The sequence below is a fragment of the Shewanella psychrophila genome (genome assembly GCF_002005305.1).
Lineage (GTDB): Bacteria > Pseudomonadota > Gammaproteobacteria > Enterobacterales > Shewanellaceae > Shewanella > Shewanella psychrophila.
The window spans coordinates 807,403-922,745 of record NZ_CP014782.1; the positions used below are offsets into that span (position 1 = coordinate 807,403).

87 protein-coding genes, 1 tRNA gene, 1 pseudogene and 1 riboswitch (2 of these 90 only partly in view) are annotated in these 115,343 nt (G+C 44.5%); of the genes and pseudogenes, 58 read left to right on the plus strand and 31 right to left on the minus strand.

The genetic code is table 11. The annotated features are described in order from the left end of the window. The 10 genes from sps_RS03640 to sps_RS03685 form a co-directional block, all read left to right on the plus strand. Positions 1 to 1,239, plus strand: partial view of a type II and III secretion system protein family protein gene (locus sps_RS03640; protein ID WP_077751284.1) — the 3' portion only. The gene continues 210 nt to the left of window position 1, outside the view; only the last 1,239 of its 1,449 coding nucleotides appear in the window; its start codon lies off the left edge, out of view; it ends in the stop codon at positions 1,237 to 1,239. A 17-nt stretch (positions 1,240 to 1,256) separates the two neighbouring features. Further along, positions 1,257 to 1,544 carry a hypothetical protein gene (locus tag sps_RS03645; protein ID WP_237157983.1) on the plus strand — a complete coding sequence of 96 codons (288 nt, stop codon included), beginning with the start codon at positions 1,257 to 1,259 and terminating at the stop codon, positions 1,542 to 1,544. A gap of 157 nt (positions 1,545 to 1,701) precedes the next feature. After that, positions 1,702 to 3,012, plus strand: a complete 1,311-nt coding sequence (locus tag sps_RS03650; RefSeq protein ID WP_077751285.1) for a Tad domain-containing protein — start codon at positions 1,702 to 1,704, stop codon at positions 3,010 to 3,012. A 9-nt stretch (positions 3,013 to 3,021) separates the two neighbouring features. Next, the gene (locus tag sps_RS03655) at positions 3,022 to 3,492 is read left to right on the plus strand and encodes a TadE/TadG family type IV pilus assembly protein (RefSeq protein WP_077751286.1); all 471 of its coding nucleotides are present in this window, start codon (positions 3,022 to 3,024) and stop codon (positions 3,490 to 3,492) included. Then, positions 3,489 to 3,947: a TadE/TadG family type IV pilus assembly protein gene (locus sps_RS03660; RefSeq protein ID WP_077751287.1), complete on the plus strand. Its 459-nt coding sequence runs from the start codon at positions 3,489 to 3,491 to the stop codon at positions 3,945 to 3,947. Before sps_RS03655 ends, sps_RS03660 begins: the two co-directional genes overlap by 4 nt. A gap of 67 nt (positions 3,948 to 4,014) precedes the next feature. Continuing rightward, positions 4,015 to 5,289, plus strand: coding sequence for a CpaE/TadZ family protein (locus tag sps_RS03665; RefSeq protein WP_077751288.1), 1,275 nt, complete (start codon positions 4,015 to 4,017; stop codon positions 5,287 to 5,289). A 1-nt stretch (position 5,290) separates the two neighbouring features. Then, positions 5,291 to 6,616, plus strand: a complete 1,326-nt coding sequence (locus sps_RS03670) for a CpaF family protein (RefSeq protein WP_077751289.1) — start codon at positions 5,291 to 5,293, stop codon at positions 6,614 to 6,616. Positions 6,617 to 6,627: 11 nt separating this feature from the next. After that, on the plus strand, positions 6,628 to 7,605 hold the full coding sequence (locus tag sps_RS03675) for a type II secretion system F family protein (protein WP_077751290.1): 978 nt from the start codon (positions 6,628 to 6,630) through the stop codon (positions 7,603 to 7,605). Positions 7,606 to 7,607: 2 nt separating this feature from the next. After that, positions 7,608 to 8,579, plus strand: a complete 972-nt coding sequence (locus tag sps_RS03680) for a type II secretion system F family protein (protein ID WP_077751291.1) — start codon at positions 7,608 to 7,610, stop codon at positions 8,577 to 8,579. A 33-nt stretch (positions 8,580 to 8,612) separates the two neighbouring features. Further along, the gene (locus sps_RS03685; RefSeq protein WP_077751292.1) at positions 8,613 to 9,650 is read left to right on the plus strand and encodes a tetratricopeptide repeat protein; all 1,038 of its coding nucleotides are present in this window, start codon (positions 8,613 to 8,615) and stop codon (positions 9,648 to 9,650) included. A 261-nt stretch (positions 9,651 to 9,911) separates the two neighbouring features. On the opposite strand, the gene asnS is transcribed toward sps_RS03685, so the two are convergent. Continuing rightward, a complete protein-coding gene (gene asnS, locus sps_RS03690) occupies positions 9,912 to 11,312 on the minus strand; it encodes an asparagine--tRNA ligase (protein WP_077751293.1) in 1,401 nt (466 codons plus the stop codon). Between the two features lie 259 nt (positions 11,313 to 11,571). Between asnS and sps_RS03695 the strand changes: the two genes are divergently transcribed. Continuing rightward, complete coding sequence (locus sps_RS03695) at positions 11,572 to 11,907, plus strand: hypothetical protein (RefSeq protein ID WP_077751294.1); 336 nt, start codon at positions 11,572 to 11,574, stop codon at positions 11,905 to 11,907. Positions 11,908 to 11,968: 61 nt separating this feature from the next. On the opposite strand, the gene sps_RS28745 is transcribed toward sps_RS03695, so the two are convergent. From sps_RS28745 to pabB, 3 genes are read right to left on the minus strand one after another with little or no spacing between them, the layout of a single operon-like run. After that, positions 11,969 to 12,199 carry a hypothetical protein gene (locus sps_RS28745; RefSeq protein WP_077751295.1) on the minus strand — a complete coding sequence of 77 codons (231 nt, stop codon included), beginning with the start codon at positions 12,197 to 12,199 and terminating at the stop codon, positions 11,969 to 11,971. A 58-nt stretch (positions 12,200 to 12,257) separates the two neighbouring features. Further along, on the minus strand, positions 12,258 to 12,848 hold the full coding sequence (locus tag sps_RS03705) for a CoA pyrophosphatase (RefSeq protein ID WP_077751296.1): 591 nt from the start codon (positions 12,846 to 12,848) through the stop codon (positions 12,258 to 12,260). A gap of 36 nt (positions 12,849 to 12,884) precedes the next feature. After that, complete coding sequence (pabB, locus tag sps_RS03710) at positions 12,885 to 14,279, minus strand: aminodeoxychorismate synthase component I (RefSeq protein WP_077751297.1); 1,395 nt, start codon at positions 14,277 to 14,279, stop codon at positions 12,885 to 12,887. A gap of 141 nt (positions 14,280 to 14,420) precedes the next feature. Between pabB and sps_RS03715 the strand changes: the two genes are divergently transcribed. The 6 genes from sps_RS03715 to sps_RS03740 all read left to right on the plus strand — a co-directional run bounded on the left by sps_RS03715 (position 14,421) and on the right by sps_RS03740 (position 22,250). Further along, positions 14,421 to 15,944, plus strand: coding sequence for a fumarate hydratase (locus sps_RS03715; RefSeq protein WP_077751298.1), 1,524 nt, complete (start codon positions 14,421 to 14,423; stop codon positions 15,942 to 15,944). 232 nt (positions 15,945 to 16,176) lie between these two features. After that, positions 16,177 to 18,228: a dipeptidyl-peptidase 5 gene (locus sps_RS03720; RefSeq protein ID WP_077751299.1), complete on the plus strand. Its 2,052-nt coding sequence runs from the start codon at positions 16,177 to 16,179 to the stop codon at positions 18,226 to 18,228. Between the two features lie 104 nt (positions 18,229 to 18,332). After that, entirely contained in the window at positions 18,333 to 19,658 is a 1,326-nt protein-coding gene (locus sps_RS03725) for a DUF2157 domain-containing protein (RefSeq protein WP_077751300.1), read from the plus strand. Beyond that, on the plus strand, positions 19,648 to 20,196 hold the full coding sequence (locus tag sps_RS03730; RefSeq protein ID WP_077751301.1) for a GDYXXLXY domain-containing protein: 549 nt from the start codon (positions 19,648 to 19,650) through the stop codon (positions 20,194 to 20,196). The genes sps_RS03725 and sps_RS03730 overlap by 11 nt, the downstream gene beginning before the upstream one ends. Positions 20,197 to 20,378: 182 nt before the next feature. Next, positions 20,379 to 20,460, plus strand: a riboswitch (Fluoride riboswitch). Between the two features lie 89 nt (positions 20,461 to 20,549). Continuing rightward, complete coding sequence (locus sps_RS03735) at positions 20,550 to 21,242, plus strand: iron-sulfur cluster assembly scaffold protein (RefSeq protein WP_077751302.1); 693 nt, start codon at positions 20,550 to 20,552, stop codon at positions 21,240 to 21,242. Between the two features lie 9 nt (positions 21,243 to 21,251). After that, a complete protein-coding gene (locus sps_RS03740; protein WP_077751303.1) occupies positions 21,252 to 22,250 on the plus strand; it encodes a GGGtGRT protein in 999 nt (332 codons plus the stop codon). 170 nt (positions 22,251 to 22,420) lie between these two features. Here sps_RS03740 and sps_RS03745 read toward each other — a convergent pair whose 3' ends face one another. Continuing rightward, positions 22,421 to 24,004 (minus strand): isocitrate lyase, encoded by a 1,584-nt coding sequence (locus sps_RS03745; RefSeq protein ID WP_077751304.1) that lies wholly within the window; start codon positions 24,002 to 24,004, stop codon positions 22,421 to 22,423. A 113-nt stretch (positions 24,005 to 24,117) separates the two neighbouring features. Here sps_RS03745 and sps_RS03750 point away from each other — a divergent pair, with 113 nt between their 5' ends. Beyond that, the gene (locus tag sps_RS03750; protein WP_077751305.1) at positions 24,118 to 25,062 is read left to right on the plus strand and encodes a LysR family transcriptional regulator; all 945 of its coding nucleotides are present in this window, start codon (positions 24,118 to 24,120) and stop codon (positions 25,060 to 25,062) included. 240 nt (positions 25,063 to 25,302) lie between these two features. Beyond that, positions 25,303 to 27,468 carry a malate synthase G gene (locus sps_RS03755; RefSeq protein ID WP_077751306.1) on the plus strand — a complete coding sequence of 722 codons (2,166 nt, stop codon included), beginning with the start codon at positions 25,303 to 25,305 and terminating at the stop codon, positions 27,466 to 27,468. A gap of 52 nt (positions 27,469 to 27,520) precedes the next feature. Here the strand turns inward: sps_RS03755 and sps_RS03760 are convergent, their stop codons facing one another. After that, a complete protein-coding gene (locus sps_RS03760) occupies positions 27,521 to 28,894 on the minus strand; it encodes a hypothetical protein (protein ID WP_077751307.1) in 1,374 nt (457 codons plus the stop codon). Positions 28,895 to 29,297: 403 nt separating this feature from the next. Further along, positions 29,298 to 31,898: a bifunctional acetaldehyde-CoA/alcohol dehydrogenase gene (gene adhE, locus sps_RS03765; protein ID WP_077751308.1), complete on the minus strand. Its 2,601-nt coding sequence runs from the start codon at positions 31,896 to 31,898 to the stop codon at positions 29,298 to 29,300. A 341-nt stretch (positions 31,899 to 32,239) separates the two neighbouring features. On the opposite strand from adhE, the gene sps_RS03770 reads away from it, so the two are divergent. From sps_RS03770 to sps_RS03785, 4 genes are all read left to right on the plus strand, one after another. Then, complete coding sequence (locus sps_RS03770) at positions 32,240 to 32,872, plus strand: YchE family NAAT transporter (RefSeq protein WP_077751309.1); 633 nt, start codon at positions 32,240 to 32,242, stop codon at positions 32,870 to 32,872. Positions 32,873 to 33,069: 197 nt separating this feature from the next. Further along, complete coding sequence (locus tag sps_RS03775; protein WP_169915672.1) at positions 33,070 to 34,026, plus strand: 6-bladed beta-propeller; 957 nt, start codon at positions 33,070 to 33,072, stop codon at positions 34,024 to 34,026. A 14-nt stretch (positions 34,027 to 34,040) separates the two neighbouring features. Next, positions 34,041 to 35,759 carry a sensor histidine kinase gene (locus sps_RS03780; RefSeq protein ID WP_077751311.1) on the plus strand — a complete coding sequence of 573 codons (1,719 nt, stop codon included), beginning with the start codon at positions 34,041 to 34,043 and terminating at the stop codon, positions 35,757 to 35,759. Positions 35,760 to 35,771: 12 nt separating this feature from the next. Beyond that, positions 35,772 to 36,149 (plus strand): response regulator, encoded by a 378-nt coding sequence (locus tag sps_RS03785; protein WP_077751312.1) that lies wholly within the window; start codon positions 35,772 to 35,774, stop codon positions 36,147 to 36,149. Positions 36,150 to 36,261: 112 nt separating this feature from the next. On the opposite strand, the pseudogene sps_RS03790 reads toward sps_RS03785, so the two are convergent. Continuing rightward, positions 36,262 to 37,592 (minus strand): annotated as a pseudogene (locus tag sps_RS03790) (anti-phage deoxyguanosine triphosphatase). A 44-nt stretch (positions 37,593 to 37,636) separates the two neighbouring features. Continuing rightward, on the minus strand, positions 37,637 to 38,224 hold the full coding sequence (yfbR, locus tag sps_RS03795) for a 5'-deoxynucleotidase (protein WP_077751313.1): 588 nt from the start codon (positions 38,222 to 38,224) through the stop codon (positions 37,637 to 37,639). 559 nt (positions 38,225 to 38,783) lie between these two features. Here yfbR and sps_RS03800 point away from each other — a divergent pair. After that, complete coding sequence (locus sps_RS03800; protein WP_237158088.1) at positions 38,784 to 47,327, plus strand: retention module-containing protein; 8,544 nt, start codon at positions 38,784 to 38,786, stop codon at positions 47,325 to 47,327. 236 nt (positions 47,328 to 47,563) lie between these two features. Here sps_RS03800 and sps_RS03805 read toward each other — a convergent pair whose 3' ends face one another. The 7 genes from sps_RS03805 to sps_RS03835 all read right to left on the minus strand — a co-directional run bounded on the left by sps_RS03805 (position 47,564) and on the right by sps_RS03835 (position 53,022). Then, complete coding sequence (locus sps_RS03805; protein ID WP_077751315.1) at positions 47,564 to 48,778, minus strand: pyridoxal phosphate-dependent aminotransferase; 1,215 nt, start codon at positions 48,776 to 48,778, stop codon at positions 47,564 to 47,566. 413 nt (positions 48,779 to 49,191) lie between these two features. Beyond that, the gene (gene efp / locus sps_RS03810; protein ID WP_077751316.1) at positions 49,192 to 49,755 is read right to left on the minus strand and encodes an elongation factor P; all 564 of its coding nucleotides are present in this window, start codon (positions 49,753 to 49,755) and stop codon (positions 49,192 to 49,194) included. A gap of 47 nt (positions 49,756 to 49,802) precedes the next feature. Beyond that, complete coding sequence (gene earP, locus sps_RS03815) at positions 49,803 to 50,966, minus strand: elongation factor P maturation arginine rhamnosyltransferase EarP (protein WP_077751317.1); 1,164 nt, start codon at positions 50,964 to 50,966, stop codon at positions 49,803 to 49,805. Positions 50,967 to 51,078: 112 nt separating this feature from the next. After that, positions 51,079 to 51,609 carry a flavodoxin FldA gene (fldA, locus tag sps_RS03820; protein WP_077751318.1) on the minus strand — a complete coding sequence of 177 codons (531 nt, stop codon included), beginning with the start codon at positions 51,607 to 51,609 and terminating at the stop codon, positions 51,079 to 51,081. Positions 51,610 to 51,658: 49 nt separating this feature from the next. Continuing rightward, complete coding sequence (ybfE, locus tag sps_RS03825) at positions 51,659 to 51,931, minus strand: LexA regulated protein (RefSeq protein ID WP_077751319.1); 273 nt, start codon at positions 51,929 to 51,931, stop codon at positions 51,659 to 51,661. A gap of 10 nt (positions 51,932 to 51,941) precedes the next feature. Continuing rightward, entirely contained in the window at positions 51,942 to 52,157 is a 216-nt protein-coding gene (locus tag sps_RS03830; RefSeq protein WP_077751320.1) for a DUF2788 domain-containing protein, read from the minus strand. 82 nt (positions 52,158 to 52,239) lie between these two features. Next, entirely contained in the window at positions 52,240 to 53,022 is a 783-nt protein-coding gene (locus sps_RS03835; protein WP_077751321.1) for an alpha/beta fold hydrolase, read from the minus strand. A gap of 289 nt (positions 53,023 to 53,311) precedes the next feature. Here sps_RS03835 and seqA point away from each other — a divergent pair, with 289 nt between their 5' ends. Together seqA and pgm are read left to right on the plus strand one after the other, a co-directional pair. Then, positions 53,312 to 53,866: a replication initiation negative regulator SeqA gene (gene seqA / locus sps_RS03840; RefSeq protein ID WP_077751322.1), complete on the plus strand. Its 555-nt coding sequence runs from the start codon at positions 53,312 to 53,314 to the stop codon at positions 53,864 to 53,866. A gap of 193 nt (positions 53,867 to 54,059) precedes the next feature. After that, positions 54,060 to 55,724, plus strand: a complete 1,665-nt coding sequence (gene pgm / locus sps_RS03845; protein ID WP_077751323.1) for a phosphoglucomutase (alpha-D-glucose-1,6-bisphosphate-dependent) — start codon at positions 54,060 to 54,062, stop codon at positions 55,722 to 55,724. Between the two features lie 66 nt (positions 55,725 to 55,790). On the opposite strand, the gene msrA is transcribed toward pgm, so the two are convergent. After that, on the minus strand, positions 55,791 to 56,270 hold the full coding sequence (gene msrA / locus sps_RS03850; RefSeq protein WP_077751324.1) for a peptide-methionine (S)-S-oxide reductase MsrA: 480 nt from the start codon (positions 56,268 to 56,270) through the stop codon (positions 55,791 to 55,793). Positions 56,271 to 56,603: 333 nt separating this feature from the next. Between msrA and astE the strand changes: the two genes are divergently transcribed. The 6 genes from astE (at position 56,604) to sps_RS03880 (ending at position 65,005) form a co-directional block, all read left to right on the plus strand. After that, positions 56,604 to 57,638 (plus strand): succinylglutamate desuccinylase, encoded by a 1,035-nt coding sequence (astE, locus tag sps_RS03855; protein WP_077751325.1) that lies wholly within the window; start codon positions 56,604 to 56,606, stop codon positions 57,636 to 57,638. Positions 57,639 to 57,847: 209 nt separating this feature from the next. Continuing rightward, on the plus strand, positions 57,848 to 59,026 hold the full coding sequence (locus sps_RS03860; protein ID WP_077751326.1) for a thiamine pyrophosphate-dependent dehydrogenase E1 component subunit alpha: 1,179 nt from the start codon (positions 57,848 to 57,850) through the stop codon (positions 59,024 to 59,026). A 3-nt stretch (positions 59,027 to 59,029) separates the two neighbouring features. Then, complete coding sequence (locus sps_RS03865) at positions 59,030 to 60,007, plus strand: alpha-ketoacid dehydrogenase subunit beta (protein ID WP_077751327.1); 978 nt, start codon at positions 59,030 to 59,032, stop codon at positions 60,005 to 60,007. A gap of 9 nt (positions 60,008 to 60,016) precedes the next feature. Then, complete coding sequence (locus sps_RS03870; RefSeq protein WP_077751328.1) at positions 60,017 to 61,627, plus strand: dihydrolipoyllysine-residue acetyltransferase; 1,611 nt, start codon at positions 60,017 to 60,019, stop codon at positions 61,625 to 61,627. Positions 61,628 to 61,761: 134 nt separating this feature from the next. Further along, entirely contained in the window at positions 61,762 to 62,829 is a 1,068-nt protein-coding gene (gene nadA / locus sps_RS03875; RefSeq protein WP_077751329.1) for a quinolinate synthase NadA, read from the plus strand. A 181-nt stretch (positions 62,830 to 63,010) separates the two neighbouring features. After that, positions 63,011 to 65,005: a methyl-accepting chemotaxis protein gene (locus sps_RS03880; RefSeq protein ID WP_077751330.1), complete on the plus strand. Its 1,995-nt coding sequence runs from the start codon at positions 63,011 to 63,013 to the stop codon at positions 65,003 to 65,005. A 156-nt stretch (positions 65,006 to 65,161) separates the two neighbouring features. Here the strand turns inward: sps_RS03880 and sps_RS03885 are convergent. Together sps_RS03885 and cls are read right to left on the minus strand one after the other, a co-directional pair. After that, a tRNA-Ser gene (locus sps_RS03885) sits at positions 65,162 to 65,252 on the minus strand. A 308-nt stretch (positions 65,253 to 65,560) separates the two neighbouring features. Further along, on the minus strand, positions 65,561 to 67,018 hold the full coding sequence (gene cls / locus sps_RS03890; protein WP_077751331.1) for a cardiolipin synthase: 1,458 nt from the start codon (positions 67,016 to 67,018) through the stop codon (positions 65,561 to 65,563). Between the two features lie 222 nt (positions 67,019 to 67,240). Between cls and sps_RS03895 the strand changes: the two genes are divergently transcribed. After that, positions 67,241 to 68,092 (plus strand): endonuclease/exonuclease/phosphatase family protein, encoded by an 852-nt coding sequence (locus sps_RS03895; protein WP_077751332.1) that lies wholly within the window; start codon positions 67,241 to 67,243, stop codon positions 68,090 to 68,092. A gap of 53 nt (positions 68,093 to 68,145) precedes the next feature. On the opposite strand, the gene sps_RS03900 is transcribed toward sps_RS03895, so the two are convergent. Beyond that, positions 68,146 to 68,853 carry a substrate-binding periplasmic protein gene (locus tag sps_RS03900; RefSeq protein ID WP_077751333.1) on the minus strand — a complete coding sequence of 236 codons (708 nt, stop codon included), beginning with the start codon at positions 68,851 to 68,853 and terminating at the stop codon, positions 68,146 to 68,148. Between the two features lie 313 nt (positions 68,854 to 69,166). Here sps_RS03900 and sps_RS03905 point away from each other — a divergent pair, with 313 nt between their 5' ends. The 6 genes from sps_RS03905 (at position 69,167) to sps_RS03930 (ending at position 75,955) form a co-directional block, all read left to right on the plus strand. Beyond that, positions 69,167 to 71,131 carry a RecQ family ATP-dependent DNA helicase gene (locus sps_RS03905; protein ID WP_077751334.1) on the plus strand — a complete coding sequence of 655 codons (1,965 nt, stop codon included), beginning with the start codon at positions 69,167 to 69,169 and terminating at the stop codon, positions 71,129 to 71,131. A 163-nt stretch (positions 71,132 to 71,294) separates the two neighbouring features. Then, the gene (locus sps_RS03910; protein WP_077751335.1) at positions 71,295 to 73,064 is read left to right on the plus strand and encodes a DUF885 domain-containing protein; all 1,770 of its coding nucleotides are present in this window, start codon (positions 71,295 to 71,297) and stop codon (positions 73,062 to 73,064) included. Positions 73,065 to 73,287: 223 nt separating this feature from the next. Beyond that, positions 73,288 to 73,971 (plus strand): response regulator transcription factor, encoded by a 684-nt coding sequence (locus tag sps_RS03915; protein ID WP_077755537.1) that lies wholly within the window; start codon positions 73,288 to 73,290, stop codon positions 73,969 to 73,971. Between the two features lie 152 nt (positions 73,972 to 74,123). After that, positions 74,124 to 75,251, plus strand: coding sequence for a M14 family metallopeptidase (locus sps_RS03920; protein ID WP_077751336.1), 1,128 nt, complete (start codon positions 74,124 to 74,126; stop codon positions 75,249 to 75,251). Positions 75,252 to 75,359: 108 nt separating this feature from the next. Further along, a complete protein-coding gene (locus sps_RS03925) occupies positions 75,360 to 75,677 on the plus strand; it encodes a zinc ribbon domain-containing protein (protein WP_077751337.1) in 318 nt (105 codons plus the stop codon). Further along, the gene (locus sps_RS03930; RefSeq protein ID WP_077751338.1) at positions 75,674 to 75,955 is read left to right on the plus strand and encodes a DUF1315 family protein; all 282 of its coding nucleotides are present in this window, start codon (positions 75,674 to 75,676) and stop codon (positions 75,953 to 75,955) included. The genes sps_RS03925 and sps_RS03930 overlap by 4 nt, the downstream gene beginning before the upstream one ends. Positions 75,956 to 76,114: 159 nt before the next feature. Here the strand turns inward: sps_RS03930 and ansA are convergent, their stop codons facing one another. Together ansA and sppA are read right to left on the minus strand one after the other, a co-directional pair. After that, positions 76,115 to 77,128: an asparaginase gene (ansA, locus tag sps_RS03935; protein ID WP_077755538.1), complete on the minus strand. Its 1,014-nt coding sequence runs from the start codon at positions 77,126 to 77,128 to the stop codon at positions 76,115 to 76,117. Positions 77,129 to 77,303: 175 nt separating this feature from the next. Further along, on the minus strand, positions 77,304 to 79,145 hold the full coding sequence (sppA, locus tag sps_RS03940) for a signal peptide peptidase SppA (protein WP_077751339.1): 1,842 nt from the start codon (positions 79,143 to 79,145) through the stop codon (positions 77,304 to 77,306). 166 nt (positions 79,146 to 79,311) lie between these two features. Here sppA and sps_RS03945 point away from each other — a divergent pair, with 166 nt between their 5' ends. Further along, positions 79,312 to 81,345, plus strand: a complete 2,034-nt coding sequence (locus sps_RS03945) for an oxidoreductase (protein ID WP_077751340.1) — start codon at positions 79,312 to 79,314, stop codon at positions 81,343 to 81,345. A 258-nt stretch (positions 81,346 to 81,603) separates the two neighbouring features. Here sps_RS03945 and yfaE read toward each other — a convergent pair whose 3' ends face one another. The 5 genes from yfaE to ubiG form a co-directional block, all read right to left on the minus strand. After that, complete coding sequence (yfaE, locus tag sps_RS03950; protein WP_077751341.1) at positions 81,604 to 81,978, minus strand: class I ribonucleotide reductase maintenance protein YfaE; 375 nt, start codon at positions 81,976 to 81,978, stop codon at positions 81,604 to 81,606. Next, entirely contained in the window at positions 81,947 to 83,077 is a 1,131-nt protein-coding gene (gene nrdB / locus sps_RS03955; RefSeq protein WP_077751342.1) for a class Ia ribonucleoside-diphosphate reductase subunit beta, read from the minus strand. Before nrdB ends, yfaE begins: the two co-directional genes overlap by 32 nt. Before the next feature lie 363 nt (positions 83,078 to 83,440). Beyond that, positions 83,441 to 85,729 (minus strand): class 1a ribonucleoside-diphosphate reductase subunit alpha, encoded by a 2,289-nt coding sequence (gene nrdA, locus sps_RS03965; protein WP_077751343.1) that lies wholly within the window; start codon positions 85,727 to 85,729, stop codon positions 83,441 to 83,443. Positions 85,730 to 86,168: 439 nt separating this feature from the next. Next, complete coding sequence (locus tag sps_RS03970; protein ID WP_077751344.1) at positions 86,169 to 86,867, minus strand: HAD family hydrolase; 699 nt, start codon at positions 86,865 to 86,867, stop codon at positions 86,169 to 86,171. Further along, the gene (ubiG, locus tag sps_RS03975; RefSeq protein WP_418346766.1) at positions 86,867 to 87,529 is read right to left on the minus strand and encodes a bifunctional 2-polyprenyl-6-hydroxyphenol methylase/3-demethylubiquinol 3-O-methyltransferase UbiG; all 663 of its coding nucleotides are present in this window, start codon (positions 87,527 to 87,529) and stop codon (positions 86,867 to 86,869) included. Before ubiG ends, sps_RS03970 begins: the two co-directional genes overlap by 1 nt. 357 nt (positions 87,530 to 87,886) lie before the next feature. On the opposite strand from ubiG, the gene gyrA reads away from it, so the two are divergent. Continuing rightward, the gene (gyrA, locus tag sps_RS03980; protein ID WP_077751346.1) at positions 87,887 to 90,601 is read left to right on the plus strand and encodes a DNA gyrase subunit A; all 2,715 of its coding nucleotides are present in this window, start codon (positions 87,887 to 87,889) and stop codon (positions 90,599 to 90,601) included. A 154-nt stretch (positions 90,602 to 90,755) separates the two neighbouring features. Further along, entirely contained in the window at positions 90,756 to 91,844 is a 1,089-nt protein-coding gene (gene serC / locus sps_RS03985) for a 3-phosphoserine/phosphohydroxythreonine transaminase (RefSeq protein WP_077751347.1), read from the plus strand. A 52-nt stretch (positions 91,845 to 91,896) separates the two neighbouring features. Here the strand turns inward: serC and sps_RS03990 are convergent, their stop codons facing one another. Next, on the minus strand, positions 91,897 to 93,102 hold the full coding sequence (locus tag sps_RS03990) for an amino acid aminotransferase (protein WP_077751348.1): 1,206 nt from the start codon (positions 93,100 to 93,102) through the stop codon (positions 91,897 to 91,899). A gap of 443 nt (positions 93,103 to 93,545) precedes the next feature. On the opposite strand from sps_RS03990, the gene aroA reads away from it, so the two are divergent. From aroA to sps_RS04040, 10 genes are all read left to right on the plus strand, one after another. Further along, positions 93,546 to 94,826 carry a 3-phosphoshikimate 1-carboxyvinyltransferase gene (gene aroA / locus sps_RS03995; RefSeq protein ID WP_077751349.1) on the plus strand — a complete coding sequence of 427 codons (1,281 nt, stop codon included), beginning with the start codon at positions 93,546 to 93,548 and terminating at the stop codon, positions 94,824 to 94,826. Between the two features lie 274 nt (positions 94,827 to 95,100). Further along, positions 95,101 to 95,793, plus strand: coding sequence for a (d)CMP kinase (cmk, locus tag sps_RS04000; protein WP_077751350.1), 693 nt, complete (start codon positions 95,101 to 95,103; stop codon positions 95,791 to 95,793). A 102-nt stretch (positions 95,794 to 95,895) separates the two neighbouring features. Beyond that, a complete protein-coding gene (rpsA, locus tag sps_RS04005) occupies positions 95,896 to 97,563 on the plus strand; it encodes a 30S ribosomal protein S1 (protein WP_077751351.1) in 1,668 nt (555 codons plus the stop codon). A 72-nt stretch (positions 97,564 to 97,635) separates the two neighbouring features. After that, positions 97,636 to 97,923, plus strand: coding sequence for an integration host factor subunit beta (ihfB, locus tag sps_RS04010; RefSeq protein ID WP_077751352.1), 288 nt, complete (start codon positions 97,636 to 97,638; stop codon positions 97,921 to 97,923). A 122-nt stretch (positions 97,924 to 98,045) separates the two neighbouring features. After that, a complete protein-coding gene (locus tag sps_RS04015) occupies positions 98,046 to 98,336 on the plus strand; it encodes a LapA family protein (protein WP_077751353.1) in 291 nt (96 codons plus the stop codon). 1 nt (position 98,337) lies between these two features. Continuing rightward, positions 98,338 to 99,498, plus strand: coding sequence for a lipopolysaccharide assembly protein LapB (gene lapB, locus sps_RS04020; protein ID WP_077751354.1), 1,161 nt, complete (start codon positions 98,338 to 98,340; stop codon positions 99,496 to 99,498). A 104-nt stretch (positions 99,499 to 99,602) separates the two neighbouring features. Further along, positions 99,603 to 100,298: an orotidine-5'-phosphate decarboxylase gene (pyrF, locus tag sps_RS04025; protein WP_077751355.1), complete on the plus strand. Its 696-nt coding sequence runs from the start codon at positions 99,603 to 99,605 to the stop codon at positions 100,296 to 100,298. 61 nt (positions 100,299 to 100,359) lie between these two features. Next, positions 100,360 to 101,175 carry an SDR family oxidoreductase gene (locus sps_RS04030; RefSeq protein WP_077751356.1) on the plus strand — a complete coding sequence of 272 codons (816 nt, stop codon included), beginning with the start codon at positions 100,360 to 100,362 and terminating at the stop codon, positions 101,173 to 101,175. A gap of 55 nt (positions 101,176 to 101,230) precedes the next feature. Beyond that, positions 101,231 to 101,773 carry a DUF2058 domain-containing protein gene (locus sps_RS04035; RefSeq protein WP_077751357.1) on the plus strand — a complete coding sequence of 181 codons (543 nt, stop codon included), beginning with the start codon at positions 101,231 to 101,233 and terminating at the stop codon, positions 101,771 to 101,773. A 328-nt stretch (positions 101,774 to 102,101) separates the two neighbouring features. Beyond that, positions 102,102 to 103,859 carry an acyl-CoA dehydrogenase gene (locus sps_RS04040; RefSeq protein WP_077751358.1) on the plus strand — a complete coding sequence of 586 codons (1,758 nt, stop codon included), beginning with the start codon at positions 102,102 to 102,104 and terminating at the stop codon, positions 103,857 to 103,859. A gap of 96 nt (positions 103,860 to 103,955) precedes the next feature. Here sps_RS04040 and dacB read toward each other — a convergent pair whose 3' ends face one another. Further along, positions 103,956 to 105,416: a D-alanyl-D-alanine carboxypeptidase/D-alanyl-D-alanine endopeptidase gene (gene dacB / locus sps_RS04045; protein WP_077751359.1), complete on the minus strand. Its 1,461-nt coding sequence runs from the start codon at positions 105,414 to 105,416 to the stop codon at positions 103,956 to 103,958. 86 nt (positions 105,417 to 105,502) lie between these two features. Then, a complete protein-coding gene (locus tag sps_RS04050; protein WP_149027209.1) occupies positions 105,503 to 105,673 on the minus strand; it encodes a hypothetical protein in 171 nt (56 codons plus the stop codon). Between the two features lie 359 nt (positions 105,674 to 106,032). Between sps_RS04050 and sps_RS04055 the strand changes: the two genes are divergently transcribed. After that, positions 106,033 to 106,365, plus strand: coding sequence for a DUF1904 domain-containing protein (locus sps_RS04055; RefSeq protein WP_077751361.1), 333 nt, complete (start codon positions 106,033 to 106,035; stop codon positions 106,363 to 106,365). Positions 106,366 to 106,376: 11 nt separating this feature from the next. Then, the gene (gene pssA, locus sps_RS04060; protein WP_077755539.1) at positions 106,377 to 107,690 is read left to right on the plus strand and encodes a CDP-diacylglycerol--serine O-phosphatidyltransferase; all 1,314 of its coding nucleotides are present in this window, start codon (positions 106,377 to 106,379) and stop codon (positions 107,688 to 107,690) included. 99 nt (positions 107,691 to 107,789) lie between these two features. On the opposite strand, the gene emrD is transcribed toward pssA, so the two are convergent. Then, positions 107,790 to 109,025 carry a multidrug efflux MFS transporter EmrD gene (emrD, locus tag sps_RS04065; RefSeq protein WP_077751362.1) on the minus strand — a complete coding sequence of 412 codons (1,236 nt, stop codon included), beginning with the start codon at positions 109,023 to 109,025 and terminating at the stop codon, positions 107,790 to 107,792. Between the two features lie 341 nt (positions 109,026 to 109,366). On the opposite strand from emrD, the gene sps_RS04070 reads away from it, so the two are divergent. The 4 genes from sps_RS04070 to sps_RS04085 all read left to right on the plus strand — a co-directional run. Continuing rightward, a complete protein-coding gene (locus sps_RS04070; protein WP_077751363.1) occupies positions 109,367 to 110,125 on the plus strand; it encodes a tRNA-uridine aminocarboxypropyltransferase in 759 nt (252 codons plus the stop codon). 373 nt (positions 110,126 to 110,498) lie between these two features. Beyond that, on the plus strand, positions 110,499 to 111,722 hold the full coding sequence (locus tag sps_RS04075) for an efflux RND transporter periplasmic adaptor subunit (RefSeq protein WP_077751364.1): 1,224 nt from the start codon (positions 110,499 to 110,501) through the stop codon (positions 111,720 to 111,722). Beyond that, complete coding sequence (locus sps_RS04080) at positions 111,722 to 114,889, plus strand: efflux RND transporter permease subunit (RefSeq protein WP_077751365.1); 3,168 nt, start codon at positions 111,722 to 111,724, stop codon at positions 114,887 to 114,889. Before sps_RS04075 ends, sps_RS04080 begins: the two co-directional genes overlap by 1 nt. Next, positions 114,882 to 115,343: the 5' end (the start) of an efflux transporter outer membrane subunit gene (locus tag sps_RS04085; protein ID WP_077751366.1), read on the plus strand. The gene runs 972 nt beyond the window's last position; the window shows 462 of its 1,434 coding nt (coding positions 1-462); the start codon lies at positions 114,882 to 114,884; its stop codon lies off the right edge, out of view. The genes sps_RS04080 and sps_RS04085 overlap by 8 nt, the downstream gene beginning before the upstream one ends.

A 115,343-nucleotide genomic window follows, 5' to 3' on the forward strand; every position in this document is an offset into this window, starting at 1 on the left:
CCAAACAATGAACTTTATGTACTTGGTAAAAAGTTAGGCAGTACTAACATCATGATTTGGGATAAAAATGAACAGCTTGCAGATGTCATTGATATAGAAATCACCCATGACCTCAATGGATTAAAGACTAGGTTGCATGAATTTTTACCTTCCGAGAAGCTAGGAGTGCAAACTTCTCAAGGTCAGCTTCTTATCAGTGGCCAAGCATCAAATTTACATAAGATGAATACTGCTGTTGAACTTGCGAAAGCCTATGCTGCTGCTGCGTCAGTTTCAAAAGTAAAAAGTACGGTATTGAACATGATGACTGTAGGTGGGGATCATCAAGTTATGTTGGAAGTTGTCATTGCAGAAGTGCAGAGAGAAGTCGCTAAACAGTTTGATTCTAAGTTTTTTATATTCAGTCAAGGTGATAATTTTTCTGGTGGTGCGGCTGGTGGTGGCGGTTCGTTTGATCTTAACCCTGCGGCAGCTATCGGTAACCGGGGATTTTTTGCTCGATATATAAATGATAACTTATTGATGAATTTTGCCCTTGATGTTGCGAAACAAAATGGGTTAGCTAAAGTACTGGCTGAGCCCAATGTAACCGCGATGAGCGGCCAATCTGCAGAGTTTTTATCTGGCGGGGAATTTCCCATACCAGTCCCTGGAACGAACGGCTCAACTACCATCCAATATCGTGACTTTGGTGTCGGTGTTCGATTCGTGCCTTCAGTGTTGGACTCTGGCCAGATAAACCTTAGCCTTAATGTCATGGTCAGTGAAGTGAGTAACGCCAATGCAGTGACGCTATCGGGAGGAGGATCAAATGCTGCTCTTGTTGTACCATCTATTGTAAAGCGTACAACATCGACAACGGTAGAATTAGCTGATGGGCAAACTATAGCGATAAGTGGATTAATTAGTGATACGCTCCGAGAAAATATCGATAAACTGCCTGGCCTTGGTGATATTCCTATTCTCGGTCAATTATTTACCAGTAAGAGCTTTAAGAGTGGTCAGAGTGAATTGGTGATTTTAGTGACACCTCGCTTAGTTAGGCCATTTAATCGTAAACATATCTCTTTACCAACCGATGATTTCGTATCGCCTTCAGATATTGAGTTTTATCTGTTAGGTAAAATGTCACAGAAGAAGAGCAAATCAGATAAACATCAAACACCTTATGAGGCTGTAGAGAGTGAGGCTAAGCTTGATGATAGTGGTACAAAACAAAAGTATGGCCATTCACTTTAAAGTTGGAGACTGTGACAATGGGTTTTTATGACAAAAATAACAAATCGATAATGAAATTGAGCTGTGTGTTGATTGGACTATGCATTAGTTTGCTGGGATGTGCTGAACTCAATGATTTTCCCATGGATCAGAGTTATCAGCAGGTGAAGCAGTTACAGATATTAGATATGGGGGCTCCAGAACGTAATGAAGGAATAGTGGGTACGCTAGATGGTCAATATGGAGAAAGAGTGATGAAAGCTTATCGAGAAAGTAATTATCCTCCTAAGCATGCTCGAGGACACATAGCCGTGAAAGTTGACTAAACTTATATGAGGTAATAAAAGATAAAAATGTGAGATAAAAAATTCGCTCATATATTTAAACATAATTTTTTAGTAAGTTACACCGCTCTGGTTAAGGATGGCTTCAACAAGGTGTAGTTTAACATTCCTCGTAAGTCGGAGGATAAAAGGCAAGCAGATGAAATCTGCAAGAAATGAATGTAGACCATGTTCTATGCATCTTAACATGCATCAAACTGGCTCTATACTCGTGATGTTTACTATTGGTATTTTTGCTTTGTTGACGGTGGCAGCATTAGCCCTAGATAGCGGGCATATGTTACTGGATAAAGGTAGATTACAAAATGCCGCAGACTCCTCAGCCCTCTATGGGGCAAAAATCATTCAGGATGGAGGTAGCCTCTTTGAAGCAAGAGAAGCTGCAACATCCATGCTTATACAAAACTTTCAGTTCAGTGAAAATGCCGATCTAAATACGAGCGTTTCTCAATCTTCAGCTGATTATAATGCCACCCAAGTCACTTCAAATATTTTTATTGAGTTTTCTCTATGGCCAGACCCATTTATACCAGTACTTGATGAAAACGCACAATATGTGCGAGTACGAATTGAGAATGTAGGCTTAGATAACTTTATCGCTCAGATTATGAATTTCAATAAAGTCGTTAGAGCATCGGCTGTTGCAGGAAAAAGTACTGATATTGAGTGTCTAAATAAAGTCGTTCCAATGATGGTTTGTGCTGGATACGATGAACCAAACTTTCCAAATCTTATTGATGATTCAATGCCTTTTGGCCTCCCGATTGACGAATTATATGTGATGAAAACCGGATCAAATCAAGGGCATGCCATAGGTCCTGGTAACTTTCAATTATTACGTTTAGATGGCGCCTCAGGAGGGGCGGATATTAGGCGTGCATTAGCGGGTGAGTATACACCAGGCTCTTGTGTAAGCAGAGGCGATGATGTTCCGACAGAGCCAGGTAATACTGTCGGCCCAGTGGTTCAAGGTTTAAATACTCGCTTCGGAAAATGGCAGGGAGGTGGAGTGAACTCAGATGATCACCCAAGAGATTTTAATAATTGCCAAGGTGACAGAGTCGAGGTCGACAATGATGGGGTAATCGTTCCCTTTACCGGATCTGCTGTCGAATATAGCCATCTTGAATATGCCGCTGGCGATATACTTAATTGTGACACTGGAGGTATTTCAAATGATACCTCCATATCAGCTGGAGGTAGAAGAGAATTGCCTATTGTGATCGGTATTTGTGATGGTATGACAAATGGTGCTAATACGATTGAGGCCCTAGGCATTGGATGTTTCTTCTTATCTCAAGATATCTCACAAAAAGGCAATGAAGCACATGTTATTGGTGAATTTGTGAGTGTTTGCTCCAGCTCAGGAGCGGCTTCATTGGAGCCTGGGTTTGTGAGTAATACATCGACAATTGTCCTTTATCGCGACCCCGATAGTCCAGACTCATAGGTGAAGATCATGAAGAGTAGCAATAGAGGCGTAGCGGCAGTTGAGTTTAGCATAATGCTACCTTTGCTGTTGTTATTAGCCTTTACCACAGGAGAGATTGGCCGTGCACTGTTTCAATACAGTCATTTGACTCGCATGGTTAGAGACGCGGGACGATACCTTTCAACGACCGCGATTCCCAATACGACAGGGAGTGTGCCAGACCCTTTAAATGACAGTAGTTGCCAAAACTGTATCTCAAACACAAAAGACATTCTAGTTTATGGTTTTATTGGAGGGACAGTGCCTCAACTCAATGGCTTATCGACATCGAATGTGAATATAACAGTCATTCCCTCAACGGACAGTGTCACCATCACCGTTGATTATGATTGGCAACCCTTGTTTGGTGAGGGGGCGTCACACTTTGGTTTAGGTGAACAAGCTAGCACTGATTTAAGTTTCAATATGCAAGCTAGCTATACGATTAGGGCATTATGAGATTTCAAAAGGGAGTATATGCCGTAGAGTTTGCTCTTGTGGGGGGATTTTTCCTGATTCTGTTATTCGCGATCATTGAAGTGGGCCGTTTAATGTATACCTATAATGTGCTCCATGAAGCTTCTAGACGTGCTGCGAGAATAGCGGTTGTGTGCCAAGTCTCTGATACTGATATTGGCCATATGGCGCTATTCTATGGGGCAGACCTTATTCCTAATTTAACTACTGCGAATTTAAGCATCAGTTATCTTGACGAACTAGGTAATGCTGCAACGGGGACAAATATTGCCATGGTGAGAGCCGACATCTCGAACTATCAACATCAGTTTTTAGTCCCTGGAATGTCTCGGGCCATCAGCTCTCCCACTTTTTCTACTTATCTTCCAAGAGAGAGTCTAGGTGTATATCACGTCGATGATGAAGACCCAGGAAGTGGCTACATAGATTGTAATTAATTCATCTGCTTCTCTCAAATCCTTACTATAGTCAATATAAGGATTTTTATCTGGGAAGGATAACGGAATGGATAAGCCACTGGAGTTACTTGTGTCTAACAGAGATAACACAGAGACAGATTCACACTCGCGCACAAACATTATCCATGATGCCATGCAAATAACTAATAGTATTTTACCTTATCCAGTTCATGCTCTGGTGATTAACAGTCAAAATCAGTCCATTGATAACATTGAAGCCAGACTTGATAATTGCCTTAACTTATCGTGGCAGAGTATCAATACCCTAAATCCATTCGTTAGTCATAAACCTAATGCCCGTCCATTTAATTTGATACTGCTTGTATTGCCTAATGAAGAGTCTCAAGCAGTACAAGCATTAAAATTGGCAGCGACTTATCATGTGGATATCATCATTCTAGGTCAAGATACCCCTCAAAGCGTATTGAGGCTGGCATTTCAGCAAGGGGTAAGTGATTTCATTCCGGTTGATGGTGATGAAAATGTATTGTTGCAATCTTTGGACAAAATTGCGAAGAAATTGGCCGGAAAAGCCAATTTAGCGCCTGTGTTAGCCGTGGTAAACGGAAAAGGAGGCTCCGGTGCCAGCTTTGTTGCGACGAGTTTAGCCGTGATTGCAGCAAGAGATAAAGGGGAGGTGGCTCTTCTTGATACCGACTTATTACAAGGAACGTTAGCTCATATGCTTGGTTTAGAGCCTAGCTACTTTATCACTGAGGCGATACAAGAACTAGATTCATTAGATGAAGTCGCATTGAGAGGGGCGATGACTAACCGAGGAAATCTTCACTTATTGGCAGCGGAGCCTTTTGCGGTGCTTAATGCTCCCGGGCATATAGATCTTAGGAATACTAATGAGTTACTGCTTAAGTGTAGACAGTATTATGATCAGGTGATTATCGATTTGTCTCGTGGACCTGAAGTATGGAACGCTGATATGTTGACTAATGCTGATATTTTATTGGTGATGCAACAAAATGTGATGAGTATTCGGGAAACAAGAGCAGTCGTTAACCAGCTAATCAATTTTATGGGTATAAACAAAAATAAAATTCACATATTGGTTAACCGTTATCAGAAAACGAGTTCGGGAATCACACTGAAAGATATTAAAGAGACAACAGGAATAAGTTCTCTTTTTGTTGTTGCCAACGATTTTAAGCTGTCGAGCCAGTGTATAGACCTTGGTACTCCCATTACAGACGTTGCCAAACGTGAGCAGATGCTAGTTGATTTTGTAGCCGTGACTGATTATTTCTTCCCCAAAAGCAGTGTCGTTAATGACCCAAAAGGATTTTGGAATAGGCTATTAGGAAAATAACATGAGCATAACTCAACATACTGAGATATTAGAGTTTAAACCTCTGTCACCAGAGGAACAACAAATCAAAGAGGAGCTTTATAATAAGTTACTCGATGTGATGGATTTATCCCTGATAGAAACTATCTCTAAAGACCAAGCAAAACAACAGATCATTGAAATTGGTGAGAAGTTAATTAACGATCTGCATATTCCCATCAACCTAAGTTCAAGGCAAAGATTAATTCAGTTGATCATCGATGAAGTTTTAGGCCTAGGTCCCTTAGAGACCTTGCTGGCAGATGCAACCATTTCAGATATTCTGGTTAACTCATTTGACCGTGTATATGTCGAACGAAGAGGTAAACTCGAGCCCGTGCCTATCAAGTTTCACAATAACACACACCTATTGAATATTATTGACCGAATTGTATCCAGTGTTGGTAGAAGAATTGATGAGTCATCACCTATGGTTGACGCCAGGCTGGAAGATGGTTCACGTGTCAATGCCATCATTCCCCCCTTAGCTCTCGATGGTCCAGCATTATCTATAAGGCGTTTTGCCGTAGATAAACTCAATGCCGAACAGCTTATTAGTTATGGCTCAGTTACCCATGAAATGGTAGAGCTTTTGAGAGGTTCTGTAGCCGGTAAGCTCAATATTTTGGTGTCAGGTGGTACCGGTAGTGGAAAAACGACCTTGCTCAATATGCTATCAGGTTATATTCCAAGCGATGAACGGATTGTGACTATAGAAGATTCAGCAGAGCTTCAGTTACAGCAACCCCATACTGTACGCTTGGAAACTCGGCCTGCCAATATAGAGGGGAGAGGCGAAATTACTCAACGAGACCTAGTTAAAAACTGTCTACGTATGCGACCGGATAGAATAGTGATCGGTGAGGTCCGCGGTGGTGAGGCTCTGGACATGTTAACTGCGATGAATACAGGTCATGAAGGTTCATTAACCACGTTACACGCTAACAGCCCACGGGATGCCCTTGGCAGGTTAGAGTATATGGTGTGTATGGCTGGATTTGATATGCCTGTAAGCAATATCAGAACCCAAATTGCATCGGCAATCGATCTTGTGGTTCAACTGGAACGTTTAGAAGATGGAGGACGACGGATAACTAGCATTCAAGAGATTAACGGTATGGAGGGGGACATTATAACCATGTCTGAGATTTTTCATTTTGTCAGAGAAGGACGAGATCAAAATGGCGATATTATTGGTAAGTTCAACTCTACAGGTGTGATCCCAGGTTTTCACAGTAAGCTTAAACAACATGGTATTGATCTTCCCTATGAACTGTTCAATAGCGGCGATCCATTTGCTGATTTCTAAAGGACGTGACTATGTTTTCTAATGAGATGATTTTTCTCGGTTTGATTTTTTTGGCCGTGATCTTACTCTCACAGGCTTTATTTTTACCAGTTTATAGCCCTCAAAGAGCCAATACAGCCCTTGTACGTAAGAGACTTAAAAAACTGGCAGAGAGAGCTAGTGACTCAGCATACGAAACTTCACTACTGAGAACAAGTAGGTTGAAGAATGTCACTAGTATTGGTAGAACTCTCGAAAAAATAGAGTTTATTGAGAACCTCAGTTATAGACTTGAACTTGCCGATTACAAAATAATGGGTCATCACTTTCTGCTATTAACCTTAATCAGTGCCATCATTGTAGCTTTAGTTTCCTGGATTTTTATCCATGAACCCATCCTTAGTTTCTTTCTTTTTGGCCTTACTGTGATGATGTTCAATTTCAAACTCAATAGGGATACCAACAAGCGCATGGATGCCATAGAAGCCAGTTTTCCTGATGCGTTGGATGTGATACGAAGAGCATTGCAAGCGGGGTATTCATTTTCTGATGCCATAAAATTGGCAACTGAAGAGCTAGATGGTCCGATAGCCAAAGAGTTTAAACTCATGTTTGCCAATATTAATTACACAAAAGATACCAAGCGGGCATTACTAGGGTTTATTGAACGTGTTCCCAGTATATCTTCTATGGCCTTTGCCAGTGCGGTTATGGTGCAAAAAGAAACTGGGGGTAATTTAGCTGAAAATATCGGTAATCTATCTAGGGTAATTAGAGAAAGGTTTACATTCAGGCGCAGAGTGAGAACGCTCTCAGCTGAGGGACGGCTATCTGCATGGATCTTAATCTTGTTACCTTTTGTCCTTTTTGCTGTTATATATTTACAAACCCCTTCCTATGTAGGCGAATTAACAGGCACCGAACAGGGGCAAAAATTATTGATGTGGGGAGCCATCGGAATGACGATAGGTGGCTGGTGGATCAGCAAGTTAATTAAAATAGATGTGTAATTATGGACTATTTAATTGGATTGTTCGGCACTCTTTTCGATAACCCGGAAAATATTAAGTGGGGAATTTATGGTGTGGCTGCTATTGCAGGTGTCACGTTAGCCATTGCCATTTCATTTCTTATTAGTGGCGTTTATTCGCCTCTTAGAAAGCGACTCAAGCACATCAATAAAGAAAAGTCTCCTTTAACTGCTGGCTTCGAAGATGATGTGAATTCCACTCTGGAGCATGGGATAAGCCATGTTGCTAGAAAATTGCCAATTAATTTTTCTAATGATGAAACACGACGCTTATTGATCCATGCAGGCTTGCATTCAGAAAATGCCTTGGCTGTGTTTAGCTCGATTAGATTGATCTTAATCTTGATAGGAGCTGGTTTATCTGTTGTTGTGTTGAGCTATTTTCCAGAACTATCCAGCATGATGACGGCTTATGTGATCGCTTTCTTGATGGGAGGGGCATTTCTGTTGCCATCCATGGCCTTACAAACGTTAGCGAATAGACGTATGAAGATGTTGAGGAGAGGCTTTCCTGATGCCTTAGACCTGTTGGTTGTTTGTTGTGAAGCAGGACTTGGCTTATTAGCGGCTATACAAAGAGTTGCCAATGAACTTGCAATAAGTCACCCCTGTCTTGCCAGCGAATTAGATCTTGTGTGTAGTAAGGTTAGGGCAGGACTAACGGTCAAAGTGGCTTTATCGGAGTTTACAGAGAGAACAGGACTTGAGGATATTAAAGGACTTAATTCTGCGATTTCACAGAGTATTCGTCTCGGTACCGGTATTGCGGAAACGCTAAGAGTCTTTTCTGATGAATATAGGAATAAGCGATTACAAGAAGCGGAGGAGCAAGCGGCAAAACTAGCAGTAAAAATGATTTTCCCCATGATGCTCTGTATTTGGCCGTCGTTTTTTATTGTCGCTGTAGGTCCAGCAGTATTGAAAGTGATGAAGGTATGGGGGCAGGCATTTTAGGCTATATATTTTCTGAATATTGGGAGCGTTAGGATGGGAATCAATGTTGGTCAGACTATGAATAATACTCGATTTCTTTCTGTATTGATGGGGACTTTACTTTGCTGCCATTTATTGTCTGGCTGCACTTCTACAATTAAGGAAGATGAACTGTTAGTTGAAAACACACCACCTTCCCGCCATGATCTCTATGATGGTAATGCTATGGCATCAGTGGCTGCAGCAAACCCGCCTATAGATGAAGCTGATGCGTTAGATAGGGCAAAACATGAAGAAAAAGCGGGCAATTTAGATCAAGCACTTTATCTGTATGTTCAAGCGCTGGATTTTAACGGTGAAAATGCACGAACATTATATAATATCGCTAGAATTCATAGTATTAAAGGAAATATTCAGCTTGCTTATTTAACTTATAATGAAGCCTTGGTACTCGATCCAAACATGTTGATGTCACATGCAGGTCTTGGATTAATCAATATGGATAAGAGACAGCACAGTCAAGCAAAAATTCATTTAGAAAAAGCCATTGAACTTGATCAGATAAGGCTCGCAAATGCCGGTTATAAAGCAATGTCTAACCATTATTTTCCATTAGATCAAGAGTCTCCAGTTAGGATCTATAATGCATTAGCTATTTTAGAAGACATGGGTAATGAGTATCAAAATGCCAGAGAGTATTATCAGTTATCTTTGCAAAGAGAGCCACATTCAGCACTTATCACCACTAATCTAGGTTATTCATACTACTTAAGTGGCAATTATACTTTGGCAGAGAAGTACCTTAAACAGGCTGTGAAGCAAGATCCCGGCTTTGAACGTGGCTGGACTAACCTAGGGTTGGTTTACGTGAGAAAAGGTCTTTATGCTCGTGCATTAACAAGCTTTGAACACACGATGGAACCTGCGGATGCCCTTAATGATCTTGGCTATTTTCTTATGCTTGAAGGTCAATATAAACAAGCTATTGAACTTTTTCAGCGCGCCATCGATAACTCCCCAAGTTACTTTGATCAAGCACAAAAGAATTTAAAACGTGCATCAATGGAGTTAAGATCTCAGGGTCGACATTAATCTAGAATTTAGCACTTAAAACAAAAACGCCCAAGAGGGTAATGCCGATCACTTAGTCACTATTTTGCATACATAATCACTTTTTATTCACTTTCTGAATTAACGGAATTTGTGTAGCAATCATTGACTAACAGCAGAACGAGTAAGGGCTACAGCCAGATTTAGATTAAATCCCCTGTAGCCCTTATTTTATCAATATTTTTTCTTAACTTACCGGCATTAGCCCAAGAGGGCGTTTTTAATTTTATTTGTGCTCGGCGTTTAGAAGCTTGCCGACTTAGGTGCGCGAGGGAATGGGATCACATCACGTATGTTTGCCACACCAGTTACGTATGAGACTAAACGCTCGAAGCCAAGACCGAAACCTGCATGAGGGACAGTACCATAGCGGCGCATATCACGGTACCACCAGTAGTCTTCCTTACTCAGGTTCATTTCTTCTAAACGAGCATCAAGTACATCTAAACGTTCTTCACGCTGGGCACCACCGATGATTTCACCGATACCCGGTGCGAGCACATCCATCGCGGCAACAGTTTTACCGTCATCGTTGAGACGCATGTAGAAGGCTTTGATGTCTTTAGGGTAGTTTTTCACGACTACAGGAGCCTTGAAGTGTTCTTCAGCTAAGTATCTTTCATGCTCAGATTGAAGATCTATTCCCCACTCGACGGCATAATCGAACTTTTTACCACAGTTTTTCAGAATCTCAACGGCATCGGTGTAATCCACTTGAGCAAAGTCACTAGTAACGAAAGACTCAAGACGATCAATAACCGTTTTATCGACACGTTGGGCGAAGAATTCTAGATCGTCACGACGTTCTTCAAGCACGGACTTGAAGCAGAATTTGAGCATCTGTTCGGCCAGTCCTGCAACATCATCGAGATCGGCGAAGGCGACTTCAGGCTCAACCATCCAGAATTCAGCCAGATGACGGCTGGTGTTTGAGTTTTCTGCACGGAACGTAGGACCGAAAGTATATACTTTCGATAACGCGCTGGCATAGGTTTCTGCATTAAGCTGACCGGATACAGTGAGGAAGGCTTCTTTACCGAAGAAGTCTTCGCTGTAGTCCACCTTACCTTCGTCGGTACGGGGTAAGTTTTCCATGTCTAAGGTAGAAACACGGAACATTTCACCAGCACCTTCACAATCTGATGCTGTGATGAGGGGAGTCGATACCCAGATGAAGCCTTCTTCGTGATAGAACCTGTGAATTGCTTGTGACAAACAGTTACGTACACGTGCAACGGCTCCGATAATGTTTGTCCGCGGGCGAAGGTGTGCAAGTTCTCTTAAGTGTTCGATTGAGTGACGCTTAGCCGCCATAGGGTAAGTGTCAGGATCTTCTACCCAACCGGCAACTTCAACACTCGTCACTTGCAGTTCAAATGACTGACCTTTACCTGGAGACTCAACCACTTCACCCTTCATGATGACAGAACAACCGGTTGTCAATTTCAAGATTTCGTTATTGTAATTTTCTAAGCTATTAGGAACTACACCTTGGATAGGATCAAAACAGGAGCCATCATAGATGGCAAGAAAAGAGATGCCAGCCTTGGAATCTCGGCGCGATCTTACCCAACCGCGGACGGTAATTTGCGAACCGATCGCAAATTCACCTTTAAATACAGAAGCGACAGATGTAATGCTCATTGTTGCTTAGTTCTCCAACGAAACGTTTATATATAAAATTTGGACGTTTATATTACCTTGCTGGCTGGTTTTCTCAAGTAGCAATATCAGATAAAAAGCTTAATAACGGCCAATTTTGATGATTAATCCTGCTTTCAGAGTTTAATCAAAACTCAGATAGCGGTCTTTGTTTACTAACTGCTTGAAATTGGCAGGCATAACGCTTACTTGTTATGATTAAAGAAAGGATAAATGGTTTTATTTGTTAGAGGAGTTTGCCATGAAGAAAATAAAAATTTTTCAGCGTTTACTGGCATTTCTTTCCATCACAGGCTGGTCACTCGCGATCTATGCCTTGCTGATTTTCGATAAGGCCAGACCAGATCGTGCGATTGGCTACTTTTTGAGTAAAGGGGCGTCGATTCGTCTTGGGTGGGATCCCGTTCAGACTGTGCAATTGGAACATATTATCTGGGCGTGTGCTGCGATCAGTTTTGTCAGTCTAGCATTTAATTACTATTTTGCTCATCACAGTAAGATGGGCTACTGGTTCAACATTCCTCTTCTCTTGCTAAGTTCAGTCGCTGCGGGTCTCTATATCACCTTCGTTATTTAAGTAATGACTAGTTTTTAAAAATAAGTTCCCTAGCTAATAATATGGGATCAGAGCTTGTTTATCATGGTAGTTGTTGCACCTCTGATAAGATGTCGGCTGAACGGACAAAGTACACTGGATGATGGATCTCATGACGTTGATAAATCTGCTTTTGAGATTTTTTCTTATTATAGATATAACCGAGAGTGTCTAGGTTATCAGGTGTGAGCAGAGTCTGTTTATCATGGCAGCTGTTGCCCCCAGATAAGGTGCTGCCTGTAACGAATAAAGTACACAGGATGATAGATCCCATAACGTTGGTAAATCTGCTTTTGAGATTTTTGTCTTGTTATAGATATAACCGAGAGTGTCTAGATTATCAGGTGTGAACAGAGTCTGTTTATCATGGCAGCTGTGGCCCCCCAGATAAGATGCTGCCTGTAACGAATAAAATAAACGGGGTGATAGATCCCATGACGTTGGTAAATCTGCTTTTGACGATTCTCGGCTTGTAATAAATATGACAAGGGCACGGTGAACAGCTCATCAACTTCACCGGGATCCAGTTGAGGGGTAAAGGACTCCTTTACCAGACCAATGACTGGGGTGATCTCGAAGCCGGTAAAGGTTTTCATTGCAGGATATTGACCAATCACTTCAACATTACCCGGGTATAGCGCAATCTCTTCTGCGGCTTCTCTCAATGCGGTTTCGATGAGTGAAGCATCCCCTCGTTCAACTTTTCCCCCTGGAAAGCTGACTTGTCCCGGATGAGTTCTAAGATGAGTAGGGCGACGGGTGAGCAGCACATGCAATTCCCCCTGTTCTTGTACTAAAGCGATAAGGACTGCAGCTTGTCGCAGTGTTTCCTTAATATCCGGATTAGTTTCGAGAGGGGCTTGCAAGAGGTTATATCTGAGTTTAAATTCAGTTAGTGGTATAGGCTTAATTTTTTTTTGCATATTACCCTTACTGATTTACACTCAGATAATCAAATTTTAACCTTGTAATACAGGCAGTATTTTACTGACTTTATCATAGGTTTCTTTATATTCACTCTCAGCAGTCGAGTCGTCAACTATTCCGCCTCCAGCCCAGCAATAAATTATGCCATCGATAGCCACTAAGGTTCGTATGGTGATGCTGGTGTCCATCTGACCATCTTGGCTGATGTAACCGATAGAACCACAGTAAATGCTTCTCCTTGAGGGTTCAAGTTCTTCTATGATCTCCATGGCTCGAATTTTGGGGGCTCCAGTGATCGAACCGCCAGGAAAACAGGCTTTTAATAGGTCGGTAGCATCATATGTCGCGTCGAGTTGAGCTGTGACTGTGCTGACCAGGTGATGGACGGCTGGAAAACTTTCAATCTCAAACAGGTGAGGCACAGATACCGAGCCGGGTTTAGCCACCTTACCCAGATCGTTTCGAAGTAGATCGACTATCATCAAGTTCTCTGCTCTGTCTTTCGCTGAATGGCGTAATTGTGTGGCTGATTTCTGATCTTGTGCCGCCGTGTGGTACCTGGGACTCGTGCCTTTAATAGGTTTAGTCTGAATATCCTCCCCTCTAAGCTGAATAAATCGCTCGGGGGAAATAGACAGTAACGCACATTGTGATAGACGAATGAAAGCGGAGAAGGGAGCCTTATTGGATTCTCTTAGTTTGAGGTAGGCTTGCCATTCATTGCCTTGATATTTAGCCGAGAACCTTTGGGTCAGGTTTATTTGATAGCAATCGCCACTTTGAATATATTCTTGAATGGCATTAAATTTTGCTTCGTAGTCAGCCTTAGTCAATTGTGGCTGCCAGTCACTGAGGAGAGTGAAACTAGGCTTGTTAGGTATTATTTCCAGTTTAGCTTGTATCCAAGCAAGACTCGTTTGCGCCGCTTCCTCGTTGCCGTAATGTACTAAGCTCCAGGCTTGTTCTTTATGATCGAATATCAGCGCCCATAAATATAAGCCTATGTTCATTGTTGGAAGTTCGATATCGTCGGCGGCTATTTCGGGGATTTTCTCTATCTTACGTCCCAGATCATAGTTAAAGCTACCCATCGCGCCCCCGGAAAAGGGGAACTCACTCGACTTCTGTAACGGGAAGTAGTGTGCTAGTTCTTGTTTAATCAAGTCGAATGGGTTTAATAGGCTAATGCTAGCGCTTGTTAGACAATGATCTCGATATCGGCTTATCTCGGTGCTATCGCCTTCAGTGACGAGCGTCGCAATCGGGTCCAGGCAAATTATGTCGAAGTGGCTATCACAGTGATCGGTACTGGCAGAGTCGAGGAATATAGCCCAGGGGATATCTGACAAGAATGAAAATAACTCTGTCGTAGTACATTTCCAATCAAGACGCAGTATTGATACATCCTGCAGCGCCGAAAAACTCATCGATTCACCTTATCTAAAATGTGATATTCCCCTAAAAGTCGCGAAAGAGTATCATATCTCTCAGCTAGCATTAATAAAAACAGATATAGATGCCAAAAATGGCTAAAAAGTGTCCCTAATGTCGTGTATAAGGAAGTGATTGTGAGTAAAGAAGTTGTCATTAAACAAGCGGATCTCATCGAGAGCGTAGCCGATTCCCTACAATATATCTCTTACTATCATCCTAAGGATTTCGTCGATGCAATGACGCAAGCCTATGAACGAGAAGAGAGCGCTGCAGCAAAAGATGCTATCGCTCAAATCTTGATAAATTCACGCATGTCAGCCGAAGGCAAGAGACCTTTGTGCCAAGACACGGGGATTGTGACCTGTTTCGTTAAGGTTGGTATGGCAGTGAAGTGGGATAAAACAGACATGACCATTCAACAGATGGTCGATGAAGGCGTAAGACAAGCCTATCTCAACCCTGACAATCCACTGCGTGCATCTATCGTCTCAGATCCTGCCGGCGCCCGTAAAAATACCAAAGATAATACGCCATCAGTGGTTCACATCGACATGATTTCTGGTAACCACATTGAGGTTGCTATTGCTGCTAAGGGTGGCGGGTCTGAAAATAAATCTAAGATGGCCATGCTAAATCCATCCGATGATATTGCAGCTTGGGTTGAGAGAACCTTGCCAACTATGGGCGCAGGTTGGTGTCCACCGGGTATGTTAGGAATAGGTATTGGCGGCACCGCTGAAAAAGCGGCTGTTTTGGCAAAAGAATCCTTGATGGATCCGGTCGACATTCACGAGCTACAAGAAAGAGGTGCCGAAACGGCCGAAGAAAAGTTACGACTTGATATCTTTGAGCGTTCAAACAATCTAGGCATAGGTGCTCAGGGCCTCGGTGGTTTGACAACCGTTTTAGACGTTAAGATTAAATCCCTGCCGACTCATGCGGCGTCTAAGCCTGTGGTTATGATCCCAAATTGCGCCGCGACGCGCCATGTCCATTTCCATCTTGATGGCAACGGACCTGCTGAATTAACGCCGCCTTCACTAGAAGACTGGCCTGTGATCACCCGAGAAGCTGGGGAGAACACACACAGAGTCAATCTCGATACAGTGACACAAGCCGAGATTGAACAGTGGAAGAGTGGTGATACCTTGCTGCTCAACGGCAAAATGTTGACGGGACGCGATGCAGCCCATAAACGCATTCAATCTTTGATTGAGAGTGGTGAAGGCCTGCCAGAAGGTGTCGACTTTACCGGTAAGTTTATCTATTACGTTGGTCCGGTTGATCCTGTGGGTAATGAAGTCGTGGGACCTGCTGGTCCTACAACAGCAACTCGCATGGATAAATTTACCGATCTAATGCTCGAGAAAGCGGGTTTAATGGGCATGATAGGTAAAGCCGAGCGTGGCCCTGCCACCGTAGCATCCATCAAAAAGCACAAGGCGGTTTATCTAATGGCCGTCGGCGGCGCGGCTTATCTGGTGTCTAAAGCCATTAAAAAGTCACGGGTGGTTGCTTTTGCCGACTTAGGAATGGAAGCAATATACGAATTTGATGTTCAAGATATGCCTGTCACAGTGGCCGTTGACTCCGAAGGAGTGAATGCCCACGAAACCGGGCCTGCACAGTGGAAAGTGACCTTAGAGCCCGCAAAATAGGTCAGTTGTTTCGCTGAAGTAAAGTTTGGTTTAGGTGTCTTGCCTAAGCCAAATATTTTGGATATTGTTCACATATTAAGCTCAATACGTTAAAATTTTTATGTCCGCAGGGATGCTTGCTAATAACACAAGCTAACTTAAATGTCGGGTTCATGGTGGACAGCGTCATTCGCTAACCATCTGCCCTATATGTCAATGGGTTAGACTGAAATCACAAAAGATGATAATAACAATGAAAAAAACTGCAATCATACTCGCTATGGCTGGTGCCGGAGTCGCTTTATCGGCTCAAGCCTCATCACCACAGCCTTTCAAGGTTCAAGATCTCGTTAAAATTAACAAACTTCATTCGTCCGCTTTATCAAATGATGGCAATAGCATTGTATTTGGTATCAAAAAATTTGATTATAAAGGTAAAGCCAGTTCTGACCTTTATATTCAAGACTTGATGAAAAGCGATGCTAAGCCGATGCAGCTTACATTTGCTGCAGGTACTGAACACAGTGCCGTTTTTGCGGCCGACGACCAGTCTGTCTACTTTTTGGCGTCACGTGATGGGTCGAGTCAAGTATATAACTTACCTTTGACTGGCGGTGAAGCCCGACAAGTGTCAGATCTACCACTGGATGTGGAAGGATTTAAACTGTCTCAAGATGGTAAGCAACTTGTGTTAAACATGCGTGTTTTTCCGGACTGCCAAGATCTGAAATGCTCAAAAGATAAATTTACCGCCGATGCCGAGCGTAAATCCACGGGTCGTGAATATAAGCAATTGATGGTTCGTCATTGGGATACCTGGAGCGATCACTCTCGTAGTCATCTGTTTGTGGCACAATTAAACGGCGAGAAGATCACCTCTGCCGTGGATGTCACTGCTGGCCTAGACACTGAAACACCACCCAAGCCCTTCTCTGGCATGGAAGAGGTGACCTTTACCCCAGACGGTAAGTATGTGGTGTACAGCGCCAAGGCGCCAAGTAAAGATCAGGCCTGGATAACTAACTATGATCTTTGGCAGGTGCCTGTAACGGGCGGTGATGCGGTTAATTTAACCGAATCTAACAAGGCATGGGACGCGCATCCTACTTATTCTGCCGATGGCCGCTATTTAGCCTATCTCGCCATGAAAAAACCGGGCTTTGAAGCTGACAGATATCGCATCATGTTGCGTGATATTGTGACCGGCCAGGAAAAGGAAGTTGCGCCTCTGTGGGATAGAAGCCCGAGTTCATTAATCTTCGGTAAAGATAATCGAACCTTATACGTCACGGCACAAGATGTGGGTCAAGTGACCGTTTTTGAAGTGAACACTCAGTTTGGTGACGTAAAAACTGTTTTCGACGAAGGCAGTAACAGTATAGTCGGCGTGACGGCAGACAAGATAATCTTCAATCATAAGAGTCTGGTACAACCAGGTGATCTACATTCTATTAATTTAGATGATCAGAGCTTACAGAAACTGACCGATGTTAATAGCGAAAAACTTGCCAAGATTAAATTCGGTGAATTTGAGCAGTTTAGTTTCAAGGGCTGGAACAACGAAGAGGTCCATGGTTACTGGATAAAGCCATCGAACTTTAAGGCTGGCACTAAGTATCCCATCGCGTTTCTGGTTCATGGCGGACCTCAGGGCTCATTCGGCAATTCATTCAGCAGTCGCTGGAATGCTCAGCTCTGGGCGGGGGCTGGTTATGGCGTGGTGATGATCGATTTCCACGGCTCTACTGGCTATGGACAAGCATTCACAGACTCTATTTCTAAAGACTGGGGCGGTAAGCCATTAGAAGATCTTCAAAAAGGTCTTGCGGCTGTGACTAAGCAACAGAAATGGTTGGATTCTAGTCGTGCCTGTGCACTTGGTGGATCTTACGGTGGCTACATGATGAACTGGATCCAAGGTAACTGGAGCGATGGCTTTAATTGTTTGGTTAACCATGCTGGTCTGTTCGATATGCGCTCTATGTATTATGTGACCGAAGAACTCTGGTTCCCAGAATATGAGTTCGGCGGCACATATGATGAAAACAAAGACTTGTATGAGAAGTTTAACCCAGTTAATTACGTAGAGAACTGGAAGACACCTATGTTAGTCATTCATGGTGAGCAAGATTTCCGTGTTCCTTACGGTCAAGGTCTGGCAGCGTTTACCTTTATGCAACGTAAAGGGATCCCGTCTGAACTGCTTATTTATCCGGAGGAGAATCATTGGATCCTCAATCCAGATAATCTGGAACAGTGGTACGACAATGTCTTGGGTTGGATGGATCGCTGGACTGAAAAGTAACATGCTTTGTTAAATGAAAGGTCAGATATTTATCTGGCCTTTTTTGTTATTTTTGTATAAACGAATAAAGTGTATATTGTTTTGAATGCCCAAAGGAGTGAAGCATGCGGCTTATACAGTTATTAAAGAAAGATCTAGCTCAGGAAGCCAGGGTCTGGGTTGATGAATCAATCATTAGCCATGAACAAGGTGAAGCCATACTCGCTAAATATGGCGAGTCCTTAGATAAGGATGCTAATAAAGCAAGCTTTGGCTATTATCTCTTGATGGCATTAGGCAGTTTATTTATCGGTCTTGCCTTGATATTGATCATTTCTCATAATTGGGATGAAATCCCCAGTTTGGTTAAAACCGGAGCCTTAATCATATTAACGCTCACGACTAATCTTTTAGGCTTTCGTTTTTATCTAACTAGCCGATATCAAGCCGCAAATGTTTGGCTATTCTTTGGCGCCATCTCCTATGGCGCTAGTATTATGCTTATTGCGCAAATTTATCACTTAGGTGAGCATTATCCAGATGGTATATATTGGTGGGCTTTAGGGGTATTACCTTTAGCGCTTTTAACCCGCAGTCGTTTGCTCTTAATATTGATGCTCGGGCTCGCTACGATTTGGTTATGTGTCGAAGTAGGTGAGGATTTTTTTCCCGCAAGTTATCCTGTCTTTCTTTTATCAGCATTGCTCCTTGCTTTGTATTGCCGATCAACTCCTACAATATTTGTCTTTAGTCTGTTTGCACTGCTACTTTGGCTTAACTTAGCTTTTTCTTGGCTGATGGGCAGAGGCATTCATTATGAACCCTTTGGTGACTTGCTGCCGTTCTCCCTTGCTCTTGGATTAGTGTTTAATGGCTTGGCTTGGGCATTAATGCGCACATCAAATCGAACATGGCGAGAGTATGGACTCGTGTTACACCTTTGGCTCTTAAGAGCATCGGTGGTGACTCTGCTTATTCTGAGTTTTGAAGATGTTTGGAGCGAGTACTCATCAGAAAGTGACATTATTTTTGTCTTGAGCATTATGTCATTAATTGCTTGCGGCGTGATTTCATGGAGATTGTCAGTTAAAAATGGTCGATACGCATCGATACCAAGTTTACTCTTTAGTCTTGGTTTCTGTATTTGTTTCATTGCGCAAGCTTACTTTAACAGTGGAGATATGATTGCGGCTATTACAATCAATTTGTTATTGCTGGTATTTGGTATAAGTTTGATTAGGCGGGGGATAGAGCAAGATGAAACCCAATACTTCTATACTGGAGTCGCGGTGTTGTTAGCGACGGCATTTGTCCGATACTTCGATCTTATTGGCGATTACCTCGGCGGAGCTTTACTGTTTCTCATTGCCGCGTCTATCATGATGCTTGCAGCTAGATATTGGCGCCTTCGCGGACAAACAGAGCAAAGGGGGCACTCCGATGAAGCTTAATTCAAGGTTTATGCAAGATTCAGTCTGGTATCAGAGTAAAGGGTTTAAGGTTGGATTACTATTAGCTATCACCCTTCAGCTCACGGTGCTCGTGGTAGAGTATTTAGGCTCGGTCTGGCCGATTTGGACAGGAACTCCAATTGTACTTAAAACCCAGCCCTATGATCCTAGAAGCTTGTTTCGAGGAAATTTTGTACGTCTTAGTTATGAACTCAATCAAGTAGAGAGTGATAATGCCAGTGATTATAAGTTGGGTAGCATCGTCTATGTTAGTTTAAAAGAAGATCTGAGCCATTGGCGCTTTGATAAGCTTTCCAAGTTAAAACCGGAAACTGGGCTATTTTTACGTGGAAGAGTAAGGGCCAATTATAATGACAGCTTATCTATCGAGTACGGCATAGAGGCGTTTTTTATGCCTAAAGAAAAAGCGCTTTTGGCACAAGAAACATTAAGGCAAGGAGCATTAATGCGTATTTTTGTCTCCAATAGTGGTAAAGCCCGTGCGCTGGAATTTGTCTGCCAAGGTGATGCATGTTGAGATAACTGACAAAAGCTCGGAACTTGGTTTCAAGCTTTATTGTTTTATTTATTTTTATCATTAGGGCTTAAATCGTGCCAATTTTGATAAACACGCTAGCCAATAATTCATTTTGATACTTTAGTCACAAAAATAAACCCAAGTGAAAACACCTCTGGATTATTTGTAAAAAGCGAGTAATTTAGTTATTAGGTAATGGGGTTCTACTCTATATCGATAGACTGATATTAAACCGCCTTCTGGGCTGATGACTCCTGGCATTTATAACGGATTAAGATCGTTAGAGGTCGGGCACAGCTGTATTCATTTCCTTCCACAACGGTCTTCCTAGCCATTCAAGCGAAGAGACTGCTATGAACTATTCCACCGAAATTCAAAACATGTGTCCTATAGCAAGAGGACCCAATCATGCTAACGCCCCAGTCCCCATAGAAGGTAACTTCATCCATGTCACCGAAGTCAGCCATATCTCAGGTGTCACTCATGGTGTTGGGACTTGTGCTCCGCAGCAGGGGGCGGCCAAACTGACACTCAATGTAAAAGACGGCATTATCGAAGAGTGTTTGATAGAGACCGTAGGTTGCTCAGGAATGACACATTCTGCCGCCATGGCCTCTGAGATTATGACGGGCAAGACTTTACTCGAAGCCATGAATACCGATCTAGTGTGTGACGCCATCAATGTTGCCATGCGCGAATTATTTCTGCAGATGGCTTATGGACGCAGTCAGACCGCATTCTCCCAAGGCGGTCTACCTATCGGTGCCGGACTGGAAGACTTAGGCAAAGGGCTTAGATCTCAAGTGGGAACCACATACGGTACTAGAGCCAAGGGGGTCCGTTATTTGGATCTTGCCGAAGGGTATATTACCCGCATGGCACTGGATGAAGACACTGAAGTGATCGGTTATGAATATGTACAATTGGGAAAGATGATGGAATTAGTGGCCGAAGGAGTCGATGCAAATGAGGCCATCGACAGAGCGAAGAGTCATTACGGTCGATTCGATGAAGCCGTGTCATACGTTAACCCAAGAAAACAGTAGGGGATCATCATGATTGAATTTGAGCGTAGTGTGGAGCGTATGCCACATATTCAGCAGATATTGGATATGTATGGCCTCGAGAGTTTGACTAAGAGCCGTGAATTGTGCAACAAACATGGCTTCGATCCCTTCGACATAGTCAAAGAAACACAAACCATCGCCTTCGATGATGCAGCATGGGCTTACACCTTAGGGGCTGCTATTGCCATAAAGCAGGAGAAGTTTAAGGCCTATGAGGCGGCGAATGCCATAGGAGAAGGTCTGCAAGCCTTTACCATTCAAGGCTCGGTAGCCGAGCAGAGGAAAGTAGGCTTGGGCCACGGTAACCTTGCTTCACGCCTCTTGTCTGAAGAGTCCCGATGTTTCTGTTTCCTTGCAGGCCATGAATCCTTTGCGGCGGCGGAGGGGGCCATTAAGATAGCCCAGAATGCGAATAAAGTCAGGCAATTACCTTTGAGGGTAATTCTTAATGGTCTGGGGAAAGATGCGGCCTACCTTATCGCTCGTATCAATGGTTTTAATTATATAGAGACGCGGTTTGATTATGTGACTGATGAGCTCAGCGTGGTGCGTGAGAAGCTATTTGGTAAAGGCGTCCGTGGAGAGATAAACTGTTATGGCGCCGATGATGTGATGGAAGGCGTGGCTATCATGCATAAAGAAGGAGTGGATATCTCCATCACAGGTAATTCGACCAACCCCACCCGTTTTCAACACCCGGTGGCCGGCACTTACAAGAAAGAGCGTCTGCTGTTGAAACAGCCTTATTTCTCAGTGGCTTCAGGTGGCGGAACCGGAAGAACTCTACATCCGGATAATGTCGGCGCCGGGCCTGCCAGCTATGGCATGACAGATACTATGGGGAGGATGCACAGCGATGCCCAGTTCGCAGGGTCTTCTTCGGTACCCGCCCATGTGGAGATGATGGGCTTGGTTGGCATGGGAAATAATCCTATGGTGGGAGCCAGTGTGGCAATCGCGGTTGCTATCGAGCAGGCGTTTAGTTAATACCCTAGGTATACAGACTAGATTTTTCCTTGGTATATTTAGTCAATCAGATGAATAGATTGGGATGACTTTTCGTATTCCAGAAACAGGAAAAACCGAAGTCATATGACTTCGGTTTTTTGTTTCCCTTATCTCGCATTATGGATGCCGTAAGGGAGTTGAGTAGGGCATTAGCCGAACTGGTTCATGGTGTTGTCTTTACCCGATGCCTTCAACGCCTGATCACCGGAGAAGTACTCCTTGTGAGCGTCACCCATATCGGAACCTGCCATGTTCTGGTGCTTTACACAGGCAATACCCTGGCGTATCTCTTTGCGCTGAACATTCGCCACATAACCTAGCATGCCTTGATCACCGAAGTACTCTTTCGCCAAGTTGTCGGTAGACAATGCGGCCGTGTGGTAAGTCGGTAACGTGATCAGGTGATGGAAGATACCTGCTTCACGGGCTGAGTCAGCCTGGAAGGTACGGATTTTCTCGTCTGCCTGAACTGCAAGCTCGGTCTCATCGTAATCTATGCTCATTAGATCTGCGCGATTATAAGCCGAAACATCTTTACCTTCTTCTTTCATCGCATCAAAAATCTGCTGACGGAAGTTGAGTGTCCAGTTGAATGATGGCGAGTTGTTGTAAACCAGCTTAGCATTTGGCACAACTTCACGAATGGCATTTACCATAGCGCCGATTTGAGCCACATGAGGCTTCTCTGTCTCAATCCACAGTAAATCAGCACCGTTTTGAAGACTGGTGATACAGTCGAGCACACAACGTTCTTCACCAGTACCGGCACGGAACTTAAACAGGCCATTAGGCAAACGTGAAGGCTTAACCAGCTTGTCGCCACGCTTAAAGACCACATCTCCATTTTCTAAGTTACCAGTAGTTACTTCTTCTACTTCGATGAAAGAGTTGTACTTGTCACCCAAGTCACCAGGCTCTGCTGTTACCGCAATCTTCTGTGTTAGACCCGCACCGAGAGAATCGGTACGTGCCACGATAACGCCGTCATCTATGCCAAGTTCTAAGAAAGCGTAACGTACAGCATTTATCTTGGCTAAAAACTCAACATGAGGAACCGTTACCTTGCCGTCTTGGTGACCACATTGCTTCACATCAGAAACCTGGTTCTCAAGTTGAATACAACAAGCACCGGCTTCAATCATTTGCTTAGCCATCAAATAAGTGGCTTCTTCGTTACCAAAACCTGCGTCGATATCGGCAATGATAGGTACAACATGGGTCTCGAAATTATCGATTTTATCCTGCACTGCGGCTTTATCGGCAGCATCGGCCTTATCAAGTTCACGGAATAGGCCACCTAACTCACGAGCATCAGCTTGGCGAAGGAAGGTATAAAGCTCGGCAATCAGACTGGCCACAGATGTCTTCTCATGCATCGACTGGTCGGGTAGTGGACCGAATTCGCTGCGTAGGGCGGCAACCATCCAACCTGAAAGATAGAGGTAACGTCGCTTAGTGGTCAGTAGATGCTTTTTAATCGCAATCATCTTCTGTTGGCCAATAAAACCGTGCCAGCATCCTAAAGACTGAGTGTACTGTGAGCTATCTGAATCGTAGTTAGCCATGTCTTCACGCATAATCTTAGCTGTGTACTTAGCTATGTCTAAACCCGTCTTAAATTGGTTCTGAGCACGCATACGAGCTACAGACTCAGGGTTGATTGCATTCCAGGCACTACCTTCGTTCTCTATTAAGCTTGCTGCAGTATCAATATCTGTTCTGTAATTTGACATGGTAAGTCCCTTCCTACAAAAATGTGTTTAATAACGATTGCTTCCGTTAAAAATAATAGTAATATCGAGTCAAATTAGTCTAATTTATAGTATTTATCTTCGGTATTTGTTTTATGAATATATCTCGTATTGACCTGAATCTATTGGTTTATTTTGATGTTCTACTCAGGGAGTTGAATGTCACGCGTGCTGCAGATCAGTTGGGTATTAGCCAACCGGCCATGAGCAATGGGCTTAAAAGACTGCGTATTTTGTTTGATGACCCGCTACTTATACGTACAAGTAAGGGAATGACACCTACAGAGAGGGCAAGTGAACTAAAACCAGTGATCCGTGAGCTCTTGATAGGCCTAGAGAAAGCAGTACAACCCAAAGCTGAGTTCAATGCATTAGAGAGTGAACAAGTGTTTCGCATGATGGCGTCAGATTATGCTGAGTCTACCCTTATCCCTTTGCTCATTGCTCGCCTGCGTAATGAAGCACCGAAAGTCATTTTGGATATCATGACACCAAGCGACGTCAATTTCGCCGATGTGGAACAGGGTAGAGTGGATATGGCGATTAACCGCTTTGATGAAATACCACAATCCTTTCATCAAAAAGTACTTTGGAAAGATACATTTAGTTGTCTCATTAACCGTAACCACCCTGTGCTCAAGGACTTCAATCTAAACAACTACCTTAAATCTCACCATGTGTGGGTGAGTAAAACAGGCATGGGAGTCGGTGTCGGTATGGATCCCGATGATGTTCAACGCCTGGGCTGGGTAGATGAAGCCCTAGCAAAAATTGATGCAAAACGACGTATCACAGTATTTACCCGTAATTATCAAGCGGCCAGTTCATTGGCTGAGAGACAGGATTTGATTGCCACAGTACCCAGTAAGATGGCCAGGCTACAGCAAGATAACACCCGGGTCAGCATAGTGACTCCGCCATTTGATATCCCCCCAATAGAGTTGACCATGGCGTGGAGTCCTTTACTGCAACATAATCCGGCTCACAGATGGATGAGAGAACTCATCACCGAAACAGCCAGGATCATTGATAGGTTCTAAACGGTATGAGGTTATTAACTATTAGTTTCTTTTTTAGTAAGATGAGTGCTCAGTTGTTAGCGTTATGATATAACTTCTGTGAATGGTAACTATAATTACGATAAATTAGTTATATAAAATTAGGCTGGATAAACTGATTAACACCTCTATTAATAGAGTGAGTTTCAACACTGGTTTAGTGTTGACAGTAGAGACAGGCGCTACCTATTCAATCAATGACACCTATCGGAAGGGAAAAATATGACATCACGTATTCAAGTTGGCGATTTACAGGTCGCGACTTCATTGTTTGAGTTAGTTAATGAGCAGATCATTCCCGGAACAGGAATCTCATCGGACCGTTTTTGGAGCTCACTTGAATCAATTATTGATGATCTAACGCCGAAGAATAGAAGTTTACTCGCTCGCCGAGATGATTTACAAGTGCAGATTGACCAGTGGCATACAGAAAATAACCTTCATGATCCTCTGGCTTACAAAGCATTCCTACAAGAGATAGGTTATCTCGTCCCCGAAGGTGGTGATTTTACTATCACCACAGAAAATGTAGACATCGAAATTGCACAGCAGGCGGGACCTCAGCTTGTCGTCCCGGTTAAAAACGCCCGTTTCGCCCTCAATGCTGCTAATGCGCGTTGGGGCAGTTTATACGATGCCCTCTATGGCACTGATGCCATCAGTGAAGAAGGGGGCGCCGAGATTGGTAGTTGCTTTAATCCGATACGTGGTAGCAAGGTGATAGCCTTTGCTAAACAACATTTAGATCAACTGGCTCCTCTAGCGATAGGTAGCCATAGCGAAGCAAGCCATTATCAAATTGATCAAAACCAGCTAATCATCACCCTAAGGGATGGAACAGATACTCAGCTTAAACAGCCTGAAAAATTGCAGGGCTATCTGGGTAACCAGATAGCGCCCCATGCCATCTTGCTCAAGAATAATGGCCTGCATGTGGAGATCCAGATAGATAGGAATCACGCCATCGGTAAGACAGATTTGGCTGGTATGAAAGACTTACTGGTAGAAGCCGCAGTAACCACCATCATGGATTGTGAAGACTCTGTGGCTGCCGTTGATGCCGAAGATAAGTGTGAGGTTTATCGGAACTGGTTGGGCTTGATGAAAGGTGATTTGACCGCTCAACTTAGCAAAGGCGGTAAGACTATTACCCGAGAGCTTAATCTAGATCGTCGTTATTTAGATACCCAGGGAAGGGAGTTTACTTTACCTGGCCGAAGCCTGCTGTTTATCCGTAATGTCGGTCACTTGATGACCAATGATGCCATTTTAGACAAGGCGGGCGATGAAGTGTACGAGGGGATCCTCGATGGCATGGTATCTGTGCTAGCGGCACTGCATGATCTTAAGGGCAACAATAAGCAGCGTACCAATAGCCGATCGGGCTCAATTAATATCGTTAAACCTAAGATGCACGGACCTGAAGAAGTGGCGTTTACCTGTGAGCTGTTTACCCGAATCGAAGATGCGCTGGCTCTGTCCAGAAATACCATTAAACTCGGGATTATGGATGAAGAGCGCAGGACAACAGTAAACTTAAAAGAATGTATTCGTGTGGCGAAAGAGAGAGTGGTGTTTATCAACACCGGATTTCTCGATAGGACAGGTGATGAAATTCATACTTCTATGCTTGCTGGCCCCTTTGTGCCTAAAACACAGATGAAGCAACAAGCCTGGATCAATGCCTATGAGGATTGGAATGTTGATGTCGGTCTGGCATGTGGCTTACCTGGACGAGCTCAGATTGGTAAGGGAATGTGGGCCATGCCAGATGAGATGGCGTCTATGCTTGCACAAAAATCTGCTCATCCCAATGCGGGGGCTAATACTGCATGGGTACCTTCTCCAAATGGTGCCATACTGCATTCGACTCATTATCATCAAGTCAATGTCGCCGAGAAACAGCAGGAGTTATCAAAACGAGCCCATGCTAAATTAGATGACATTCTGACCATCCCGCTGTTAACTGATAACTTAACAGATGATCAGATCCAGCGTGAACTAGACAACAATGCCCAGGGAATACTGGGTTACGTGGTACGTTGGATTGATCATGGCGTCGGCTGTTCGAAAGTGCCCGATATCAATAACGTGGGCTTAATGGAAGACAGGGCCACCTTAAGAATATCATCACAATATATTGCCAATTGGCTGGAGCATAATATCTGTACCGAAGAGCAAGTTACCGCTTCTATGGAGAGAATGGCCGCAGTTGTCGATAAGCAAAATATCGGTGATGCTCACTATCACAACATGGCGCCTGATTTCAGTGGTATCGCCTTTAACGCCGCGCTTGATCTGGTGTTTAAAGGAAAAGAGCAGCCTTCTGGTTACACTGAGCCCTTGTTGCATGCTTATCGCATTAAACAGAAAGCTAAAGCGGTATAAAAAGAGTTGCCCTAGGAGACTAGGGCAACCTTTCTAGTCTAATCACACATATTTAAATATCTAACTCATCAGCAAATTTTTCGGCAAAATTCCGCACTTTCTTATTACTGGCGTGGTTAGTGATGTAATCTAACTTAGCCTTATACTTGGTCATTTCTGACATACCTAATACTCGACAGATCCATGCATGATAATCAGCGCTGAGATCGGCACGATAACCTTGTCGTGTAGCAGCATCGAGATTATCGCTTAATGCATCAAGTAGTAATTCATTGTTAGGATATTCTCGATAAATACGCTTAACGCCAATTTTCTGTAAATAGAAGTCATTTGACTGGATCATATTGTATAGCTGCTTTTGCTGCCAAGTCATGTCAATATTTTCAGGCAAAGGGCGATGGATAAGTAAAGCCTGAGCGTGTCGGTTATCCAGAGTCTCTATATTATCAGTGGCAACTTCACGTAAATCTTCAGACTTAGCATGATGACTGATCTCCTCCAAGGTGCGTTTATAGCTGAGTAAGCCAGATGATGCGAGCGCCTCAACTGCGGCTTCTGCTTCATCTAGCTGAGATGAGCTAAGTTCATTTTTATATAAGCCCATGAGACGTTTGGTTATGATATCGAAGGATTCTTTATCGTTGTACCACACTTTTTGTATCTCTTCATAAGCCTCAATACGCTCATCTATGTCCTGATCTTGGAGACGTGATATGAAGGCTTGAATATATTGCTCGGAAATATATTTCTCTTCAAGGTAAGCGGGATCTTGGCGCTCTTGTTCAAAACCAGCTAATAAAGACTGAATTTTGCTCTGGTATTTACCCTGTATATCGGTATTTTCTACGTAGTCAGTGGATTCAGGTGTTTTTTCTATTAAGCCTTTAGCGACATCATTAGCAACGCTGAGGGAGAAGTTGATATCATCGGCTATGTTTTTAGGTGAACCGATAAACTCGATGCCGTAAAGGTGCATGTTAGCTATCCTTCTTTCTTTCGAGCGGATATAAGGCTTAACTGTGCTGTTATGCAAGATGTTGATCCTATAGAAAAAATAGGGGGAAGACACTTTATCCATAGGAAAGGGGGTGTCTTCGCCAAAATAGTGCCTACGATAATCAATAATCACTGCTATCTTTACTGCATTTTTATCATCAGCTTCGGCTAAAATGCCTTCCTTAGCTAAAGACATCTCAAATTGTTGCAACATAATTTGTTGAGTCTGCTGCTGATTTAAAAAACCTGGTACGTTGCGCGAGGTGACAAGATCGAAATCGAAAGAGGTCAGTTCATATTTTACGCCTGACTTGAGTGTGATATCTGGGATAGTTTCCTTTTTTGTTGATGCGCAAGCGCTAAGAAAGGTAAATAGAATGATGAATAGACACGTTTTAACTTTTATATTGAGAATATGCTTTAAATCCATTTGATACTGCTCCTGATAAATTACCTGCTAACAAAGGAGTTTGTCCTTCATCTATGAGGAAGTCTTAAACGCCGTTGCAAACATTTTGTAAGACTTAAGTTGCATCCTAGCAAGTGTTTATGGTCTTTTCTACCTAAGGTTAGCCTCTACTTTTGCTTAAAAATCAATGTTGTTTAGTGTTTAAATCTGCTTGGCTGCGATAGATGTAATAAGTCATGCATTTGTCTGCATAATGTAGTGAATATCACTAATAGTGAGCTTTTATTTGGTGGGTTATCAGGTGGAATAAATTTTGTGCTCTATGTCTTGTTGTACCTAATTCCTATAGAAAAGCCGATTACGTACATAAAGTGTATAATCGGCTTAATATTCAATAATCTTCTGTTTTAAAAGTAAATATTCCTCAGTCGTCGCTATAGGCTTTGCCATAGAAGCTGTCGAGGAGTATCTGTTTTAGCTCTGCAATCAAGGGATACCTTGGGTTTGCGCCAGTGCATTGATCGTCGAATGCATCTTCGGCTAACTCATCTATTTTTGCTAGGAAGTCGGCTTCGTTGACACCTGCTTCTTGGATTGAAGCTGGAATGCCAATCGTCTCCTTGAGTTCATTGATTTTTTCAAGTAAAGCTTCAACTTTCTCTTCATCACTGGTTCCACTTAAGTTGAGATACTCGGCAATTTTTGCATAACGGCACAGTGCCTTAGGTCGATCGTATTGGCTAAACGCAGCTTGTTTCGTTGGCATATCTGTCGCATTGAAACGTATGACATTGCTAATGAGTAGCGCATTTGCTAAGCCATGTGCAAGATGGAACTCGGCACCTAGCTTATGAGCCATAGAGTGACACACTCCCAGGAAGGCATTGGCAAAAGCAATACCCGCAATGGTTGAGCCGTTATGTACCTTCTCGCGCGCTACGGGGGCCGCGGCGCCATGGTTATAAGCATCAGGAAGGTGCTTAAATAGCAGATCTAAAGCTTGCAGCGCCTGACCGTCACTGTATTCGTTGGCCATGACACTGACATAGGCTTCCAGAGCATGGGTAACCGCATCTATCCCGCCGAAGGCTGTTAGGGATTTAGGCATATCCATGACTAAATTGGGATCCACGATGGCCATGTTAGGTGTCAACTGGTAATCGGCAATGGGGTACTTCATTCCCGTGGCTTCATCAGTCACTACTGCGAAGGGAGTGACTTCTGAGCCTGTGCCTGAGGTAGTTGGGATTGCTACCATCTGCGCCTTGACGCCTAATTTAGGGAATTTGTAGATACGCTTGCGAATATCCATAAACCTAAGGGCAAGATCGGCAAAATCCACATCGGGATGCTCATACATGACCCAGATAATCTTAGCCGCATCCATAGGTGAACCGCCGCCTAATGCGATGATGACATCGGGTTGGAAACTATGAGCCATCTTGGCGCCTTGCTTGACGATGGATAAGGTTGGATCTGCTTCTACTTCATAAAATATCTCAGTCTCCAGTCCCTGAGCTTTGAGGATCTTGACGGTTTCGTCACAATATCCATTATTAAACAGAAACTTGTCTGTCACTATCAGTGCACGTTTCTTGTCACTCAGTTCCTCGAGTGCGATAGGCAAGCTACCACGTCGGAAATAGATAGATGAAGGAAGCTTGTGCCACAACATGTTCTCAGCCCTCTTAGCGACCATTTTTTTGTTAATAAGGTGACTCGGACCCACGTTTTCAGAGATAGAATTTCCGCCCCATGAGCCACAGCCTAAGGTGAGTGAAGGGGCTAGCTTGAAGTTGTACAGATCGCCGATCCCGCCTTGGGAGGCTGGCGTGTTGATCAAAATTCGGGCGGTCTTCATTCGAAAACCAAAAGTTTTGACGCGATCCACTTGTGTATCTTGGTCTGTGTATAGGCCTGAGGTATGTCCTATTCCACCCAAGGTAACTAAGGCCTCAGCTTTATCCATGGCTTCATTGAAGTCCTTGGCTCGGTACATACCTAGCAAAGGGGAAAGTTTTTCATGGGCAAAAGCTTCGGCATCACTGATATCGTTAGCCTCACCAATCAATACTTTGGTCCAATGGGGGACATCTATACCCGCCATGGTGGCAATTCTAGCTGCACTTTGTCCGACAATATCGGCATTGAGTCCGCCATTCTTAAGTATCACTCCCTGCATGGCCTTTGATTCATCCTTAGTAAGAATGTAGCCGCCATGGGGGGCAAATCGGTCTTTAACTGTGTCATAAATCTCATCGACTACTATCACTGCTTGTTCTGAAGCACAAACGACTCCGTTATCGAAAGTTTTAGACATCAAGATAGAGCTGACGGCACGCTTAATGTCAGCGGTTTCATCTATCACTATTGGTGTGTTACCAGCACCGACACCGATGGCGGGTTTGCCTGAAGAGTAAGCCGCTTTTACCATGCCGGGTCCACCGGTAGCCAAGATGAGATTTATCTTGTCATGGGTCATTAATTGATTGGATAGGGCTACACTGGGCTCATCTATCCAACCGATAATATCTTTTGGGGCTCCAGCTTTAATGGCAGCGTCCAGTACGATTCGTGCAGCGGTTGTGGTCGATGCCTTAGCCCTAGGGTGAGGTGAGAAGATGATGCCATTACGTGTTTTGAGGCTGATAAGCGCCTTGAAGATGGCGGTAGAAGTTGGGTTCGTGGTGGGGACTATGCCACAGATAATACCAACTGGTTCGGCTATGGTTATTGTACCGAAGGTGGGGTCTTCGTCCAATATGCCGCAGGTCTTCTCATCCTTATATTTGTTATAGATGTATTCAGAGGCAAAGTGATTCTTGATCACTTTATCCTCAATTACGCCCATACCAGTTTCTGTTGCTGCCATCTTAGCTAGAGATATTCGTGCATCGGCCGCTGCTAAGGCTGCAGCTCTAAAGATGATATCGACTCGTTTCTGGCTAAAGTCTGCATACTGGGCTTGTGCATCTGCAACTCGCTGTACAAGAAGGTTGAGTTCTTGCTCATTGGTCACTGTCATATTGTATTCCCTTGAAAAAATTTAGACAAAATCAGTTTTGGCTAAATCATCTCGATGATGAAAAATTACACCGAAATACTACTGATAACCGTGATCATACCCACAGTTTCCAGCCTTGTTGTAATTTAATTACATTGTTAACGACTTGTTTTGTTGTTTGGTGAACAGTGATCTGTTTAACCAGGATAATAAATCTTATGTGAACTGGGATTTAATTATAATAAAACTCATTTTTGCCAGATGAAATCATAGGGTAAACTCCTGAACTATACCCCAAGGCGATGACAAATTCGTTAACGCCGTCTATTTTTAAGTTGAAATTTCTACTCGAGGATACGTCATTGGATTTAACACTTTACGTTAAGTTTTTTTTAGGCTTGGTGGCCATCATTAACCCTGTGGGTTTACTGCCTGTATTTGTGAGCCTAACGAGTCACCAGAATGATATTGAACGTAATCATACGGGTAAGGTTGCCAATTTTGCCGTTGTCGTTATCCTGCTCGTGACCATATTTGCCGGTCAGCATATCCTTAACATGTTCAGTATCTCTATTTCGGCATTTAGGATAGCTGGCGGCTCCTTGATTTCGATCATTGCGATGTCCATGTTGCAGGGTAAATTGGGTGAGGTTAAACGCAACAAAGAGGAAGGCAGGGAAGCATCGGGTATGGAATCAGTTGCCGTAGTGCCTCTGGCCTTACCTTTAATGGCCGGCCCTGGTGCCATTAGTTCAGTGATTGTCTCTGCAGCAGAAAATAATACCTTCATTAATCATGTCGGCATGTCTATAACTGTCATATTATTTGGTATAACCAGTTTTGTGCTTTTCAGAGCTGCGCCCGTGATTTATAAAGTTTTGGGTAAGACAGGAATTAATGTAATAACCCGTTTGATGGGACTCTTGATGTTATCGATTGGTATTGAAGTGATCGTGGCAGGGTTTAAAGGTTTGTTTCCTAACTTATTGAATTAGCCATTTAGTGTGTTTAATTCACTTAAGTTTTACGCAATCACCTACGCAGGTTTCCATGAACAGCGATAAGACTCCAAACTGATTTAACGCCGTTCGAATGAATCGAACGGCGTTTTTGTTGTGCTATATATAACCCTTAGACTGGATTTGTACTAAGATTTTTATAGGACTCTAGACCCTATATCATGGAAGATTTTATGTCACAGTTTCAGATACCACGCCAAATTTGTTTTTTAGATTGCTGTCATTTAATCGGCTTTCTTACTCTCACCTTTATTTTATGTGCCTGCTCCCTGGAGAAAGTTGATGCCGAGCTTGTCTTCATTTTTGGGGAGGAGGGCGTAGAGCCTGGTCAGTTTAAATATGTAGAAGATTTCGCTGTGGATGGCAATGGTAACTTATTTATTACCGATGCGCTTAATGGCAATGTGCAAGTATTCCGGGCAGACGGTACTTTCGTATCTATGTTTGGAGTGGCTAAGGATACTGGGGGATTGAGAAAGCCAGAAGGGATAGCTATAGATGAAGATGGTAATATACATGTTGCAGATTATTTAACCGGATATGTAGAGAAGTTTTCATCCGATTATCAACATATGCAGACATACAGCGGCTATGGTAGCGTCGAAGGAAAAACTCAGGAAACCGAATTTATGACCTTTCATCAAAATGGTTTCTTGTATGTACCTGAGGCAGGTAATAGTCGTATCAGCGTGTTTGATAAAGAGGGACGCTTTCAATTTACTTTTTCACATAAAGGTAATGCACCCGGTGAGTTAAATAGGCCCGAGGCTATTAAACATAACAGTCGAGGCTTACTTTATGTTACTGATCTTGGAAACCACCGAATTCAGGTTTTCGATGAGAATGGTAAATTCCTGTTTCTTTGGGGAAGTGAAGGGAATGGCCCAGGACAATTCAGGAAGCCTTCTGGCTTAGCGATAGACGCTGAAGATAATGTGTATGTGGCAGAGATAGGCAATAACCGAATACAAAAATTTAATAGCCGTGGCAAATTTCAATATATGTTTGGTCAAAGTGGACGAGAACCCGGCGATTTCGGCAATATACATGGTCTCGTTATAGGCTCGAATAAATTGCTTTATGTTGCCGATACCGCCAATCATAGAGTGCAAGTTTTTGATGTCAGATGAGGTAGTCATTACCTATGATAATTGCAACTAAAAGCCTATCACTGAGAGACTTACCCATAGCAAAAAAATTTGCTTTACCTGGCATTGTCTATATTTTAGGGATTTTCATCATAGCGATTACTGTGTATGTCTTTATTAACGATCAGCGCGCACGTAATATTTTGATTTATGATGTCATAACCCAAAAAAATATCTTGTCTAACTTAGAAAGTAATCTTGCTCGGGTCAATGAAGGCCTGAATCAGATGCTGTTCTTTGATCGTCGAGAATTTGATGCATTATTATTGGCTAAGGCCGAAGACTTTCAGTCGGCTCTGGTGGAGTTTAAGTATATTTCGCAGCGGCACGACTTTATTAACGATGAGTCTTTAGCGGAAGAGATAGAACCAGTACTCGAGCTGATGAGATCTCAGTTGATTAAGGCTGTAAGCCATTCATTTAATAGCAATCTCAGAGGGGAGGGAAAGTCATACCAACAAGAATTTATTATGTATTCGAATCAAATTAGAGAGTTTACCAATGATGCTTTATACGGTAAGTCAGAATTGGTAGAAGCCCTATTAAAAGAGAATGCTCATAAAGAATGGCTATTTTCTCTCTTCTTCCTAATGGAAGTCATTCTAACCGCGCTGCTGAGTTACTTTATGCATCTGCTCATATCCAGGCAACTTATTTTCCCTATCAATAAGATCAAGCTCATAAGTGACGAAGTGATTAAGCGTTACGCTATTAATGATAATGACGGTCTGAATTATGAAGTGTTATTGACACGACTCGCCTTGATAAAATCCAAGGATGAAGTGGGGGATCTAGCCAGACAATTTTTGGTCATGATGCAGACCATAGATAACGGCAGAAAAATAGAGTCTGAAAAAAAACAAGCCATTGAACAGCTTTATAGCACATTAAAACAGACCAATGAGCAAGTCTTGAAAACCAAAGGGGAATTAAACCTTCGTAATCAAGAATTAGAAAGCATACATGAGCAGCTAATCACATCAAATAAACAGCTGGAACAATCGGCAAAACTTTCTTCAATAGGAGAGATGTCGGCAGGCATTGCCCATGAAATAAATCAGCCTCTTGGGGTGATAAGGTTATACACAGATTGCATGCTTCTGGTTCAGGGACATGCCCCTAAGATCAATGTAATGCTAGAAAAAAACTTAATTCAAATAGAGCGGATAAGTAAAATAATTAACCACCTTAAAGTGTTCAGCCGAAATGAGCAGGTTGAAGAAAGGGAAGCCATTGCTGTGGATTGGCTTATCGATCAATCCTTGATCCTCATTACCCCGGAATTGAAATTGCATTCCATTACACTGGCTATCAACATCCAAAACAAGGGCCAGTCAATATTGTGTAATCAGGTTCAGCTATTACAGGTGCTGACCAATCTACTCAATAATGCTAAAGATGCCATCATCGAACTTGAATCTTTAACCCCGCCTCAGGGGATAGAAAAAGTCATATCGATAAATGTCCATTGTCGTTCAGGGCGTGTCTTGATCGAAGTCAGTGACACAGGTGCAGGGATCCCAAGTACACTGATCCGAAAAATATTCCAACCTTTCTATACCACTAAGCCTGTCGGCTTAGGTACCGGGCTAGGATTATCAATTTGCTACGGGATAATAGAAAAGCATGCCGGCACGATAGAGTGCAGGAGTCAGCAAGGATGCGGGAGTACTTTTTCAATCGACTTACCCCATGTGTTGGCATTGAGTTCATAAGAGGAGATAGCTATGTCAAATATTCTTATAGTCGATGATGATGTTGATTTTTCTGAGGCCTTACTTGACTCCTTGTCAATGCTTCTGAGCCATTATCAATTTATCAGCTGTGGTGAATCTACCCAAGTATTCGACTTAATATACAGTTTACCTGTTTCTCTTGTCATTACGGATATGGTGATGCCGGATGTGGAAGGAATTGAGATCATCACCCGCTTAAAACAAGACTGTCCTAATATACCTATCATCGCTATGTCAGGCGGTGGCCGAGTCGGGGGAAGTAACTATCTTATCTTGGCAGATGCGTTAGGGACCGATGCCATTTTTGATAAACCATTGAGCGTGCTTGATATGTCAAGAAAAATCGAAGAGTTGCTAGGTTCTAGTTAGGTATAGTCGATGGCATTTGGTCATGACCTTGAGCATTATGGCTAAGTTGAAGGCCTTCAACACTCAGCCCGTTTAGGGCTGAGAGGTGCTGGTAATAGTAGGCAGACTGGATTTAGAGCTCTCGATTAAACTCTATCATGGAGCCTGCATTTGGGCTAAATAGTTGCTGGTGTAGTCTTGCTGCAAACTCATCGGTCATGCCAGAGATATAATCAGCAATCACTCTGTGGCTGTTCAAGCCCTTGTTTGTGCTATTGCGCCATCTTTCTTGAGTATTTATCGGTAATAACCGCTCTGGATCGGATTCAAATGCCTCGAATAACTCCATGACGATCTGCTGACCTTTGTATTCAAGCATCTGAATTTCGGGTTTTCTTATCACATATTTAAATACAAATTGCTTCAATATCTCCAACGCTTCGGAGAAATTATTGTCTAGACCTGCATTATAGCGTAGTAAGTTTTCTTCAAAGTCGGGATTGATCTGAATATCTATGGCGGTGACGAACCCATTGACTAAGGTGCCGATGGCATCTTTTCTCAGGTGATGCTTGTTAGAAAAGAGCTTAGTACCAATTGAACAAAATTCATCCCTGATCCAATTGTCTTCACTACAGGACAGTTTACTACCCACATCCATTTGCCATTGATCCGGATTGACGATTCCCATGACTATGGCATCTTCGAGATCGTGCACGGCATAGGCAATATCATCGGCTAACTCCATGATAGAGCAATCTAGTGATTTGTAGCGCGTCCGCATATGTTGTTGACCATCGACATTCTGATGCGAGAGAAATTTTTGTCTGTCACTCTCAGATAATGGAGACAACACCCAATTTAAGATATCTATATCATCATCAAAAATGCCTTTAACTGGCGGCCATTCTGAGGGTTTGAGTTGGCGAATGTTTGTGACAGGCTTGCTGAACTGCGATGGAGACTCGAGTATGAGGCCGGGTACTTTAAGATCCCCAATAAGGTTCTACGACACAGATTCATTCCGTAAAACTCTGTATAAGGTTCAAGACCTGTGAGGATCCTGAATGTTTGGCCATTTCCCTCAAAGCCTCCGTGTTCCCGCATCATGTAATTGAGTGCAACTTCGCCGCCATGGCCATAAGGGGGATGGCCTATGTCATGAGCTAAGCACAGGGATTCGATCAAACTCATGGAGTCAAACAGGTAGTCTAATTGAGGCTGCTTCTGTTTCAGTTGGGCACGAATACCAGTACCTATCTGAGAAACCTCTAGAGAATGAGTTAGCCGGGTGCGATAGAAATCGTTCATGCCGACTCCTAGCACTTGGGTCTTAGCTTGCAGGCGTCTAAAAGCGGCCGAATGTAAGATACGTGCCCTATCTCTTTGATAGGGACTACGGTGATCATTTCTGCGTTTCTTATCTTCTGTTAAACGTCGGGCATGCCATACTGACTCTGTCATTGTGATCCTTAACCTTAGTAAATCTTTGGAATTAGGCTGAGTAATTAGAGTAACTGGTTGATATCGTCTAAATTTAAGTTAAAACTTGGAACAAAACAATCGATAAAATACTCTACCGCTGGATCGGGGTTTTCTTTAAGTGATTGCTCTAAACGTTTTCTGGCAGTATTAAATTCACTGTTACCGGCCCCATGTTCCTCAAGGCATTTCAAATACGCACAAATAGTGTCTGCAGATTTGACTAAAATCTTGTATTGGGCATCTGAATGCTCACTTACTAATAAGCTTTTATAGTCTTCCCTGAATTCTTCCGGAACCATCTCCAGCAACCTTTGCTCTGCTATGGCTTCAATTTTTTTGTATTCAGATTCTATCTCTTTGTTGAAGTACTTTACTGGGGTCGGAAGATCGCCGGTAATGATTTCACTCGCATCATGAAAAATAGCGACTGTAGCCGCTCTGTCAGGGGAAAGAGATGTACCGAACTTGCGATTACTGATGATAGCTAGGCTATGTGCCACCATAGCGACTTGTAGCGAATGTTCTTGCACATTTTCACTTCTAACATTGTACATTAGCGGCCAGCGTTGAATTAATTTCATGCGAGCTAGGTGAGCAAAAAGGTGACTCATATTTGTTTGCAACTTAATTCAATGACTACATAAAGTTACATTAGCACAAGCCTTTCAGATAGAGTGAGATAATTACTTATCTCGTGTAAATCTATATCTCCAATTATCTGTTTTCAATTCAGCCACGCGAAACAGTGTCACCAGTATGAATTCATTATCCTTTCTTTTCGTTATATCAAGCTGTAACCGTTCACGACGTGCACCTCTTGGCAACCTATGTATCAAGGTGTGATCATGAGGAGGGAATCCCCATTGTATATTGTCTCCAGATGTAATTATGCACACATTGTGCATAGCTTTTCATGTCGTTCTCTTTTGTGGGATTTATATAGACACTTCATTAAGTTAGACGCTTGTACCAGTCATGCGGGTATAGTTGGTTTATGTGGCTGACATATGGTGACGGGGTAGCGGTTTTAACTGTTCAAAAATTGACTTAATCCTATTAAAAATGTAATATGCCGACCGTTTTTTTACTGACACAACAAGTTGTGTTTTCAGTATGTTGTAAGTGTTGCGGGCTTGATGCCTGTTATCCTGGAGAATTGAATTGAAAAAAGTGGTAATTACGCAATCCGGAGAAGTTTTGCTTGCTAGCGGTGAGATCAAGCTCGAAGTAAACGATGTGGTGGAAAATATCACTCAGGGTAAACGCATCCAGTCAGGATCAATTCTCCTCATAGAAGACAGTGCAGAAATCAGCATAGTTTATGACGATGGTACTGTTTATCATCAAGCTCAACAGGGGCAGACTGCACAAGATGATGAAGTTAGTGGTGCTTTGTCTGATGCTGCAGAGATTGCGCAACTGCAAGATTTAATTTTAGCCGAACAAGACCCTACAACTCTGTTACCAGACACCGCTGCGGGTTCAGGCTTGGATAATGAGGGTGGAAGTAACTTCATCTCTGTGGGACGAACCGGCAATGAAACCCTTGCTGGGGCTGGTTATTCTACCATTGGTCTTACTCTCGGCAATGTTGATGCAACAAAGGGGGCTGGTGGCAGTGATGTTGATGAGCTCTCCACTCTGGAAGATGACGGCAATACTATTGCAGAGGACACTGTTGCGATTGGAAATGTGTTGGATAACGACACTGATATTGATAATGACCTCAGTGTAGTGAGCTTCGAAGTCGAAGGTAGCACATACATTGTTGGCACCACGGCCATATTGGAAGATGGCAGCTTAGTACTTAGCAGCGATGGTAGTTACACCTTCACGCCTAATGAGAGTTGGAATGGTACCGTACCAGTTATCACTTATACAGTGAATACAGGCTTGAGTGCGACATTGAACATAGTCGTTACTCCAGTAGATGATGCCAGCATTCTGGCCGATGATAGTAATACTATTGCAGAGGACACCGTTGCGACTGGAAATGTGTTGGATAACGACACCGATATTGATAATGACCTCAGTGTAGTGAGCTTTGAAGTCGAAGGTAGCACATACATTGTTGGCACCACGGCCATATTGGAAGATGGCAGCTTAGTTCTTAGCAGCGATGGTAGTTACACCTTCACGCCTAATGAGAGTTGGAATGGTACCGTGCCAGTTATCACTTACACGGTGAATTCGGGCTTAACTTCGACCTTAACTATCAATGTCACGCCGGTGAATGATGATTTTACCGATAACAATGAAGTACGTAGCATTGAAGAAGACAGTCCTGAAATAGTCGGTAATGTTATCGATGGTACCAGCGTCGACGGTGAAATTTCAGTAACCAGCTTTACCATTACTGGTGATAATACTGTCTATCAGGCTGACGGCAGCGATATTAATATCGCCAATGTCGGTAGCTTTAGCTTGAACAGTGACGGTAACTACACCTTTACTCCAGCCGCCAACTATAACGGTGTTGTGCCGGTGATCACCTATAGCCTGACCGATGGCTCAAGTGCTGCTGGTTCAAGCGATGAGACGTCAACTCTAAGCATCAATGTTACGCCAGTGAATGATGATTTTACCGATAACAATGAAGTACGTAGCATTGAAGAAGACAGTCCTGAAATAGTCGGTAATGTTATCGATGGTACCAGCGTCGACGGTGACATTACAGTAACCAGCTTTACCATTGCCGGTGACAGTACTGTCTATCAGGCAGACGGCAGCGATATTAATATCGCCAATGTCGGTAGCTTTAGCTTGAACAGTGAGGGCGACTACACCTTTACTCCAGCCGCTAACTATAATGGTGCGGTGCCGGTGATCACCTATAGCCTGACCGATGGCTCAAGTGCTGCTGGTTCAAGCGATGAGACGTCAACTCTAAGCATCAATGTTACGCCAGTGAATGATGATTTTACCGATAACAATGAAGTACGTAGCATTGAAGAAGACAGTCCTGAAATAGTCGGTAATGTTATCGATGGTACCAGCGTCGACGGTGAAATTTCAGTAACCAGCTTTACCATTGCTGGTGATAATACTGTCTATCAGGCTGACGGCAGCGATATTAATATCGCCAATGTCGGTAGCTTTAGCTTGAACAGTGACGGTAACTACACCTTTACTCCAGCCGCCAACTATAACGGTGCTGTGCCGGTGATCACCTATAGCCTGACCGATGGCTCAAGTGCTGCTGGTTCAAGCGATGAGACGTCAACTCTAAGCATCAATGTTACGCCAGTGAATGATGATTTTACCGATAACAATGAAGTACGTAGCATTGAAGAAGACAGTCCTGAAATAGTCGGTAATGTTATCGATGGTACCAGCGTCGACGGTGAAATTACAGTAACCAGCTTTACCATTGCCGGTGACAGTACTGTCTATCAGGCAGACGGCAGCGATATTAATATCGCCAATGTCGGTAGCTTTAGCTTGAACAGTGAGGGCGACTACACCTTTACTCCAGCCGCTAACTATAATGGTGCGGTGCCGGTGATCACCTATAGCCTGACCGATGGCTCAAGTGCTGCTGGTTCAAGCGATGAGACGTCAACTCTAAGCATCAATGTTACGCCAGTGAATGATGATTTTACCGATAACAATGAAGTACGTAGCATTGAAGAAGACAGTCCTGAAATAGTCGGTAATGTTATCGATGGTACCAGCGTCGACGGTGAAATTTCAGTAACCAGCTTTACCATTGCTGGTGATAATACTGTCTATCAGGCTGACGGCAGCGATATTAATATCGCCAATGTCGGTAGCTTTAGCTTGAACAGTGACGGTAACTACACCTTTACTCCAGCCGCCAACTATAACGGTGCGGTGCCGGTGATCACCTATAGCCTGACCGATGGCTCAAGTGCTGCTGGTTCAAGCGATGAGACGTCAACTCTAAGCATCAATGTTACGCCAGTGAATGATGATTTTACCGATAACAATGAAGTACGTAGCATTGAAGAAGACAGTCCTGAAATAGTCGGTAATGTTATCGATGGTACCAGCGTCGACGGTGAAATTTCAGTAACCAGCTTTACCATTGCTGGTGATAATACTGTCTATCAGGCCGATGGCAGCGATATTAATATCGCCAATGTCGGTAGCTTTAGCTTGAACAGTGACGGTAACTACACCTTTACTCCAGCCGCTAACTATAATGGCGCGGTGCCGGTGATCACCTATAGCCTGACCGATGGCTCAAGTACAGACAGTTCAAGTTTAGCCATCACAGTTACGCCGCAAGCTGATCCATTCGATGATGCTGATGAAACATTGACCATTGAAGAAGACAGTGGCATGACGACGGGTAGCTTGCTTACAGGCAGTAGCAGTGTTGAGGGGGCGCTAAGTATTCAAAGCTTCTCGGTTGATGGCCAGAACTATGATTTCAGTGGTGGCAGCAGCGTTAGCGTCAATTTAACCAGCGGTGAATTTCTCATAGAAAGCGACGGTAGCTACAGCTTTATTCCTGCTACTGATTGGAATGGTATTGTCCCTGTAGTGAACTACACCGTGAGCGATGGGCTGACGACTAATGACTCGAGTCTGACGATTACGGTGACTCCTGATAATGATAATCCAAAGATAATTTTCACTTCGGATACAGTCGTTTCTGAAGAGGGATTAACCGCTGGTCTTGCTGATAATCAGGGTAGTTCGGATACAACTGATTCTGTGGCTGCAACCGGAATGTTTAGCTTACAAGATATTGATGCCGATACACTTAATGTCATTCTTTCCGGTCCTGATGGAGTGACCTCCGATGGGCAAATCATTCAGTGGCTGTGGAATTCAGACTCACAGACATTATCGGGTTATGTCGGTACCCTCGGCGAGAGTGATTACCAAGAGATATTAGACATTAGCTTGACTCCACCGTCTGGTCATTCATCTGGCGATTGGGGTTATGAGTTGACCCTGAAGGGAGCTGTGGATCATGACAATGGCAATACAGAAGATACACTAACCTTAGCCATCGGAGTCAATGTCTCCGATGGACATGGCGGCACTGCGAGTGGAAATTTCACTGTCACTGTTGAAGATGATGCCCCTGAGTTTACAGCTGTTTCTGCCGTTGAAGTGGTGTTTAATGATATTCCAGCCCCTTTAATTGGAGAGACTGACTTAACCCAATCTCGAGGCACTCGTGGTTCCCTTGATTTTGAAGGATTCACCATTACAGGCAGGGGGTTTTCCTCTGCAACAGATCCCACTTTGGTGGATAGACCGCTATACGGCAGCAGCCAAGGTATAGGTGTTCAAAGTGCAGGTTCTCCCTACCTCAATTTAAAAAATGAAGTTGAATTTCGTAAGTTTGAAGACGGCAGTACTGCTTCGGAAGAGGTGGTTATCACCTTAGATCCTGGTACCGTAGCATTTGGCATGCACATAGAGTTTAGCCAGATGTTTGGTGGTGAGCTCGAGACTGGCGTGGTTGAGTTTTACCGTGATGGTCAAATGGTCGCGTCGCAAGCTTTTACATCCGATGCAGTTCATGGTGATTATGCGGCTAACTTTGAGGTGCTTCAAGGCGGTTTCGACACTGTAATTATCAAGGCAACCGATAATGGTCACTCGGCTGCACATGGAGATAACAGTGATCTGACGATAAAATCGATAGAGTTTGTGGGCACAGAAACAAGCGATCCCATTGCTTATGCGTCGGGAACAGTCACCCCACAGTGGGGGGCTGATGGAGCGGGTTCTATCGAACTGACCGGGAGTGATGAAACCGCGCTTATGACTAGTAGCGGAGAAGCTATTTACATCACTCAATCGGGTAATACCTTGTTGGGACAAACCACTTCGGGAGTCGTGGTCTTTAAGCTCGAGTTCACACCGGGTACCGGGCAATGGGATTTCCATCAGTATCAGGATATGAAGCCCACTTCCGATGGTGATATCGACTTTAATATACTCATTACTGATGCCGATGGCGATAGTGTCGAGGGCGCGTTTGCGGTGAAGCCTAAAACGAGTACCCCGCCTGAGACTCAGGAAGACAGTATCCATTTACATGAAGGTCAGTCAATGAACTTCAATGAGGCCAGCTTGTTAGGCAATGATGATAATTATGACTCAGGTTCTTTGTCTGTTATCTCGCTTGCCACAAGTCGCTTTGGTGGCGACGCAATAACTGCAACAGAGCAGGGCGCTAGTTTCACCACGGCACTTGGTGGCATAGTAACGATTAATCCCGATGGCAGTTATAGCTATCAGGCACCAGTCAGCTTAGATCACAGTAGCGAAGATACCCTGACAGATAGCTTTTACTATCAGTCAACAGACGGAGTCGAAAATTCGGCATGGACCAAGGTTACTGTCAATATTGCCGATACGGCACCAGTTGCCAATGATGATACCGACAGTATCGGATTTGGTGGCACGGCCCATGGTAATGTTATTACGGCTACCGGCACCGATGGCGCTGGTATTGATATCTTGGGAGCCGATTCGGCGAGCATTTCCTCTGTGTCATATAAGGGCACGAGTTACACTGATTTTGATGCCGATGGCAATATCACAATTACCACTGATGATGGCATATTAGTGATGAACCAAGATGGAAACTACAGTTATCAATCTAGCCTGAATGAATTCGTCAACATGAATTCTGACGATCTGTTTATCGGTAATGGCGTGCAGTTATATGGTTTCAATTCATCCACAAACTTCACAAATTCAGGCGACCTGAATACATCGATGCTTACCGGTGATGGCGATGGTATCCGTCAATATAACAAGCAGATAGGTGTCGGTATCAATGAGTGGATCGAGTATGGTGAGTCCCTGGTTATCGATCTAGAGGCAAACTTCAGTGACGTGTCGTTAGGATTGAATGGCTGGGCGGGAAGCGCAAGTAGCGCCTATGGTCAATGGTCAACCTATGATAGCGATGGCAATTTGATGGAGAGTGGCACTTTCTCCGGCAGTGACACACTGAACATCAATTCGAGTCAGCCTTATCAGTATGTTGTGATTACTGCTGGCAATACCTTTCTATCACTGACCTCGGTACAAACCGCGCTCGCACACCCACTGACCACTGATGAATTTGGCTATATTCTCAGTGATATTGATGGTGACAGCGATCCGGCCACACTCACTATCAATCAAGACTCTAACCCACAGGCGAGCGGCGATTCAGCCAGTGTTGCCGAATCAGGTCTGGCTTCAGGAACGAATGCCGGCGACGGCAGTAATATCTCTACAGGTAACTTGCTCGATAATGACTCAGGTGTGAGCAGCTCCACTCATATCAGTGAGGTTGAAGGAGTGACTGCGATAAACGGTATGATCACCGTGACGACTAACTTAGGTGAGTTGACAGTATATAGCCAGGACTCGGCTGAGCACAGAGCGGGAGACTATGAATACAAGCTAACTGCTAATAGCACTGATGGCGATAGTGCCAGTGAGTCATTCGACTACACCATAACTAATAGCCTAGGCAGTAGTGATAGCGCCAGCCTGACAGTAAAGATAGATGATGATGGACCCGTTACAAATGATATTAGCCAGAACCTGCAATCCAGTGCCGATATTGTCACAACTAACCTGACTTTAGTATTGGATGTATCCGGCAGCATGGGCGATCCGGTCGGTAATGGACAAACTTACCTGGAAGTGGCTATCGACGCTTTAACGGCGTTGATCAATGAAGTTGATAATACCGGTAATGTGAATATTCAAATTGTTAATTTCCATGCCAATGCCAGTTCTTCCGGTTGGTTGATTGACGATGTTGCTGGTGCCATCAATTACCTTGAATCTTTGGTCGCTGATGCGGCTACTTACTATGATTCAGCATTAAATGAAGTGATGAATAGCGGCCCCTTGCCAGAGGGAGCCGACCAAAGCCTGCTCTACTTTATTTCTGATGGCTCACCTTCAAGAGGTCACGAGGTTGACAGTACTTTGCAGTCAACCTGGGAGAACTATCTGGAAACCAGTGGGTATAAGACTGCATTCGGGATAGGTATTGGTAACGCGGGCCTCGATAATCTACTGCCTGTTGCTTACCCCGAAGTCGATGGTGATGAAGTGTACGCGGTGAAACTGGATAATCCTGAAGATCTCACTAGCACCATACTTAATTATTTCGAGGGTGACACGATAAAGGGCAGCTATAGCACTGGTGTCGTATATGGCGCCGATGGTGGGCGTATAGAAAGCATCTCTGTGGATGGTGTGACCCATAAATATGATGGTTCAAAGCCAGTTCAGGTATTCACTACAGCCCTGGGCGGAAAATTTACTGTTAACTTCGAGACCGGTGAGTACAGCTACTCCATCGATGTGGACCGTGATGTACTTAATGAACAGGAGACACTCACCGCCGTAGTGAAAGACAGTGACGGTGATACGGCCTCTGTGACCTTAGACCTAGGTATCGATTACCATGCTAATCTGGATGCGAATTCGAATAATATTATCACTAACTTGGCGGAAGGAACCACCATCAATATTCCTGTCGAATATCTGCTCCACGGTGATAAGACTGCCGGGGGAAATGCCGGTATAACTCAAGTGTCAGGCGACGATGTGACGCTCAGTGACAGCCTAGTGACATTATCAGTGCCGACAGATAACTCGAGTTTCATTTACACCTTAAAAGGCAGCACTGGCCAAGGTGAAGATTCGACCCATGTAGAACTGGACTACAGTGAACAGCTTATCGGTACGGCAGAAAGCGATATCATTATCAATTCTACGGCGGGCTCGGTATTGCCAAATGATGCATTGATCACAGCGATAGTGACGCCGGGTGAGAACAGCAGGGTTAACAATCCGCTAGGCTTTAAATTTGCCAGCAACAGCGATACGCTCTCGGTAACCAGTGTCAGTGTTGACCTCAGGGGAGGCAATGATAACGATGCTTTCATCGAAAATTATGCCTTAGGAGATTCAGTCGGCCTGAATCCTATAAGCAACATTTTCACCTTATCCGAAGGGAACTCAGTTATTACAGCTGACTTTTCCGAAGGTGATTTTACCACTGGTGATGAATTCTGGTTTACCCTAGATACCAGCATGCTTAACAACAACGACAGTAATGTGTTCTCTCATCAAGCTGTGACCTTCACCGTCACCTTGAGCGATGGTTCACAAAATACTGGTGTCTATCTGGCTTATGAAGGCGGGGCGCAGACTAAACTGGTGTTCGGCGATGTCTTAGATGGTGGCGCAGGTGATGATGTCCTCCTTGGTGGTGCTGGCAGCGATATTTTGCTTGGCGGTGATGGTCAGGATATATTGATCGGCGGCCTAGGTTATGATCTGTTAAGTGGTGGGGAGGGGGCTGACAGGTTCATTTTATCGTCTGGCTCTGAGGGAAGCGATCATATTACTGACTTTAATCTCAATGAAGATAAGCTGGATTTAAGCGATCTGCTTCAGGGGGAAACAAGTGGCAATCTCGATAAATACCTCAACTTCAGTGTCGATAATGCCAGCCATTCAACATCGATTGATATTGATGGCGATGGTGATGGTACTTTCGAGCAGCAAATTATTCTCGATGGTGTGGATCTTAAAGCGGCATTTGGTCATACCGATGAGCAGATAATCAATGGTCTATTGGGTGAAAATAGTGACGGGCCTTTGATCATCGATACTCAAGGTGAAAGTGTGATGGCACTCTCAACAGGCGCGGGTTCAGGATATACAATGGATAATGAACAGATTGTTCATGGTATTTTGTAACTCCACCCTCCACAAGTAAACCGATCATGGATAAGCAATTATCCGCGATCGGTTTAACCCTATAGATATCTACACAATATTTAAATAGCCAGTAGTTTGGTATCTGCGTTTATAAGAGGAATGCTGAGCCAGCAGCTATACATTCGAAGATCTTCTCTTTGAACCAGAGAAAATAATCGACATAAAAATCCCCACTGGGTTTCATGTCGATAGTAAAGTCATTATATCTATGGGGATTATTGCCTATAACCATCCATAAATTCACCAAACTCAGTTAAGGCTTTCTCGAGATCTTCCTTGTGGGGTAAGAAGACGACCCGTAAGTGATCCGGCTCAGGCCAGTTAAATGCCGTTCCGTGAACCAGTAAGATTTTCTTCTCTTTGAGCAAATCTAATACTAAACGCTCATCATCCCGTATATTGAACTTCTTGGCATCTAGCTTAGGAAAGGCATACATGGCACCCTTGGGGCATTTGACACTGATGCCTGGGATCTGATTGAGTAGCTCTATACAGGTATCTCGTTGTACCTTGAGACGTCCATCATCGATAACCAACTCGTTGATGCTCTGATATCCTCCCAGCGCTGTTTGAATAGCATGCTGATTAGGCACATTGGAGCAAAGGCGCATGGATGCCAGCATTTCTAAGCCTTCAATATAACTCTTGGCCGCTTTAAGGTTACCCGATAGCATCATCCAACCGACACGAAAACCTGCCGCTCGGTATGATTTTGATAGACCGTTGAAGGTGACGGTCAAGATATCATCGGATAAGCTCGCCGCTGGAATATGCTGAGCTTCATCATACAAGATTTTGTCATAAATCTCGTCGGCAAACAGGATGAGATCGTGTTGTCTGCATAGCTCAACCGCGCCCATTAATAGTGCTTTGGAATACACGGCTCCAGTAGGGTTATTGGGGTTGATTAAAACCAAGGCTCGGGTCCTTGGTGTGATCTTAGATTTGATATCTTCAAGATCGGGGAACCAGTCAGACTCTTCATCACAGCGGTAGTGTCTGGCATTGCCGCCAGATAGGTGAACAGCAGCTGTCCAGAGCGGGTAATCCGGAGAAGGGATCAATACTTCATCCCCTGAATTCAACAAGCCTTGCATGGCCATCACAATTAATTCAGATACGCCGTTACCGATATAGATATCTTCGATGTCGACACCGAAGATCCCCTGGGACTGATAATGCTGCACAATGGCCTTTCTGGCAGAGAAAAGACCTTTAGACTCACAATAGCCTTGGGCGCTGGGCAGATTTAAGATAACATCGCGAACGATCTCTTCGGGGGCTTCAAAACCAAAAGGGGCTGGATTACCGATATTAAGCTTTAAAATTCTGTGGCCTTCATCTTCGAGTCGCCTGGCTTCCTTGTGTACCGGGCCCCTGATGTCATAACAGACGGTATCTAGCTTGTTCGATTTGATTATTGGTCGCACTTTCTAACCTCTAAAATTCTCAAAAACACGGCTTTGTGTTCCATGAAAGCGAATAACGCATAAAGTCTTTGGACAATAACGAATTAGTAGCGATTTGAGAAGTTATTTATGGCGAGTTTTTGGAAGTAACCAGAAAAACATTCTAGTCATTATAACTAAATCTTACAATGGTGATAAAGTGATTAGGGGAATGTACTTAGTTTTACGCAATATTTAGAGTTTTTATCTAATCGATGATTTAAATGTTAATAGAAGTAATGGTGCATCCTTGAGCATGAATACCAATTGATATAAACCGGAATATAAATGTGAGGTATAAAAAACCAGTGAGTGTGTCACTGGCTTCAAATAGTCGACGCTTTGGCGCTCATGTGTCCTTCATAAATTAGGATTGCGAGCCCCACAAGAATTAGCTATACGCGTTTCTTAAACTCATGAGTACGAGTATCAATTTCAATCATGTCACCTGTTTTGACGAAGTCGGCAACAGTTAAGGTGAAATCAGTGCCAAGTAATGTCGCTGGCTTCATTACTTTTCCAGAAGTATCGCCACGAGCCGAAGGCTCTGTGTAACCAACTTCACGTGCGACAGTAGTGGGCAGCTCAATTGAGATAGCCTTACCTTCATAAAAAGTAACTTGGACTATATCTTCCATGCCATCAACAATATAGTTAATCGCATCACCTACATTTTCGGTTTCTACATCGTAGGGGTTAAACTCTTCATCCATGAATACATACATAGGGTCGGCGTAGTAAGAATAGGTACAATCTAAACGCTCAAGGATGATGTCTTCTAATTTATCTTCGGCTTTAAATGCGGTTTCTGTCGCTGAACCTGTCAGTAGGTTTTTCAGCTTCATCTTCACAACAGCAGCTGAACGGCCAGAGTTGTGAGTTTCAGACTTGAGAATGACCATAGGGTCTTTGCCTACCATGAGCACATTACCGACTCGCATTTCGTGAGCTGTTTTCATTTATTTAATTCCTAATATTCACAGACAATTTGTTTCAGCGCAGAATATTAGCCTTTTTTGACAAATTGCACTAGTCGAGTTGCCAAATCTGTGTCATTTAATGCCGACTTGGGCCATTTTATAGCGTGCTTATCCATTAAGGTGCGGCGTTCATGTAACTTTTTCCACATGTTAACGGCTGTTTCATCCTCTTCTTTATTGAATGCCAGATTAAGCCTTGACCAGGTGACTCCAGTCTCTTTATCCAGCGAGGCTGTGTAAAGAGAACTAAATGCAGATAATTTATCCAAATGTGCATCGTCTTCCTGGCCATATATATGCCAAATAAATGGTTTAGCGGCCCATTGGGCACGGACAAAGGAGTCTTCACCACGCACTATGTTGAAATCGCAACTCCAAAGCAAACGATCGTAAGATTGCTGATCTGTCATGGGCAAGATATGTAAAGTCAGTGAATCTAACTTCAGCGAATCTCCTGACGTTAAGTTCAGTCCATCAGGGACTAAGGTTCTGAGACTGTTAAGGCTCCGGCCCATGGGAATAAGGGCATGAACCTTCTTTTTTCCTTGTTGCCACGATTGGCACAGACTCAAGAGCGATGTAGTTTCATAGCTAAAGACGCTGATTAAAATGTCTTTATTGTTTACGTCTTCGATGCCTAAGTCTTCAAGTAGGCGAGCCTTATTTTCTGGGTCGGCTTGCCACTTTTCTCTTTCCTCGAATAAACCATGTTCACAGAGCAAGCCACCACTGCTTGGTGTGAACCCTGGAAAGTAAAAATGCTTACTGATCCCATTGGATTGCAGAGAGGGTAAACCATGGCAGCTATCTATCCAGGGCTCGGCGCTCAGGTATTCTAAGTTGAGCCAGTTAGGTGGATTATCGATATCAGTTAACTTCTCAATCACCTGTGATGGCAAGGTGCAGGCAAATGCTTCGATAAGCACTTCCCCTGGATGCCATTGCTCAGCCAAAGGTTCTCGCCAATGATATATCCCAACTTTCTCAATCTCTTGCTGGGTTAATTTTGTATCGAGCTCTGGCAGTATATGGGCGAAACTATTGAGATCGTCTACCCAGAGTCTGACATCGATATCGAAGTCGTGTGCCAGTTGCTTGGCTAGACGCCAAGTAACACCAATATCACCATAATTGTCGATAACAGTACAAAAGATGTCCCAGTGCTTGGCAGGGGATGATGGCTTAGTCATGATCTACTCATTCGTTAGGCTGATATGGAGCGGCTATGATCAATGTTCCAGACATTAAAAAGCGGTGCTATTGCTAGTCACCGCTTTTAGGCTGTATGGGTTGAAAGAAGAGTTAATCTTCTAATTCAGCCAGACACATCTCTTCGTAGATCTGTTTGACCCAAGCATCGACTCGCTCTTCGGTCAGCTCAGGTTGTCTATCTTCATCGATACCCAGACCGACGAAGTGTTTCTCGTCTTCTGTTAATCCTTTAGATGCTTCGAAATCGTATCCTGTGACTGGCCAGTGACCTATGACGATACCGCCACGGCCTTCTACGATTTCATTGACCATGCCCATGGCATCAAGAAAGTACTCGGCGTAATCTTCCTGATCGCCACATCCGAAGATGGCTATGAGTTTATCTTCGAAGTTGATCTGCTCTAAGTCCGGGAAAAAATCATCCCAATCACACTGAGCTTCACCGTAATACCAAGTAGGAATACCGAACATGAGAAGATCATATTCCGCTATCTGTTCCTTGGTGCTCTTGGCGATGTCTTTGACTTCGACCATTTTTTTACCCAGTTTTTTCTGGATCATCTTGGCGATGGCTTCGGTGTTACCTGTGTCACTACCGAAAAAAAGACCTACAGTTGCCATTGTCTTTCCTTTATCTATTTCGCTATATGTTTATCGTTAACAAGAGCAGTCAGGCGTCGACTTGCTTTTGCAATATTAGTTCGATTAATTGGCTGCGGCTGATATTACTGGCCAAAGCCTTCTCATTCAAGGCGTCGTATAAATCTTGTGACACCTTTAACTCTATTCGCTTTAAACCGTTCGCTTTATCGCGTTGGATCTGATTGCGCTTATTGATTTTAAGCTGCTGATCCCTAGGTAGTGGATTACTACGTGGACGACCGCGACGTATCTCTGTGGCGAATAGATCGATTGTGGTTCTATCTGATGTTTCTTTTGCCATTGGTTCAGTCTTACCCTACGCCTTCCCAAAACAGCTGAATCATTCCTTTTGCAATAAATCCGGCACAGCCGAGAAATAGCACAGACCAAACAATAATACGGCCAAATTTAGGGACATTACCTTGTTTCAGTACGTCATGAATTGCCATGCCGATAAAGAAAAAAATTGCTGCAAAGAATAGGTCTAAACCTATTGCTTCAATCTGTACCATGTACTGAGACAACATAAATCAATTCTTCAGGCCAAAAAGAGGCGCGAATATACCATAGTTGAGCAGTGCCCGCTATATGGATAGTGCCCTAAGGCCATTATTTACCGTCATGTTTAGCGAGAAAGTCGATCACTATTCGATTGAAAATGGCGGGTTTTTGCGCATGGAGCCAATGACCCGTCCCTTCAATGGTTTTAGCCTGAACCTGAGGAAACTGACTTATGATGGCCTGTCTATGTTCTGCTGTGACATAATCTGAGTCGCCGGCACGTATAAATAGGGTGGGCTTTCTATATTGTAAAAATGCGTCGGCTTCGATGTCATTGTGCCAAGCGATTAAGTCTTTATAGCAAGACTTTAGCCCTGCAAGGTTCATTTTCCAGTTAAAGCCTTCGTCGGTTCGCGATAGGTTTTTTAATAAAAACTGAGCCGTGCCTTCATCTAATCCGGCTGTTAAAAGCTGTTTGAGTGCATCAGAGCGACTTTTTAAGCCGATGAGATCGATATTTTCAAGCCCTGAAAAAACCTTCTCATGTCTTTCTTCATAACTGACCGGAGCGATATCTGCGGCAATTAGACTGGTCACTCTATTCGGATAACTTAGTGCCGTAGCCATGGCTACCTTGCCTCCCATGGAGTGGCCAAGAATATGCGCAGCCTCTATTTGTAAACTGTCCATAAGCTCAATGACGGCTTGCGCCAGCAAAGGGTAATCCATTTTTTGCCAATGGGGGCTGAGTCCATGGTTGGGTACATCGATTCGCACCACTCTATGTCTCTCTTCCAGGTTCCTTCCCAGGCCCTTTAAATTATCAAGATTTCCGAAAAGGCCATGAATTAAGATCACAGCGGAACCTTGGCCAGAAGAGATATAATGCATGCTTGATCCTGTAGACGGTTTGAAGAGTGCAGATTGTGCCTGCAAACGGGTTAATTTTACAATCATACTCGGATAACGCGCTAACACTTGCCGTCTTTTTGAGCAAACTCGACATCTTTTTAGGATCTAATTACGATCTCTGTCAATTTTAGCCGTTTGGCACTTTATTATAAGCCATGAGTTGGCATACACTTGCAGCAGGCAGTTGAACGTTGATTTAAACAAGAAAAGCAACAATGTTCAGTGCGGGCAGAAAATTAATTAATTTCACTTAAGGAAGATTAAGGTCATGAAATATATCGAGGTCGATGAAGAGCTATATCGCCATATTGCCGGTAAGACAGAGCGTATTGGTGAGAGTGCTTCAGATATCCTGCGCCGCTTGCTTGGGCTAGATGTCGAGTCTATTAATCATGATATGCCCGAAACGATAAGCCATCCCGGAATGGAGTCGACTCAAGCTAAGCCTCAAACCGAGGTACTAGCTAGTCATAAGCCGGAAGTTAATAATGACTTCTCTCAGTGCATAGACACTGACGAACTTGCGGCACAGAAAGGGGCCGTGGGTCGCTTCCTATTTATTTTAGAGGCTGTGTACCGCGCCGCACCAGAGCAGTTTTCTCAAGTGTTACAGATACAGGGGCGAGATAGACTCTATTTTGCGACATCAAAAGAATCATTGCTTAAGGCCAGTAAATCGGCAAATCCAAAAGAGATAGGCCAAAGCGGCTTTTGGGTGACGACCAACAATAATACCGCCAAGAAGCGAAATATTCTGACCGAAGTCCTGCAGCAGTATGGCACGGTTGAAGCGCAAATTGAGGCGATTACTAATAATCTGTAACCTTTCTCATTTATGTCATATTCTGACCTAAGTCTTGCAACAGTATGGCACGGTTGAAGTATACATTTAGGCGATTACAAATAATCTGTAGCCTATCGCATTAATGTCATAGGCCTGCAATAAGCTGAAATCATCTGAGTATGAATTCAGTTTTTTTTTACCCATCATTTATTCAACGCATAAGGATACGAGTTTGAGCATTCATGAGCGAGCAGGGCTGGTTGCAGAGCAACAGGACTTAGTGAATATTCCCAAGTTGATGAGTCACTACTTCTGCATTAAGCCAGATATTAAATTGGATGAGCAGAAAGTCAGCTTCGGCACATCAGGTCATCGTGGCAGCTCACTGAAGGGCAGTTTTAATCAAGCGCATATTTTGGCCATCACTCAAGCGGTTATCGATCACCGTAATGGAGCCGGAATAACTGGCCCCTTGTATCTTGGGATCGACACTCATGGATTGTCACAAGCCGCATTTATTACTGCTATCGAGGTTCTGGTGGCAAACGAGATTAATGTCATCATTCATCGAGATGATGGTTTTACGCCAACACCAGTAGTCTCTCACTCGATCATTCAAGCGAACAAACAGCTAGATGCACTTAAGCCTGCATTAGCCGACGGTCTTATTATTACGCCTTCCCATAATCCCCCTCAAGATGGAGGCATCAAGTATAACCCGCCACATGGAGGCCCAGCGGAAGGTGAGATAACTAAATGGATAGAGCAAAAGGCTAACTATTATCTCGGCGATGGGCTCAAAGGGGTTAAACGCCTCGATTATGCTTATGCCATAGCGTCGCCGTTAGTGAAAGCTGAAGACTTGATTATGCCATACGTGGATGATTTAGATTCTGTTATCGATATGCAGGCCATCTCAGATTCGGGCATAAGCATCGGCGTCGATCCTCTGGGCGGTTCAGGTATTCATTATTGGTCTAAGATTGCTAAGCGTTATGATGTAGACATCAGCCTAGTTAATACTCGAATCGATCCAAGTTTCAGTTTTATGCCACTGGATAAAGATGGAAAAATTCGCATGGACTGTTCCTCACCTTATGCCATGGCGGGTTTGTTAAAGCAGCAAGATAATTTTGATCTTTGTATCGGTAATGACCCTGATTATGACCGACACGGTATCGTGTGTCCCGGTTCTGGGTTAATGAACCCCAATCACTTCTTGGCCGTGGCCATCGATTACCTAGTGACTCATAGGCCTAACTGGGCTGATAGTTTGATCATAGGTAAAACCTTAGTCTCTAGCGCCATGATTGACAAAGTCTGTGCTCAGCATGTTAAGCCACTGTGTGAAGTGCCTGTTGGATTTAAATGGTTCGTGGATGGTCTCGCCGATGCAAGTTTTGCATTTGGGGGAGAGGAGAGCGCCGGTGCGGCATTCTTGAGGCGTGATGGTACGACTTGGTGTACCGATAAAGACGGCTTTATTCTCGCACTACTGGCTGCTGAAATACTTGCCGTAACAGGTCAGACGCCGGCTAAGAGATATCAAGAACTTGTGGCGTTACATGGCGAGAGTTTTTATAAGAGAGTCGACAGTCCGGTACAAGCCGATAAGAAGGCTAAGTTTGCCCAAGTCTTGAAGAATGATGTGAATACCCGAACCTTAGGCACCGAAATTTTAGCGGGAGAGTCGATTTTAACTGTACTGACAAAGGCGCCAGGTAATAAGGCTGACATAGGTGGGATTAAGGTGATCACTGAAAATGCTTGGTTTGCGGCTCGCCCTTCAGGCACCGAAGCCCTGTTCAAAATCTACGGCGAAAGCTTTATCAGCCTGGCTCATCTGGAGCAAGTCATCGATGAGGCACAAGCCATGATCGATGCACTCCTGAGTTAAAAGGTGGGATTAACAGGCTCGTTGCTTGTTCCTAGTGCTTAAGTGCTTAAGTGCTAGGAACTTATATTAAAAAGAGATATGACAGCTAGGGAGATTGTTCTTTTCCAGGTAATTCTGGTGATATTCTTCGGCGCGATTAAATTCAAGTGCTGGGACTATTTCCGTGATTATCTGTCTTTCTCCCCATTTACCACTATTAACTAGCGTCTGTTTCGACTGCTCAGCAATCATTTTCTGTCGATTGTCGTGGAAAAAAATGGCGCTGCGATATTGAGAGCCTATGTCGCCCCCTTGTTGGTTGAGTGTCGTCGGGTTGTGGTTTTGCCAAAACACATCGAGCAAGTCTTGATAAGAGACTAAGGCTTCATCGTATTCCACCTGGACAACTTCGGCGTGCCCCGTTTGACCAGTTTTAACTTCCTTATAGCTGTTGGTCGCATTGTCACCACCCATATAGCCACAAGCCGTCAGCTTGACGCCTGCAATCTCATTGAAAAAATACTCAACGCCCCAAAAACACCCTGCACCAAATGTCGCAATTGCCATATAGACCTCTTGAACTTGTATTAGATTAACTATCGTTTGCATTGCTAGAGGCAATGCTGAACCATTTACTACCAGCAATTCACTTAGCGCGATTGACTCTAATAAATACCTATTCAAACGTCTGGATGGCTAGAAGTCTGTAGTTTGTACTTAATGGTTATCTTTTGCAATAGGTAAATAGGTATTATTTGATGCCCCGATAAATAGCTGACGTAGGGGTTAAGTGTTATTATTCTAAGCAATAGATTTTTCGGAATAAAATTAAAGGATCTTGCATGAAATTGCGCCGTTTCGAGTTGCAATTCGCTTGTGAGAACAATTAAGGAGAATTTTGTGCTACAGGCGCTCATAAAGTCACAAGACTTTTTAAAATTTACTTTAGATAACCCACATCATATAGATGAAAGCGGTAGTTTTTCTATAGGCGAACACACTCATGTAGAAGTGTGGGATACGGGAGTTATCGTATTTGAGCCAAAGCATGCAGAAGGAAAAGATATTGTCCTCTCTTGTGCGGTACACGGTAACGAAACAGCCCCCATCGAGCTCTGTAATGACCTGATAAAGGACCTGCTACAGGAAAAGGTCATTACCAAGCAAAGAGTCTTGTTTTTGTTTGGTAATCCGCCAGCAATCATCAACGGCACCCGCTTTATCGAAGAAAACCTAAATCGTCTATTTAACGGTGCACACTCTGCGGGTGAGGGGCTGATTAACCCTGAGCGTATTCGAGCGAAAAAACTCGAGTTTTACGTCGATAAGTTCTTTTCGGCGTCTAGTGCAACTGAGCAAAGAATTCATTACGATCTGCATACGGCCATTCGAGGTTCAAAACATGAAAAGTTCGCTATCTATCCTTATCGCCCCGGTCGCAAGTATAGCGCCGAGCAGATCATGTATCTTGAAGCTTGTGGCATAGATACAGTTTTGTTCCATCATGAACCGACCACCACCTTTAGCTATTATTCTTCAAAGAATTACCAAGCCGATGCATTTACCATAGAGCTAGGTAAAGTCTTGCCCTTTGGCCAGAATGACATGACACGTTTTATCGCCTTAAGAGAGATGTTGAATCGCTTGATCACCAATCAAGACTTAGAGTTGGCAAAATTCGATGTGAACAAGGTTCACCTTTATCAGGTTTGCCGTGCGATCAACAAAGGCTTCGATGATTTTGAATTTACCTTCGCCAATGATGTTGAAAATTTTACTGCTTTCCCTAAAGGTTACATCTTAGCGAAAGAAGGTGGGATGAATATCAAGGTCGAGCATGAAGTCGAGGCCATCGTGTTCCCCAATGCTAAAGTACCGGTTGGACAGAGAACCGTTTTATGTCTAAAACCTGCCAGTACCGATAATATTGCTTAACCTTGGTCTGGAACGGGGTAAAATCTCCATTGCATGTAAAGCTAAACATACGCCATGAGTAACCGTTAGTTTTTATTTAGGTCTTTAGAACGGTTGATTGCAAGTTTACGTTAACGTAATGTCTTTCCCGCGTATTACAAGAATTGCTGATCCGCTCCATGAGAGCGGGTCAACTCATAACAAAGCACTCAGCTGATAAGAGATATAGTATGAGCAACGCAACAAGCGATAACGAGACTGTCCATCGTGTCAGTTTTCTCGACAGGGAATCAGTTAACATCCCTATTCTTAAAGTATTGCAAGCCGACGGAACCGTTTATGATAACGCTGTACTGCCTGCAATTGATGAAGTATTGGCTCATCGAATCTATGATACTTGTGTGTTCACACGCGTCTTAGATGAACGTATGTTGGGTGCACAGAGGCAAGGTCGTATCAGCTTCTATATGACATGTACCGGTGAAGAGGCCTCTATCATAGGCAGCACGGCTTCTTTAGATGATGGTGATGTGATATTGGCGCAATATCGTGAGCATGCGGCTATTCGTTATCGTGGTTTTACCACTGAGCAATTTATGAACCAATTGTTCAGTAATGAAAAAGATCTCGGTAAGGGCAGGCAGATGCCGATCCATTACGGCAGTGCTGAACTTAATTATCAAACAGTCTCGTCTCCCTTAGCCACACAGATCCCACAGGCAACAGGCGTAGGTTATAGCTTCAAGATGCAAGGAAAGCGTAACATCGCCATCTGTTATTTTGGTGAGGGCGCAGCGTCTGAAGGTGATTTCCATGCCGGTTTAAACATGGCTGCCGTAGTTAAATCACCCACCATCTTCTTCTGTCGTAACAATGGTTACGCTATCTCGACGCCAACAAGTGAGCAGTTCTGTGGTAATGGTATTGCCAGCCGCGGCCCTGGTTACGGGATACATACAATTCGCGTCGACGGTAATGATATGTTGGCGGTACTCGCTGCGACTCAGCAGGCCCGTGCCTATGCGGTAGAGAATAACGCACCTGTATTAATTGAAGCCATGACCTATCGTCTGGGTGCTCACTCATCATCGGATGATCCATCGGGTTATCGTTCTAAAGATGAGGAAGCTAAGTGGCAACAGCATGATCCCGTTAAGCGCTTTAAGTTATGGATGATCAATAAGGGCTGGTTAACCGAGAAGCAAGATGCTGAAATGTACGAGAAATATCGTAAAGAGGTCCTTGCAGAGTTAAAAGTAGCAGAGAAGCTGCCTATGGCTATGCTTGATACCTTAATTGAAGACGTATATGACACGCCGACCCCTCGTCTTCAACAACAGTTAAAAGACCTTAAGAAACATCTTAAGAAATACCCGGATTCCTATCCAAATAGTAAAGGGAGACTCTAAGTCGTGGCTGAGATTAATATGTTACAAGCCATCAATGATGCGCTATCCATTGCTCTGGAATCTAATGAAAAATCGATTCTGTTCGGTGAAGATGTGGGACATTTTGGTGGTGTATTTAGAGCAACCTCGGGTCTGCAAGCAAAATTTGGTCGTGATCGTTGTTTCAACACCCCTCTGACCGAACAAGGCATCGCGGGTTTTGCCAATGGTTTAGCTTCTAACGGTATGGTCGCCATTGCTGAGATCCAGTTTGCCGATTACATTTTTCCTGCCATTGATCAGATAGTCAATGAAACCGCTAAGTTCAGATATAGAAGTGGTAATGAGTTTAATGTCGGCGGTGTGACCTTCAGGACACCTTATGGTGGAGGCATCGCTGGCGGTCATTATCACTCTCAATCACCTGAAGCTTATTTCACCCAGACCGCCGGTCTCAAGGTGGTAGTGCCTCGTAATGCCTATCAGGCAAAAGGCCTGTTATTGGCGTCGATTCGCGACAAAAATCCAGTGATCTTCTTCGAGCCTAAGCGTCTTTATCGCGCCAATATTGCCGAAGTGCCCGATGAAGACTATGAGATTGAGCTCGGTAAGGCTGAAGTCGTCAGACAAGGCACTGATATCACCTTATTGGCTTGGGGCGCGCAGATGGAAATCATCGAAAATGCTGCAGACATGGCGGCTAAGAAAGGGATCTCATGTGAGATCATCGATCTAAGAACTTTAGCTCCCTGGGATGCTGAAACCGTTGCGACTTCTGTAAAAAAGACTGGCCGCCTACTTATTAACCATGAAGCTCCACTAACTGGTGGTTTCGCCGGTGAGATATCAGCGACGATACAAGAGGAGTGTTTCCTTCATCTCGAATCGCCAATCGCCAGAGTCTGTGGTTTGGATACGCCTTATCCTTTGATCCACGAAAAAGAATATATGCCTGACGCGCTTAAGACATTCGAAGCGATTAAAGCAACGGTTAATTTTTAGGAGCCTGGCATGATTAAAGAATTTATTCTTCCCGATATCGGTGAAGGCGTTGTTGAGTGTGAACTCGTCGAGTGGTTGGTGAGTGAAGGTGACATTGTCAGCGAAGATCAGCCCATAGCCGATGTTATGACTGACAAGGCCTTAGTACAAATCCCTGCTCCTCATGGTGGTGTCATCAAAAAACTTCACTATGCCAAAGGTGAGATAGCAAAAGTGCATGCACCGCTTTATTCAGTTGATATCAGTGGTACGGAGCAATCTGATGTAAGTCAGCAGGCGGAGACTTCATCTGAAAAGCTAAATATTCACAAGTCCGATGAACATATTTCACTGCCAGAACCGGTTCAATCTAGTGCTCAGCTTCACATCGAAGAGTTTCTTCTGCCAGATATAGGTGAAGGAATTGTCGAGTGTGAGCTGGTAGAGTGGCTGGTAAACGAAGGCGATATCGTGGCCGAAGATCAACCTATTGCCGATGTGATGACAGACAAGGCCTTGGTTCAAATTCCGGCTATTAAAGCAGGAAAAATCGTTAAGCTGCATTATCGTAAGGGTCAGCTTGCAAGAGTCCATGAGCCTTTGTTTGCAGTAGAAGTCGAGTCAGATGATGTTATCGATGCTGTACCTATAGTGGCAGTTGAAGCCGCTGGTGAAACTTTGAGTCAAGGTGTGATTGGCGAACCTGTGCCTCAAGGAAAAGCATTGGCGAGTCCTGCTGTTAGGCGCATGGCGAGAAGTTTAGATATCGATATTTCCACTGTTACAGGCTCTGGCAAAAATGGCCGGGTATATAAAGAAGATATCCAGCGACATCAGTCTGGTATCAGCCTATCTTCAAATAACGTTGAGCCTGTCTCTGCGGCCCAGGAAGTGAGCTCCACAGCGACCAACACATCTCAGGTGTCAGTCCATAGTGAGAACAGGGTAGAGCCTATTCGCGGTGTTCAGGCTGTGATGGCTAAGATGATGACTGAGTCTGTATCGACCATTCCTCATTTCACTTACTGTGAAGAGATAGACTTGACCGAGTTAGTTAAGCTACGCGAGAGTATGAAGAAGAAGTATTCAAACGATGAGCTAAAACTCACTATGATGCCATTCTTTATGAAGTCATTGTCACTGGCAATCAAACAGTTCCCTGTGATTAACAGTAAAGTGAATGCCGATTGCACCGAGTTGACCTATTTCAGCCGTCACAATATTGGCATGGCAGTAGACTCTAAAGTGGGTCTTCTCGTGCCTAATATTAAGGACGTGCAGGATAAGTCGATACTAGAGATTGCTACAGAAATCACCCGTTTGACTAAGGCTGCCCGCAGTGGTCGTGTTAGTCCAGGGGATCTTAAAGAAGGCACAGTGTCTATTTCCAATATAGGCGCACTTGGCGGCACAGTAGCTACGCCTATTATTAATAAGCCTGAAGTTGCGATTGTGGCCTTGGGTAAGATGCAGATATTGCCGAGATTCAACGCTAATGGTGAAGTCGAAGCACGTAAAATTATGCAGATCAGCTGGTCTGGGGATCATAGAGTCATAGATGGCGGCACCATAGCCAGATTCTGTAACCTCTGGAAACTGTATCTAGAGCATCCCCAAGAGATGTTATTGGCTATGCAGTAGCTCACAATTGATAGTTTGTACAATAAAAAGGGCGCATTTGCGCTCTTTTTTATGGCTTATAGCTTATTTTTAGTTAATTTTTCAATCATATTTACGTATAATCCCGCTAATAAGAATTCCTCCTTGGTTTTAAGATGAGTCACTCAGCCCCACAAATTGAAGAAATTCAATATATATTTCCGCCTAAGCCACTTCCATTAACCGAATTCGAAAAAGCGCGTTACAAGTCGCGTATCAAGCAGTTATTAGTCGAAAAAGATGCCGTACTCGTGGCTCATTATTATACCGACCCCGAGATCCAAGCTTTGGCTGAGGAAACAGGTGGCTGCGTCTCTGACTCATTGGAGATGGCCAGGTTTGGACGAGATCACCAGGCCCAGACCTTGATTGTCGCCGGGGTTAAATTTATGGGGGAGACCTCAAAAATTCTGAGCCCGGAAAAGACGGTTTTAATGCCGACCTTAGATGCAACCTGCTCACTGGATATTGGTTGCCCCATCGAGACCTTTAGTGCGTTCTGTGATGCTCACCCTGATCACACGGTTGTGGTGTATGCCAATACATCGGCTGCGGTTAAAGCCCGAGCCGACTGGGTCGTTACATCGAGTATTGCTTTGGATATAGTCGAGCATCTCGACAGCCAAGATAAGAAGATTATCTGGGGTCCCGATCGTCATCTGGGTAGCTATATTGCCAAAGAGACCGGTGCTGAGATGTTGATGTGGCAAGGCGATTGTATTGTCCATGATGAATTTAAAGCTAAGGCCCTGCGGGAGCTCAAGCTGCTGCATCCAACAGCTGCCATCTTGGTTCATCCAGAATCACCGGCCAGTGTTGTTGAGCTTGCCGATGCCGTGGGCTCGACTAGTCAGCTGATCAAATCTGCCCAGCAGATGGATAATGATAAATTCATCGTCGCAACCGATAGAGGCATCTTCTATAAGATGCAACAGGCAGCCCCTGACAAAATCCTTATTGAAGCACCGACAGGTGGAAATGGTGCAACCTGTAAGAGCTGCGCCCATTGTCCTTGGATGGCCATGAATGGTCTACAGTCGATTGAAGCATCATTGATGGCTACAGACACCAGCAAGCATGAAATTTTTGTGGATGATGAGTTACGTGAAGGTGCGTTAATCCCACTGGATCGCATGCTTAATTTTGCTGCTGAATTGAACATGAAGGTGAAAGGAAACGCCTGATACAACTTGTTAAGTTGCCAGCAAAAAAACAGCTATATTTCATACAAGTAGCCATTTATTTTGATCTATATTAATAAACCCTCAATTTGAGGGTTTTTTTGTGGTATTTTTCTAAGGGTTACAGGGAATAGGCACTAAACTCTTGCTAAACTTTCCCAAATATTGGTCAAGGAGATCATGTATGAATATTCGATGGATCGAAAACCTCACCATAAAAAATAAACTGCTTATTGTTACCTTGCCGCCCATCTTGGGGTGTGTCTTCTTTGGCTTATCCATTGTCTATAACCAATTCCAGTTAAGCCAAAGCTTATCTAAGGTGCAGATGCTTAGCGAACTGGCCAGTGTGAACAGTGTGCTAGTGCATGAATTACAAAAAGAGCGTGGTATGAGTGCCGGATTTTTGAGTGCTGGAGGTCAGGCATTTGCAGCTAAACTGCCAAAACAGAGAAAGTCGACTGACAGGCAGATCATAGCATTCCAATCTTTTATTGCCGATAACCGTTTACCCGATGCTTTTAGCCGTCAATTAACCAGTGTTAATAAGGCTCTGGCAAGTCTGAATAGGATGAGAAATAGCGTAGATAGTTTATCCATTTCAGTCTCTAATGAAGTGCAGTTCTACACCAGACTCAATATGGCCTTGCTCAGCATTGTCGATCAAACGGCCCACGAGGGGGCGAGTCAGGCTATCGCCATTCAAGCTGCATCTTTTAGTGCATACTTGCAAATGAAAGAGCGTGCAGGGCTCGAGCGTGCAGTCCTTAGTTCCATGTTTGGACAAGTCAAAGTCGATCCACAGAGATTCATTAAGTTTGTTACCTTAATTTCTGAACAAAACAGCTATCAAGAACGGTTTTTAGCCCTAGCAGATGATGAGACTCAGCAAGCTTATCAGCGCCTACAAGACTCGAAGGCCTTCAGTGACGTTAATACATTGAGGCAAGTTGCGTTAAGCCAAGACATTGATAAAGTTGCTGCCCAAAGTCCGGAACAATGGTTTGCTCAAGCTACCGTGCGTATCGAATCGGTCAGTCAATTCGAGCAATCACTGGCCAATGGCTTAATGGGTCAAACTAAGAAGCAATTATTGGCCTCAAATACCTTGATGTACAGCATCATCACTCTGATGTTAGTGTCAGGCTTCTTAGTGTGCGGCATATCTATTGTGCTGGGAAGATATCTGCATCAGAGTTTGCGTAACATGCACTCTGTGGTCACTCAAGCCCAAGCCAGTTTCGATCTCAGCCTGCGCGTAAAGTCTGATACCAGTGACGAACTGGGACAACTTGGCAAGGCATTTAACCAAATGATGATGGATTTTGAGAATGTCATCTTAAAAGTCAGGGACAATACCGCTAGCTTATTAACTGCATCTCAGAAGATGGACTCCTGTGCGACCTTAATGCAGCGAGATGTGGCCATTGGCCATAGCGAGGCGGAGCAGGTCGCCTCTGCAATGACTGAGATGAGTGCCACGGTACAAGAAATAGCTCAGAATGCCGTGAGTGCATCTGAAGCGTCTGCCGCCGCCAATACCGACGCCAATGAAGGACGCTTGGAAGTTAGTAAGACTGGCACCAGCATAAAACTGCTTGCGGTCGAAATCGAGCAGGCTTCGAATGCTATCAATAATCTAGACAATGACATTCAATCGATAGTCAGCGTATTAGGGGTGATAAGCAGTATTGCTGAGCAAACTAACTTACTGGCATTGAATGCTGCCATAGAAGCAGCCAGAGCCGGAGAGATGGGCCGAGGCTTTGCCGTTGTAGCCGATGAGGTGAGAAGCTTAGCTCAACGTGCTCAAGCTTCTACCGAAGATATTCGGACCATGACTGAGCGTCTCGAGTCTGGCGCTAAACTCGCAGTCACAGCCATGGAGAAGGGCAAGGCTCAAGCTGAGCTAAGTGTCACGGAGTCACATAAGGCGGGTGAAGAGCTAGATCGCATCGTCACTGAGGTGGGTATTATCGACAGCATGAACGAGCAGATAGCGGCGGCGACCCATGAGCAGTCAACGGTATCAGAAGAAGTTAATCGTAATGCACTCAAGATAAGTGAGACTTATCGAAATACCCAAGATGTCGCCGATGAACTCAGCCAGCTTAATGACGTGTTACTCGAAGACGCTAACAAGATGGCCCAGGAAGTGAGCAAGTTTAAGTTAAGCTAATTAGCTTGCAGCCGACAGAGCAATTGTTACACAGAGAAAGCCTATTTATAGGCTTTCTCTGTCTGCATACCAATATATGCGATAAACCTAGACTCAAAAAATATAAATTTATAAACGAAAAAGCCCCAGCATTTCTGCTGGGGCTTCGTCTGAATATGGCGGTGAGTTAGGGGTTCGAACCCTAGATGGGCTATAAACCCATACACACTTTCCAGGCGTGCGCCTTCAGCCACTCAGCCAACTCACCAATTTTCGTTATGTTTAAAGTGTTAACCCCACCAATATCATTAAAAGATTCACTAAGCTGGCTTAATTGCTTTCTCCCTTAACGGAGCCGTACTTTACGCAATACAGGTTTAATGGTCAAGGGATAAAAGTGTACTTTCAAGCGTTTGCACGTTTGCTAAACGATATTAGATAAACTGGCTTAAGTTTTAGGCCATCGAAGAGATTCAAGCTTTGAAACCGTTTCCATTCTATCAAGAGCTGGGTTTTCATCAATAACAATGAAAAGCGAGCACTCAGGAGCCCATGAGTGCTCGTATATTGGGTAACTTAAAGCAATGGGCTAAACAGATAGAAAAACTGTTCTGTCACACGTTTATAAACCGCTCTTTTCTGCCAGAGTGATAAATCGACTAAGCTTGAGTTATCCATATACTCCTGTTGTAACTTAGTTAACTCTTGAGTAAAGGAAAGATCATCGACGGCCAAGGTTAGCTCGAAGTTTAGCCAAAGGCTGCGCATATCGAGATTAACGGTTCCAATTAAACTGAAGGCCTCATCTATCACCACAGACTTTGTATGTAGCAGCCCCCCCTTAAACCTATGGATCTTAACTCCGGCTTGTAAAAGCTCACTGAAGAAGGATCGGCTAGCCCATTCCACCATCATGGAATCATTCTTATTAGGGATGATGATATTGACACATATGCCCCTGTGAGCGGCGGCTATTAAGGCCACTTGTAAGTTTTCACTGGGGACAAAGTATGGGGTTGTGATGACAATCTTGTGCTCGGCCTGATAAAGGCTCTGTAATAGAACTTCATGAATGATCTCATCGGGCATTCCAGGCCCTGAGGGGATGACTTGAACCATATCTAACTGTTCAGGGGATTGATGGGGTTTACAAATAGGTTTCTGTGGCAAAAAACGCTGATCGGTTTCCACTTCCCAGTCCCAAGATTGAATGGCGTCAAGCAAAGGTACGCAGGTGCCTGTGATGCGGATCATCACATCTATCCACTCGCCGACACCTGAATTAGTTTTAAAACAACTTGGGTCTACCAAGTTCATCGAGCCTGTGTAGCCAATGCTATTGTCTATGATCACAATTTTTCTGTGCATTCTCAGATCCATTCTACGAAACAACACCCTGATAGGACTGACTTTGAGTGCTCTAGCTAGTGTGATACCTGCCAATTGCATCTTCTCGGGCCATTGGCTTCGAAAAAATTGATGACTACCTGCTGCGTCGAGTAAGAGCCTTACGGTGATCCCTCTCTGAGCCGCGAGTATCAGGGCTTGGGCCACAGCATCCGCCATGCCGCCCGGGTGCCAGATGTAGAACTCCAGATGTATAGATTGCTTGGCGTTATTGATATCCTCGATCATGGAAGTCAAAATTAACTGGGGAGATGAGACTAGTTGTAAGTCATTATCAGCAAGGGGCGGTATTCCTAGTCGATTTTCACATAAGAGACCAATAGAGTTGGCATGATGACTCAGCATACCAGGTTGATATTGTCGAATTTCAAATAGATGGGAAAACCATTCGGCATAGGGACGATACATGTTCTGAGCCCTGACAGCCCGAGTACGACCAATATTTTGCTCACCAAAAAGCAGGTAGGCGACGATGCCCACGATAGGAATGACATAAATGACCATCATCCACGCAAAGGATACGCCGATAGAGCGCCGCCTTATTACAATCCGTGCCGTGATCGCAGCGATAATTACCCAGTAAGCAAGCACGCTCAAGAGAGTGAGGAGTTGGTACACATGGTCCATGTAATTTTGTGCCTCTAAACATTACCCTTCAATTATTTTCAAAGGGAATAATTGATAATATATTGCATTAAATTGCTTTAAAGATCAGTATTTTTAGTCGATGGTGAGTTTAGCTGGCATTATGTTGCTTGCACTGCCGTGGGGATATGTGTGCTTCGTGATGTTTAGGTGCAATGACTTATGGTATAAACTGCAGACTTATCCTTATTTATTTTTCAAAGCATGAAACTAGCTAATTCGACTCGTTCTGTTTTAATCGTTATTTTTGTTATTTTTTTCACAATTATTCTATTTTTAGCATTATTGCCGACGAGTGAGCCCCGAATTTTGACTGATCTCGACATACCATCCTTCGACAGCCGATGTGTACATGGGGACGATCCTATGGGGGCATATTTAGATAGCCAAGGCTCGTTAAGTGTGGCTACATGGAATATCTATAAGCAAAAAAAGCAAGGTTGGCTTAAGCAACTGGCCAGCTTAAACCAAGCCAGTCAGCTGGTTCTACTTCAAGAGGCTGGTCTGAGCCCAGAACTCAGGCAATATATTCGTACAGCCGGATTGAAGGCCTCAATGGCGAAAGCATTTACTCTATTAGATACCTCATATGGTGTGATGAACCTTTCTCGTGCCCAAGCTCTGTCTGCTTGCGCATTTACGGCCACTGAGCCGTTAATTCGTTTCGCTAAATCAGGAATCGTCGCCTATTATCCACTGTCCAGCGGCGAAGAGCTCTTAGTGGTTAATCTACATGGTATTAATTTTGAGTGGAACCTTACTCATTACTCCAGGCAATTTGAAGCGATAGCCCTCGAGCTTGATAAACATCAGGGGCCTATCATATTAGCGGGTGATTTTAATACATGGCGAACACTGAGGCTCAATGTCATCACTGAGTTTGCTAAGCGATTCCATTTATCTGAAATCAATTATCGCGTCGATGAACGCCAACGTGTATTTGGCTTCCCCTTAGATCATATTTACTATCGCGGATTAACATTCCTTGAGGCCGAGTCATTAGCGACTTCAAGCTCAGATCATAATCCCATTACGGCTCGCTTTATGCTCAAGTGATTCTATTGAACTGTTTCTGAAAACTATTGGGGACTGTTTAAATCTGCTTCAGTTTATTGACTGGAAAAAGAGCAGGTTGAGGTTTGCTCATTAAAGTCTGTAATAAATTCCGGGTATTTAGCTAAGAATATTTTACCGAAATAAACCCCCAGTGGTTTACTCTTGTTATGTACTTGCTTAAAAGTGTCCATAGTTAAGCCTGCTCGTTCGATAGCGGCCTGAAAGAGCAAGTTATTCTCCATTATGGCATCGACACGTTTATGGGTAAGTAACTTAATGAGCTTATCGATAGAGTCAGTTTGATGGGCAATCATAAAATTGTTTTCATAGAGCCAATGAGTCGTATTCGAGTGCTGGCGGCTGGCAAAGATGGCTGCCGATTTAATATCGGTAATGGCAGAGGGGATCTTACTGTCCTTTAGTAAGTAAAAACTCCAATTTTGTTCGATGAAGGTGTTTGATTGAACGGCGTATACGTCTCGTTTGTCATTTTGTGAAGCGGCGAAGAAAGCATCATACAAACCCGTTTCGACGCCTTTTTGTGCGCGTCCCCAAGGAAGGAATATAACCTGATAATCTTGTTTTAGCCTATTCAATACACAGTCGAGTGCATCAATTGCATAGCCAGTCTGTATTTCGTTCGATTCCATCTGATAAGGAGGCCATTCTTTGGTCGATATTGATAACTTTGGCACTTTCTCGTTAGCTTGAACCACAAAAAGGCTCCCAATTAATATCACCGCCATTGTTGCTGTGATCATGCTGAAGATCCCAATGGGAGAGCTTTTTTTGAAAAGCCAATACCAGAGAGATGAACTTAAGCCAGATAGAGATTGAGATAAATGTATCAAGGTAATGTCACTCACAGCCTTCGTATCATAAATTCTAGTTTAGCCTAAGGTGATGTCAAAATAGATGGGCTGGAATATTAGAAAAAGCGATAGCTCCTATGGGTTTATTGAGTAAGTTAAGACCCTTATTGCTGGTTTTCTACAAATAATCCTGTTTGAAAACATTAATCATAGATAAGCTTGTACACTTGGCTGGTATCTTCTCAATTTTTAGGCGCATTACATGTCTCCTCATGCTGTTATTTCCGAACCTCATCGACTGTTACAGTCCTATTTTGGCTTTGAAGCATTTAGACCCGGACAACAGGACGTTATCAATACTATTTTCAGCGGGCAGAGCGCTGCAGCTATTTTTCCCACAGGTTCCGGCAAATCTATTTGTTACCAACTCCCCGCTATTGCGCTGCCTCACCTGACTCTGGTCGTCTCGCCATTACTGGCCTTGATGCAAGATCAGCTCGCATTTCTAAAAGAGAAGGGGATCAGCGCGGCAAGTATAGATTCCACCCAGAGCCGAGAACAAGCCAATGAAATAATGCGGGACATAAGAAGTGGCCAGATTAAAATATTGATGATCTCAGTCGAGCGTCTCAACAATGAAAGATTCAGGCAGTTTATTTCAGAGATCCCTTTATCTTTGTTGGTGGTGGATGAGGCCCACTGTATCTCAGAGTGGGGACATAACTTCAGGCCGGATTACCTTAAATTACCCCGTTATCGACAAGAACTAAATATCCCACAAACCTTACTGTTAACTGCGACGGCCACCCCTAAAGTGATTGAAGATATGGGGGATAAGTTTGGTATAGCCCGAGACAATGTGAGTTTGACTGGTTTCTACCGTGCTAATCTTCACCTGGCCGTACAAGGCGTTAAAAGATCGGACAAACTTGATACCTTATGTCAGTGGTTACAGCCCAGACAAGGGCTGTCAGGCATCATTTACGTGACCTTGCAACAGACTGCCGAGCAGGTGGCTGAGCAGCTTAGAAGCCGAAATATTCCGGCAACAGCCTATCATGCTGGCATGAACTCAGATGTCCGCTCCAGGATCCAACAAGAATTTATGTCTGGCAAGCAACAGCTCATTGTGGCAACGATTGCCTTCGGTATGGGGATAGATAAGAGCGATATTCGCTACGTAGTGCATTATGATTTGCCCAAATCTGTGGAAAACTATGCCCAGGAAATTGGCCGTGCGGGTCGTGATGGAGGAGATTCTGACTGTCTGGTATTAGCTAATGGCGATAACTTAAGCACACTGGAGAATTTTGTCTATGGTGATACGCCTGAATCATCGGCCATCGCTGTCGTACTCGATGAAATTATTAAGGCGTCACATAGCCAGAGCGGCAACAAGGGGCGCGAGTGGGAAGTGGTGCTCAACAGCTTATCTGCTCAATCAAATATTCGCCCTTTGTCCTTAAAAACCTTGTTGGTGTATCTTGAGCTGTTTAATGTGATTAAGCCCACCTACAGCTATTTTGCCGAGTATAAATATAAATTACTCAAGGGCGAAGAGGAGATCTTGGCTGGTTTTAATGGGGAGAGGCGTGATTTTGTTCAAGCAATTTTTAACAGTTCAGATAAAGCGAAGATCTGGTTTAGTGTCAATTTCGAAAGACTGCACCAAGATTATGCCAGTGATCGACAGCGGGTACTGAAAGCCATTAATTACCTGGATGAAAAGGGAATGATCGAGCTTCAGAGTAAACAGATGACTCAAGTCTATGACATTTTAGACCCAAATTTCTCTGTTGAGGCGCTGCAGTCTTCTCTGTTTGAGCGCTTTAGCCAAAAAGAATGCAGTGAGATAGAGAGAATTAACCACCTGGTCTCCTTCTTTACCTCTGATGTATGCCTCAGCCAGCAACTCGCCCATTATTTTGCCGATATGAATATGACGGCTCCCTGTGCCACTTGCAGTGTCTGCCTGGGTCACCAAGCCATATTACCGCCGCAACCTTATCTTCGCCCCTTAGTTGAGCTGGATTTTAATGCTCTGACAGAATTTGCCATCATCAAGCTGAATAAGGCATCTAGCCCGGTACTCTTGTCTCGTTTCTTGTGTGGTTTAACGACTCCCATGTTTACCCGTCTCAAGATGAGGGCCTGTAAAGGCCATGGGACTCTAGAGAAATATCCCTTCGGTGAGGTTAAGCGCTGGGTAGAGTCTAATCTGACTTAGATAAAGACACTGTAGGTGTTGAATCTGTAAACCTCTATTTATAAATCAACGCCTGATGCTGATATTTCTCATCATACGTGTTCTACTGTTTGGTGAATTTCTTGGGTCAAGGTGGGAACTCTCCCACTAAATAATAATAACGAAAAACTATTTGGGAAGACAAATGAAGAAAGCCACACTATCGCTAGCCATAGCATTATCTTTTGCGGGTTTAGGCGGATGCCAGACACAGGAGGAAACTTCTGAGAAGCCTGAGGCTCAGGTCAGTGAGCAACTGAGTTTCGCACAATTTTCTAGCCAGTTTATCGACGATTTATGGAAAGAGTCACCAACATGGGCCCTTTATAGTGGTTATCACAAATATGATGGTGTACTCAAAGTCCCTAATGCTCAGAATCGTAAACTGTCTTTATCCTTTAATCAGCAAGAGCTGGGTACGTTAGCTGCTTTCGATCTAGACAAGCTGTCGGCCAATGAGTTGATCGATTATCGTTTGATCGAAAACTTGCTTAAAAGAGACATCTGGGAGATCACTCGTTTTAAGTCTTGGCAGTGGGATCCTTCTTCATACAATGTTGCCGGCGGCTTCGCACAGCTGGTGAACGAAGATTTTGCTCCCTTGGACACGCGTCTGCGCTCGGTGCTTGACCGAATGGAAAATGTCCCAGCCTATTACCAAGCCGCCAGAGATAACATTGAGTCGCCAACCTTAGAGCACACTCAACTTGCGATAATGCAGAATAAGGGTGCCTTCTCGGTTTTTTCTGATGAGCTACTGAGTCAGGCAAAAGATTCTGGTTTAACTGCAGATGAAAAAGCCCTGTTCGAGACGCGATTTATGGCATCGACAAAGGCAATTCATGAACATATTCAATGGCTGGATGCACTAGAAAAGCAATTATCTCGTGATGGTGCTCGCAGTTTTAGAATTGGTGAAGCCCTTTATGAAGAGAAGTTTGCCTTCGATATTCAGGCCGGGATGACTGGCAAAGCTTTATATGAGAAAGCCAGCGCCGACAAGGTTCGGGTACAAGGTGAGATGGCGAAGATCACGGCTAAACTCTGGTCACAGTACTTTGATTCTGCCATGCCTGAAGATAAAAATAGTGCCACGAAACAGCTGATCGATAAATTGTCATCTAAGCATGTTAAACGCGATGATTTTGTCGATGAAGTCCGAGCGCAAATTCCTGAGCTAATCAAGTTTGTGAATGAGAAGAAGCTAGTCACCTTAGACCCCAAAAAACCTCTGGTTGTGCGTGAGACTCCGGCATATATGCGTGGTTTTGCTGGGGCTTCAATCAGTGCACCTGGTCCTTACGAGAAGTCGAGCAATACCTATTACAACGTGACTCCTCTCGATGGCATGAGTGATGAATCGGCAGAAAGCTATTTGCGTGAATACAACCACTGGATCCTGCAGGTGCTCAATATTCACGAAGCTATTCCTGGTCATTATACACAACTTGTGTATTCAAATGAGTCTCCTAGCATGATAAAGAGTCTGTTCGGTAACGGCGCCATGGTTGAAGGCTGGGCGGTTTATACAGAACGTATGATGCTTGAAGAAGGTTATGGTGATTTTGAACCAGAACTCTGGTTGATGTATTACAAGTGGAACTTACGTGTTATCGCTAACACTATTCTCGATTACAGTATCCAGGTAAAAGGCATGACCGAGCAAGAAGCCCTTAACTTGATGACACAAGAAGCCTTTCAGCAGACAGCAGAAGCAGAAGGTAAGTGGCGTAGAGCAACCCTGAGCCAAGTTCAGTTAACTAGCTACTACTCAGGCTACCGTGAGATCTATGATTTCCGTGAAGAACTAAAAGAAAAACAAGGCGAGCAGTTTGATCTTAAAGCATTCCACGAACAGTTTTTAAGTTATGGCAGTGCACCCGTTAAATATATCCGTGAGCTGATGATGAAATAATATGTTAAAACGAACTGATTGAAGCATTAGTGTTCGATAGTGTTTTAAAAAAGACCAGATGCTTCTGGTCTTTTTTTTTGCCTAGGCAATTAACAAGGTGTTAACGGATATTTTTAGTTTAAATAACTAACACAGCTCACATTTAAATAAAAAACAACTGGAATTATACCAATAGCTATAGTAGTGTTAATGATAACGGTTCGCATTCGCAATGTTTGGTGAGATGAGTAAAATATTATTGGTCGATGATGATCTAGTGTTTAGGGAATTACTTGAGGAAGCGTTAGAGGCTGAAGGACACGATATTGTCTGTGCTAAGAATGGTTTTGAAGCACTGGCAATATTAGAGGTAGACCTCCCCGACATTATTCTGCTAGATATCATGATGCCAAAATTAGATGGATTTGGTTTATTGGCTGCAAGGAAAGATCAGATCCCTGTGATAGTTATTTCTGCCATCGATAATGAAGATGAAAGAATAAAAGGCTATGAGCTGGGAGCCGATGATTTTCTTACAAAGCCTTTTAGCGTAAAGGAGCTTTTAGTCCGCATGATAGCATTACAACGTCGCGTAGAATTAACTCGAGCAGAGCAATTTACTGTCAGCTCAACCTCTGAGGATGAAGTTAAATTTGACGATACTCAATATTGTGTTTCGATAGCATCGAGAAAGGTTACCCTCACTCAAACAGAATTTAAATTATTTAAGTACCTGTTCGAACGTAAAGGAAAAGTGATCACGAAGCAGGAACTGCAGCGCAGTGTACTGCACAAAGATCTCGGCAGGTTTGACCGAAATCTCGATATGCACATCAGTAACACTCGTCGTAAACTAGCCGATACTCAGCTACCTAAAACTCTCATTAACACTGTCAGAGGACAAGGGTATAGTTTTGCCAATTGGTGAACCGTTTTGAATTAAGGATATAAAAGCCACATTCGATGTGGCTTTTTTGTTTTTTAGCTGCCCAATTGAACATTTTCGTTTATCCTATAGCCCATCTAATGAGTCATTGTGATTGTATGGCTCATTCTCTTAGATTAACTAAAGGAAGACTTATGCGGATCAGTGCTAATTTTGATGGTGGAAACATTGAAGTCATCAATCAGGATAATATTAATGATGTGCAGTTAGCCATTCGCCCAGATGTTGGTGGAGAATTTTACCAATGGTTCAACTTCCGCCTCGAGGGCGAAGTGGGTAATCGATATCTGCTTAATATTGTCAACGCTGGCTCTGCTTCCTATCCACAAGGTTGGGAAAACTATCAAGCCGTAGCCACTTATGACAGGCAACAATGGTTTAGACTCCCCACGGAATATAAAGACGGTAAATTAACCATAGCGGTAGATCTCGATTGTGATGCAATTCAAATTGCCTATTTTGCGCCTTACAGCTATGAGCGTCATCAAGATCTACTGGCTGCAGTGCAAATTCATCCGCTGGTGAGTCTTGAGCATCTAGGTCTGACACTCGATGACCGTGATCTGACCTTGATCAAGGTGGGTGATGGTGATGAATCAAAAGCCAATATCTGGATAACTGCGCGCCAGCATCCTGGTGAGACGATGGCCGAATGGTTGGTAGAAGGATTCATCAATAACTTGCTTGACGGTGATTGTGCCAATGCCAAGGCATTATTAGACAAGGCAAATTTCTATATCGTGCCTAATATGAATCCAGACGGCTCCGTGAGAGGTCATTTGAGAACCAATGCTGCTGGCGTCAATTTAAATCGTGAATGGTCGAGCCCATCTCTAGAGAAAAGCCCTGAAGTATTCCATGTGACTAACAAGATGAAAGAGACTGGTGTCGATTTATTCTATGATGTACATGGTGATGAAGGTCTGCCATTCGTGTTCCTTGCAGGCTGTGAAGGCGTACCTTCTTATACTGTTAAGATGGCCGCTCTGCAGCAAAAATTTATTGATGCACTTAAGTTAACTAGCGCCGATTTCCAAACCGAGTTCGGTTACGATAAAGATGAGCCTGGAAAGGCCAATCTAACTGTGGCATCTAACTGGGTCGCAGAAACATTCCAGTGCTTGTCTAATACATTGGAAATGCCGTTTAAAGATAACGACAACTTAGCCGATCCTATGGCAGGCTGGTCGCCTGAACGCTCAATTTACTTAGGTGAAGCCTCACTGACTGCGATGCTTTCCGTTGTTGACGAACTTCGTTAATCATTAAGTAGAACTGATTGATATAAGTCTGGCTATTGAGTTTCGCCTCAATAGCCAGCGAGTGCTTAAGGTTATTGAGCATAATTTAAGTATGATCTTGAGGTAGTGATGGCATTAATTGAATGTCCAAGTTGTAAAAAACGGATCTCGAATAAGGCGACTCAATGTAGCTTCTGTAGTGCAGACCTCACCGGTAACACTGATTCATTGACGACTATCAGCCATATTAAGCGTTCGAGCCAGCTGATGAACCACAGCATGTTGTCCATGACCTTGTTTATCGCAGGAGTGGTGATTTGGTTTTGGGGAGGCGAGCCAGCCCAAGGAATAAGATCTTACATTGCAGGTGTGTGTTTTGTGTTGGGCTTTGTGGGTTACCTCATCACTCGGGTGAGAATAGTACTGCATAAACGGAAAAGAGTATGACAGAGATAAATAAAATGATCGACGAGATGCCCCATGAGGTCTATGAAAGGCTAGTCAGTGGCGTCGAGCTGGGTAAATGGGAAGATGGCACGCGTCTTTCACCAGAACAACTTGAGTCTACGATGCAGTTAGTGATGCTTTTTCAGGCGAGAAGATTGAATCAAACTGACCACTTAACGGTTAATTCAGCTGGACAGCTTAACGAGTTATCTAAGTCTCAGCTGAAGAAACAGTTCAAAGGTGAGTCCATCGCCGAGTTTAAAGAGAAAGATCTATAATAGATCTGCTGCGCATCTCTATTGAAAAGGCGAGTAACCAAACCAAATAGCAGTTACTCGCCTGTTTTCTTTATTTTCTAGCTAATATGCGCAGCGTATTATTGCTAATCTTCCATACTTCAATGTACAACTTGCTTACAGTAAGGTTTCAATGGGAGATTAATCTTCGCTCAGCTCGCCAACCAAATCTTGCTGCATCGCCTCTCTCACTTGTGCGGGTGACATGGGTGTAGACAAGAGGTAATGCAGTTTAGCTAAGGCCGCTTCCGTCGTCATATCCGCACCGCTAATAACCCCCGCTTCTTGCAGTGCATTGCCCGTCGCATAGCCTGACATATTGACCTTACCTTGGAGACATTGTGTGAGGTTCACCAATATTATTCCACGTTGGCTCGCTTGTGACAGCACCTTAAGCAGCGCAGGGTTTTGAGGGGCGTTACCGACCCCATAGGTGAGCAAGATCAGCGCTTTGACAGGTTGTTGTAGAATGTTCTTTATGATGTCTGTGGTGATACCTGGGTAGAGTGTTACCACGCCTATCGGCTGGGGACTGATGGTGGCAACATCTAAAGGTTTGTCCGACTGCTCAGCTATTTTTCCTGCCTTCATTCGGATCTTGATGCCAGCCTCAAGCAACAAGGGAAAGTTAGGAGAGGCGAACGCCCCGAAGCCATCGGCGTGTGCCTTGGTTGTCCTGTTTCCCCGAAAGAGTTTGTTATTAAAAAATAGACATACTTCAGCGACCGGATAATTAGCCGCAATGTAGAGTGAGTTCAGCAGGTTGGTTTGACCATCGGATCTGAGTTGGGCGAGTGGGATCTGTGAACCCGTGACAATAACAGGCTTGGAAAGGTCCTGTAACATGAAGGACAAGGCTGAGGCGGTAAAGGCCATGGTATCTGTGCCGTGTAATATCACGAAGCCATCATACTTGTCGTAGTTTAATTTAATATCATCGGCGATCATCTGCCAATCCGTCGGTGCCATATCCGATGAATCTATCAGTGGACAATATTCCTGGATCACGAACTCCGGCATATCATCATGGTAGAACTCAGGCATAGCCTTCACACAATCTGTGAGGAAACCAGCGACAGGGGCGAAGCCATGGGAGGTTTCTTGCATGCCTATGGTACCGCCTGTATAGGCAACATATATGGAACGTTTGGTCATTGTTATATTCAGATAGACGCTATTTGGCTGAAGTATACTTGCTTGCAGGGCTTCACCCAATGGTTTCCGGTATTATATTTGTATCCGTGTTGGTAATAAAAAAACCCGAGCAGGCTTAGCCTGATCGGGTTTATGTTTGTTGCAGAGCCGATGATCTGACTCTACTACTGTGAGGTTATAGCGTACAGTTATCGCAGAACAGGTACATGCCGTTAGGATCATCGAAGGCATTGAACTCTTCAATCACACCAGACCATTGAGTCAGTACTTGTTCGATAAGTGAATTACCCATGGTGCTTTGAGGCAAGTAAGTGGCGACCGAGGCGAACATCTCCTGGATAAACAGCTCTTGTGTGGTTAACTCTTGCTCTATTATCTGACTATCGAAGTCTTCCAGACCGGCCATATCCGCCGCCTTGGCAACCGCATTGTCAAGATCGCCAACCTCATCGATAAGTCCTAATTCGAGAGCCTTACGGCCAGACCACACTCGTCCTTGGGCTATGCTATCGACATCTTCCAGACTCATGTCGCGCTCTTTAGCGACTAATGAGATGAAGTCATGATATCCACGTTCGATATGACGCTGAATGACGCTCTTAATCTCAGGGGTTAAGCCCTTGGCTACTGAGATGCCAGCCCACTGTGATGTGGCAACACCATCGGTATGTATCCCTAAACTAGAGAGAGAATCTTCGAAGGTGGTGATCATGCCGAAGATCCCGATGGAGCCAGTGAGTGTGGTGGGAGTGGCATAGATGTAATCGGCACTGGCCGAGATCCAGTATCCACCCGAAGCGGCGTAACTCCCCATGCTCACGACGACGGGTTTACCAGCTGTTTTGAGTGCCAGGACTTCTTGACGGATCTGCTCGGAGGCAAAAGCACTGCCGCCTGGGCTGTCTACGCGCAGTACTACAGCCTTGACATTATCATCAAATCTGGCTTTGCGAAGCAGCTTGGAGGTACTCTCACCACCAATTTGACCAGCGGGTTGATTGCCGTTGAGTATAGTGCCTTTCGCCACTATGATGCCGACGGTGTCCTCAATGAACAGATCCGGTTGAGTCGAAATGAGAGACTGATAGTCATACAAGCTTACCTGCTTGTAGCTGTTTCCCTCAGTGGCTTTACCCACTGTTTCTATCATCTCGAGTCTGAAGGCTTCTGTAGAGGCTAGCTCGTCTACCCAATGCATGTTGATGGCCATATCTGCGGATTTACCATCGGCCTTATCAAGCTCAGCTAGGTAAGTGTCAGCATCGAGTACCAACTGCTCAGGCTTTATGTCGCGATTGCTTGATACTGTGGCTGCATAGCTGGCCCAGATATCATTGAGTAATTCAGTATTAGCTTTTTTAGCGGCGGGAGACATGTCGTCGCGAATATAAGGCTCGACCGCTGACTTGAAGGTACCAACACGGAAGATATGGGCATTGATTTTAAGCTTATCCAATGCAGACTTATAGTACTGGCGGTAGCGACTTAAGCCTTCTAATTCGACACTTCCCTGGGGGTTGAGATAGATGGTGTCGGCGAAACTGGCTAAGAAGTACTGGTTTTGTCCGTACCAGTTGGCTGTCGCCAGTATCGGCTTACCCGTCTCTTTAAAGCGTGTGAGGGCATCACCAATAGATTGAAGTTTACTTATCCCGGTCCATCTGAGATGACCCATGTCTAACACGATAGCTGAGATACGCTCGTCGGCGGCGGCATTATCGATGACATTAAGGATATCGGCGAGTAAGATTTCACCAGAGCCATCACTGTTTTTACTGTTTTTCATGGCCGCTTCGATGGGATCGACTTGACGTTTCTGCTCAACGATAGAACCGGCTAAGTCCAAGACAAGCGCTGATCCTGATTCAACCTGGATATTCTCATCGGTACTCACTGCGATTATGATTACCGCAAGTAAGCCGAAAAAGAAAAGATTGAGCACCAGCTTTCTAAATCCGTTAACGGTTTTCCAGATAAGCTGAAATATTCTTTTAATTAATGAGGGTTTAGCGGACATTATCCACTCCTTTATTACTTCAATATGACTATGCTAACTGAAAAAACCTCGATCAGGGTAATTGAATTGTAAAGGAATCTAATATATCCCGAGTGGCTCTGGAGTTGAGCTTAAGAGAAACAAGAGGTATGCTGATTTAAATCACTTGTTTAAAAAGGATGTTTGAATGTCGTTTCCGCATTTATTAGAACCCTTAGACCTGGGCTTTACCCAGCTAAAAAACCGTGTGCTAATGGGCTCCATGCACACAGGTTTAGAAGAGGAAAAGGGCGGTTTTGAGAAACTGGCAGTATTTTATCAAGAGCGGGCTCGAGGTGGAGTGGGCCTGATCGTGACGGGCGGCATTTCGCCAAATTTACGTGGCCGCCTCGCGCCTAATGGGTGCCAGTTGAGTTTTCCTTGGCAAGTGTCTAAACACAAGAAGATCACTCAGGCGGTACATGAAGCCGATGGCAAGATTTGTATTCAGCTGCTTCATGCTGGCCGCTATGGCTACCACCCTTTTTCTGTGGCACCCAGTAAGATTAAGTCGCCTATTACCCCTTTTACGCCGACCGCCATGTCTGCCAGACAAATTCGTGGCACCATCAAAGATTATGCAACCTCTTCTGCCTTGGCGAAAAAGGCGGGCTATGACGGCGTAGAAGTCATGGGATCCGAAGGCTATCTCATTAATGAGTTTATCTCTGCCAGCACTAACGTCCGTAATGATGAATGGGGCGGGAGCTTCGAAAATCGAATTAAACTACCTCTTGAAATAGTTCGCAGCATACGCGAAAAAGTGGGTAAAGATTTTATTATCATTTTTAGACTCTCCATGCTGGATCTGGTCGATAATGGCTCCTCATGGGAGGAGGTCGTCGATTTAGCCAAGAGACTCGAAAAAGAAGGCGTCAGCATCATCAATACCGGGATTGGTTGGCATGAGGCCAGAATTCCCACCATTGCCACCAGTGTGCCAAGGGGCGCTTTCGCTTGGGTCACCGAGAAACTTAAATCTGAAGTCTCGGTGCCGCTAATCGCCACTAACAGGATCAACACCCCGGAAATTGCTGAACAGATCATCTCATCGGGTCAGGCCGACATGGTGTCGATGGCGAGACCTTTCTTAGCCGACCCAGACTTTGTTAATAAAGCGGCGGCTAATACGCCTGAGCTTATCAACACTTGTATTGGTTGTAATCAGGCGTGTTTAGACCATGTGTTTGCGCGTAAACGTTCTACTTGTTTGGTCAACCCCAGAGCCTGTTATGAGACTGAGCTTAATTTCATGCCGGCAGAGAATAAGAAACGCATCGCTGTCATGGGCGCAGGTCCGGCCGGCATGGCATTTTCTATCTACGCCGCCACTCGAGGCCACGATGTGGTCTTGTTCGAAGCTAAACCTGAAGTCGGTGGCCAATTTAATCTTGCCCGAAAAATTCCTGGCAAAGAGGAGTTCGACGAAACCATACGTTACTTTAAGGCTCAGATGAAGCTCAATAAGGTTGAGTTAAGACTCAATACCCGTTTGGATGCCTCTGTGGTTCGAGATGAAAAATTTGATGAAATTGTCATGTCTTCGGGTGTCGTGCCTAGAGAATTGAACTTGGATGGCTTCGATGATCCACGTGTAGTGGATTATCAGCAAGTGCTAAAAGGTGAAGTGAGCTTAGGTAAACGTGTTGCCTTGATCGGTGCCGGGGGTATTGGTTTCGATCTGGCTCATTTCATCTGTGAGGAGAAGTCTTCAACCTTGCAACCCGACAAATGGCTAAAGCAGTGGGGCATAGATAAAGAGTATAAACACAGAGGTGGCTTGAGGCATATTGGGGATGCTAATGCTGTGGAGGTCGAGCCTGAGGCTCATGAAATCTATCTGCTGCAACGTAAGACGAGTAAGATGGGCAAAGATCTGGGTAAGACTACGGGATGGATCCATCGCTCTGTGTTGAAGCAACATAAGGTCAAGATGAAAACGGGTGTCAGCTACCGTAAGTTCGATAATCAGGGGTTACACATATCAATAGATGACAAAGATGAAATATTAGCCGTGGACAATGTGGTTCTGTGTGCCGGTCAGGTATCTAATCGCACCTTACTCGAAGAGATGAAAGCAACGGGCTTACCGGTTCACCTCATAGGTGGTGTTGATGTTGCGGCTGAGCTGGATGCGAAGCGCGCCATCAGACAGGGGGCTGAGCTAGCCATCGCGTTATAATGATATAAAAGCTGGTTTCAAGATCGTCATTAAGCCTGATAGAGATGTATTGATTCTATCAGGCTTTTTTATGTCTAATGTCTTGTCCTGGAATGTGCTTGAGTATTGATGATCACTGGGAGAGCTTGTCATCTAATGGCGAATCACAACACCGGCGTATTTGGGCTAATTAAAGTTTCTAGGATTGGGGTTGTGCTTTGATGAGCACTGAGGTTGTTGTCAGGTGGCGAATCACAACATCGGTGTATTCAGGACTGATTAGGATTTGGTTTGTGGCTGGTTGATCACTTTGGCACTTATGCCTGGTCGAGTCACGACATCACAGCCTTCAGATGATAATTTAAGGTTTAAGTCGCTAGTGGGAGTGCAACAACAGGGCAGACACTCATCGTCTTTGAGTTCCACTAAGGGCTCGGTATGGTAGGTGACGGTGCCGCTGATGATTTTGGTTTTACAGGCGCCGCAATAACCATTACGGCACTCTGAAAAGACCTTAACTTTCTTATGCTCTAATGCAATCAGTAGGCTAGGGTACTGCTGATTAAACAGCAGCACAGGCTGGCCATCGAGACTGACGATGGGGGCTTTTTTTAAGATTTTATTAAAGGTCAAAGTCTTCAAATTCACTTTCATCGATAGAGGCATCGATTTGACCTACAAGGTAAGAGGAGACCTCTACTTCTTGTGGCGCTACCTGAACGGCATCACTTTCTAACCAGTTCTTCATCCAAGGCAGTGGGTTGGTGATCTCGGCATAATGACATGGTAGATTAACCGACTTCATGCGCTCATTGGTAATGTACTCGACATATTGGCACAAGATCTGTTCGTTAAGACCGATCATAGAGCCGTCTTTAAACAGGTATTGGGCCCATTCTTTCTCTTGCTCAGCGGCTTTAACGAAAATGTCATAGGCTTGCTGCTCACACTCTTTGGCTATCTCACCCATTTCAGGGTCATCAACACCGGCTCGCATTATCTTGAGGATATGTTGCGTGCTGTTAAGGTGTAGCGCCTCATCACGGGCAATAAGACGTATAATCTTTGCATTACCTTCCATAACTTTACGTTCGGCGAATGCGAAAGAACAAGCGAAGCTAACGTAAAAACGAATGGCTTCTAATACATTGACTGACACCATACACAGATAAAGTGATTTCTTGATGGTACGCTGAGTGACCAGTAGCTCTTTACCGTTTATGGTGTGTGTACCTTCACCGAGAAGGTGGAAGGCTTGGGTAAGCTGAATCAAGTCATCATAATACTGGGCGATGTCTGTCGCACGCTTCAAAATCTCTTCATTTTCAACTATGTCATCAAAAATGATAGAAGGATCGTTAACAATATTACGTATAATATGAGTGTAAGATCGAGAGTGTATGGTCTCGGAGAATGACCAAGTTTCAATCCAGGTCTCGAGTTCCGGCAGTGACACTAGAGGCAAGAAAGCCACATTAGGTGAGCGGCCTTGTATTGAATCAAGCAAAGTCTGATATTTTAGGTTTGAGATGAAAATATGTTTTTCATGATCTGGAAGTGCGGCGTAATCAATTTTATCTTTACTGACATCAACTTCCTCAGGACGCCAGAAAAAAGACAGCTGTTTTTCAATTAGCTTTTCAAACACTTCATATTTTTGCACATCGTAACGGGCGACGTTGACCGACTGCCCCATGAACATAGGTTCAAGGCGAGCATTATTAGGTGTTTGACAAAATGTAGAGTAGGCCATGTTTTCTTCCAGAATATAGGGGCTTCATGCCCCTAATAAATTTAATTATGGATCCACTCATTATACGATGGATCCAGGTCTCAATCACTGCAACGTGTCATATCAATCGGTATAAAGGTGTGGTCACTCAGCGAGAGTTTAGCGCTTGTGAGACAAGGCAACGAGTGAGGGACATAGTTTTTCTACGTTTAAGCTCGTTAACGCCGTATCGGAAGTGCTAAAACTCGCCTTTCAGGAGTGTTTTTGGCTGCCTAATTCTGTGTTGAATGAGTTCAAAAGGGATCACCATTTCTTCACTCTTTCGCCTTGAATTATGCTGCCAAAAATAACTCTGAGTTGACCACCTTCTTATACAGATTGGTATTATATCTTACACGCGCCACCTTCACAGTCTTCGTCATCTTTCTCTATGCTGATCATGCTGTCCATCTGATCTGAAGCACCATCACGAGTGTTGTGATAATAGAGAGTCTTGACTCCGAGCTTGTAGGCATTTAACAGGTCTTTTAATAACACCTGCATCGGGACCTTGTTACCTTCGAATCGGTTTGGATCATAGTTAGTGTTTGCCGAGATGGCTTGGTCGACAAACTTCTGCATCAAGCCAACAAGCTGTATATAACCATCATTATTTGGCATTTGCCAAAGTAGCTCATAGCTATACTGGTATTTCTCGAAATCCGGTACAACTTGCTTTAGCTGACCATCTTTACTCGACTTAACACTGATAAGACCGCGCGGTGGCTCGATACCATTGGTCGCGTTTGAGATTTGCGATGATGTTTCTGATGGCATTAGCGCCGACAGGGTTGAGTTACGCAGTCCATGTTTAACTATGTCTTGACGCAGAGTTTCCCAATCCATATGCAGCGGTTCATCACATATCTTATCCAGAGAACGCTTATAAGTATCGATGGGCAACACACCCTTCGAATAGGTTGTTTCATGGAATGCAGGGCAGGCGCCTTGCTCTTTAGCTAAATTCATTGAAGCCTTGAGCAAGTAGTACTGTATGGCTTCGAATGTTTTATGGGTGATGTTATTAGCCGAACCATCTGAGTAGCGGACCCCTTCCTTTGCTAAGTAATTAGCAAAGTTAATCACGCCTATACCTAAGGTACGACGGTTCATCGAAGACTGACGTGCGGCGATGATAGGGTAATCCTGGTAATCGAGTAAGTTATCTAAGGCTCTTACTGCCAAGTCAGCTAAAGGTTCGAGTTCTGATAGATCCTTAATGGCACCTAAGTTCAAAGCAGACAGGGTACAAAGGGCTATTTCGCCTTCAGGATCATTGATGTTATTGAGCGGCTTAGTCGGCAGTGCAATCTCAAGACATAAGTTTGACTGTCTGATTGGCGCAACCTTGCTGTCGAAAGGACTGTGTGTATTACAATGATCCACGTTTTGTATATAGATACGGCCGGTAGAGGCGCGCTCTTGCATCATCAATGAGAATAACTCAGTTGCCTTTATCTGAGTCTTGCGAACAGAATCATCGGCTTCATACTGAAGATAGAGACGTTCGAATTCGTCCTGATCTTCAAAAAATGCATCATAAAGACCCGGCACATCCGATGGGCTAAATAAACTGATCATTCCGCCTTTGATTAAGCGTTGATACATGAGTTTGTTTAGCTGTACACCATAATCAAGGTGACGAACACGGTTATCTTCAACGCCACGGTTATTCTTTAATACCAGTAACGATTCGACTTCCAGATGCCATAGAGGGTAGAACAAGGTCGCTGCACCACCACGAACACCGCCCTGGGAGCAAGACTTAACGGCGGTCTGGAAATACTTAAAGAAAGGCAGACAACCGGTATGAAATGCCTCACCACCGCGGATAGGGCTACCTAATGCACGAATACGACCGGCATTCACACCGATTCCGGCGCGCTGACTGACATATTTAACGATAGATGAGGCTGTCGCATTGATAGAGTCTAAGCTATCACCACATTCGATCAATACACATGAACTGAACTGACGTGTGGGTGTACGAACCCCCGCCATAATAGGTGTTGGTAGCGATATCTTAAATGTTGAAACCGCATCATAGAAACGCTTAATGTAACTCAGGCGTGTCTCTTGAGGGTATTTAGCGAACAAACAAGCGGCGACTAAGATATAAAGGAACTGTGCACTTTCATATATCTCGTGAGTAACACGGTTCTGAACCAGATATTTACCTTCTAGCTGTTTTACTGCTGCATAGGAAAAATCCATATCGCGCCAGTGATCAACATAACCATCTAAGATATCGAGTTCTTCGCGGCTGTAATCCTCAAGAATATGTTGGTCATACTTGCCTGACTCTACCAGTTTAACAACATGGTCATAGAGTTTAGGTGGTTCAAATTGGCCAAATGCCTTCTTTCTTAAATGAAAAACGGCTAAGCGAGCTGAGAGAAACTGGTAATCTGGTGCTTCGGGTGAGATGAGATCGGCTGCGGCCTTAATTATCGTTTCATGAATAGCTTCGGTAGGAATACCATCGAAAAATTGCAGGTGTGATCTGAGCTCTACTTCTGAGACCGAGACATTCTTAAGATCTTTGGCTGCCCATGTGATCACGCGGTGGATTTTTTCTAGGTCGATGGTCTCGCGCTCGCCACTACGTTTGGTGACTTTCATATTGCTATTCATTAAAGATAGGCCTTGATAATAATTTCTGAGAATGAGGTTTTAGCTCATCCTAGGATTCCCTGTATAACAACTAATTTAAACACTAAAATAGGTCACTTCTATGACGAGATATAAGTCTTAACTTGTGTCTCTGATTGTCACATACACACAATATATAGTGTTTTAAAATTTCTAAGGTACAAGATAGTGTCGTTTAGGTGATTTTGCAAGTCCCAATTATCACAACAAGCTGTGGCCATCTTGTGGATAACTTGAGGGTAAAATTTAGGGTTAGTATTGGCTAACCTTTGAGGTCGGAATTCATTGGCTTTATTCCTATCAGATGGAATATTGAGCGGGCTAAAAAGGATGAAAAGATCCCATGATCGATTGGCGATCTTTTAGATCTTATCAGCCTTTAGTGCCCCTTGTGTGAGCAATGTTTTTCTTGTTAATCAGCTTAGTGTTCACTGAGAAATTTAAGTACATCCTGGGGAGAGTCGAATTGGTAATCATTTGGCCAATTATCAGGAGAGTCTGCTTCATTTATATAGCCCCATAGCGCAACACCACCTAGCATCCCGGATGCGTGTGCCGCGACGAGATCTCGTTTGGCATCGCCAAGATAGAGAATGTCTTGGCATCGACGGGCGATCTGCTGCGAGGCGAGTAGCATGGGGGCGGTATGAGGTTTAGCGAAAAGCGTGCTGTCACCGCTGATCACGCTTTTCATGGATTGAGTCAGACCTAAAGCGGCAATCAAGGGCCTGGTGTATCTGGCGGGCTTGTTAGTCACTATGCCGTAGGGGATCTCTTGATTGTCCAAATACTCTAGTAGCTCAGCTATACCAACAAATAAACGGCAAAACTGACCGTTTATATCGCCATAAAATCTTAGGAGTAACTGCTGTGCTTTAAGGTGAACTTCCTCTGAGACGCCTGGCAAGGCCGCTTTAGCAAGCGCCAGACTGCCATCGGAAGCAATATGGCGCATCTCTTCGAGGCTAACTTGTGGGTAACCTAACTTGGATAAGCTCATATTCAACGCCGCCACCAGATCTGGTGCGGTATCGGCAAGCGTACCGTCAAGATCGAATAACACGGCTTTTATTTTTACTCTGTTAGTCAGGTCATTAGCCTCATCGAGATCGTCCGCCATCAATCTTCACTCTTACGGGTGGCGATCATATAGTTCACATCGACATTTTTAGTATAAGTGAAGGTTTCTGTGAGCGGGTTATAGGTAATCCCCGTTGCATCTTCACAAAAAAGCTCAGCATGTTCGGCCAGTGAGATTAACTCTGACGGCTTGATAAACTTCTTATGGTCATGGGTCCCAACTGGCAGCATCTTTAGCAGGTACTCAGCGCCTAAGATGGTTTCAACATAGGCGCGTAGATTTCGATTGATGGTGGAGAAGAAGACATAACCGCCGGGTTTGACCATATCGGCACAGGCCTGAACCACTGAACGGGGGCTAGGTACGTGCTCGAGCATCTCCATACAGGTGATCACATCGTAGGCACCAAGATTTGCTTCTCGATGAGATTCCGCGGTGTCTTGTATATAGTTAACCTGAACGCCGGTTTCAATAGCGTGAAGTCTGGCGACATCCAGTGGTTCAGTGCCCATGTCTAAGCCATCTACGTTAGCGCCGATGCGGGACATACTCTCAGATAAAATACCACCGCCACAGCCGACATCCAGGACTCGCTTACCAAACAGACCACCACAGGTTTGATCGATATAGTTGAGTCGAAGCGGGTTTAACTTATGTAATGGCTTAAATTCGCCTTCCGGATCCCACCAAGTAGCTGCCATTTTTTCGAATTTTGCGATTTCGGCTGGATCGACGTTTAGTTCAGGTTTAATTTCTTGCTCCACTATATCACCTCAATAGGGATTATTAATGCTGCCATTATACCCATAGAATGCCAGATTCAAAGCCGGTATAAATAGGAAAACAGTGAATTTTTAACCAATTGATTGATTAGCGAACATTGTTTGATTTTGGTCAATTGTTTTTGGGTTAACACTTATTTATCTCTAAAATTGAATAGGGTCTGGTGACAATAAATAACTGTGTTAGAATGCCAAATCACGTTTTCAGGCTGAGACTTTTACTGCGCCATTTTGGCTGGTAACAGGTAAGCACAATTTCAAGGGATCGAGCAGTTTATGACTGATCTGGCTTCATCTATAACACCAATTAATATTGAAGACGAATTAAAAAATTCATATCTAGATTACGCCATGAGCGTGATCGTGGGCCGTGCACTACCGGATGTTCGTGACGGTCTTAAGCCTGTTCATCGCCGCGTACTCTTCGCGATGAGTGAACTTAAAAACGATTGGAACAAACCCTATAAGAAATCGGCACGAGTTGTCGGTGACGTTATCGGTAAGTACCACCCCCACGGTGATACAGCGGTTTATGACACTATCGTTCGTCTGGCTCAGCCTTTCTCCATGCGTTACACCTTAATTGACGGCCAAGGTAACTTCGGTTCTGTCGATGGTGATGCTGCGGCGGCGATGCGTTATACCGAAATCCGTATGGATAAGTTAGCTCATCAGCTATTGGCAGATCTTGAGAAAGAGACCGTCGACTTTGTGCCTAACTATGATGGTACTGAGTTTATTCCAGAAGTGATGCCTACACGTATACCGACACTCTTGGTCAACGGTTCTTCGGGTATTGCCGTCGGTATGGCGACAAATATTCCGCCACATAACCTTACTGAAGTGATCAAAGGTTGTTTAGCGCTAATCGAAGAGCCTGCACTGTCCATTGAACAGTTAATGGATTACATTCCAGGTCCTGATTTCCCTACTGCTGCTATTATCAATGGCCGCAAAGGCATCATCGATGCCTATAAGACGGGCCGTGGACGCGCAGTGATGCGTTCTAAGGCTGAAGTTCAAGTAGAAGATAATGGCCGTGAGCGCATTATCGTCCACGAAATTCCTTATCAGGTGAACAAGGCTCGTCTTATCGAGAAGATAGCCGAGCTGGTTAAAGATAAGAAGATTGAAGGCATCAGCGGTCTGCGTGATGAATCTGATAAAGATGGTATGCGCATCGTTATCGAGATCAAACGTGGAGAGGTGGGTGAAGTTGTACTTAACAACCTGTATGCACAGACTCAGATGCAATGCTCGTTCGGGATAAACATGGTGGCTTTGACCAACGGTCAGCCAAAACTGTTTAACCTAAAAGAGATGTTAGAGTGCTTTATCTTACACCGCCGTGAAGTCGTTACCCGCCGTACCGTATTTGAATTGCGTAAGGCTCGTGATCGTGCACACATATTAGAATCACTCGCCATTGCCTTGGCTAACATTGATCCTATTATTGCCATGATCAAGGCGTCTCCAACGCCAGCTGAAGCCAAAGTTAAGCTGGTTGCCCAAGGTTGGGAGCTAGGTCATGTTAAAGCCATGCTTGAAAAAGCAGGTGATGATGCGGCGCGTCCTGAATGGCTAGAGCCTGAGTATGGTATTCGTGACGATCACTATTACCTTACCGAGCAACAAGCACAAGCTATCTTAGACCTACGCTTACATAAGCTAACTGGTCTTGAGCATGAGAAGATATTAGCCGAGTACGAAGAGCTGATTGAGATCATTGCGGCATTACTCTACATATTACGCAGCCCTGAACGCTTAATGGAAGTAATCAAGGAAGAGTTAAACGAAGTACTTGAGAACTTCGGTGATGAGCGTCGTACTGTCATTAATGCGAATGAAGTTGATATGAGTCTTGAAGATCTTATCAACGAAGAAGACGTCGTGGTGACCTTATCGCACTTAGGCTATGCCAAGTATCAGCCATTAACCGATTACCAGGCTCAGCGTCGTGGTGGTAAAGGTAAGTCAGCAGCAAAAGTGAAAGATGAAGACTTCGTCGAGAAGCTACTTGTTGCTAATACCCATGATACGATTCTGTGTTTCTCTGATTTCGGTAAGCTCTACTGGCTTAAAGTGTATCAGTTGCCGCTCGCTAGCCGTCAGGCTCGTGGTCGTCCAATCGTTAACTTACTGCCTCTTTCTGAAGGTGAGCATATTACTGCTATCCTTCCTGTGCGTGAATATGCCGATGACAAATACATCATCATGGCGACCTCACACGGTACAGTGAAGAAGACTGCACTCACGGCATACAGTAATCCACGTGCTAACGGTATTATCGCTGTGAACCTTAAAGATGGCGATGAGCTTATCGGCGTCGATATTACCGATGGCAAGAATGACATCATGTTGTTCTCCGATGCAGGCAAAGTGGTTCGTTTCAACGAGATGGTGAGAGACTCTGAAACTGGTCTGGTTAAACTTGATCCGGAAACCAACGAAGAGCTAGTTGCACTGCGTCCTATGGGGCGTACCGCTACCGGTGTTCGTGGTATACGTCTTGAAGATGGGCAGAAAGTCGTTTCACTGATTGTTCCGAAAGAAGACGGTGCAATCCTGACGGTTACCGAGAATGGATACGGTAAGCGTACTGCACTCGATGAGTACCCGGCCAAGAGCCGTGCGACTAAGGGGGTTGTCTCTATCAAGATCAGCGATCGAAATGGTCCAGTAGTTGGCGCCGTTCAAGTGGGTGAAAATGATGAGATCATGCTTATCAGTGATAGAGGTACTTTAGTTCGTACCCCTGCAACGGGTGTTTCCACTATCGGTCGTAATACTCAAGGTGTGACGATAATTCGTACCGCCGAAGGGGAGAAGGTAGTCGGTCTTCAGCGTATCGATGAAATCCAAGAGGATGAAGTCGAGCTCGATGAAGAGGGTAACCCTATCATCCAAGAAGGTGATAACGCCGAAACTGGTCAGGTCGAAGGTGAAGATCCGAAAGGTGATGATGAGCCAGAGGCTGAACCTGCTGAATAAGCGTTAACCTCTAAAACGAGCGTCCAATTGGACGCTCGTTTTGTTTTAGCCAACGATAAAAAAGAAAAGATAATTCCAAATATAAAAATATGATGAGTAAAGCCTTTAGCTCTATGGCAGACTAATTTATTACTAACGATGAGAGGATAGAGACGTGAGCGTGACATACAATTTCTGTGCAGGTCCTGCAATGTTACCCCGAGCCGTAATGCAAAAGGCGCAATCTGAATTATTGGATTGGAATGGTCTAGGGACGTCGGTAATGGAGATAAGTCATCGCAGTAAAGAGTTTATTGCAATGACTGAGCAAGCGGAAATCGATTTGCGTGAATTGATGTCGATCCCTTCTAATTACCATGTGCTGTTTATGCATGGCGGCGGCCGAGGTCAGTTTTCAGCTGTAGTGAATAATTTTCTTGGGCAGCAGGGTAAAGCCCTCTACTTAGTCTCTGGTAGCTGGTCTCAATCGGCAGTCGACGAAGCCAAAAAGCTCACCAGTGAGGCTCAGATAGGTAGCATTAATATTGTTGAAAATACTAACGATATTAGCAAGGTTGTTATTCCAAACTTAAATGAGATTAACAAGGACTATCGCTACTTACATTACTGTCCTAACGAGACTGTCGATGGTATCGAAATATTTGATGAACTTGAGTCTCCTTGGCCGATTATTGCCGATATGTCATCCAATATCATGTCCAGAGAGATAGATGTCAGCAAGTATGCTTTAATCTATGCAGGGGCTCAGAAGAATATAGGACCTTCGGGTCTGAGTATCGTCATCGTCCGTGATGACATGCTTGAGCTACCAAGTTTGCCCCAGTCTTCAATCATGGATTATCGTTTAGCGGTTCAACACGGCTCAATGTATAACACGCCGCCGACCTTTGCCTGGTATTTGGCTGCCGAAGTTTTTGCCTGGCTTAAAGTCAGTGGTGGCGTAGCGGCCATGGCCAAGACTAACTTGGACAAAGCGGCACTGCTTTATGATTTTATCGACAGCAGTGATTTCTACACCAGTAAGGTTAGCGTCAAAAATCGCTCCGTGATGAATGTGACCTTTTATCTGGCCAATGAAGCGCTCAATAGCGAGTTTCTTAAGCAAGCAACAGATTCAAATTTAGTTGCTCTGAAAGGGCATAGAAGTGTCGGCGGTATGCGTGCGAGTATTTATAATGCCATGCCAATCGAAGGGGTTGAGGCGTTAGTTGAGTTTATGAAGGATTTTGCTGTTAAAAACTAGGCTTAATAGCAAAGAAAGTTCCCAGGGCCTAGGCTCTAGGAACTTTTCACTTCTATAGTATTTTCGCTATGGATTCCGCTAAGTAATCGACATTCCCAAGGCCAATACCAGCAATGCTGATACGGCTAGAATCCACCATGTAGATGCTATGTTCTTGCTGCAGACGTTCTACTTGCTGCGGGTTTATCCCTAAGAACGAAAACATGCCTTTTTGCTGGGCAATAAAGCTAAAGTCACGCTTAACCCCTTTCTCGATTAACTTGTTCACTAGCATGTTGCGATTGCCATTGATACGGTCGCGCATGATTTTCAGCTCATCTAACCATTCCTGCTTCAATTCATCTGAGCCAAGAATAGTTTCGACTAAAGCGGCGCCATGAGCTGGCGGCATTGAGTAGATGCAACGGACCACATAAAGCAGCACTGAGAAGGCCACATTAACGCTGGCGGTATCTCTACCTAAGATTGAACAGGCACCGATACGCTCGCGGTACAGGCCGAAATTTTTAGAACATGAGCTACACAAGATCATGTTATCCACCGATGCAGCCATCTTGCGCACGCCGTAGGCATCTTCATCTACGCCGACACCAAAGCCTTGGTAGGCCATATCAATAAGTGGTGTGAAGCCTTGTTGCTGGGTTATCTCAATGATTTGATCCCACTGGGCTTCACTGAGATCCATGCCGCTTGGGTTATGACAGCATGCATGGAGTAAGACCACATCGTCTGGACCCACCTGAGACAGCGCCGCCTTCATCTCATCGAACTTAAGACTTTTAGTGTCATAGTCGTAATAAGGGTAGGTTTTTACTTCTACACCGGCAGCTTCAAACAAGCCTGTATGATTGGCCCAGGTTGGATCGCTGACCCAGATAACGGCCTTCTTTGAAGCCGTTGATTGGCTTGCTCGAACGATAAAGTCGGCGGCGACTCTTAATGCGCCCGTTCCGCCTGGGGTAGACACGGTACGGATACGATCGGCTAATAAGGCTGGATTCTCTTTGCCAAATGCCAGTTCACCAAGCAGGTTGTTAAATTGAGCCGAGCCAGTGGGACCGATGTAAACTTTAGTTTCCTCGGTATCGATACGGTGCTGTTCGGCTTTTTTTACGCAGTTTAAGATAGGGGTATGACCCACTTCATCTTTATACACGCCGACGCCTAGATCTATCTTGTTGACGTGGGTGTCTTGCTTGTATTTAGTCATCAAGCCGAGGATCGGATCTGCAGGCATAGCGGTGAGAGTGTCGAACATAAGCTTATTTACCCTTTTATTAGATTTGTTGGCGTAATCTGCCTTTGACTCATTAAGTTTAGAGTAACGTAAAACACAGACCGAGTAATAGTGAATCGCGCTAAATTACAAAAGTAATTATCTGGCATGATTCATTTCCACTTAGCTTATTTATCTCGAACTAAAAAACAGATAAAGGCTACTTTTTACCGTATATTGATGGGCAAAGTGTTAGAAAATTGTCACTTTGAAAGAAAATCACCTTGAAACAGGGTAAAAACATAAATAAGTGTTGAATACTGCGGCTTAATCAGTAAATTTAGTACTACGAAGTTCAAACACCGGTTAAGCAGAACACCATTTTGTCGTGATGGTGCAAGTCGTAAACTTTACAGTCTGTTTGCCATGAACATCTAATGTTAACCTGCGGTTTGTTTGTCCCGCGATGATAAAGAAGTATTTTAATGAAGCAGCTACGTCTCGAGCCAATTAGCAAGGTCCAGGGCACCATCAATATCCCTGGGTCTAAAAGTATCTCTAACCGTGCACTATTACTAGCTACGCTAGCTAAAGGCACCACGACACTGACCAACTTGTTAGATTCTGATGATATTCGCTATATGTTGGCATCGCTCAAGCAATTGGGTGTGAACTATCGGCTCTCCGACAACAATACGGTTTGTGAACTCGAAGGGATCGGGGCACCACTTAATGCTGAGCAGGCGCAGACATTATTTCTCGGTAATGCCGGCACGGCAATGCGACCTCTTTGTGCGGCATTGACCTTAGGTCAGGGCGAATTTACCTTAACTGGTGAGCCACGCATGGAAGAACGTCCTATTGGAGACTTGGTTGATGCATTGCGTCAACTCGGTGCATCGGTGACTTATCTTAAAAATGAAGGCTTTCCTCCGTTAACCATTAACGCAACCGGATTAAACGCCGGCGACGTTGTGATAGCGGGGGATTTATCCAGCCAGTTTTTGACCGCACTCCTTATGGTAGCGCCGCTGGCAAAAGGTGAGGTTAATATCAAGATAAAGGGTGAGTTGGTCTCTAAGCCTTATATCGACATCACCATAGCCTTGATGGCGCAATTTGGCGTCGAGGTAATAAACCATGATTATCAGCGCTTCGAGATAAAAGCGGGCCAGACTTATGCGTCACCGGGTAAAGTATTAGTCGAAGGGGATGCCTCCTCGGCATCTTACTTCCTAGCTGCTGGTGCCATTAAAGGAGGTGAAGTTAAAGTCACTGGTGTAGGGCGTTTGAGTATTCAAGGTGATGTTAAATTTGCCGATGTGCTGGAGAAAATGGGCGCGGATATAGAGTGGGGGGACGATTATATTATCTCACGAGTGGCGAAGCTTAGCGCCGTGGATCTCGACATGAACCACATACCTGATGCAGCCATGACCATAGCCACAGCGGCCTTGTTTGCGACTGGGACTACCACCATTCGCAATATTTATAACTGGCGCATCAAGGAAACCGACCGTTTAGCCGCCATGGCGACCGAACTGAGAAAAGTGGGCGCCATTGTGGATGAAGGCAATGATTATATTTCGATCACACCGCCAAGCAAGCCACATACGGCGGCCATCGATACCTATAACGATCATAGAATGGCCATGTGCTTCTCCATGTTGGCGTTTGCCGATTGTGGCATCACTATCAATGATCCAGATTGTACTTCTAAGACATTCCCTGACTACTTTAATCAGTTTGCTGCCTTAGCACAGTAAAACGGGTGTTATAATCACAATGAACAAGAATGGGCCATCTGGCTCATTCTTGTTTTTACTCCTGTTAAACTGGTTTCTTTGTTACTGATCCTGTAATCAAGCTGAATCGACCTATTGAAATATTTACCGCTTTATTTTTTTACTTGGTTTATAATACGCGCGCTTAATTTTCAGTGTGCGCGTAAGCATGTGCAGTATACGGTTTAGCATGTGGGTCACTGGAAGCACTCATTTAAAAATCTTAGGGAAGATGGATCTTACTGTGGAGAAATTTATGTCAGAACGGGCTCCTGTTGTCACTATTGACGGCCCTAGCGGTGCGGGTAAAGGTACGATTAGCCAGTTATTAGCCGGGCGATTAGGCTGGAAACTACTGGATAGTGGTGCTATTTACCGAGTTTTAGCCTTAGCAGCTATTCATCATAATGTTGAACTCGATAACGAAGAGTCGCTTACTTTACTTGCCGCGCACTTAGATGTGCAGTTTATTACCGGCAGTGAAACTCAAGGTATCAAGGTCGTGCTCGAAGGCGAAGATGTTTCAATAGATATTCGCAGCCAAGAGTGCTCAAATGCCGCCTCTATCGTTGCCGCATTCCCACGTGTTCGCGAGGCATTATTACGTCGTCAACGTGCATTTAATGAAGCGCCGGGTCTTATTGCCGATGGCCGGGATATGGGGACCGTTGTTTTCCCCGCCACACCCGCTAAAATTTATTTAACGGCATCTGCGGAAGAAAGGGCTCAGAGACGCTATAATCAGTTGCAGGACAAGGGCTTCGATGTTAATATCGACCGTCTTTTGTCTGAGATTAAAGAGCGTGATGACCGCGATATGAATCGCAGTGTTGCCCCCTTAGTCCCGGCCGATGATGCATTGGTCATCGATACTTCAGGTATTGAGATAGAAGAAGTGCTCAATCTTGCATTGGCACACATAGAATCTAAATTACCAAACGTGAGTTAATTTTGACTGACGTTTAACCATTCGCAACATGGATGATGCGGATTATTATACTGACTCCACGTCCAGGATGGGCCGTGGTTTATTAAAGAAAGTAACTTAAAAATGACTGAATCTTTTGCTGATCTATTTGAAGAATCCCTAGCAACTTTGGAGTTTCGTCCTGGTTCTATCGTAACAGGTGTTGTTGTACGCATCGAAAACGGTACTGTACTAGTTGACGCAGGTCTAAAATCAGAAAGCCCAATCCCAGCAGAACAGTTCAAGAACGCTCAAGGCGAACTTGAAATATCTGTTGGCGATACTGTGCACGTTGCGCTTGACTCTGTTGAAGATGGCTTCGGTGAGACTCAACTGTCTCGTGAGAAAGCTAAGCGTCACGAAGCTTGGATTGTTCTAGAAAAAGCGTACGAAGATGCTGAAACTGTAATCGGTGTCATCAATGGTAAGGTTAAAGGCGGTTTCACTGTTGAATTAAACGGTATCCGTGCATTCCTACCAGGTTCTCTAGTTGACGTTCGCCCTGTTCGCGATACTGCTCACCTAGAAAACAAAGATCTAGAATTCAAAGTTATCAAGTTAGACCAGAAGCGCAACAACGTTGTTGTTTCTCGTCGTGCTGTTATCGAATCTGAAAGCAGTGCAGAGCGTGATGCTCTTCTTGAGAACTTACAAGAAGGTCAAGCCATTAAGGGTATCGTTAAGAACCTTACTGACTACGGTGCATTCGTAGACCTTGGCGGTGTTGACGGTCTTCTACATATCACAGATATGGCTTGGAAGCGTGTTAAGCACCCATCTGAAATCGTCAACGTTGGTGACGAAATCGACGTTAAAGTACTTAAGTATGATCGTGAACGCACACGTGTTTCACTAGGTCTTAAGCAACTTGGCGAAGATCCATGGTTAGAAATCAGCAAGCGCTACCCAGAAAACACACGTTTGACTGGTCGCGTTACTAACCTTACCGACTACGGTTGTTTCGTTGAAATCGAAGAAGGCGTTGAAGGTCTTGTTCACGTTTCTGAAATGGATTGGACTAACAAGAACATCCACCCATCTAAGGTTGTTAACCTAGGTGACGAGGTTGAAGTTCTAGTTCTTGACATCGATGAAGAGCGTCGTCGTATTTCTCTTGGTCTTAAGCAGTGTAAAGTTAACCCATGGGATGACTTCGCAGAGCGCTTTAACAAGGGTGATAAAGTCACTGGTAAGATCAAGTCAATCACTGACTTCGGTATCTTCATCGGTCTTGACGGTGGCATCGACGGTCTAGTTCACCTTTCTGACATTTCTTGGAATGGTACTGGCGAAGAAGCTGTTGCCGATTACAAGAAAGGCGACGAAATCAACGCAGTTGTTCTTTCTGTTGACCCTGAGCGCGAGCGTATCAGCCTTGGTGTTAAGCAAACTGAAGACGATCCATTCAATGCTTATCTTGCTGATAAGAAGAAGGGTGTGGTTGTTAACGGTACAGTTACAGCTGTTGACGCTAAAGGCGTTACAATTGAACTTGCTGAAACTGTTGAAGGTTACCTACGTGTATCTGATATCTCTCGTGAGCGTATCGAAGATGCATCTACAGTTTACTCTGTAGGCGACGCTGTTGAATCTAAGTTCATGGGTGTTGACCGTAAGAACCGTACTATCAGCCTATCTATCCGTGCGAAAGATGAAGCTGAAGAGAAAGAAGCAATGGCTAGCTTGAACAAGCAAGAAGACGCTGTGATGAGCAGTGCTATGGCTGAAGCGTTCAAAGCGGCTCGTAAGTAAATCGCCTGAAGTTCTGGGGTGCTTGCACTCCTGTTAGGTGACTGTGTTTGGCTTGAAAATAGAGGGTATAGGATGACAAAATCCGAACTGATCGAAAAACTTGCCACTAGGCAGTCGCAGCTGTCGGCTAAAGAGGTAGAAAGTGCAATCAAAGAGATGTTAGAGCAAATGGCTCATACATTGGAAGGCGGAGATCGTATCGAGATCCGTGGCTTTGGTAGCTTTTCTCTTCACTTCCGTGCGCCACGTACTGGTCGCAATCCTAAGACTGGAACATCAGTCGAATTGGATGGCAAGTATGTTCCGCATTTTAAGCCAGGCAAAGAACTGCGCGAACGTGTCGATGCGATCAACGCATAAATGACATTGTTTTAAAAGCCTCCGAATGGAGGCTTTTTTATGCCTATCGTATAGGTATCACTAGCTAGTTGAGTCAATATCTTAGATAATCACTTGATTGAAATGGGTATATGGAGTGTATCGTGCGGTCATTTATCGTCACAGTGTTAGTAGCACTACTTTTCTTCTTAGCACTAATCTTCGGTGCACGTAACGAGCAGATGGTAACGATCAGTTATTTTGTGGCTCAGGGTGAATTCCGGTTACCTCTAGTGTTGGCCTTCGTATTTCTGGCCGGTTTTATGATCAGCTGGTTGTTTGCCATTTATCACATGACTAAACTTAAATTGGCGTTAAGAAATGCCAAAAAGAAATGTAACCAACTCGAATCTCAATTAGAAGGGATGACTCCCGCTCGGGACGTCGACGCCTAATATGCAAGAGATCCTGTTTCTGTTACTTCCTATCGCCGCCGGTTACGGTTGGTATATGGGACGGCGCAGTGTAAGGCACAATCAGAGTAGCCAGAGAAAACAGTTGAGTCGTGACTATTTCACGGGTCTTAATTTTCTCCTGTCCAATGAATCAGACAAAGCTGTCGATCTGTTTATCACCATGTTAGATGTCGATGATGACACCATAGACACGCACCTTTCTCTGGGCTCCCTCTTTAGAAAGCGTGGCGAAGTCGACCGCTCGATCCGTATTCACCAAAATTTAATCGCCAGACCCAGTCTCACCACTGAGCAGCGCGACATCGCCATGATGGAGCTGGGTAAGGATTATCTCGCCGCCGGATTTTATGATAGAGCTGAAGAGATATTCATCAACTTGGTTAAGCAAGATGATCACAGTGAAGATGCTGAAACCCATCTTATCGATATCTACCAGGTTACTAAAGATTGGCAAAAAGCCATCAATATCATCAAGAGCTTAAAACGTAAAAGACAGCAAGCTCTCAAACATAATACTGCTCACTTTTATTGTGAACTTGCCAATGAACAAACTGATGTCGCCCCTCAGTTAAAACTGCTCCAGTCTGCGTTAAAACAGGACGCAGACTGTGGCAGGGCCTTGCTTACCTTGGCCGATAAGTACCTGGATTTACAAGAATATGTTAAGTGCAAAGCACTGCTAGAAAAGTTACTCGAAGCCGATATTGAGCTTTTCCCCGATGCACTTTCAATTGCTCGCCAGGTCTTTCATGACAGTGATGATCTCACTGGTTATAGCGACCTGCTTCGCCAAGCATTACAAAGTGGGGCAGGGGCGAGCGTCGCAATCACCTTAGCGCAAAATATGATTGAGCAAGGTGAGACCCAAGAAGCAGAGCAGTTGGTTTTGGATGGTTTATATCGCCACCCGACCATGAAAAGTTTCCAGCATCTGATGAAGATGCATGTACAGCAAGCAGAAGATGGACAAGCGAAAGAAAGTTTAACCATGTTGGAAAAACTGGTGGAGCAGCAGATCAGGTTCCGTCCAGGATACCGGTGCAGCGGATGTGGCTTTCCTTCACACCGTCTCTATTGGCATTGCCCATCATGTAAAAGCTGGGGGAAAATAAAACGAATTAGGGGACTCGACGGTGAATAACACAGTTTATGCACCGAATTGTCCTGAACCATGAGACCTAACATTTCACTATGTGGCTCATGGCTGTAATACCAAGAAAATACTGCAAAGCAAATGGAGAAAAAATGAGTAATAAGTCGATTTTGGTCGCCCTGGATTTTGATGATAAGCATGCTGCTTTGCAACTGGTCGATCAGTTAGACCCCAGGATGTGCCGTCTCAAAGTGGGTAAGGAGATGTTTACTCTTTTCGGTCCCGAATTTATCAAGGCGCTTCATGAACGAGATTTCGATGTCTTCCTAGATCTTAAGTTTCATGACATTCCTAATACCGTGGCAAAAGCCGTTACAGCTGCAGCTGATCTCGGCGTGTGGATGACCAACGTCCATGCCAGTGGCGGTCTCGCCATGATGCAGGCGGCTAAAAAGGCCTTGGTACCCTATGGTGATAAGGCGCCTATATTAATCGCTGTGACTGTACTCACTTCCATGAGTGATGAAGATCTTAAGCTTATCGGCATCAATGTCCCAGCATTCGAGCACGTACAGCGCTTAGCTGAATTGACGCAACTCGCAGGTCTAGACGGTGTTGTTTGCTCTGCACATGAAGCTAAAGTGCTAAAATCTAAATTAGGTAAAGAATTTAAGCTGTGTACGCCGGGTATTCGCCCCGTTGGCGCCGATAAAGGCGACCAACATAGGATAATGACACCGCCCCAAGCGGTCGAAGCGGGCTCAGATTATTTAGTGATAGGCAGACCTATTACAAAAGCAGATGACCCATTAGCCGCACTGAAGGCGATTCACGAGTCGTTGAGTTAAACTGAATTTGAAACTAGAGTAACGGGTGTCTTCTAGCTTCATTTTCAATGAGGTAGTCACTATGTTTAGTTATCAAGGTAAGAATGTTGTCGTTGTTGGGGGTACCAGTGGCATTAACTTGGTTATCGCTACAGCATTTGCCCAAGCGGGTGCCAATGTGGCCGTTGCCAGTCGCAGCGCCGAAAAAGTCAATGCTGCGGTTAAATTACTGCGTAAAACAAATCCTAAGGGTACCCATATGGGGGCCAGTTTTGATGTCCGGGATCTAGAAGGATTAAAAGCAGGCTTCTCACTGTTTAAAGTCCATTATACTCAAATCGATGTTTTAGTCAGTGGCGCCGCCGGCAATTTCCCAGCTTCTGCTGCCTTATTGAGCGAGAATGGCTTTAAGTCAGTAATGGATATCGATCTGCTGGGCAGTTTCCAGGTGCTTAAACAAGCTTACCCACTGATGGCTCGGCCTGGCGGCTGTATCATACAGATCTCGGCGCCGCAGGCGTTTATCCCAATGCCCATGCAGGCCCATGTTGGCGCGGCTAAAGCCGGGGTTGATATGTTGACCAAGAATCTGGCGCTGGAGTGGGGGGCTGAGGGAATAAGGATAAACTCAATCGTCCCGGGGCCAATCGGTGATACAGAGGGCTTCAATCGCTTAGCACCCAGTAAAGAATTACAAAAACGCGTAGCTAAAAGCGTGCCTCTGCAAAGGAATGGCAAAGGGCAAGATATCGCCAATGGCGCCTTATTTCTGGCATCTCCCATGGCATCCTATATTACAGGTGTCGTATTGCCCATAGATGGCGGTTGGTCATTAGGCGGCGCATCCATGGCGATGGCAGAGTTGGCTCAGCTAGCGGAAAAACGGTCAAAAGAATGAATTGAATCATCTTTAGGGTGATTTCAGCAGAAATATTAATTTAAGTGAGAAACAGATGGCAAACCCTTTTCAAGAGCAATTGCTCAAAGCTGGCCTAGTTAGCAAGCAAAAAGTACAGAAAGCTAAGACCCAGAAACGACGTGACCGTAAGGCCAAGGTTGATGATGGCTCTGCGGATTTAAAGCAGAAAATTGCGACCCAGAAACTGGAGCAGGCGGCAAAAGATAAAGCATTAAATGAGCAAAGGTTTGAACAAGCTAACGAGAAAGGCTTAGTACGCGGCCTAGTAACGGAATTCACTCGCCTCGCCATAAAGCTGCCACAAAGCGCCGAGATCAAGTTTAATTTCACCCACAGTAATAAGATTTTTTCGATTTATGTGGATGATAAATTACAGGCCCAATTGCTGAACGGGCAACTGGGTATCGTACGTCATGAAGATGCCAGTTATTTAGTACCCCATAAACTCGCCGAGCGAGTCAATATGTTAGTGCCCGAGTGGTGTGGTTACCTTTGGGTGAAAGACGATAACAGCCAAGTGGTTGTAGAGGATGATCCCTATGCAGATTATGTCATCCCAGATGATTTGATGTGGTAAGTCTTTAGTTAAGGCTAAGATGACGGTCGTTGGCCCGTTAGGGCTAAGATGATGGCCGCTGGCTTGTAAACTCACAGAGTGAGTATCAGTGCATCCCAAGCACAGCGTCAAACAGCTCACTTGTGAGCGTCGTCTTAGCTCTACCTTCATCTTCGCCCCCCAAGCGCAGCGTCTAACAGTTCACTCGTGAACGTCATCTCAACTCTACCTCCGTCTTAGCTTGCCTTAACTCTCTTTTCCTTCAACTTATCCAAATATCTCTTTCTTTTCCTACGGTATCTGGTATAAATTAAAACAAGTGTTTAAATCCAACGTTTGAGAGTCGATAATGAATCCTTACCAAGCTCCGTTAGCCGAAATGAAATTCCTGTTAGATAAGGTGTTTGATGCGCCTCAAACATGGGCGTCTTTACCCGCCATTGCTGAAAATGTCGATATGGACACGGCGATGGCGATAATGGATGAAGCCGACAAGATAAGCCGCGAGTTACTCCATCCTATAAACCGCAGTGGTGATGAGCAAGGTGTGGTGCATCAAGATGATAAGGTGATCACGCCAGATGGCTATAAAGAGGCATACACCCAGTATTCCGAAGGCGGTTGGGTTGGACTGTGTGGCGAGCCTGATCTGGGCGGCATGGGTATGCCCAAAATGCTAGGCGTGCTCGTTGATGAAATGGCCTACAGCGCCTGTAATGCATTCACTTTATACGGTTCACTGACAGCTGGCGCGGCTTTATGTATCAATGCCCATGGTAGTGACGAGTTGAAAGAAAAATATCTGCCTATGATGTACAGCGGTGATTGGGCTGGGGCCATGGACATGACTGAGCCTCAAGCTGGCTCAGATCTTCGCGGTATTCGTACCAAGGCTGTGCCCTTAGATGATGGCAGCTTCAGCATTACGGGTAGCAAAATATTTATCACAGGTGGCGATCATGATCTCACCGAGAACGTGATCCATCTGGTATTGGCTAAATTACCTGACTCTAACGGTATCTCACTCTTCTTGGTACCCAAAATTAAGGTCGATGATTCAGGCGCCTTAGGTGAATCAAATAATGTCACGGTTGGATCAATTGAGCACAAGATGGGGCTTAAGGCATCGGCGACGTGTGTGATGAATTACGATGATGCACAAGGTTATCTCATCGGTAAGCCAAATCGTGGTCTGGTATGTATGTTCACCATGATGAACTACGAGCGTTTGGCGATAGGTATCCAGGGCTTGGGTACATCACAGGCGGCTTATCAGATGGCGGCTGATTATGCCAAAGAGCGTGTTCAAGGTGTGGCCGCAGGAGGATCGCCGACCGGTGCATCTAGCGACCCTATCATAGTACACGGCGATGTTCGCCGTATGTTGCTTAACATTCGGGTGCTAACCGAAGCTGGTCGTGCCTTAGCTGTACTCACGGGTCAACAACTAGATATTGCTAAATACGGAGAAGGTGAGGCTCAAGCTAAAGCCAGTCGGTATGTGGGCCTGTTAACACCAGTTGCTAAGGCGTTCTTAAGCGATCGAGGTCTTGATGCTGCGATCACTGCTCAACAAGTATTTGGTGGGCATGGCTATATTCGTGAAACAGGTATTGAACAATTGGTGCGTGACACTCGTATTGCTCAAATCTATGAAGGGACTAATGGTATTCAGGCCATAGACTTCCTTGGTCGTAAGGTGACTGGGGATAACCTTGCAGCCTTAACAGAGTTTGTGAATGAGTGTACGACTAAGCTAGCGAGCCTAGATAATGTCGATGAAGCACACAGGGCTAAAGTCACTGACTTGCTCCAACAGCTTATCTCAGCCGCATCTGATATTAATGACAAAAAAATAGATAAGCCAGCAGTCATCAATGCCTGTGCCGTCGACTTTCTCGATGCGTTTGGTCATGTCATTTATGGTTATTTCTGGCTATTGATGTCCGGTGCAGCTGTGGCACATTCGGATAAAGAGTTCAGCGCTCAGAAACGCTATTTGAGTGATTTCTACATCAACAAGATGCTACCTAAAGCCGAGTATCATTTGGCTCAAGTGCGAGCTGGTGATGGGACCATTATGGATATGCCTGAATCTCTGTTCTGATTTAATCTATAAATTGAAAGGCGAATGCTGAGGTTTAACCCTGAGTATTCGCCTTTTTGTTTGAGTCTCATATTAATTCGGCTTAACTAAAGAGAATTAATTAGCCTGGCTCGAAGGGCTACGATCTGAGTCTGTTGGGGCATGTTGTGCTAGCGGGTTATCCATTAAAGAATGTAAAAACAGTGCACTGAAGGGCGCCTGCTGTTGTTTTTTCTCTAGGGGACTCTGACCATTTTCTAAGATCACAAACAAGGTATCATCTTGTGTGTCGCTCCTGATAAAACCTGCAAGATTATCTACTCCCTGCATCGAACCGGTTTTGGCCATTATATGCTCACGCAGGGGCGGTTTGTTGAAGCTAGTTTTATATTTGAGCGTACCGCTCACACCTGCAACAGGCAGTGAATCGATGAGCTGGGCAAATCTTGGATCGGTATAGATCAAGCTTAATACCTGACTGAGCTGACGTGCACTCAGAAGGTTATACCTAGAGAGCCCTGAGCCATCGACAATCTGCGCATGGGTTAGCACTATGCCTTCACTACTGAGTATCTCTTTAAGGGCTCGGCTGCCGTTACTGAAGTTTCCAGGTCGTTGAAAGGTTTTTTGACCTAGCTGTTTAAGCAAACTGTCGGCAATAAGGTTATCGGACTTGATTAACATGGTGCGCACTAAGTCAGATAGAGGAGCCGATTCATGAGCAGCTATTAAGCGAGTCTTGGTCGGTAGCTGGTGTTTGATCGATATTTTCCCCTGGAGTTGAATCTGACTGCTTTTGAGCACTTGTTCCACCGATTCTTGCATAAATAAGCCAGGATCTGTGATTGCAATGGCGAGTTTGATGGCTTGGGATCCGGAATAACAGCCACTCAGAGAGAAATGATTACCGGATAAGCGCTGCAGATCTAATTGGCAAAATTTCTCGCTCCCCAATTTATCAAACACTGAAGTGTTTGTGATACTGATGGGGACATATCCTGGAACCGTTAATTGACTTTGATTACTGGCCAGTTTTGGGGACAATTTCCCGTGAACACAGTTTCCGTTAAGTACAAAGTCTGACACTGGCGCTGCATAACAGATCCCAAGATCATCCCAAACCCAGCCTGGTGCCTGTAACTGCTCATTGGCTTGGCCAATCAAATAAACGTTGCCTTCGATTCGATATAAACCTTGATCGGTAAGCTGCTTAAGCAGTGATCTCAGTTCTGTGGCTTTTAATGTTGGATCGCCGCTAAAACTTATATAGATATCACCGGCAATGACGCCGCCTTTGATGGGAAGTGTGGAATAGACTCGAGTGCTGAACCTAAAATCACTGCCCAGTGATGCTGTGGCCGCTACCGCTGTCAGTAATTTCATGGTACTGGCGGGTAAGAGTAAGGTATCTGGGTTCTGCTGGAAGATGGTGTCACCAGTTACCAGATTGGTAGCAAGGATTGCCGTGTGGGAATGAGGCGGTTTAATGATGGATAATAAATTATCAAAATAGTCATCGGCTAAGGCTGGAATAGATAAGCAGCTGAGCAGAAGACAAGCGTTAACTAGAGGTCTCATAAAGATTCACATAGGTAAGTGACTTCGCATTGATGAGCATGAATGACGAAATCAGTAAATAGCATAGATTTATATCATAGCGGTTATTAATCTTCGGGTTTATCTTTTTCCATTAAGCGGTAAAGTCTTAAAGTCACGAAGGTCACTAAGCCGATAAACAGCGGTAAGATAAAAATCCCCAACTGTGTCTTAAAGTGAAATATAGCCCATGCCAAGAGCAGAGTTATCGCGATTGTGCTTAAGATCTTAAAATTCATGGTTGTCTTCATCGTGGGTCATTTTGACTAGTCGGCCATTATAACCTGAGTTTGATTTCAATGCCGTGATCGGTGAAAGAAATTAACATCGGTTAAGCTAAGCTTTCGTTATCTATGGAACCGCTGGGTTAAATACCTTAGAGAATAACGATAAATTGCAGTGAACAATATTCACATCACCAAGTAAGCCATAGGAATCAGTTTGTGCTTAATTTGAACGCTTTGCTCACTCAAATCTATTTTTGTTTGAAATATGTACACTTCCTATAGTCTTATACTGCAAAAGTAGAGAAAACCCTTGCCCAACGGGGTGTAAATCGGTAATTTCTATCCCCTTATGATTTATATAAGGGATCGATATGCCTCATATTCGCATGCGTGGACTACCTGAAGACGTCGTAGCCAGTCTGAGCCGTACATTACTCGTACAATTAGCCGAGTTATGTCGGATCGATGCTCAAGGGTTTACCTTGGACTGGGTACCAAGTACAAGTTACCGCGATGGCAAAGTTGATCTGAGTACAACACAAGTTGAAGTACTCTGGTTTCCTAAAGATCCCGATACCCACGATAAAGTAGAGCAAGCAATCCGTGAAACTATCACATCGGTTTATCCGGAGTTGCAGCATCTTGCTGTCATGTTTAGGGCACTAGACCCTAGCTGCTACTATCGTGACGGAAAGCATTTTTAAAGGAGATGACCTTGCTTGATAAGCTTGGTGGAATACCAATCCAACCTGACGCATTACAATGGTTGCTTACGCCCAAAGCCTTAAAGGCTGAACTCTTAACGCGTATCGCCGCAGCGGTCCATTCAATCTATATCGCCGCGCTTTATTTGGAAGATGATGAGGCGGGCAGAGAGATCTTAGCGGCACTAATGTTAGCGAAAGACAATAACCCTGAACTTGACATCAAGGTCTTGGTCGATTTTCATCGTGCCAGGCGCGGTCTGATTGGGCACAAGGGCGACAGTGGCAATTATCAGATGTATCGCAAGGTGATGCAGGCTGCCAAACACCCAATCGAAATATTAGGTGTGCCGGTCAAGTCCCGTGAATTTATGGGAGTGCTGCATCTTAAAGGATTTATTGTCGATGACGCGGTGATATACAGTGGTGCCAGCATTAATAATATCTACTTGCATCAAGGTGATAAGTACCGTTTTGACCGATATCATGTGATTGAATCGGCCGAACTGGCGCGCTCCATGAGGCAGATGATTGAAACTTATCTGGTGCAAGACCCAGCGGTAAGCTCACTCACACAAGATAAAGCCATTGAAACTCTGCCTGATAAACACGATATCCGTACTCTTAAGTCACGTTTAGGTAAGGCGAGCTATCAATTTGATTCCACCACCATTGGCAACCGTGTCACGCCTGTGGTTGGTTTAGGCAGGAAGAAAAACAAGCTCAATAAGATCATCGTCGATATGGTGGCGCAATCACAAGATGCCTTGTTTATCTGTACTCCCTATTTTAATCCACCGTACATTTTGGCACGAGCCTTGGCTAAGCATCTTAGAGACGGTAAACGCATCGATATTGTTGTGGGGGATAAAACCGCCAATGATTTCTATATTCCGTCAGAACAAGATTTCTCTACCATAGGTGCCTTGCCCTACATGTATGAGCAGTCCTTGCGAAAATTCGCTAAGCGCCAGCAATGGGCGGTAGAGAGTGGCCAACTTAATATTCATCTTTGGAAAGATGGTATTAACAGTTATCATCTCAAGGGGATCAGCGCCGACAGTAAACGTCACCTGATCACAGGCAGTAACTTAAACCCCCGAGCATGGGCACTGGATCTGGAAAATGGACTTTTGCTCCATGATGAATGTGGTGCTTGGAAGGGTAAGTTTGAACAAGAACAAGCGCATATCCTGCAGCACACAGAGCGTTTGTATCATTACAGCCAGATAGATACACTAAATAACTATCCGACCCCGGTACGTAAGATTATGACGCGTATCAGACGTCTAAAAGCAGACTTCCTATTAAGGCGTATTCTTTAGGCTTCAATCAAGGTTCTGAACGCCATGCTCAGGACCTTAATTCCATCTCTTATTTCCCGCTTATCTAGCTATTAAACCCTAATACCAATCGGAAAAATATCAAGTACTGGCAGAATTGTGGCCCAAATCTGAACCCATTTTGGCGTAATTCAGTGCCAGAATGACTAAGAATACCATGATGGCGCACAAGACACCGACGCTAAGTTGACCATGCATGGGTACCAGTGACATCAAGAGCGCTGCCAGTCCCGCGCCGAAGTTTTGCAGACCACCGAGTAGGGCGCCTGCCACACCCGCATGGCGCGGAAATGGCTCCAGTGCAGCCGAGGTCAGTACCGGAAACAGCATACCTGCACCGCTAAAGAAAAGAATCGAGCCTAGGAGCAGGCTCCAACCAATCACTAAGTTTGACAAGCCAGGGATCAAAATAAACAAGGTACCAGCACCTAGGAGCGCCACACTGCGATACACGACGCTGTGTTTATTACCTAACTTGGCTGCACAGTATGCACCTGCTAAGTAACCCGGTATTGGTGCCACAAAATAGCAGCTGACCCAGAAAGGTGACAGTTTGAGAAACTGACCATAGAAGATACCGGCAACGGCCTCGAAAGCGGCAATGCCGGCGAAGGTGGCAACCAGGCAGAGCAGATAACTCTTGAATTTTCTATTGGAGAGTACGAAGCGGTATGAGGTTAATACCGACTCAGACTTTCGCTGCGTGAAGGGGAGAGACTCCTTAAATTTGAACATGATCAGCAAGAGTACCAGGATGCCGAATGCGGCCAGCAGATCGTATACCGACTGCCAACCAAAATTATGGATCATAAAGCTGCCAACAAAGGGCCCTATCAAGGGAGAAAATACCACGGCCATTGAGATATAGCTGTTTACCTTAAGCAGAGGCTCACCGAAGTAATGATCCCGAGGAATACTGCGGCACAAGGCGCCTGCGCTGGCAGTTCCCGCTCCCTGCAGTAACGTTGCCGCGATGAGTTGTTGGTAGTTGGTGGCGAAACTGGCTAACAAGGCGCCGATAATAAAAATACTCAAGCCAACAATTAACACTGGCTTACGTCCGTATCTGTCGGAGGCAGGGCCATAGATGAATTGCAGTAAGCCATAGGACAACAGATAACAGGCCATGATGGCTTGAAGCTGCCCCGGTGATGCATGGAAGCTAGTCGTGATGTTCGGGAGCGCTGGAACGAAGATGGTCTGAGCCATCTGGCCGCAGGCAACCATCATTACGATTAGGAAAATTAGGGATGAGAAACCCGTTTCCTGACCGTGATTTTTTCCGGTAGAAACAGGTGTTGACTGAGGGCCGCTCATGATGACTCCAAAAAGGGTAAAACAGTGGGTAGATAAGGAAGCGGCATCATACTGGGAACTGAAACAAAATAAATGGATAACAGCACTTATTATCCGGCATTTATTCTTATCGTTTTCATCAATTTTTCTAGGGTGAAAAGGCTGTAATCATTAGTTTACGCCTTGTGCTATTAAGGTTAACCATAAACTAAGTCGATAACAATATTATTGTGGCGAGCTCATCACTTGATAGGGGCAAACTGCCAGGCTGCTGAAAACTATTGTGTGGTGTTCGGCCCGATAGTAAAATAACGGATGCGCCGATAACGGCTATCAAAAAATTTAATCACAAATGACGAGTTATGAATCTTAAGCAACACGCTATCCATAAGCTTTACCAATACCGTAAGGCGATCTCCACCCGACCTTATGGAGCAAGAGGCAAGAACCTGATCAGATGTGAGCTGTGTTTACTGGCACAAACATACTGCACCTGTAACAGTCGCCAGCAGCTTGTTTCTGATAATGCATTTCTACTTATCATGTATGATGATGAGGTGCTAAAACCCAGTAATAGTGGTCGTCTTATCGCGGATCTCATTCCTGATACTCATGCCTATATCTGGTCCAGAACCCAGGCAAACCAAAAAATGTTGGCATTGATACAGGATCCTTGCTATCAGCCTTTTGTCATCTTCCCCGGTGAATATGCCTATCCACAGCAAACTGTAGTCAGTGAACTTAAACCAACAGCGCTAGATAGTGACAAGAAGCCACTGTTTATTATGCTAGACGGTAGCTGGCGCGAAGCGATCAAGATGTTCCGCAAGAGTCCATACCTACATGATTTACCACTGCTCTCTTTTACCCCTGAGACCGTCGCCAAGTATGGTTTGAGAAAAGGCAGCCGGGACTTCCAGTTAGGCACAGCCGAAGTGGCAGTATTAGCAATGGCGGCATCGGGTGAAAAGGGCAACGCCGAGGCGCTGAGCCTCTGGTTTGAGTTGTTTATCGCCGCTTCTATGTTCAGTCGAAGCCGTCAAAGCAATAAAGACCTTACCCCTTTGAATCAACTTTCAGAAGAGTTTAAGCAAAAGGTTGATGCAAATCTTTCTCGGTAAGTGTCGTGGTAGGCCTGATTTTTATTCGACTTTGATTAGGCTTACTGCTTTATTTCCTGCAAGTCTCACTTATCTCGTCAAAAACAGCGCAACAATTATGCCTGTGCTCAACTAAAAATATTTAATACTCAGCTGCATTTCAATTACACAGATTCAACAGCCAAGAAAGAAATACGCTATTTACACGTGTTTGTTGAACGTTTATTGGCCAATCCCGGATTAAAGTTAACATTCTCTTGCTGTTACAGTTGTTTAGAACTTACACTCACATTTGATTAACTTAATGAATATTTCTATATAGATACTCATAAGTTGAATGTAAATAGAACAAAAACAGACATCCGATCATCAAAAATAATTTTGGGACATGAATATGGCACAGGTTTTCACTCGTTCAGCGCTCGCCTTGGCGTTACTCATAGGTACAGCAACACTGATAGGTTGTGAGAAGGACGTGCCCAAAATCACCCCCAAATTAGTGGTCGTCGAGCAGGTTAAAACCGCTACAGTGCCACTCTATGGAAATTACGTAGGGATCACTCAGGCCTCACTGGATGTAGAGGTCAGGGCGCGGGTGGATGGCTTCGTTGAAGATAAGAGTTTCATCGAAGGCAGCGCAGTGAAAGAGGGCACAGTGCTCTATCGTATTGATAATCGTCCTTATAGTGCCGTAGTTAATAGACTGAACGCCAATGTCGAGTCACAGCAATCTATGTTAGATAAGGCCAGGCGTGATGTGGACAGATTAAAGCCTCTCTACGAGCAAGATGCCGCCAGTCAGCTGGACTTCGACAATGCCTTGTCCGTGTTGTCCCAATCAAGATCGAGTCTGGCCGCGAGTGAGGCCGAATTAGAAGAGGCTGAATTGGAATTAAGCTATACCGAAATACGCTCACCCATATCAGGGCTGGTTAGTCGTTCAGAAGTCGACATAGGAGCCTTAGTGGGAAGCAGTGGCCAGTCATTGTTGACCCGAGTGAAGCGGGTAGATCCAATCTACGTCACATTTAACATGTCGGCCCTGGATTATCTCAATGCCAGAAGACGCATGACCAGCTACAGTGAACAAAAAGAGGCCGAGACCGAAGGTAAGGCTGTTGAAGGTTTTGTTACCATCACCTTGCCCGATAACAGTGAGTATCGTTATCTGGGTGACGTACGTTTCACCGATCCATCGGTTAACCCCGAGACAGGTACATTCCAGGTACGCGCCGAGTTACCCAATCCTGATAAAGAACTGCTTCCAGGCCAATATACCAATGTCCGAATCAAGCTCAATGAGGTGACCAACGCCATCGTTATTCCTCAAAAAGCCACTCAAGTCGAGCAAGGTGGAGTCTATGTGATGGTCGTGTTGCCGGATCATAAGGTTGAACGCCGTTTTATCGTGATTGAACATCAAGGAAAAATGGGCGTGGTGGTCAGGAGTGGCCTCAAGGCGGGAGAGCTGGTTATTGTTGAAGGCATGCATCGGGTCCGTCATGGACAATTAGCCGAGCCATTAACTGCGGAGCAATATCATAAGAAGGAAGACACGAAACAGAAGAAACAGGCACTTAAGCAGCAGGAACTTGAGCAGAAGCAGGAGCAGAAATAATGGCTCAGTATTTCGTTAATCGTCCTGTCTTTGCTTGTGTTATCTCAATCGTTATTGTGTTATTGGGCTTGATCGGCATGTTTAATCTGCCTATCGATCAATATCCCTATATCACTCCGCCACAGGTTAAGGTGTCAGCATCTTACCCTGGCGCGACGTCGACGACGGCGGCAGAGTCGGTGGCCACACCCTTAGAGCAAGAGCTCAATGGCTTGCCAAATATGATCTACATGAGCTCAAAGAGTACTAACTCGGGCAGCGCCAATGTCACCATCACCTTCGATGTCGGAACCAACCCAGATCTTGCTGCGGTAGATGTACAAAATTCGACCCAACAAGCCAGTGGCAGCTTGCCCATCGATGTGCAGACTGAGGGCGTGACCGTATCGAAAGAAGCCTCAGTTGAACTGCTCAAGCTGGCGTTAACCTCCAGTGATGAGCGTTATGATGAAATTTATCTGAGTAACTATGGCACCATCAATATCGAATCGGCGCTTAAGCGTATTCCTGGCGTCGGCCGGGTGCGTAACACTGGCGCGCGTAGCTATTCGATGCGAGTCTGGTTAAAGCCAGATACCATGGCGGGTTACGGCTTAACCACAGCCGATGTGATCGCTGCCATCAAGGCCCAGAACAAAGAATCTCCTGTGGGGACTATCGGTTCACAGCCTAATAGTGATTCGCTTAGTATGACCTTGCCAATTACAGCCTCGGGTCGCATGAGCAGTGTGCCACAGTTCAATGAAATTATCGTTCGGGCTAATAATGATGGCTCCATCATACGTCTCAGAGACATAGCTCAGATTGAGCTAGGCTCATCTGCTTATACACTGCAGTCTCAGTTAAATGGTGCCAATGCCACTATCTTACAAGTCTATCTGTTGCCTGGCTCTAACGCCTTAGAGGTGACCAAAAACGTTAAGAAAGAGATGGCTAAGCTCGCTGAGAAGTTTCCTCAAGGCATGAATTGGGAAGTCTTCTTCGATGCATCCGTGTTTATCGAGAACTCCATCGATGAGGTAGTCAAAACCTTAGTCGAGGCCCTCATTCTGGTGATATTAGTCGTATACCTGTTTTTGCAAAATGTTCGCGCCACACTCATTCCCGCCATTGCCGTGCCTGTTTCCTTGATAGGCACATTGGCAGCCATGTTAGTGTTTGGCTTCACCATCAATACCGTAAGCTTGTTAGCTTTAGTGCTGGCTATCGGTATCGTGGTGGATGATGCCATCGTGGTGGTGGAGAATGTCGAACGCTTGATGAATGAAAATGGTCTCAGTCCGGTGGAGGCCACACGCACCGCCATGAAAGAGCTGTCTGGTGCCTTGGTCGCCACCAGTCTGGTGCTCGCCGCAGTGTTTGTACCTGTGTCATTCTTGTCAGGGATCACAGGTATCATGTACCGTGAATTTGCGGTAGCTATTACTGTGGCGGTACTTATCTCTACTGTGGTTGCACTGACTCTGTCGCCGGCTTTATGTGCCTTATTGCTCAAACCCGGAGACAAAGCCACATCGGGTTTCTTTAAATGGATAAACGACAAACTCGATACCAGTACCAGCAAGTATGTGGCCTTAGTAGCACTAACCACAAAGCACGCCAAGAGAAGCTATCTTGTCTTTGGTCTTATGGTGGGAGGCGTGTATCTGATCATGTCCAGCTTGCCGTCCAGCTTTATGCCTAATGAAGATCAGGGCCGATTCTTTATCGACATGACCTTGCCCGATGGCGCGACGGTTAACCGCTCTCAAGCCGTGCTTAAAAAAGCCGAAGCTAAAGTGCTGGCCAATCCAGCAGTCGCTTATTCATTTACCTTAGCCGGTGAGAACCGCCGCTCAGGCTCTAATCAGGCCAATGGGCAATTTGAGATCATCTTAAAGCCATGGTCTGAACGGGTAGAGACAGATGCCACAGTACAGCAGGTGATGAAAGAGATAGATGCTTCATTACAGGGGATCTTAGAAGCGGAATTTAACCTCTATTTGCCTTCCGCCGTACCTGGCTTAGGCAGTGGCTCAGGCGTAGAGATGGAGTTACAGGATACCTCTGGCACTAATTTTCGAGGCCTGATGGAAACAGCCGATGAACTGGTCGAGAAGCTTAAACTGCAACCAGAAATTGCCACCGCAGGTTTATCTCTGCAGAGCGCTATCCCTCAACTTCATCTGACGGTCGACGAGGCTAAGGCTATGGCCATCGGGGTCAATGTCGCCGATATTTATAGCACCATTAAAACCTTTACCGACTCATCCACGGTAAATGATTTTAACTTGTTCGGACGTGTTTACCGGGTAAAGGTACAGGCGCAAGAGACCTATCGTCAGTTTCCTGAGCAGATAAAAGATTACTATGTGCGCTCTGCAACCGGGGCCATGGTTCCCATAGGTGTACTGGCAAAATATGAATACTCAGTGGGACCCGCCGCTGTGACTCATTATAACTTGTTTTCAAGCGCGTCAATTAACGCCACTCCTGCACCTGGTTATGCCTCGGGTGATGTAATTAAAGCGATTGAACGTGTGGCTAAACCAATGTTACCTAAAGAGTTCAGCTATGAATGGACTGGAATTACCTATCAAGAAGTGCAATCGGCGAACCAGACCAGTATTGCAGTCACATTAGCCATGGTGTTCGTCTTTTTGTTTCTCGCTGCCCTCTATGAGAGCTGGACCATCCCCATAGCCGTGCTGCTGATTGCGCCTATTGCTATGTTAGGTGCATCCTTGGGCACCTTAGTGAGTGGCATGGAGAGTAACCTGTTTTTCCAGGTTGCCTTTATCGCACTCATAGGTATGGCTGCTAAGAACTCCATCTTAATCGTTGAGTTTGCCAATCAACTGCATAAACAGGGTAAGAGCCGACTCGATGCAGCGTTGGAAGCGGCCAATATGCGTTTCAGACCCATCTTGATGACCTCTATGGCTTTTATTCTCGGTGTGTTACCCCTTGTCCTATCGGTGGGCCCCGGCGCAGTGAGCAGACAGAGTATCTCTATACCAATACTTTGCGGAATGATATTTGCGACGACTATAGGCATAGTCATGGTGCCACTGTTCTTTGTGACTACGGCTGGATGGCTTAAATCTAAGATAAAACCAGAAAAAGATTCAGAGGACAACTCGGCTACCGGGTCTAATACACCTGTGGAGGGATCGAGCCATGTTTAAACATCACTCTTTCAAACGACAACGACTCGCTTGTGCCCTAACGACTGGCATATTTTTGTCTGGCTGTGCCATGGGACCAGATTATCAGCAACCAGATCTGGATATTCCTGAGCAATATCATAACGATTTAGCACAAGCCCCCGGGCCAAATATTGGCATGACCCATTGGCGTGATTTCTATCTGGATACCGACTTACAAGTGTTGATAGAACATGCCCTAGCGAAGAACTTAGATCTGGAAACCGTACGCTCACGGCTTATCGCCGCACGTTCAAATATCACAGTAACCGATGCAGCGCTTTATCCGGCACTGGGGATCAATGCTGACGCCGAGCGTTCTATTGATAGTGGTATCACTAGCACTGACCCAAGTCATGGCAACGAGTTCAATCTGGCGGGGACAGTGGCCTGGGAGCTGGATATCTGGGGCGCCAACAGACGTCGCAGCGAAGCC

Excerpts from the sequence above, each read along its gene's own strand:
- pabB (WP_077751297.1), bottom strand. The coding sequence starts at position 14,279 with ATGAGTTTTTCGGCGCTGCAGGATGTATCAATACTGCGTCTTGATTGG.
- sps_RS04050 (WP_149027209.1), bottom strand. The coding sequence starts at position 105,673 with ATGAATTTTAAGATCTTAAGCACAATCGCGATAACTCTGCTCTTGGCA.
- msrA (WP_077751324.1), bottom strand. The coding sequence starts at position 56,270 with ATGGCAATTGCGACATTTGGTGCAGGGTGTTTTTGGGGCGTTGAGTAT.
- sps_RS03760 (WP_077751307.1), bottom strand. The coding sequence starts at position 28,894 with ATGGATTTAAAGCATATTCTCAATATAAAAGTTAAAACGTGTCTATTC.
- sps_RS03650 (WP_077751285.1), top strand. The coding sequence starts at position 1,702 with ATGAAATCTGCAAGAAATGAATGTAGACCATGTTCTATGCATCTTAAC.
- sps_RS03910 (WP_077751335.1), top strand. The coding sequence starts at position 71,295 with ATGAAGAAAGCCACACTATCGCTAGCCATAGCATTATCTTTTGCGGGT.
- cmk (WP_077751350.1), top strand. The coding sequence starts at position 95,101 with ATGTCAGAACGGGCTCCTGTTGTCACTATTGACGGCCCTAGCGGTGCG.
- sps_RS03755 (WP_077751306.1), top strand. The coding sequence starts at position 25,303 with ATGACATCACGTATTCAAGTTGGCGATTTACAGGTCGCGACTTCATTG.
- sps_RS03895 (WP_077751332.1), top strand. The coding sequence starts at position 67,241 with ATGAAACTAGCTAATTCGACTCGTTCTGTTTTAATCGTTATTTTTGTT.
- sps_RS03660 (WP_077751287.1), top strand. The coding sequence starts at position 3,489 with ATGAGATTTCAAAAGGGAGTATATGCCGTAGAGTTTGCTCTTGTGGGG.
- sps_RS03675 (WP_077751290.1), top strand. The coding sequence starts at position 6,628 with ATGTTTTCTAATGAGATGATTTTTCTCGGTTTGATTTTTTTGGCCGTG.
- sps_RS03920 (WP_077751336.1), top strand. The coding sequence starts at position 74,124 with ATGCGGATCAGTGCTAATTTTGATGGTGGAAACATTGAAGTCATCAAT.
- sps_RS03720 (WP_077751299.1), top strand. The coding sequence starts at position 16,177 with ATGAAAAAAACTGCAATCATACTCGCTATGGCTGGTGCCGGAGTCGCT.
- sps_RS03780 (WP_077751311.1), top strand. The coding sequence starts at position 34,041 with ATGATAATTGCAACTAAAAGCCTATCACTGAGAGACTTACCCATAGCA.
- sps_RS04040 (WP_077751358.1), top strand. The coding sequence starts at position 102,102 with ATGAATCCTTACCAAGCTCCGTTAGCCGAAATGAAATTCCTGTTAGAT.
- sps_RS03945 (WP_077751340.1), top strand. The coding sequence starts at position 79,312 with ATGTCGTTTCCGCATTTATTAGAACCCTTAGACCTGGGCTTTACCCAG.
- sps_RS03705 (WP_077751296.1), bottom strand. The coding sequence starts at position 12,848 with ATGCAAAAAAAAATTAAGCCTATACCACTAACTGAATTTAAACTCAGA.
- sps_RS03775 (WP_169915672.1), top strand. The coding sequence starts at position 33,070 with ATGTCACAGTTTCAGATACCACGCCAAATTTGTTTTTTAGATTGCTGT.
- sps_RS04070 (WP_077751363.1), top strand. The coding sequence starts at position 109,367 with ATGAATCTTAAGCAACACGCTATCCATAAGCTTTACCAATACCGTAAG.
- sps_RS03740 (WP_077751303.1), top strand. The coding sequence starts at position 21,252 with ATGATTGAATTTGAGCGTAGTGTGGAGCGTATGCCACATATTCAGCAG.
- aroA (WP_077751349.1), top strand. The coding sequence starts at position 93,546 with ATGAAGCAGCTACGTCTCGAGCCAATTAGCAAGGTCCAGGGCACCATC.
- sps_RS03830 (WP_077751320.1), bottom strand. The coding sequence starts at position 52,157 with ATGTTGTCTCAGTACATGGTACAGATTGAAGCAATAGGTTTAGACCTA.
- gyrA (WP_077751346.1), top strand. The coding sequence starts at position 87,887 with ATGACTGATCTGGCTTCATCTATAACACCAATTAATATTGAAGACGAA.
- seqA (WP_077751322.1), top strand. The coding sequence starts at position 53,312 with ATGAAATATATCGAGGTCGATGAAGAGCTATATCGCCATATTGCCGGT.
- dacB (WP_077751359.1), bottom strand. The coding sequence starts at position 105,416 with ATGAGACCTCTAGTTAACGCTTGTCTTCTGCTCAGCTGCTTATCTATT.
- sps_RS03900 (WP_077751333.1), bottom strand. The coding sequence starts at position 68,853 with ATGATCACAGCAACAATGGCGGTGATATTAATTGGGAGCCTTTTTGTG.
- adhE (WP_077751308.1), bottom strand. The coding sequence starts at position 31,898 with ATGACAGTGACCAATGAGCAAGAACTCAACCTTCTTGTACAGCGAGTT.
- sppA (WP_077751339.1), bottom strand. The coding sequence starts at position 79,145 with ATGTCCGCTAAACCCTCATTAATTAAAAGAATATTTCAGCTTATCTGG.
- sps_RS03990 (WP_077751348.1), bottom strand. The coding sequence starts at position 93,102 with ATGTTCGACACTCTCACCGCTATGCCTGCAGATCCGATCCTCGGCTTG.
- sps_RS03930 (WP_077751338.1), top strand. The coding sequence starts at position 75,674 with ATGACAGAGATAAATAAAATGATCGACGAGATGCCCCATGAGGTCTAT.
- sps_RS03750 (WP_077751305.1), top strand. The coding sequence starts at position 24,118 with ATGAATATATCTCGTATTGACCTGAATCTATTGGTTTATTTTGATGTT.
- sps_RS03880 (WP_077751330.1), top strand. The coding sequence starts at position 63,011 with ATGAATATTCGATGGATCGAAAACCTCACCATAAAAAATAAACTGCTT.
- sps_RS03925 (WP_077751337.1), top strand. The coding sequence starts at position 75,360 with ATGGCATTAATTGAATGTCCAAGTTGTAAAAAACGGATCTCGAATAAG.
- sps_RS03670 (WP_077751289.1), top strand. The coding sequence starts at position 5,291 with ATGAGCATAACTCAACATACTGAGATATTAGAGTTTAAACCTCTGTCA.
- sps_RS03785 (WP_077751312.1), top strand. The coding sequence starts at position 35,772 with ATGTCAAATATTCTTATAGTCGATGATGATGTTGATTTTTCTGAGGCC.
- yfaE (WP_077751341.1), bottom strand. The coding sequence starts at position 81,978 with ATGAAAGTGAATTTGAAGACTTTGACCTTTAATAAAATCTTAAAAAAA.
- sps_RS04055 (WP_077751361.1), top strand. The coding sequence starts at position 106,033 with ATGCCTCATATTCGCATGCGTGGACTACCTGAAGACGTCGTAGCCAGT.
- sps_RS03655 (WP_077751286.1), top strand. The coding sequence starts at position 3,022 with ATGAAGAGTAGCAATAGAGGCGTAGCGGCAGTTGAGTTTAGCATAATG.
- sps_RS03870 (WP_077751328.1), top strand. The coding sequence starts at position 60,017 with ATGATTAAAGAATTTATTCTTCCCGATATCGGTGAAGGCGTTGTTGAG.
- sps_RS28745 (WP_077751295.1), bottom strand. The coding sequence starts at position 12,199 with ATGGGATCTATCATCCTGTGTACTTTATTCGTTACAGGCAGCACCTTA.
- emrD (WP_077751362.1), bottom strand. The coding sequence starts at position 109,025 with ATGAGCGGCCCTCAGTCAACACCTGTTTCTACCGGAAAAAATCACGGT.
- sps_RS03680 (WP_077751291.1), top strand. The coding sequence starts at position 7,608 with ATGGACTATTTAATTGGATTGTTCGGCACTCTTTTCGATAACCCGGAA.
- sps_RS04035 (WP_077751357.1), top strand. The coding sequence starts at position 101,231 with ATGGCAAACCCTTTTCAAGAGCAATTGCTCAAAGCTGGCCTAGTTAGC.
- lapB (WP_077751354.1), top strand. The coding sequence starts at position 98,338 with ATGCAAGAGATCCTGTTTCTGTTACTTCCTATCGCCGCCGGTTACGGT.
- sps_RS04080 (WP_077751365.1), top strand. The coding sequence starts at position 111,722 with ATGGCTCAGTATTTCGTTAATCGTCCTGTCTTTGCTTGTGTTATCTCA.
- ybfE (WP_077751319.1), bottom strand. The coding sequence starts at position 51,931 with ATGGCAAAAGAAACATCAGATAGAACCACAATCGATCTATTCGCCACA.
- sps_RS03905 (WP_077751334.1), top strand. The coding sequence starts at position 69,167 with ATGTCTCCTCATGCTGTTATTTCCGAACCTCATCGACTGTTACAGTCC.
- nadA (WP_077751329.1), top strand. The coding sequence starts at position 61,762 with ATGAGTCACTCAGCCCCACAAATTGAAGAAATTCAATATATATTTCCG.
- efp (WP_077751316.1), bottom strand. The coding sequence starts at position 49,755 with ATGAAAACAGCTCACGAAATGCGAGTCGGTAATGTGCTCATGGTAGGC.
- nrdA (WP_077751343.1), bottom strand. The coding sequence starts at position 85,729 with ATGAATAGCAATATGAAAGTCACCAAACGTAGTGGCGAGCGCGAGACC.
- sps_RS03970 (WP_077751344.1), bottom strand. The coding sequence starts at position 86,867 with ATGGCGGACGATCTCGATGAGGCTAATGACCTGACTAACAGAGTAAAA.
- sps_RS03665 (WP_077751288.1), top strand. The coding sequence starts at position 4,015 with ATGGATAAGCCACTGGAGTTACTTGTGTCTAACAGAGATAACACAGAG.
- sps_RS04075 (WP_077751364.1), top strand. The coding sequence starts at position 110,499 with ATGGCACAGGTTTTCACTCGTTCAGCGCTCGCCTTGGCGTTACTCATA.
- sps_RS03860 (WP_077751326.1), top strand. The coding sequence starts at position 57,848 with ATGAGCAACGCAACAAGCGATAACGAGACTGTCCATCGTGTCAGTTTT.
- sps_RS03685 (WP_077751292.1), top strand. The coding sequence starts at position 8,613 with ATGGGAATCAATGTTGGTCAGACTATGAATAATACTCGATTTCTTTCT.
- ubiG (WP_418346766.1), bottom strand. The coding sequence starts at position 87,529 with ATGGCAGCTACTTGGTGGGATCCGGAAGGCGAATTTAAGCCATTACAT.
- sps_RS03695 (WP_077751294.1), top strand. The coding sequence starts at position 11,572 with ATGAAGAAAATAAAAATTTTTCAGCGTTTACTGGCATTTCTTTCCATC.
- earP (WP_077751317.1), bottom strand. The coding sequence starts at position 50,966 with ATGACTAAGCCATCATCCCCTGCCAAGCACTGGGACATCTTTTGTACT.
- ihfB (WP_077751352.1), top strand. The coding sequence starts at position 97,636 with ATGACAAAATCCGAACTGATCGAAAAACTTGCCACTAGGCAGTCGCAG.
- sps_RS03915 (WP_077755537.1), top strand. The coding sequence starts at position 73,288 with ATGAGTAAAATATTATTGGTCGATGATGATCTAGTGTTTAGGGAATTA.
- pyrF (WP_077751355.1), top strand. The coding sequence starts at position 99,603 with ATGAGTAATAAGTCGATTTTGGTCGCCCTGGATTTTGATGATAAGCAT.
- sps_RS03735 (WP_077751302.1), top strand. The coding sequence starts at position 20,550 with ATGAACTATTCCACCGAAATTCAAAACATGTGTCCTATAGCAAGAGGA.
- rpsA (WP_077751351.1), top strand. The coding sequence starts at position 95,896 with ATGACTGAATCTTTTGCTGATCTATTTGAAGAATCCCTAGCAACTTTG.
- sps_RS03835 (WP_077751321.1), bottom strand. The coding sequence starts at position 53,022 with ATGCATTATATCTCTTCTGGCCAAGGTTCCGCTGTGATCTTAATTCAT.
- asnS (WP_077751293.1), bottom strand. The coding sequence starts at position 11,312 with ATGAGCATTACATCTGTCGCTTCTGTATTTAAAGGTGAATTTGCGATC.
- sps_RS03745 (WP_077751304.1), bottom strand. The coding sequence starts at position 24,004 with ATGTCAAATTACAGAACAGATATTGATACTGCAGCAAGCTTAATAGAG.
- sps_RS03725 (WP_077751300.1), top strand. The coding sequence starts at position 18,333 with ATGCGGCTTATACAGTTATTAAAGAAAGATCTAGCTCAGGAAGCCAGG.
- ansA (WP_077755538.1), bottom strand. The coding sequence starts at position 77,128 with ATGACCAAACGTTCCATATATGTTGCCTATACAGGCGGTACCATAGGC.
- sps_RS04030 (WP_077751356.1), top strand. The coding sequence starts at position 100,360 with ATGTTTAGTTATCAAGGTAAGAATGTTGTCGTTGTTGGGGGTACCAGT.
- nrdB (WP_077751342.1), bottom strand. The coding sequence starts at position 83,077 with ATGGCCTACTCTACATTTTGTCAAACACCTAATAATGCTCGCCTTGAA.
- yfbR (WP_077751313.1), bottom strand. The coding sequence starts at position 38,224 with ATGAGTCACCTTTTTGCTCACCTAGCTCGCATGAAATTAATTCAACGC.
- sps_RS03645 (WP_237157983.1), top strand. The coding sequence starts at position 1,257 with ATGGGTTTTTATGACAAAAATAACAAATCGATAATGAAATTGAGCTGT.
- cls (WP_077751331.1), bottom strand. The coding sequence starts at position 67,018 with ATGGACCATGTGTACCAACTCCTCACTCTCTTGAGCGTGCTTGCTTAC.
- sps_RS03730 (WP_077751301.1), top strand. The coding sequence starts at position 19,648 with ATGAAGCTTAATTCAAGGTTTATGCAAGATTCAGTCTGGTATCAGAGT.
- fldA (WP_077751318.1), bottom strand. The coding sequence starts at position 51,609 with ATGGCAACTGTAGGTCTTTTTTTCGGTAGTGACACAGGTAACACCGAA.